The organism is Pseudomonas sp. AC252 (assembly GCF_979258105.1).
The window spans coordinates 2,569,852-2,685,194 of the sequence record NZ_OZ409837.1 but is presented as its reverse complement, the minus strand read 5'-3'; the positions used below and the strand labels follow the sequence as shown (position 1 = coordinate 2,685,194).

Below are 115,343 nucleotides of genomic sequence, written 5' to 3'. Positions count from 1 at the left end.
CTCAACCGCGTTGCCGAGCTGATTGACGCCGGCACTTTGAAGACGACTTTGGGCGAGCACTTCGGCGCGATCAACGCGGCCAACTTGCGCCGCGCCCATGAGCTGCTGGAAAGCGGCAAGGCCAAGGGGAAAATTGTTTTAGAAGGTTTCTAAAAAATAAAGCCTCGCAATCGCTGGTGATGCCAGAGCGGTTGCGGGGCTTTTTGCCGTCAGTCGGTTGCCTGACCCTTGTCACAATTACGCGGGTATCGAGGTCTACAATCGAAGCCTCTGCGATACATCTTTTACGCAAGGGAGGTCAGCAATGAAGATCCTGATAAAAGAAGTGGCAACGTCCCAATGGCAGGTGCGCCTGGACCAGCATGTCGTGACCTTTCGCAGTGAAGCCGAGGCCCTGGCTTTCACTCGCACCCTCGAAGCGCGACTCTGCGCGCCCCACCGGATCCCCGAACCCAGCCAGCAGCGCGCCGCTGGCTGAGCTTTCCAGGCGAAGCTTCAAACCTGGGCTTGCGCCAACGCTCGGGCATTCTGCAGACGCCGGGTGAGCAGCGCGACGCTCACCACCAGCAGACCGCACAGGCTGATGACCATGGCCATCGGCACGGCGCTGCCATCGTGCAACACCCCCACCAAGGCGGCGGCACCGGCGGCGATGCTGAATTGCAGACAACCGAGCATCGCCGACGCACTGCCGGCGCGTGCGCCCTGACCGTTCATCGCGCAAGCCGAGGCGTTAGGAATGATGCAGCCGAGGCTGGCGATGCAAATGAACAGCGGAATCAGCAACGGCCACAGCGCATCCGGACGCATTGAGCTGACCGCCAGCAATGTCAGTCCGGCGAGGAAATACACCCACACCGCGCGCACCAGCAAAAACGCCGGGCCGCGCTTGGCGAGCAGGCGCGCATTGACCTGCGCCACCAGAATGAAGCCCGCCGCGTTGGTGCCGAACAGCCAGCCGAAATGCTCGGCAGGTACGCCGTAGAGCTTGATGAACACAAACGGTGAGCCGGCGATGTAGGCGAACATCCCGGCAATCGCGATGCCGCCGGTCAGGGCATGGCCCAGATAGACCGAATCCTTGACCAGTCGCGCGTACTGGCGCAACGCACCGGACAACGGCTGGCGCGGGACGTGGGCCGGCATGCTTTCCGGCAGCCCCAATGCCACCGCCAGACCTGCCGCCGCACTGAACCCGGTGAGCACCAGAAAGATCGACTGCCAACCCGTGGTGTTGACCAGCAGACCGCCGAGCATCGGCGCCAGAATCGGCGCCAGGCCCATCACCAGCATCAGTTGCGAAAACACCTTCGCCGAGCCGACCGCGTCGCACTTGTCGGCAACCACCGCACGGGAAATCACCATCCCCGCGCAACCGCCCAATGCCTGGACGAAACGCGCGCCGATCAGCCATTCCAGGCTCGGCGCGTAGGCGCAGGCCAAGGACGCCAGGGTGAACAGGGCAACGCCGCTGAGCAGCGGCAGCCGTCGACCGAAACGATCGGAAATCGGCCCGTACGCCAGTTGGCCCAGCGACAGACCGAGGAAGTACGCCGCCAGCGTCAGCTGGACATGCTGCTCATCGGTGCCGAACGCCGACGCCATGGCTGGGAAGGCAGGTAAATAGAAGTCGATCGCCAAAGGACCGAAGGCGCTCAAGGCGCCGAGTATCAAAATCGTGCGGAAATTCATCAGGCATCCAGGTGGGCAAGTCGCAGCCCGACAGTCTAGCCGCGCCCGGACCCCTTGAACATTCCGATAGCTCGCTAACGATCAATTTCAGACGAGCTTCACCTCATATCCCTCTTCGCGGATCGCTTCGATCACCTGATCGGCACTAAGCGCACTTTCGACGCCGACTTCCTTGGCCGCCAGATCGACGCGCACGCTGGCTGCCGGATCCAGCGCCTGCACCGCAGTGGTAATGGCTTTGACGCAATGACCGCAGGACATGCCTTGAACGTTGAACACTTGCATGGGAAGACTCCTTTGAGTGAGGTTGCCGGCAGTCTCGAGCTTGCCACGATGGCAAGGTCAAGTTCTGCGCAAAACTGCCGGGCTGGCAATCGGCGTCGCGCTCGGCCAAGCTGCGTGTATCAATGACTGGAATTCAGGAGATTCAGCCATGCGCTGGTCAGCTTTGAGCCTGCTTGGCTTGCTCAGCCTCTTCGCCGCCGTCCCGCAGGTGCAAGCCGCCGGTGAGGACTACGCGGTACTGATCATTTCCCGCGAGCGCCTCGAAGTGGCGACCTCGTGCGAGATCGGCGTGTACATCCAGGACCAGCTCTCGGCGCGCCTGTTCCAGGAGCAGAGCACTTCGTTCAACCTGCCACCGGGCAAGGTTTCGCTGCGCTTGAAACTGCTGCCAGGCCAGGCACCGGGTTGCAATCCCGGCATGCTCGCACCGGGTTCGCAGGAAGTCGTGCTGCACGCCGGGGATGTGCTGAAGTTCCGCCTGGCGATGAATGCCGAAGGCGTGTACCTGAAGCCGGCTGGCCTCGGTTACTGAGCAGACACCCGATCCGTCGCCGATCGTTCCCACGCTCTGCGTGGGAATGCAGCCGTGGACGCTCTGCGTCCCGAAGCGTGACGCGGAGCGTCACAGTAGGCATTCCCACGCGGAGCGTGGGAACGATCAACATCTTGCGGAATGGTGCTTGACCTTGCCCGCATGGCAAGGTTGATCCTGTAGACATCCACTACAGGGAGCGCGACCGATGTCCGAATCCACCACTTTCGATCTGCCGATTGCTGGCATGACCTGCGCCAGTTGCGCCGGGCGTGTCGAGCGGGCCTTGCGCAAGGTCAGCGGCACCAGTGCCGTCAGCGTCAACCTCGCCACCGAACAGGCCCGGGTGCAGGCACCCGGCGACAGCCTGCCGGCGCTGATGCAAGCCGTGGAGCACGCCGGTTACAGCGTGCCCCGGCAAACCGTCGAATTGAACATCGACGGCATGACTTGCGCGTCCTGCGTCGGTCGCGTCGAACGCGCCCTGAACAAAGTCCCAAGCGTGAGCAGCGTCAGTGTCAATCTGGCCAATGAACGTGCGCACATCGAATTGCTCGGCCAGGTCGATACGCAAACCCTGCTCGACGCGGTGAGCAAGGCCGGTTACGCGGCCAGCGTCTGGCAAGCCGAACGGCCACAATCCGATGACCAGCAACAACGCCTGCAGCGCGAGCGTTGGGCATTGATCTGTGCGATCGCCCTCGCCCTGCCGCTGGTGTTGCCGATGTTGCTGCAGCCGTTCGGTATTCACTGGATGCTCCCGGCCTGGGCGCAATTCGCCCTCGCCACCCCCGTGCAATTCATCTTCGGCGCACGCTTTTATGTCGCGGCATGGAAAGCCGTGCGCGCCGGCGCCGGCAACATGGACCTGCTCGTCGCCCTCGGCACCAGCGCCGGTTATGGCTTGAGTGTCTATGAATGGGCCAGCGCCGCCGGACGCATGCCGCATCTGTATTTCGAAGCCTCGGCGGTGGTCATCGCCTTGGTGCTGCTCGGCAAATACCTTGAGAGCCGCGCCAAACGCCAGACCGCCAGCGCCATTCGCGCTCTCGAAGCGTTGCGGCCGGAGCGGGCGATTCAAGTCATCGACGGGCGTGAGCAGGACGTTGCGATCAGCGCCCTGCGCCTCGAAGACCTGGTGCTGGTCAAACCCGGCGAACGCTTCCCGGTGGATGGCGAAGTCGTCGAAGGCCAGAGCCACGCCGACGAAGCGCTGATCAGCGGCGAAAGCCTGCCAGTGCCGAAACAACCGGGCGACAAGGTCACCGGCGGCGCGATCAACGGCGAAGGTCGTTTGCTGGTGCGCACCCAGGCGCTCGGCGCGGAAACCGTGCTGGCCCGGATCATTCGTCTGGTCGAAGACGCGCAAGCGGCGAAAGCGCCGATTCAGAAACTGGTGGACAAGGTCAGCCAGATCTTCGTGCCGACCGTGTTGCTGATCGCCCTGGCCACGCTGATCGGCTGGTGGCTGTATGGCGCGCCGCTGGAAACTGCGGTGATCAATGCCGTCGCCGTGCTGGTGATCGCCTGCCCGTGCGCCCTCGGCCTCGCCACCCCGACGGCAATCATGGCCGGCACCGGCGTCGCCGCGCGTCATGGGATTCTGATCAAGGACGCCGAAGCGCTGGAGCGCGCCCACGAAGTCAGCAGTGTGGTGTTCGACAAGACCGGCACGCTGACCTCGGGTACGCCGCGTATCGCGCACTTCAGCGCGGTCGATGGCGACGAAAATAATCTGCTGACACTGGCCGGTGCCTTGCAGCGCGGCAGCGAGCATCCTTTGGCCAAAGCCGTGCTGGATGCAGCCGCCGAACGCGGCTTGAACGTGCCCGATGTCAGCGACAGCCAGGCGCTGACCGGACGCGGTATCGCCGGCACGCTGGATGGCCGGCGCCTGGCGCTGGGCAATCGGCGGATGCTCGACGAAAGCGCTTTGAGTGCCGGTGAATTGAGCGCATCCGCCGAAGCTTGGGAACGCGAAGGTCGCACTCTGTCGTGGCTGATTGAACAAAGTCCTCAGCCGCACGTGCTGGGTCTGTTCGCCTTCGGTGACACGTTGAAACCCGGCGCTCTGCAAGCGGTGCAACAACTCGCCGCGCGGGATATCCACAGCCACCTGCTGACCGGCGACAATCGCGGCAGCGCACGGGCGGTGGCCGAGGCTCTGGGCATCCGCAATGTTCACGCCGAAGTGCTGCCCGCCGACAAAGCCGCGACCGTCGCCGAGCTGAAGAAAACCGGGGTGGTCGCCATGGTCGGCGACGGCATCAACGACGCCCCGGCCCTCGCCGCCGCCGACATCGGCATCGCCATGGGCGGCGGCACCGACGTCGCCATGCACGCCGCCGGCATCACCTTGATGCGCGGCGATCCGCGCCTGGTGCCAGCGGCGCTGGAGATCAGCCGCAAGACCTACGCAAAGATTCGCCAGAACCTGTTCTGGGCCTTTGTCTACAACCTGATCGGCATTCCGCTGGCGGTGTTCGGCTACCTCAATCCGGTGCTGGCCGGTGCGGCGATGGCGCTGTCGAGCGTCAGCGTGGTGAGCAATGCGCTACTGTTGAAAACCTGGAAACCCAAGGACCTGGAGGAACACCGATGAACATCGGCCAAGCGGCCCGGCAGAGTGGCCTGAGTGCAAAAATGATTCGTTACTACGAGTCGATCGGTTTGCTCAAAGCGGCCAATCGCACCGACAGCGGCTACCGCGTGTACGGCAGCGATGACCTGCACACACTGGCGTTCATCAAGCGCTCGCGGGATCTGGGTTTCTCCCCGGAGGAAGTCGGCAAGCTGCTGACCCTCTGGCAGGATCGCCAGCGCGCCAGCGCCGACGTGAAGGCCCTGGCGCGCCAGCACATCGACGAGCTGAATCAGAAGATCCGCGAGCTCGGCGAGTTGCGTGACACCCTGCAGGATCTGGTCGAGCACTGCAGCGGCGACCATCGCCCGGACTGCCCGATCCTCAAGGAACTGGCGTCGGGCTGCTGCGCGCAACCCGCCCGCGCCTGATCCGCAACAGCGTCACCACGCCCAAGGTGCCGAGCGGGATGCCGTGGAACAGCATGACCACGGCCCCCGGCGTCCACCACGCATAGAACGGCGCGGCGACCAGCATGCCGATGCCGAAACCGCTCATCTGCAGCAAGGTCAGCACGCTGAAAATCGGCAGGCGCAACGCCGCAGGTTCCCGTTGCAGCCGGGACATCAGACTGACTTCGGACACGCCATCGCCGAGCCCCGCCGGCAAGGCGAACAGCAGCAACCCCACGAGGCTTTGCTGCTGGAACATCAGAATGAAACCGCACGACATCAGCGCCACGCCGCAGAAAAATCTTCTTTCGAGGTGGCTGTTCTCCGAGCCTTTGAGGTGACTGGCGATGCGCGCGCCGAGCAGTTTGCCGCTGGCCCATACCGCAAGCGCCAGGCCCAAGGTCGTACTCGCCGCCTCGGGCGTGAGCAGTTTCGAAATGATCGGGAAGCCCACGTTGTGCGCGGCGCTGCCCAAGGTGTCGGCCATGGTCACCGCGAGCATGGCCGCGACCACTGGCACCGAACGCAGGCCTTGCCGCAGCGCAAACCATTCACCGCGTTGCGGCTGTTCGCTGATGTCCGCTTTTTTGAAACGCAGCGGCACGATCAGCAGCGCCGCGAGCAAATAGGTCAGCGCGTTAAGGGCGAAGACCGTTTCGAAACCAAAAGCAGCCACCAGCAACCCCGACACCAGACTGCCGCCGACCATCGCCGCAGAAGAAGCTGAAGTGATCCAGGCGTTGGTCTTGAGCAATTGCGCCGGCTCGATCAAACGCGGCAATTGGCTGTTGAGGCCGATGGCGAACATCGAATTGCCCAGGCCAAGGCCGAAGGCAATGAACGGCAACAGCCATGCCTGCTGACTGGCCGGCGTGATCAACAGCAGCCCCAGCAGCGCGGCGCGCAACAGATCGAAGGCAATCAGCGGCGCGCGGCCCTGCCAGCGCCGGTAGAAGCGTGTGCCGATCAGACTGGCGAAGATTCCGCCACCGACACGGCTCGCGAGGAAGATGCCGACGCTCATGGCGCTGTTGCTCAGCAGGTAGACGTAGGTGGCCAGCGCGACCATGTTGAGGAAGGCGCCGAAATCCGAGATCAGCCGGGCGGTTACGATCAGGTGGGTGTTGCGTGGGGTGGTCACATTCAGTCCTTGAGTGTGCGAAGGCAAGCCAGATTCCCATACAACTTTCAGCAACACCAATATCTCTTGTGGGAGCGAGCCTGCTCGCGAAAGGCATTTGAACCACCGTTATCGGTGACTGACATACCGCCTTCGCGAGCAGGCTCGCTCCCACAGGTGTTTCGCTGGTTCTGGAATGCGCAGGCACAAAAAACCCGGCCGAAGCCGGGTTTCTCATCACGCGATCATTGCATCCACGGCGGTGGAGGCGGTTCTTCGGGTTTGCCTTTCGGCGCGTCGTCCGCCGCGCGAATGGCTTGCTTGCGTTCCTCGTCGAGGCGCGCCGCTTCGATTTCGCGCAACACCCCGCCGACATCGGCCAGGTCTTCCGGATCGTCGAACTCGCCGGTCAGCACACTGTTCGGGTGCAAGGTGCCGGCTTCGTACAACGCCCACATTTCCTTGGCGTACTTGGTCTTCTTCAATTCCGGCGCGAAACGGCCGAAGTACGAAGCCATGTTGCCAACGTCACGCTCAAGCATGCTGAACGCGTGGTTGTTGCCCGCAGCGTCGACTGCCTGGGGCAAGTCGATGATGACCGGGCCGGTCGGGGTCAGCAGCACGTTGAACTCGGAGAGGTCACCGTGCACCAGACCGGTACACAACATCAGCACGATCTGCGAAATCAGGAACGCGTGATACTCGCGCGCCTGATCCGGCTCCAGCACCACGTCGTTCAGACGCGGCGCGGCGTCGCCGAATTCGTCGGCCACCAGTTCCATCAACAGCACGCCGTCGAGGAAGTCATAGGGTTTGGGCACTCGCACACCGGCGCCGGCCAGACGGAACAGCGCCGCCACTTCGGCGTTCTGCCAGGCGTCTTCGGTCTCTTTGCGACCGAACTTGGACCCCTTCGCCATAGCCCGCGCCTGACGGCTGTTACGAACCTTGCGGCCTTCCTGATACTCGGCCGCCTGGCGGAAACTGCGTTTATTCGCCTCCTTGTAGACCTTGGCGCAACGTAACTGATTGCCGCAGCGCACTACATAAACAGCTGCCTCTTTGCCACTCATCAGTGGGCGCAGCACTTCGTCGACCAGACCGTCCTCGATCAGGGGTTCAATGCGTTTTGGAGTCTTCATCAGCTTTTATTGTGGGTCCTTTATTACCAAACACGCGAATGTCACTCGTTATACGGCAATCCTCGCCCGACGGGGAGGGGTTGCCGACCTGTGAACCTTGAGGATGCACACACTGTGCCGGATCAATCGCAGCGACCCGGGCGAATCATAGCCGAGACCGTGGCATTGATTGGTATCGGCCGGCAAGGGCATTTGCGACAGAATCTGACATGCACATGCACCGAAGCCCCTGTGGGAGCCTGCTCGCGAAAGCGGTCTGTCAGCAGAAAATGATGGCGACTGACACGCCCCCTTCGCGAGCAGGCTCGCTCCCACATTGGAATACTGCTTAGCGTTCAATGATCGCGGTGACACCCTGCCCGCCCGCTGCACAGATCGAGATCAACCCTCGGCCCTTGCCCGCCGCATCCAGCAGTTTTGCCAGATTCGCGACAATGCGCCCGCCCGTCGCAGCAAACGGGTGCCCCGCCGCCAGCGAACTGCCCTTCACGTTAAGCCGACTGCGATCAATCGACCCCAACGGTGCGTCGAGACCCAAGCGGGTTTTGCAATACTCGGGATCTTCCCAGGCCTTGAGCGTGCACAGCACCTGCGCAGCGAACGCTTCGTGAATCTCGTAGTAATCGAAATCCTGCAAGGTCAGGCCGTTGCGCGCCAGCAAGCGTGGCACGGCGTACACCGGCGCCATCAGCAGGCCCTCGGCACCGTTGACGAAATCCACCGCCGCCGCCTCGCCGTCGCGCAGATAAGCGAGGATCGGCAAGCCGCGCTCTTTGGCCCATTCCTCACTTCCCAGCAACACCACCGAAGCGCCATCGGTGAGCGGCGTAGAATTGCCCGCCGTCAGCGTGCCCTTGGCGCTTTTCTCGAACGCCGGTTTCAGCGTGGCGAGTTTTTCCAGGGTCAGGTCCGGGCGCAGATTGTTGTCGCGGGTCAGGCCAAGAAACGGTGTCATCAGATCGTTGTGCCAGCCTTCGCTGTAGGAAGCGGCGAGTTTGTGGTGGCTTTCAAAGGCGAGTTGATCCTGTTCTTCGCGAGGAATATTCCAGGTCTGCGCCATCAGCTCACAGTGCTCGCCCATCGACAGGCCAGTGCGTGGCTCGCCGTTGCGCGGGAATTCGGGAATCAGATGCTGGGGCCGCAACTGCAAAAGGGTTTTCAGTTTGTCGCCGGTGCTCTTGGCGCGGTTGGCCAGCAGAAGAATCCTGCGCAGGCCTTCGCTGACGCTGATCGGCGCATCGGAAGTGGTGTCGACGCCGCCGGCAATGCCGCAGTCGATCTGGCCAAGGGCGATCTTGTTGGCCACCAGCAGCGCCGCTTCCAGACCAGTGCCGCAGGCTTGCTGAATGTCATAGGCCGGCGTCGCTGGAGACAGGCGCGAGCCGAGCACGCATTCGCGGGTCAGGTTCATATCCCGTGACAATTTAAGTACCGCGCCCGCCACCACTTCGCCGATGCGCTGGCCGTGCAGATTGTAGCGTTCGATCAGGCCTTCCAGCGCGGCGGTGAGCATCGCCTGATTGCTTGCGGTGGCGTACGGCCCGTTGGAGCGGGCGAAAGGGATGCGGTTACCGCCGATGATCGCGACGCGGCGCAGCTGGGTCATGGATAACTCCTGTGGAATTTGCGGATTCACATGGAAACCTGTGGGAGCTGGCTTGCCAGCGATGGGGGCGGCATTTCCAACCCTTCAGCGGCTGACACTCCGCTATCGCGGGCAAGCCCGCTCCCACAGGGTCAGTGGTCTACTCTGCTAAACCAGCGTAGGCCTTATTGCGGCGATCGAACGATTGATTGCCGTAGACAGTCCACACTTTGAACCCCAACTTCTGGAGAGCGTTCCATGTCTGACCGCTATATCGACTTCGCCAACTCATCCTTCGGCCATCGTCTGGTCGGGGCCTTGGGCCTGCCGTCGCCGGTGCGGCTGGAACGCTGGCAGGCGGGGCGTCTGCGGCCGATCGAGGGCGCCCTGTTGATCGGTGGCGGGCCGCTGGCCGAACGGATCAGCGGATTTGCCAATCGCTTGACCGATGCAATCTACAGCTACGGCGCCGAGCCCTCGCTGGCCACCGCGTGGATCCCCGGCCACGGGCCGAAAATCAAAGCGGTCGTGTTCGACGCCAGCGACCTGCAGCACACCGACCAGCTCAAGCAACTGCGCGAATTCTTCCAGCCATTGATGAAGAACCTCGACCACAGCGCGCATCTGGTGATCCTCGGTCGCGCGCCGGAAACCCTGATCGATCCGTTCGCTTCCAGTGCTCAACGGGCACTCGAAGGCTTCTCGCGCTCACTGGCCAAGGAACTGCGCGGCGGTGGCACCTTGCAGTTGATCTACGTCGGCGAAGGTGCCGAAGATCAACTGGAAGGCCCGCTGCGATTTTTCCTTTCGCCGAAAAGCGCTTTCGTTTCCGGTCAGGTTATTCGCCTGATCGCGTGCGCCACGCCAGTGACTGACTGGACCCGCCCGCTGGCAGGGCGCAAGGCGTTGGTCACTGGTGCTGCGCGCGGCATCGGCGCGTCGATTGCCGAAACCCTCGCCCGCGATGGCGCCGAGGTGATTCTGCTCGACGTACCGCCGGCCAAGACCGACCTCGAGGCCCTCGCCGCCCGCTTGGGCGGACGTGCGATCACCCTCGATATCTGCGCCGATGATGCCGCCGCGCAATTGATCGAACACCTGCCCGACGGGCTCGACATCCTCGTGCACAACGCCGGCATCACCCGCGACAAAACCCTGGCCAACATGACCCCGGAATTCTGGGACGCGGTGCTGGCCGTCAACCTCAATGCGCCGCAAGTGCTGACCAAGGCGCTGCTCGACAGCGGCACCCTGCGCGACAACGCACGGTTGGTCCTGCTCGCCTCGATCAGCGGCATCGCTGGCAATCGCGGGCAGACCAACTACGCGGCGAGCAAGGCCGGCCTGATCGGTCTGGCCCAGGCATGGGCGCCAACGCTGCTGGAGCGCGGCATCAGCATCAACGCCGTCGCACCGGGTTTCATCGAGACGCAAATGACTGCGCACATTCCGTTCGGCCTGCGCGAGGCCGGGCGCCGCATGAGTTCGCTGGGCCAGGGCGGCTTGCCGCAAGACGTCGCCGAAGCCGTGGCGTGGCTGGCGCAACCGGGCACGGGCGCGTTCACCGGGCAGGCGTTGCGGGTCTGTGGGCAAAGCGTTCTGGGGGCTTGAGCATGAGCATCGAATGGCACACGCTGGATCGCGAACCGAGTCTGCGCGCACTGTACTCGCGGGCAGCGACGCGACGCAAAATCACCGGTACGCAACTGCCAGACAGCGGCCTGCGCTGCTGGGTCGATATCGACGGCAAACGGCTGGCGGCCTATCGCAAAGTCTGCGGTTTCGTCGATGACGGCCTGCTGCCGCCGACCTATCCACACATCCTTGCCTTCGCCTTGCAGATGCAATTGCTCACGGCCAGGGATTTTCCGTTCCCGCTGCTGGGGCTGATTCACCTGAGCAACCGCATCCGCGTGCTGCGGCCGATGGGCGCGATCAGCCGCGCGCAAGTCAGCGTGCGTGTGCACAACCTGCAACCACATGCCAAGGGCGCGACGTTCGATCTGCTCACTACCCTGGACGATCAACTCGGGCCACTGTGGGAAGCCGAAAGCCAGATGCTCTGTCGCGGGGTGAAACTCGAGGGCGAGGCCGTGGCTCAAGACTGGCAGCCGTCGCAGGATTTGCTCGAAGTAACGCGCTGGACGGCGCCGGCGGATATCGGTCGCCAGTATGCAAAAGTCTCCGGCGACTACAACCCGATTCACCTCAGTGCGGCGAGCGCCAAACTGTTCGGTTTCCCCACCGCGATCGCACATGGACTGTGGAACAAGGCACGGACACTGGCCGCTCTCTCCGACCACCTGCCCAAAGCCAACCTGGAGATCGCTGTGCATTTTCGTAAACCGGTGCGCCTGCCCAGTGAAGTGACATTGCTGGCCAGTGCCGCGGGCTCCAGCGGTGAGTTGCGCCTGGTCGGTGCCGGCGACTTGGAACATATGGTCGGTCAGTGGCAACCGATCGCCTGATCTGGCGGGGCGGAAAAACCCGTTAATTGTGTGTATATCACTTAAGTTTTTCCGCGCCCTGCCCGCCGCTTTGAAAAAACCGAGCCTTGAATTTCAAGGCTTTTTTTGCCCGTTTATTACCGGGGTATTAGTCCTTCGGCATTGCGCCGGGCCCTCTATATAAAGGGGTTAATACCAACTTGAGAATGGTGAAAAACCTGCCATCGACTGAGATTACAGCCACGGACGAGGCATCGCCGACGACAGATCGGCGAGCCATCGAAGGCAACGTAACGTTGTGACAGGTGCAGGAATCTCAATCATGAAAACTCAAGTGATGTGGTCCAAATCGGCAATCGCGCTGGCACTGATTCTTTCGGTCGGCCTCGTCGGCTGCAGCAGCGGCGGTGGCGGTCATCGCAGCAGTTCGGGCAGCTCGACGGCGGACGGCACGGCGGGCACCGATGGCAGCGGTGGAGCGGGCGGCGGAACCGGCGGCGATACTGCCGGCACTGGTGGCACCGGCGGCGGAACCGGTGGCACTGGCGGTACCGGCGGCGGCAACGATCCGACCAACCCAACCAATCCGACAGACCCGACCGATCCCACCAACCCGACCAATCCCGCTGCACCTTCGCTGGTGACCACAACACTTGTTCAGGATGTCGGCAAAACCGTCAGCGGTGTCGGCGATGGCGTCGGCCAGATCGGCGATTCGCTGAGCACGGTTCCAGTCGCTGGCGGTATCGTGCAAAGCCTGGCCAACACCACCGGCAACGTCGTCAGTACCTTGGGCGATGGTGTCAGCAATGGCATCGGCAAACTGGCCACTGACCCCAATGGCCTGACCACCACCGTCGCCTCGGTTGGCGGCGTGGTTTCCGATGTTGGCGACGGCGTGTCGGACCTCAGCGTCAAACTGAACACCGCGACCCGTAGCGTTCCCGTCGTTGGCGGTGTAGTCACCCGGGTGGCGCCGCTGGTCGATGGCATCGGTGAAAAAGTCACCATGCTTGGCGACACCCTCAACACCTCACTGACCAGCGGCCCGACCAGCCAGTTGACCAACAAGGTCGGCAGCGGCCTGGTGCCGGTGATCGCCATGGTCGAAAGCACCACCGACAAGCTCGGCGATGCCACCGGCCTGGGTGATCCGCTCAAAGGGGTGATCTCGAAAGTGGGCGGCACGGTGAACAGCCTCGGCGGCAAAGTTACCGACGCAGGCAGCGGCAATGCCCTGACCAACACCCTCGGCGGCGCCCTGAGCAACACCGGCACGGCGGTCGGCAAAGCGGGCGGTCTGGTATCCAATGGCACTGGCTCGGGTACTGGCGGCATCGGCGGCATCGGTGGTGGCCTCGGCGGTACCGGCCTGCTGCAAACCGTCGGGGGTGCGGTGGTCAACGTCGGCAGCGGTCTGAATGCCGGCAGCACCAGCGGTGTAGTCAGTGCCGGCGGCGTCACTGCTGGCGGGCTGGGCAACACGATTGCTTCGATCAACACCGTACTCGGTGGCTCGGGCACTCCGATCACTGCAACCACCTCGCCGCTGGCCAGCGTCGGCGCCGCCGTCGGTGCGGGTCTCAATCCGGTCACCAGCGCAGTCACCACTGTGACTCAACAGGTCGGCGCCGCTACCGGTCTCGGCACGCCGGTCGCGGGTATCACAAGTCAGGTGGGCGCCGCAGTCGGCAACCTCGGCGGGGCGATTGCCGCCACCAACAATCCGGTCACCACTGCCGTCGGCGGTCTGGTCACCAACGTTGGCGGCACCGTGGCAGCGGTCGGTGGTCTGGTCAACAGCGGCACTGCCACTGGCGGCACAACTGGCGGTCTGGGCGGGGTACTCGGCGGCCTGACCGGCGCGCTGGGCGGCAACAAACGCTGAATTGCACCTGGCCGATTCGACGGCCTTACCTACAGCGCCTACGCTTGGTTGAGGGCGGAAGATTCCCACGAGTCTTCCGCCTTTTTTCTAAGGAAAAACCTGCCCTGTGCTGTGTTCTGACCATGGAGTGTCCTATGCGCGTACTGGCATCCCTGCTGTGCCTGAGCCTCAGTTCCGCTGCCCTCGCCGACACCTTGCCCAGTTTTCTCAACAGCAACGAAACCATCCGCAACCTGCCCGTACCCAACCTGCCCGCCGACGCCTATCGGCCGAGCGCGGCGCCACTGCAAGTGCCCGACCCGGGTGCGACCGCCGCGCAGCCACTGCTGATGGAAACCAAGGTCAACCTCAAGACCGTGCAGATCGAAGGCGGCACGATCTACCCGCTCAACGAACTCGCGGAAATCTACAAGCCCCTGATCGGCCGCCAGGCCAGCCTTGCCGAACTGATCGAAGCCACGCGCAACATCACCCGTCGCTATCAGCAGGATGGCTATCTGTTGTCCTATGCGTTCCTGCCGCAACAGAACTTCGATGACGGCGTGGCGCGGGTGGTGCTGGTCGAGGGCTACGTGCGCGATATCCAGATGCAGGGCGACATCGGCCGGGTCAAAGGCCTGCTCGACAAACTCGCCGCGAAAATCCAGGCCGAACGCCCGCTGACGCGCAAGACCTTCGAGCGCTACACCACGCTGATGAGCCGCATTCCCGGGGTGACCATCCAAGCGCAAGTGCCACCGCCGGGCACCACCGATGGCGCGACCACCCTGGTTGCTCAGGCCAGTCGCAAACCGTTCACCAGCACACTGAGCACCACCGAAGACAACCGCAACGGCCCACAGGCATTGCTCGGTGTCAGCAGCAATTCGCAGACGTCGATGGGCGAACAGTTGAGCCTCAGCGGCCTGTTCCCACCGGGCGACGACAAAGAGCATTACTACCGTCTCGACTACAGCCAGTTCCTCGACACCGAGGGCACCCAACTCAACGTCTCGGCCTCGCGCTACCGCGCCGACCCGGACACCGAAGTGCTGGTCGGCGGTGGCGGACGCCTGAGTACCCACCGCGAGAACGATCGCTACTCGATCGGCTTCAGCACGCCCCTGATCGCCTCCGCCAACGAACTGCTGACCGCCGGCTCACGTCTGTATGCAGTCGACGACAAGACACGCTACGACGGCATTAACTTTCCCTTCAGCACCGAACTGCGCACCGACGTCCGCGCCCCGGCTTTCGAAGGCGACTGGCGCAAGGCCGACGCCCGCCAACTGCGCATCCTCAGTGCCGGCGTCTACCAGGGCTTCGACAGCCTCGGCGCACACACCAACTACGACGACATCGACCTGGATTTCTTCCGCGTCAGACTGTCCGGCGTGCAGAGCGACAAGTTCCTCGACAACTGGCAAGGCGTGCTCTCCGCGGCGCTGTACTGGAGCGACGACACCTTGCCCGACAGCGAACGCGCCGTATTCGGCGGGCAGAACTTCGGCCGTGGCTACCCCGACGACCAGGCCTCGGGCGACAAGGGTTGGGGCGTGGCCTACGAGGTCAACTACAGCTTCAACCGCGACGGCAACTGGGTGCGCATCCTGCAACCCTACGTCGTCGTCGACCGCTCGCGCAGCTGGTTCAACCAACTGCCGGTGCAGGCCAACAACCTGTCATCTACCGCGCTCGGGCTGAGGTTCGGCGATGCCAAGTACTACAACGTCGCCCTGGAAGTGGCGAAGGCCATGTCCGATGAAGCCCTGGACACGTTGAACCGCAAGCCGCGGTACAGCATCAGTTTCAGTTATCAGTTGTGATGGCCGAGCGGTGTGTCAGTCAGGTTTTTTGACTGACGCACCGCCTTCGCGAGCAGGCTCACTCCCACAGATGCGGCGGCGTTCACGGTTCCTTAGTACAACCGCCGTCCCAGTGGGAGTGAGCCTGCTCGCGAAAGCGTTCGGCTATTCAAACTATTTATCGCAGCGCTTAAACCAGCCGTTTAAACACACGCCCCGTTACCTCGCAACGGCCCACAAATCCTTGCGCCATTGCCTACAGCTACGCCAGAATCCGCCGGCTTGTGCGCCTGGAGCGCGGGTTCTATCGTTTGCCTGCCACTGCTCATCAGTGGTCGGGTTTAGTCGCCCGCTTGTCCACGACGCACAGGTTCCTGTCAGCCAGGTATTGCATACCTGCACTTGATGGTGGCTGTGCGCAGGGCGCCTTCGGGCGCGCCGATTTCGTGGCTCATCGGTCGACTAACCTGCGTGCAGCTGCCTCCCTTTCGTTTAGTCGCGAACCGGTTGCGGCCCTACTCCATCAGGAGACTGAGCCCGTGAAAAAGATAACGCCCGATCCACCCCTTGCCGGTCCAACCTTCGCCGACCCGCTCGTCGAAGCGCAAAAGCTCAAGGAAGCCGCCGACCGCGCCATCGATTACTACCTCAACCCCCGCCTCATCAAAGACCCCGCCGCACCGCGCAAACCCAGCACCCTGTTCCTCGTCGACCCGGCTGCGGACAACGAAACCCTGTTGGTGCATGCCTGCGAATCACTGGCCTCGGCGAGCATCATGGCCAGCGACCTGGCCGGATTTATCGATGGACCGCAGCGCAGCTCCCTGTTGGGAATACAGCAAGTGATCATGCTGGGCGAACTGGCGGTGAACCGCGTATTGGACAGGCTTGTGCCGGAGTGACAAGAGCAAGAGGTTGGTTGCGCAGGTGGTGAGTCAGGCAGAGCGTTGTTGACTGACTGGCCGCCTTCGCTGGCAAGCCAGCTCCCACAGTTTGATCGGGTGCGTTCAGTGAGAAACAGGTCGGCTATCAGGCCGCCTTCGCTGGCAAGCCAGCTCCCACAGTTTGATCGGGTGCGTTCAGTGAGAAACAGGTCGGCTGGCATGCCGCCTTCGCGAGCAGGCTCGCTCCCACAGTTTGAATCGAGTACATCAGCGAGAAACAGGTCGGCTGGCAGGCCGCCTTCGCTGGCAAGCCAGCTCCCACAGTTTGATCGGGTGCGTTCAGTGAGAAACAGGTCGGCTGGCAGGCCGCCTTCGCTGGCAAGCCAGCTCCCACAGTTCGATCGGGTGCGTTCAGTGAGAAACAGGTCGGCTGGCAGGCCGCCTTCGCTGGCAAGCCAGCCCCCACAGTTTGATCGGGTGCGTTCAGTGAGTAACAGGTCGGCTGTCAGGCCGCCTTCGCTGGCAAGCCAGCTCCCACAGGATTGATGTACATCAGGAAGAAATTGGTTGGCTGGCAGGCCGCCTTCGCGAGCAGGCTCGCTCCCACAAAAGCAAAGCAGCGCAGCTGCCCCCGGCGAAGCCGCCCCACTCAACAATGAGCGCAAGCTCGCGTGCTCTTGATCTTGATCCACCGGCGACGTCGGAAGGCTGAGTGGAGGGATTGATCCGGGCGTGGGAGCGCAGCGACCGTCTGGCGCAGCCAGACACAGCGGAAGGAGGTGCAGCGAAGCAAACCGGAGCCGCTGCGCCCGGATCAGTCCCGGAGCGAAGGAACCCGAGCCTGCGAGGGCCGAACGTAGGAGCAAGCGTTTTTTTGCTTACTTTTTTTAGGCGTTTGTAAAAAAAGTGAGTCGCCGTAAGGGCGAAACCGCCAGCCGCCACACCCGCAGCAACGGATATTCACCCAACCCCCACCAACACGGTCGGCCCAAAGGCCGCCGAGTCACCCGGCCTGCACCCGAGGCTTGGGAAACAGATTATCAAGAGTCTCCACCAACCGAACGTGATAAATCGGCTTGCGAAACAGATCCAGCACCTGCAACCGCAACATATCGCTGACATCCTCCATATCCGCATGCCCCGACGTCACAATCACCGGCAAATACGCCCGCGACGTATGCTCACGCAACCGCCTGATCAACGACATGCCCGACTCCTCGGGCATGCGCAAATCAGTAATCACCAAAGCAATATCCGGATGCCGGGTCAACAGATGCAACGCCAGCTTCACCGACGTCGCGGTGTGACAGACAAACCCCTCCCCCTCCAGCAACTCCGCCAACTCCAGCAACGCGTCTTCTTCATCATCAACCAGAAGCAGTTGTTGGCGGGACGACGAAGGCGCGTTCATAGGCAATACCTGAATACTGAAAGGTAAATCCAGTGTAGTGCGATATCAGCCAGGTGCAGTGTTCACAAGCCTCAGGGTGTTGGCCGAGTCACAGCCGTACCATCGAGCGACGTCAGAACATTGTTGAAAATCGCCAGCACCCTGTCGCCAAGCGGGCTAACGAACGCCACAACCACCACCGCCACCATCGCCACCACAATCGCATACTCGATCGCCGAAGCACCCTCTTCACTGCCGGCAAACGCGCGAGCCTTGGCGATCACATAATCAAAAGTCATACGAAACATAGGTCCACTCCTTCGCGCCTCTGGCGCCGACATCACCACCGCGGCATGGTTCCACCGTGCCACTTGAGCATTGTCAACAAACCCCCGCCCAACAACTGTAAGAACGCATTAATCACAAAGCATTAATCCCAATGTGTCCCGGCCATTTCCTGCTGTTAATTGGCCGGGACTCACACTTTGGTGGGTTATTTGCCTGTCATTAATGGCGCTTTTGCTTGGATCAGCTAGCTTGGAAATAGCGAAATAGTTGCATGTTCATAGCTGCCGAAGCAGTCCGCCTTTCGCAAGCAAATGCAGTCGGTTGTGCAGCAGGAAAGGGAGAGCCGTCATGAACAGTCGCGTCACCATGGGCCTCGCCGCGTTGCTGTTGCTCGGCGCGGTTTTTGTCGGTTACTGGGGGCTGGTGCTCAGTCGTCAGCCGGCCCCGGTCGCCGAGGCGCCCGTCGCCCCAGCGGTCAGCATTGAACAGACTGTCGCGATTGCCGAAGACCAGACCCGCCAACCGGTGGTGGTGCTGCTCCACGATGTAGCGCCGTTCACGCCGTTGACCGCCGCCGATGTGACCGTGGAAAAACTGCGCAGCGCACCGACCGGCAGCCTGAGCAGCATCGAACAAGCAGTCGGTCGCACGCCTTGGCGCCACCTCAGCGCAGGCACTTGGCTCAATGACGAAAGCTTCCAGGCCGGCGGTGCGCTGGCGCGGATGATTCGCCGCGACGAACGCGCGCTGACCGTGGCCGTCGATGAAGTGATCGGTGCCGCCGGGCAATTGCTGCCGGGGGATTACGTCGATGTGCTGCTGTATCTGCGCGAGGACGCGAGCAACCTGCAGCAGTCGGCGCAGATCGCCGTTCCGGCTTTGCGCGTGCTCGGCATCGGTGATCAGTACGGCCTGACCAACGACGGCCAACCGGCATCCCCCAACCTCAGCGCCGAAGAAAAACTCAAACAGGACCAGCGCCGCATCGCCGCACGCACCGTGGTGCTGGCGGTGCCGGAACAACTGCTTAGCCGCCTGATGCTCGCCACTCAAGTCGGCACCTTGCGTCTCGCGGTGCGCAGCAGCGAAGAACAACGGCTGGCCAAATACTGGGCCGGCGAAGCGCAATCGCCCGCGCACCTGGATCGCGCCAACAGCCAGCTCTTCCAGTTCACTCAACTCGCCCTGGGCAGCGCGCAAAAAGCACCTGCCAGCGCCAGTGCCGGCGCGGTGTCCAGGCGTGCGGTGGAAATCATTCGCGGCAACCAGATCAGCCAACAAACCCCATGACTGCGCAAGGATTCACGTGCATGCAGAGTCGACTCAGACCGACATTGAAACCGGCGCTCCGGGCCTTGCTGTTGTTGGGATTGACGATGGACAGCGCCTTCGCGGCGGTGGGTAATTGCTCGGCACTGCCGCGCCTGCCCTCGGTGATCGAGATCGGCGAAGGCTTCCAGCAGGACATGCAGTCACCGGTGGCAATCACTCGGCTGGCAGTGGGCGATCCGAAAATTGCCGACGTGCATGCCAATGGCGGTTCGTCCTTTTTGCTCACGGGCGTCGGCCCCGGCGCGACCAGCCTGATGGTCTGGACGGCGTGTTCGGCGCAGCCGCAACAAGCCATGGTCTTCGTCCATGGCGCGGCGACCACGGCGCTGACCAGCAGCGTGCCGTCGGACGATCCGACGCTGCCGTCGCAAGTGCAGACCGACATCCGCTTCGTCGAAGTCAGCCGCACCAAACTCAAGGAAGCCACGGCGTCGCTGATCGGCACGCGCGGCAATTTCCTGTTCGGTTCGCCCGGCACGCTGCCAACGATCGACGGCGTGCCGCAGCCGCGCCTGCCGGTGGATAACTCACTGTTCAATTTCTCCTGGGTCGGCGGCAAGACCATGGCGATCATCAACGCCCTGGAAACCAGCGGCTTCGCCTACACCTTGGCGCGGCCGAGTCTGGTGGCGTTGAACGGGCAGAGTGCGAGCTTCCTGGCCGGCGGGGAAATCCCGATTCCGGTGCCCAGTTCCGGCAGCGACAGCGTGTCGATCGAATACAAGGAATTCGGCATCCGCCTGACCCTGACGCCAACCATCATCGGCCGCGACCGCATCGCGCTGAAGGTCGCCCCGGAGGTCAGCGAACTGGATTTTGCCAACGCGGTGAACATCGCCGGCACCACCGTTCCGGCGCTGACCATCCGCCGCACCGACACCAGCGTGTCGCTGGGTGATGGCGAGAGTTTCGTCATCAGCGGTTTGATCAGCACCACCAACAGCTCGCAAGTGAACAAGTTTCCCGGCCTGGGTGACATTCCCATCCTCGGGGCGTTCTTCAAGGGTTCGCAGATCAAACGCGAAGAGCGCGAACTGCTGATGATCGTCACCCCGCATCTGGTCCAGCCATTGGCGGCGGACGCGCGACTGCCGTCGTTGCCGGGGGAGAAACTGCGCAATTACGACCCGAATTTCTATCGCATGTTCTTCCTCGAGAACGGTAACTTCGACAAGCGCAGCGGGTTGTCGCAATGAACCAGAATCTCAGTCAGACCTTCCTCGCCATTACCCGCAACAGCACCGATCTGGAATGGCTGCAAAGCGCCCTCGCGCCACTCGGCCAGGTCATCAGCGCCGGTGCTGGCAGCCTCGATGAATTGCTCGCACTGGTCGATGTAACGTTCGCCAATCTGGTGTTCGTCGGTCTCGACCGCGAGCACGTCGTCGCGCAGAGCGCGCTGATCGAAGGTGCGCTGGAAGCCAAGCCGATGCTGGCGATCGTCGCCCTCGGTGACGGCATGGACAATCAGCTGGTGCTCAATGCAATGCGCGCCGGCGCGCGGGATTTCGTCGCCTATGGCTCGCGCTCCAGCGAAGTTGCCGGACTGGTGCGGCGTCTGAGCAAACGCTTGCCGGCCGTTGCGCCCAACACCCAGCTCGGTGGTCTCACCGTTCTGTATGGCGTGCAAGGCGCGTCGGACGGCGCCTTGCTCGCCAACCACATGGCCATGGTGGTGCAGAAGAGCGGCCAGCAAACCTTGCTGCTGGATCTCGGCCTGCCCCGTGGCGACAGCCTCGCGCTGTTGGGGCTGGAGAGTTCGTTTCACTTCGGCGATGCCCTGCGTCATTTGCGCCGCCTCGACGCAACGCTGATCGACAGTGCTTTCACCAGTGCCGACCACGGCCTGCGCATTCTTGCCTACGCCAACACTGACGAACCGCTGGAAACCACCAGTGCCGCCGAGCTGTACATGCTGCTCAGCGCCTTGCGCCAGCACTTCCAGCACATTGTCGTGAACCTCACCGGGCAGGCCGACAGTGAGGCGTTGCGCACCTTCGTCAGCCATTGCGACAAACTGCTCTGGTACACCGACCAGAACGTGCTCAATTGCCGACGCAACCTCGCCGTGCTCAACCAGTGGCGCGAGAAAGGCATGAAACTCGAGCACGGGCGCTTGCTGATTGATCGCTACCTGAGCAATGTCGCGCCGGATGCCGAGACCCTGGGCAAGACCTTCAATCTGGAAGTCATCGCCGTGCTGGCCTTCAGTCCCGACGTGCGCCTGAACGCGAAAAACCAGGGCGTGAGTCTGTTCGAACTGGCGCCCCGGGAGAAACTTACCCAGAGCCTGCGCGCCCTCGGCGAGCGTCTGGCCAAGCGTTCCGAGGGCCTGAGCAAACCGAAAGTCACCTGGTTCGACCGTCTGCGAGGTAACTCATGAGCGCAGAAAAACTCTTTGGCGCGACGCCACGCGGAGCGATCGGCAACAGCGATCACGAAGGCCTGAAACTGGTCCTGCACCGCTACATCATCGACGCCATCGAGGAGTCAGGAAAAAACCTGCTGGAAGGTTCACGCCAGCAACTGGCGCAGTTCGTCACCGACAAGGTCGCCGAATACATCGCGCGTTTGCACCTGGCGATTTCGCGCTACGAGATGGAGCGCCTCGGCGAAGAAATCGTCGACGAACTCACCGGTTTCGGCCCACTGGAAGTTCTGCTGCGCGACCCGTCGGTGACGGAAATACTGGTCAACGGTCCGCACCGGGTGTTCATCGAGCGCGACGGCGTACTGCATCAGAGCGATCTGCGTTTTATCGATGCGCATCACGTCGAGCGCGTCATGCAACGCATTCTTGCACCGCTCGGGCGACGCCTCGATGAGTCCTCGCCGATGGTCGATGCGCGCCTGCCCGATGGCAGCCGGGTCAACGCGATCATCCCGCCGATTGCCCTCGACGGCCCGTGCCTGTCGATCCGCAAGTTTCGCAAGGACATGCTCAAAAGCACCGATTTGATGGCGATGCAAACCATCGATCTGGCGATTTTCGAGTTCCTGCAGAACGCCGTGGGCAGGCGCTGCAACATCCTCATCAGTGGCGGCACCGGCACCGGCAAGACCACGCTGTTGAACATCCTCAGCCAGTTGATCAACCCGCACGAACGGCTGGTGACCATCGAAGACGTCGCCGAACTGCAGCTCGGCCATCCGCATGTGGTGCGTCTGGAAACCCGTCCGCCGAATGCCGAGGGTCATGGCGAGGTCAAGGCCAGCGACCTGATTCGCAACGCCCTGCGCATGCGTCCCGACCGGATCATTCTTGGCGAGATCCGTGGCGTTGAAGTGGTCGACGTGCTCACCGCGATGAACACCGGCCACGACGGTTCGATGAGCACCGTGCATGCCAACAATGCCCAGGACGCGTTGCTGCGTCTGGAGACTCTAGTCGGCCTGACCGGGCGCTCGATCGCCGAACGCACCTTGCGCCAGATGATCTGCGCCGCCCTCGACGTGATCATTCAACTGACACGCCTGCCCGATGGCCGGCGCTGCGTCACTGAAGTGGTGGAAGTGGTCGGCATGCGCGAGGACGTCTACGTCACCAACACTCTGTTCCGCCTCGACCGCCGCACAGGTTTCGGCTTCGCCCGCGAAGCGCTCAACCCGGCCGGCGACAAGCTGCGCCACGACGCTCACCTGGGCTGAAGGCGAGGAGCACGCAGATGCTGGGACCGATCATTCTCATCGCCATTTGCCTGATGCTGCTCGGGCTGTCGATCTATCTGTTCCTGCAAGGCCTGCGCAAGACCGCGACGAAGAGAGTCCTCAATCGACTCGCCGCCGGGCAACCGCAACTGGCCGTCGAGCAGACCAGGTGGGTGGGACTGGAGCGCATGTTTCTGCGTGCAGGACTGGGTCGGCCGAGCGAGCGTTTCAGCCTGTGGCTGAGCCTGTGGGCAGTGGCGATGGGCCTGGGATTCCTGCTCGGGAGCTGGGTTGGGTTGCTGATCATGTTGATCGTCCCGCCCGTGGCGTTGCGGCTGTACATCGCCATTCGTTACCGGCGGAGGATCCGCCGCATGATCGAGCAACTGCCGCAATTGCTCGACCACACCGTGCGCAGCCTCAAGTCGGGGCGCACGCTCAGCGATGCGGTGCTGGGCGGCATCGAGGCCAGTGAAGATCCCTTGAAAGCAGCCATGGGCCGGGTGCAGCGCAACGTGCAACTGGGGGTGAACCTGCCCGATGCGGTCAGCGATTTCGCCGAACTCTACGAGCAGGACGAACTGCGCATGTTCGCCCTCGGCCTGAAGGTCAATCACCGCTACGGCGGCAACGCCAGTGAACTGCTGGAGAACCTGATCAAACTGATCCGCGAGCGCGACCAGGGCGCGCGGCAGCTGCGCGCCCTTACCGGGGAAACGCGCATGACTGCTTGGGTGCTCGGTTTGCTGCCGTTGATTCTGGTGAGCTACTTCATGCTGACCAACCCCGGCTACATGCTCGGCATGTGGCACGACGAAAGCGGCCAGACCATGCTGCTCAGCGCCGCCGCGTTGCAGGTGCTGGGCAGTCTGGCGCTGTGGCGCATGTTGCGGAGCGTTTGAAATGGTCTGGCTCGCCGCGCTGCTGTTGCTCCTCGGTTCGCTGTTATTGCTGGGCAATCACCTGCTCACCGAACGCCGCCGCGTGCGTCAGGTGCATCAGCGCTTGCACGGCCAATTGGTCCGGGAGAACCGTTTCGGCCACTGGCTGCGCGCGCTGGGCAACAGCCGTTTCGGCCGGGGCTCGGTGAGCATCGACAGCGAAACCCAGACCCTGCTCGGCCGCCTCGGCTGGCGCCGCGCCAACGAACGCGCGCTCTTCGCCGCCTGCCAGATCGGCACGCCGCTGCTCGCTCTGGGGCTGGCGATCTTTTTGCAGGAAGTGTTTTTCCCGCAGACCAGCCACCGCTGGATGGCGCCGATGTTCGCTGCGGGCGGCGGCTATCTCTTGCCCAAACGCCTGCTCGCCTACGCCGCCGCCCGCCGGCAGAAAACCATCGCCGTGGAAATCTCCACGTTCATTCCGCTGCTGCGCATCCTCTTTGAATCCGGCATGGCCGTGGAACAAGCGCTGCGCGTGCTCAGCGTCGAAGCGCAGAAACTGCTGCCGGAACTGACCAGCGAACTGCGCCTGATCCTCAGCCGCGTCGACTCGGGTCTGGAGCTGGGTCAGGAGCTGAACAAGACCGCGGTGATGCTCGCGGTGGACGAATTCACCGACACCTGCGTGATCCTCCAGCAACTGATCCACCAGGGCGGCGGTGCGATGAAATCACTGCTGGCGCTCAAGCAATTACTGGACGACCGACGCCTGACCCGGCTGCAGGAATACATCTCGAAAATGTCCGCGAAGATGTCGGTGGTGATGATGCTGTTTCTGTTTCCCGCCCTGCTGATCGTACTCGCCGGCCCGGGTTTCACCGCCATCGCCCGCGCCTTCGCAAACTGACCTTGGCTCATGGAGAGCGTTTGATGAAAGTACTGATAGTCATGGCAAGTCTGTTGCTGCTCAGCGGCTGCGCCACGGATGGCCAGGCGCCGTGGACCTCGCTGCTGTCGCCGTCCAGCTGCAGCAAACTGACCTCGGAGCAGGAACTGTCGCTGAACCTCGCCGATGATCTGGCCAGCGACGGCAAGCTCCACGCCAGCCTCGCCAACCTGCAAAGCCTGCCGGACAACCTCAGCGAAGTGCGCCTGCGCAAAGCCAAGGTCTATCGCCTGCTCGGTCGCAGCGAAGCCGAGCCGCTCTACCGCAGCCTGCTCGGCGGCTGCCTCACCGCCCAGGCCGAACATGGCCTGGGCCAGGTCTACGCCGCCCGTGGCGACAACGGCCAGGCCCAGGCCCACCTGCAACGCGCCGCGCGCCTGGCGCCCACCGACGAAAAAATCCGCAATGACCTCGGCGTGGTCTACCTCAACCAACTGCGCCTCAACGAAGCGAAATTCGAATTCCTCACCGCCATCGAGCTGAGCCAGAACAATCAACTGGCGACGCTGAACATGGTCACCCTGCTGCTCTACCAGAACGACTGGCCGCAAGCCGCGGAAATCGTCAGCCGCTCGAAACTGACCCCGGAACAATTCACCGAAGCGCAGCAACGCGCGGAAAAACTCAAAGCCCCGACCCACGCCAAAGCCACACCCGGCGACCGCGTCGCCGCCTTCATCGACCCGCTACCGCCGACGCTCGAATAGGAGACAGCCATGACCATCCGCAAAGGCCTGTGCTACCTGACCCTGCTCACCCTGCCCCTCGGCGCCCACGCCATCGACACCGGCCCGGCCTCGGCGCAGCAACAGGAAACCGAAGGCTGGCTGGTCCTGCAAAGCCGCAACAAAGCCGCCTCGCCGAAACCTCAGAGTGCAACAGCCACCGAACGCGAACTGGCGATGCAGCGCTGGTTGAAGAAATACCAATACGAGATCCCGGATTTTTACGATCCGGATGCGGGCGGGAAGATCGAGAGCAAGAATTAGTCTGGTGGTGCCCTTGAAGGCCCCTTCGCGAGCAGGCTCGCTCCCACAGTTTGCAATGCATTTCCCCTGTGGGAGCGAGCCTGCTCGCGAAGAACGATAACGCGGTCGCAGGTCAGCTCTGCGGATCAACCCGATCCAGCGCCCGATTCACCGCCAACTCCGCCAGCATGACAATCTGCTGAATCGCCAACGCTGTGCTGCGCTGAAACCCGCTCAACTCGCCAGCGAAATTACTCGCCATCGCACTCGCTGACGCCAGCGACTCACAGGCATGCGCCAACAGGCTTTCGGTATCGACATTGGGCACCACCATGAACAGCGTGCTGGGCGGATGCGGTTTTGCAGGTTCGGGGCAGAGATAGAAATCGAGCGCGCGTTTTATCGCTTCGCGGTTTTTCACCAGATCGTCGGCGCGCATGGCGTCTTCGAGCGGGGTGGTGGGGGATGGGGGTGGGTCTGGGATGAGTTTGTCCATGAGAACTCCTACTTGGCTGTGACGCCCTCTTCTGTCGTTTCCACACGACAAAAGGTGGCAGCTGTACGCAGGGTGGAAAACCGATAAGTAGGCAACCGGCCAGACCAAAGTCTGCCCACGCACAGCCGCCGCGACACAGTTTGCAGACGAACGAACACGCCGACAACGATTACGGTAGCAATGCAAAGCAACTACTTGAATTTCAGGTTTCCACACCTGGCCGCTGAGTTGTCAGCGACAGCCAGAGACTAGTGACCCGACGTCCGACGGACAACCTGAAAACCTTGTGGGAAGGTTCTGGTTATTTTGAAACAGATTTAAACGACTTCGAGTTATCGGCGGACCGACTGGCCTCATCGCGAGCAGGCTCACTCCTACAGAACAGCAAAATCAAAATCAAAAGATCGCAGCCTTCGGCAGCTCCTACAGTTGGATCGCGTAAGACTCAAAAACAGGTCGGCTGTCAGGCCGCCTTCGCGAGCAGGCTCGCTCCCACAGAAAGCAAAAGCTGCGCAGCTGCCCGCGGCGAAGCCGCACCACTCAACAATGAGCGCAAGCTCGAGTAGATTTTGATCTTGGAGCCCGTCGGCAGGCTGAGTGGAGGGATTGATCCGGGCGTGGGAGCGCAGCGACCGTCTGGCGCAGCCAGACACAGCGGAAGGAGGTGCAGCGAAGCAAACCGTAGCCGCTGCGACAGGATCGATCCCGGAGCGAAGGAACCCCGAGCCCCAGCGAGCGGGCCGAACGTCAGGGCGAAGACCTTTTGGTTACTTTTGGGGCGTTCCCCCCGTGTCAGCCTACCTGTCACCTCTGTTGATTGACTCAACCATTCATGGGGGCGAAGGTGTCTAGCAATGCCGAAGCGTTATGACGATGACTTCAGAGACTGGGCTGTTCTTCAAATGATGCCGCCCTTAAACCGTTCCGTAGCAGAGCTCGCCGTTGCAATCGGCGTCACCCCACAGTCACTGCGAAACTGGAGGCAAATGGCTAGAGATAAAGGATTGATTGTTCCTGGGAATAATAAAACCAGCAATCAGTGGTCCAGCGCCGACAAATTCAACGCCGTTCTGGAAACCGCGCCGTTGAGCGAGGTAGAGCTTTCACAATATTGCCGAATCAAGGGCATTTATCCTGAGCAGATTCAGCAATGGCGCCAAGCTTGCCAGAATGCCAACACTGCGATGGAGCCTCAGCCCAACAAAAAACCGACCACCGAGCAAATACGGATAAAGGAGCTGGAGCGACAACTGCTTCGATCCGATGCTGATTGCAAGGAGGCGGTCGCTTTACTGGAACTCAGAAAAAAAGCCAATGCGATCTGGGGCAAGGACAAGGAAGGCTGATCAGCGCCCCTGATCGTGTGCAGGCTTTGGGCCTGATCGCTGAGGCAGTAGCAAGTGGTGCTCGTCGGTTTCGTGCATGCAAAGAGATCGGGCTGTGTTTGCGGACGGTTCAGCGTTGGCGACACTGCGAAGCCGACAAGCGCCAGATCATCAAGCGCGAAGCACCGTCCAACAAACTCAGCGTCGCAGAGCGTCAGGCTGTTTTGGATGCTGCTAATCAACCTGGCTACGCGAGTCTGACACCGCACCAGATTGTCCCGAAGTTAGCTGACGAAGGTATCTATCTGGCATCGGAATCAACATTCTATCGGGTGCTGAAAGAGGCAAATCAGAATAGCCGTCGAGGCCGAGCCAAAGCTCCGAAGCGCCGAGCTTTGACCACACATTGTGCTGATGCCCCAAATCGAGTTTGGTGTTGGGATATCACGTGGTTACCCACCACCGTTAAAGGTCGCTTTTACTACTGGTACATGGTCAAAGACATCTATAGCCGCAAATTAGTGACCAACGAAGTACACGAATCCGAACGCGCAGAACATGCATGCGTACTGCTTGAAAAAGGATGCTTACGAGAGCGTACGGCGGGTCGTCCGCTGGTACTGCACTCGGACAACGGTCACGTAATGAGAGGCTCGCTTCTTCGAGAAAGCATGATTGCATTGGGCGTCGAACCGTCGTTCAGCCGACCCCGAGTAAGCAATGACAACGCCTATGCCGAAGCGCTTTTTCGTACGGCTAAGTATTGCCCGCTGTGGCCCGAGCGGCCCTTCGACAACCTCACGGAAGCACGACTCTGGGTGCAGAAATTCGTTGAGTGGTACAACGACGAGCATCGTCATAGCGCCTTGAAATACGTGACGCCCAATGAGCGTCACGAAGGCAAGGCACCTGCGTTACTGCAGGCACGGGAGAATCTTTACAAGGCAGCCAAAGCAACTAACCCTAGCCGTTGGAGCGGCGAAGTACGTAATTGGAAACTCGCAAACGGAGACTGTCAGAAATTTTGTGTTCGGGCATAACATGTAGCTAGAGGTACATGTATGCCGACCAAAAAGAAGTCCGCCAATGCAACAGCGAGGGAGTTGCCCTCGATTCCCCAAGAGCTGATCGAGCAGTTTGTTAAAGGCCCGATGAGCGCCGAAGCCATTCAAGACGCGTCCATGGCGTTCAAGAAGGCTCTGATCGAGCGTGCTCTAGGTGCCGAGCTGGGTCACCACCTTGGTTATCCTCAGGGCGCGGAGCGCCCTGAGGAGTCGACCAATCAGCGCAATGGCAAGAGTGGCAAAACTGTCCTGACTGACGACGGCCCTCTTCGTCTGGATATCCCCAGAGACCGCGATGGTAGCTTCGCCCCGATCCTGATTCCCAAGCACGAACGCCGTTTTACAGGCTTCGACGACAAGATAATTGCCATGTACGCCCGGGGCATGACGGTGCGTGAGATCCGCGCTTTTCTGTCTGAGCAGTATGGAACTGACGTGTCCCATGACTTCATCAGCTCAGTCACCGATGCGGTCATGGAAGAGGTCGGTGCCTGGCAACAACGACCCTTGGAACCGATGTATCCGGTGATCTTCTTCGATGCGCTACGGGTCAAAATCCGGGACGAGGGGTTAGTACGCAACAAGGCTATTTATCTGGCGCTGGGGGTATTACCTGATGGCACGCGCGACATTCTGGGTATCTGGATCGAGAGCACCGAGGGCGCCAAGTTTTGGATGAAGGTGTTCAACGACCTCAAGACTCGTGGCGTTGAAGATGTTCTGATCGCCGTCACGGATGGCCTCAAAGGAATACCGGAGGCGTTGGGGGCGGTTTTTCCTGCCACGACGCTGCAAACCTGCATCGTGCATCTGATCCGCAACAGCCTGGATTATGCTGCTTGGGATAAACGTCGGGCACTGGCCAAAGCACTCAAGCCGATCTACCAGGCGATCAATGCCGATGTGGCTGAGCAAGAGCTTAACGCCTTTGAAGCGGGGCCTTGGGGCAAGCAGTATCCGACTGTGGTTGCTGCATGGCGTCGCGCCTGGGATCGGGTTATACCGTTTTTTGTTTTCCCGGCGGGCATCCGCAAAGTGGTTTACACGACCAATGCCATCGAGAGCATCAATGCCCAGTTACGCAAGATCATCAAAACTCGAGGACACTTCCCGACCGATGAGGCTGCGACAAAACTGATATGGCTTGGGTTGCGCAACATCACCGCCAACTGGGGTCATGCGGCACACGACTGGAAAGTGGCGATGAATCAATTTGCGATCCTGTACGGAGACCGATTTACCAGACCGAGCTGGTAAAACAACGGCCTGCCTGACGGCAGGCCCTAACCAGCCCGAACACAAAAAAACTGATACTCCCCGCAAACGCTGTTTACCTGAATCCAGAGCGCCCTGAAACAAGGGCGTAATAGACTCCTAAAACAGCCTGAAGCGACAGATACGTTGACACGCACCGCGTTTGCCAAAAGTGACCCGCCGTAAGGGCGGAACCGTAATCAGCGACACCAAAAAAACGGATATTCACCCCAACCACCCAAAGCATGGTCGGCCCAAAGGCCGCCAAGTCAATGCGCAGTAACCCGCTGCCGCCCCGCCGAACTACCAGGAGAAAGCGCCAAAGCCAACTGCGTCCGATTATGCATATGCGTCAACCGCAACACCTGCGACACATACAACTTCACCGTGTTCTCGGTAATCCCCAACTCACAGGCAATCTGATAATTGGTCTGCCCCTTGCCCACCAACCGCGCCACGTCCAACTGCCGGGGCGACAATTGACTGAACACCGCCGGCATCTCCACAGACTCAGGCTCACCATCACTCACCACCGGCACGGGCGAGCGCCGCACCTTGTCCAGATCCTGATAAAGGTCATCAATCGACTCGGACAAAAACTGCAACTTCTGATTCAAATGCCCCAGATGCAGATTCTTCTGCCGCTCCTGCAAAGCCAGTTCCTGGCGCTGCACACCCTCAAGCAACTCTGCCAGATCAATCGGCTTCTGATAGTAATCGGCGATCCCCGCACGCAACGCCTTGATCACATCCTGCTTGTCAGCGCGCCCGGTGAGCATGATCGCCTCGAACACCCGCTGTTTGCCGGCCAGCCGCTGCAACGCCTGGATCAACTCGATGCCGTCCATGTCCGGCATGTGCAAATCACTCAGCACCAGACCAATGTCCGGGTCAGCCCTGAACAGCTCGATGGCTTCGAGACTCGACTCGCACGGCACGCAACGGTAACCACTGCTCTCAAGAAACTCACAGAGTTCTTCGACGATCAGCGGCTGATCGTCGACCACGAGGATTTTTACCGCACTAGGCTTGTTCACGAACCACTCCATTTGCTCGGGCCAACGCTGACGATTCCTGCACTTTGGTGGCGTATTCGCCTGAATTGAAAGTAGACCCACTTTCCGACTATGTACATAGGACTAGTGGCACCCCGCGATCAGGTGATCCAGTACAGCGAGAGCACTACACCTACCCACACGAACGGCGCAAATGGCAGCTTTTTTGACTTGTCCGGAGCGAGATGGCGTACGTGCTCTCTAAGCCCTTGACCGATATGGGGCCAGACTTTTGGCGCAAGCAGCAGCCAAATCACGCTGGCTACTCCAGCACCGATAAACGCGCCAAGAACGAATATGCCGTTCGTCGCAAGAGCCAGGGCTGTCATTAATTTCACATCGCCGGCGCCCATGCGTCCCAAGGCGTAACCGGGCAGCGTCAGCAGCAAAGCAATCAGGCAGGCCCATCCACCCTGCCCTGCCTCGGCGCCCAACCAGGTGGTGCCGGTCGCGAGCAACCAGACCAGCGCCAGCGCGCCGACGCCCAACGTCAATGCGTTGGAAATACGCCGCTGCCGGGCATCTTGCGCGGCGCAGATCGCCAGCCAGATCAGAACAAGTGAAATCTGCATCCGCTGAAAGCCGTCCGTTTTGGCTGATTGATTCTATGCTGATACTACGCAGTGACTGTCAGGGTAGACGCACGCATGAAAAACGGCTTTCGCAGGTCGCAAAAAGGTGCGGTGGCGATCGAATTCGCCTTGGTGTTCATCATCTTTTTCGCGGTGTTTTACGGGCTGGTCAGCTACGGCCTGCCCTTCGTGATGATGCAATCGTTCAACCAGGCCACCGCTGAGGCGGTGCGCCGCAGTGTCGCGGTGGACCCGACCACGCCGAACTATTCGACGGTGCTGGTCAACACCGCCAATGCCGCGCTGACCCAGCAACTGCAATGGCTGCCCTCGGCCTTGAATCTGGTGGTCGGGACCGACACCAGTGCGGCGTACGACGCGGGGACTGGCACCCTGACCGTCAGCGTCAATTACCCGGTGAGCAAGCTCAACCAGATCATGCCGTTTCTGGTGCTGCCCGGGATCGGCACGGTGCCCAATCTGCCCACGCACCTGACCGCCCGCTCGAGCCTGCAATTTTGACCGCCGGCGATAAGCTCTTCGGCCGTTTGCTCAAGCGTGCCCCCAGCGCTGTTCTTGAGTTGCCGGACCGACTCGGCGCGCCGCCCACCGGCCTGCATTTCTATCTGAATGGCGACGGCGAGGTGCTGCAGATCGCCGGCCCGCTGCGGCATTTGCTCGCCCAGCACAAACTCAACGACCAGCCGTTGCCGCTCAGCGCCTATCTGCTGCCGCATAGCCTGCTGACCATCGAAGGTCAGCCGCGGGACTGGCACGGGCAATTGCTCGATCTCGACTTTCCCGGCCTGAATGATCAGCCGCTGCACCTGCGTGGTTGGGTACAACCATTGGGTGACGGCTGGCTGCTGCAACTGCTCGACATCGCTGACCTGTTGCTCGAACGTCAGCAATCGCACGACCGCGACGCCTGCCAGACGCTCGCCGCGCAGGTCAGTGATCATCTGCGCACGTGCAGCCTGACGCGCCTGCCGACGGTGCTTGGTGAACAATTGCAGGCGATCGCCCAGCGCTGGCACATCCCCTGTCTGGCCGTGGCCTTGCTCGATGAACAGGCCCAGGGCTGGCAGATTCATCAACAGTTTCGCGGCCATGATGCTCCACAATTGTGGGAGGACGGTCAGCCATTGGGCACACCGCTGGACAGCCTCAACGGTAGCGCGCCGCAACGCCTCGCCGGCCAGCAGGGCCGTTATGAACACTCGCGATTGCAGGCCACGTTCGGCAACGCCAACGGTTTCGCTGTGCCCTACAGCAATGATCAAGGCGTGGTCGCATGGCTGCTTTGCGGGTTTTACACGGTCGACAACGTGGCACCATGGCTGAGCGATCGCGACTGGCTGTCCCTGGCCGGCGCGCTGGCCGGGCCGCTGCTCAGTCGCTTGCGCGAGCAGCGCCATGTGCAATCGATGGAGCGCCTGGACTCACTGCAAAACCTGCTCGGCGCCGGCTGGTGGGAAATCAGTGCCGAAGAGCTGATTGCACTGGCGCCGTCGCTGGCATCGGCACTGAATCTCAGCGATCGCCTGCTGCCGGTAGAAGATTGGCTGTCGCTGTTTCATCACGCCGACCGCGATGAGTTGCGCAGCCGTTTGCGCGCCCTGCAGTTGCAGGGCGAAACGCTGACCCTGAGCGTGCGCCTGCGCCCAGCGGAGGTCGGCGCAACCGCGACGTGGTATCGGATTCAGGGCCAGGTCAGTGGCACGGGTGAACACCGGCGTCTGGTCGGGTTCATGCTCGATATCAGCGACATCCAGAATCAACAGCAGCGCGCCGCCGCAGCCCATGCGCGGCTGGATAATCTGATCGCCAGTTCGCCGGCAGTGATCTACGTGCAGCGCTATGCAGAAGGCGCGCTGGTTCCCGAATTTTTCAGCGCCAGCCTGCAACCCTTGCTGGGCTGGACGCTGGAAGATTGCGATGCAGCAACACTGGTCGAGCACGTCCATCCCGACGACCGTGAACTGTATTTCCAGCGCAACCGTCAGTTGCTGCGCGAAGGCTCGGTGCGTGCGCGTTATCGCTTGCGTGACCGCCGTGGCGAGTACCATTGGCTGCTCGATGAGGCAAAACTGCTGCGCAACGATCTCGGCCTGCCGGTCGAGGCGGTGGGCTTGTGGCTGGACGTCACCGACGCAACGCTTGCTGCCGAGCAGGTCCGCCAGAGCGAAGAGCGCTACCGGATTCTGGTGGAGGATTCGCCGGCAATGATCTGCCGGTATCGCCCCGACCTGATGCTGATCTTTGGCAACCGACCGTTGGCGACTTATCTGGAATGCACCCCGGAACAACTGCCCGGGGTTGATCTGGGCGGCTGGATGTCCGAGGAACAGCGCGGCGCTTTTGTGCAGCGGCTGAGCCAACTGACGCCGGAACAGCCAGTGAGTACAGCGGAAATCAGCCTGCAATTGCCCGGACGCGAACACGCCTGGTGGGTCTGGTCGGATCGCGGCGTGTTCGATGAGCAGGGACAGTTGATCGAAGTGCAGGCGGTGGGCCGCGACAACACCGAGGTGCGCCGCTCGCAACAGCAACTCACCCAAAGCGCGAAAATGGCCACCCTCGGCGAAATGGCCACCGGCCTCGCCCACGAGATCAATCAACCGCTGAACGTCATGCGCATGGCCATCGTCAACGTGCTCAAGCGCCTCGGCAACGGTGATGTGCAGGTCGATTACCTGACCGAAAAACTCAACCGCATCGACGCTCAGGTGCAACGCGCGGCGAAAGTCGTCGACCACATGCGCGTATTCGGTCGGCGCTCGGAAATCGAACAACAGTTGTTCAACCCGGCCCAAGCCATCGAAGGCACCCTGTCGCTGCTGGCCGAGGGCATGCGCGGTAAAGGTGTCGACCTGCGCATCAGCGAGACCGGTTTCGAAGCGCAGGTGCGCGGCCACATCGATCAGTTGGAGCAGGTGCTGATCAATCTGATGGTCAACGCCCGCGACGCCCTGCTCGGCAAACGCGACAGCGACTCAGCGTTCAAGCCATGGATTTCGATCTACGCCGAGCGTGACGAAGAAAGTGTGCGGTTGTGGGTCGAGGATAACGGCGGCGGCATCGATCCACGTTTGCTCGAGCGGATCTTCGAGCCGTTCTTCACCACCAAGCCGATTGGCGTCGGCACCGGCTTGGGCTTGTCGGTGAGCTACGGCATCATCGCCAACATGGGCGGGCAATTGAGCGTGCGCAACTCCACGGAGGGCGCACGGTTCTGCATCGAATTGCCGATCGCCACGGATGATCAGATCACCAGATAAGCCTTGCCGGTCTGCCCGCAGGTCATGTTGGCGCCCACCTCGGTGTTCATCAGATTGATGCCCAGGCCTTTGAGCAGATTGTTCAACAGTGGATCGAGCAATGGGCTGATCAAACCGGTGACCACCGGCAACAAGCGGTTGCTGACGTCGCTGATCAACGAGGCCACACCGGTGACGATGGCGCCCAGCGGATTGCTGCCCACAGGTTTGTAGACGATCAGGTTGATGCCCGACAGGGTGTTCGCCAGGCTGCCGACGATGTTGCTGGTCGGCGCGGCGGACAGCAGGCTCGGCGGCCGGTTTAGATTGGCCGGGGTGGCGAAGGGTGTGGTGCTGGAGAACAGCAGATTTTGCGTGGTCTGCGCGACGCTGGTGTCGAGTTTCAGGGCGATGCCGCCGGCGCCGTACTGGACGTGGGAGGCGGCATCGCAACTGCCGATGCCGAGAATCCTGTGGCAGGTGATGATGCCGAGATCGACCAGCGGCAGCGGCGCCACCGTTGGTTCAGCGACTGAAGAGAACGCTGCGATGGGATCGATCTTGCCGAGCTTGAGATCAGCCAGAGAGGTTGTGGCGGCGGCGGTCAGGCTTTTGCTGCCGCTGTCGCCGGTCGGACAACGGTAATCGGTGACATAGCTTTTCGCCCCGCCGGCATCCAGCGCGATATCGATCCGCGGTGAGGGCAGCAGCTTCGGATCGAGCTGTTGGCAACCGGCGCCCAACAGGCAGAACACGGAATTGAGGGTGTCCACCAGATTCAGGCTCAACAGTGCATTGAGCGTCGGCGTCAGCGTACCGACCAGGCCCAGCACCGCATTCGTCAGCCCCGTCACCCCCGAGAGCACCGGCAAATTCACCGACAACAACGTGCGCACCTGCGCGGTGCGCACATAAATCCGGTCCGGTCCCAACGGATCGGCCTTGGACCGCGCCGGGTCGCCAATCGCCGAGAATTGCGGCGGCTCGATCACCTTCACCCGCACCGTGACACCGGCCAGCCCCAGCACGTTGACCGGCAAGGTCGCCGCCACCGCGCTCTTGCTGTTGGCCAGTTGCACCATGCCCTGCACCAGTTGCAGCAATTGCACATTGGCATCCAGCCCCGCCGCCGTAGTGCCGGTTTGCAGTTGCAGGATCTCGCCGAGTCTGACCGGTGCTGCATTGATGGCGGCGACCTGCAACTGGCCCAGCGCGGTGACCACTTGCGCAGTCGCGCCGTTGAGTTGCACCACCGTTGCGGCGGCCTGGATCAGCTGCGTCACCGTTGCCTGGGTGTTGAGCAACTGGGTGTAATTGCCGGCGCCGACATTGAGGTTGATTGCCAGTTGATCGAGGTATTTGAGCAGGTTGATATCGGTGTGCAGCAAGCCGTCCCAGCCCACCGCCGTGAGGTTGACGTTGCCGCCGAGCAGCCCGGAAAACAGCGGGTTGAGGATGTTCGACTGCGCCGTGTCGATGCTGGCGAGGGTGCTGCGGATATTCAGTTGGGCGACGGTCGGCTGCGGTTTCGCGGCAACTGCCGAAGCATTGAGTGTGGTGTTGAGGCTGACCGGTGTAGCGCTGAACAACGCCCGCACACCACCAGCAAAACTGCTGGTGACCGTACGACTGGCGGCGACTTTGACTGCGCTTGATTGCGTGGCATCGACAGTGAAACTGCGCATACCGCTGGCAGCGGTGGCCAATGTGCCGCAGGTGGTCGCGAGTGTATTGGCGGCATCCACCACGTAACCATTGCGCAGCGCACTTTGCCCGGCATAACTGGCGGCGCTCAGCCCGGGCAGGCAATTGCCGCCGCGACTGACCGCTTCGAGGGCGGCGGTATCCACCACCCGCTGCAATTTGCGCTGTTCCATGTACAGGCGACCGCTGTCGACCACCAGCAACATCATCACCAGCGCCAGACTCAGGGTGGCAGCCGCCATCAAGCCGATCGCCCCGCGTTGCCGGGCCGGGCCGTTGCCTTGCGATCCTGGCGACATGGCGCACTCCTTTGCCGGCGCAGTGCCGAGCTACCTGCGTTGGTAAAAAGGAGTGTAGACACGGAGGAGCAAGCGCGCTGGCGCCGCGTCATTTAGAGGGCTACCGCCCACTGTGGGAGCGAGCCTGCTCGCGAAAGCGCCAGATCAGGCAATCAAAATGTTGAATGTACCGCCGCCTTCGTGGGCAAGCCCACTCCCACAGGGATTTATGCCGGGTTGAAGATCATTCGTTCAACACCGAAACCTGTGGGAGCGAGCTTGCTCGCGAAAGCGCCAGATCAGGCAATCACGATGCTGAATGTACCGACGCCTTCGTGGGCAAGCCCACTCCCACAGGGATTTGTGCAGGGTTCAAGATCATTCGTTCAACACCGAACCCTGTGGGAGTGAGCTTGCTCGCGAAAGCGTCAGGTCAGGCAATCAAGATGTTGAATGTACCGCCGCCTTCGTGAGCAAGCTCACTCCCACAGGGATTTGTGCAGGGTACAAGATCATTCGTTCAACACCGAAACCTGTGGGAGCGAGCTTGCTCGCGAAAGCGTCAGGTCAGGCAATCACGATGTTGAATGTACCGCCGCCTTCGTGGGCAAGCCCACTCCCACAGGGATTTATGCCGGGTTGAAGATCATTCGTTCAACACCGAAACCTGTGGGAGCGAGCTTGCTCGCGAAAGCGCCAGATCAGGCAATCACGATGCTGAATGTACCGACGCCTTCGTGGGCAAGCCCACTCCCACAGGGATTTGTGCAGGGTTCAAGATCATTCGTTCAACACCGAACCCTGTGGGAGTGAGCTTGCTCGCGAAAGCGTCAGGTCAGGCAATCAAGATGTTGAATGTACCGCCGCCTTCGTGAGCAAGCTCACTCCCACAGGGATTTGTGCAGGGTACAAGATCATTCGTTCAACACCGAAACCTGTGGGAGCGAGCTTGCTCGCGAAAGCGTCAGGTCAGGCAATCACGATGTTGAATGTACCGCCGCCTTCGTGGGCAAGCCCACTCCCACAGGGATTTATGCCGGGTTGAAGATCATTCGTTCAACACCGAAACCTGTGGGAGCGAGCTTGCTCGCGAAAGCGCCAGATCAGGCAATCAAAATGTTGAATGTGCCGCCGCCTTCGTGAGCAAGCTCACTCCCACAGGGATTTATGCCGGGTTCAAGATCATTCGTTCAACACCGAACCCTGTGGGAGCGAGCCTGCTCGCGAAAGCGCCAGATCAGGCAATCACGATGCTGAATGTACCGCCGCCTTCGTGGGCAAGCCCACTCCCACAGGGATTTATGCCTGGTTGAAGATCATTCGTTCAACACCGAAACCTGTGGGAGCGAGCCTGCTCGCGAAAGCGCCAGATCAGGCAATCAAAATGTTGAATGTACCGCCGCCTTCGTGGGCAAGCCCACTCCCACAGGGATTTATGCCTGGTTGAAGATCATTCGTTCAACACCGAAACCTGTGGGAGCGAGCCTGCTCGCGAAAGCGCCAGATCAGGCAATCAAGATGTTGGATGCACCGCCGCCTTCGTGGGCAAGCCCACTCCCACAGGGATTTATGCCGGGTTGAAGATCATTCGTTCAACACCGAAACCTGTGGGAGCGAGCTTGCTCGCGAAAGCGCCAGATCAGGCAATCACGATGCTGAATGTACCGCCGCCTTCGCGAGCAGGCTCGCTCACACAGGGACGGTTCAGAGCGGTTCAACGCGGTGGATAGTTGGCCAGGATCCGTGCCACGGTCTCGCGAATGGCATTGCTGCGATCGGCCGGATTCGGGCGGCTGCTGAGCATTTGTTCATCGCTGCCACGCCACACCAGTTTGCCGTCCTTGCCGTCGAGCAGGTCGATCTGAATGGTCGCGACCTTGTAGGTGATGTTGCGCGTTTCGTTGTACATAGGCGCGCCCCAGTAGCCGTTCCACGGGCCGCCCCAACCGCCGCCGTAATTGGTCGTCACCTGTTGCTGCCGGTCCTCGACGATCAGGTAGGTCTGCACGCTCAGATCTCCCTTGCCGCCACCAGCAGCCGGGCGCAAACCGCGCTGATCGAGTTGATCGGACACTGCCTGGCGAATGCGCTGTTCGGTCAGGTCACTCTTGATGCGCGGATCATCGGGGCGGTATTGCAGGGCCGGGTCTTTCCAGCTCCAGCTGCGATAAGCGGCGAAGTCGCGGCTGGCGTCGAAGTCGTGATTGACCTGATTGGCGGCGCAGGCACTGAGCAGCGCGGCAACAGCGAGTAGAGCGAGACGGCGGAACATGATTTTTCTCCGGGTGAAGACATGAACCTGCTGACACGACGTCAGCTGGGAGGATACGCCGCCATGGCTTTTTCCACAGCCTCGCGGATCGCATCGGCGCGTTCGATCTGATTGCCCTGGGTGCCGGTCTCGGCGCTGGCGCTCCACACTGGCTGACCATTGCCGGCATCGAACAGATCGACCCGCACCACCACGACCTGCTCTTGATAGGTGCGCATGACCGGCACGCTGTTGTACATCCCGTAACCGCGACCATAACGATCATAGCCGCCGTATCCACCGTAGTAGCCGTAGTCGTCGCGAACCTGACGCAATCGGGTTTCCAGACGCAGGTCGGCGCTGACCAGCAGGTCGGCCGGGCGGTTGTCGCGCATCGGCCGCAAGCCGCGCTGGTCGAGAGCGTTGCTGACCGCCTCGGCCACCTGCGCCGAGTCGGCCCACGCCGTGCCCGGTGGTAACTGCCCGTCGCGCCAGGCCCAATTGCGGTAGCGCCCGTAATCACGCGGCGGCGCCGGGTAGGCGCTGCGGTCGAAGGTGGTGGCGGCCTGCGGCGGTGCCGGCGGCAACGGCCGTGACTGGGCCACGTAGGGGTTGCTGCCTTGGCAGGCGGCCAACCCCAGACTCATCAGCAATAACCCGCATTGAGCTTTCATGTCGCGCTCCGCTCAGATCGGCCGGCAGATCCAGTGCAAGTAACGCCCAAGCCCGGCGAAGCCTGGGTGACGACGGTGCGCAAGTTCCATTTCCAGCAAGTCCGCCAGTTCGGCGCGGGCCTGGAATTCCACCGGCATGTAGTCGTGAAATACCCGTACGCCGCTCTGACTTTCGACCTGCCACATTCCGGCGAGTTGCGTTGCCAATTCCCGCGGGTCGAGAGGCTGCTGCGGGGTCAGGCTCTGCTTCTCGCCGGCCATGACGTTCTTGCGCATTTTCTTGAAATGGCCCTTGAGCAGATTGCGATAAATCAACGCATCACGGTTGTAGAACGCAAGCGACAGCCAGCCGCCGGGCTTGGTCAGTTGATGCAGCACCGGCAGGATCGCATGGGGCTCGGCGAGCCATTCCAGCACGGCGTGGCAAATCACCAGATCGTAGGGCTCGGCGAGCTGGCCGAGCAGTTCCTGCCATGGCGCCTGAATGAATGTCGCGGTTTGCCCGGCTTCGGCAAAACGCTCGCGTGCGCCTTCCAGCATCGGTTCGGCCGGTTCGGTAAAGGTGACGTCATGGCCGCGCTCGGCCAGCCACAGCGACATGTGCCCAAGGCCACCGCCGATATCCAGCACGCGCAGCGGGCGATCCGGCAAGGCCTCGGTCAGGTCGGCCTGCAACACGGCGAGGCGAATCGCACCTTTGGCGCCGCCGTAGATTTTTTCGGCGAAGCGCGTGGCCAACTGATCGAAATGACGGTCGCTCATCAGCTGAACCGCCGTTCGCTGTCGGCGAGCTTGGCCCGCACCACTTCATTCATGTCCAGACCCAGCTCGCTGCACAGCAGCAACAGATACAGGACGATATCGCCGACTTCCTGCCCGGCATGCGCGAGTTTTTCCGCCGGCAACTGGCGCGACTGGTCTTCTGTCAGCCACTGGAAGATTTCCACCAGCTCGGCCATTTCCACGCTGGCGGCCATGGCGAGGTTTTTCGGGCTGTGAAATTGCCGCCAGTCATTGCGGTCGCGAATGGCGTGCAGGCGTTCGGTCAGTTCAACAAGGTTCATCGGGCTCTCCTGAAGACGCATAGCTTCGGGTGGATACCCACCGAAGGCAAGGGTGCAGGTGAACTAATGTGGGAGCGAGCCTGCTCGCGAAGGCGGTGGATCATCCAGACCGGATTTTGCCTGACACACCCCTTCGCGAGCAGGCTCGCTCCCACACATGATCCGGGCAAACCTTCTATCATGCAGGGAACTCGGCCGCCCTCGGTGTGGCCCAAGGCTCAGCTCTTTCATCAGGGATGCACACATGCGTGTAGAAAGCTTTTTCGAATGGCTCGGCCAGGCACTCGGTTCGGTCATCCGCTTTATCGTCGATGGCCTCAGTGGCCTGTTCAACATGCTCAGCAATGCCGGCGGCAACTTTGTCGACGGCCTGGCGCAAACGCTGGGGATGGACACCTCGATCATCAGCATCATCGCGCTGATCGTCGGTTTGATGCTGCTGTGGTCGGCGATCCGGGCATTCATGAACGCGTCGATCATTGCCGGGATCATCTGGTTGCTGCTGGGGTTGTGGTTGCTGAGCTGGATCATCCATTAACCCACCGCCCCCTGTAGGCCCTCGCCTGCTCGCGATCGCGGTATGTCATTCGAAGCTTGTGTGACTGAACGGGCGCTATCGCGAGCAGGCTCACTCCTACAGTGAATTGCGTTAATCGCTACAATCCCCGCTCCCCCAAGGAGCCTGCATGTCCTCTCTGATTACCGACTGGCGCGACCGCCCGACTCACCGCAAGGTCTGGGCGCTCGCCGCGCCGATGATTCTTTCCAATATCTCCGTGCCGCTGGTGGCGCTGGTCGACAGCACTGTCATCGGCCACCTGCCGCATGCCCATCAACTCGGCGCGGTGGCAGTCGGCGCCAGTCTGTACACGTTTCTCGCCTGGGCGATGGGTTTTCTGCGCATGGGCACCACCGGTTTTGCCGCGCAGGCTGCCGGGCGCAGCGATGGTGCGGCGTTGCGGCAGATTCTCTTGCAGGGCCTGTTGCTGGCACTGGGCTTGGCCGTCGTGCTCGGCGGCCTCGGCGTGCCGCTCAGCGGCGTTGCGCTGCACTTCATGCAGCCATCGGCAGAGCTGGATCAATTGACCCGGGCGTTTTTCCACACGCGCCTGTTCGGCCTGCCCGCCGCGCTGGCGACCTATGCACTGGTCGGCTGGTTCCTCGGCACGCAGAACGCGCGGGCGCCGCTGGCGATTCTGCTGAGCACCAACCTGATCAACATTGTGCTCAATCTATGGTTCGTCATCGGCCTGGACTGGGGCGTGGTCGGCTCGGCGCGCGCTTCGGTAATCGCCGAATGGAGCGGCGCCCTGCTCGGCCTGTGGCTGACGCGCACGGCGTTGCGCGCCTATCCGGGGCAGATCATCTGGTCGGCACTGAGAGTCTGGCAGAGCTGGCGCCCGCTGCTGGCGGTCAACCGGGACATTTTCATCCGCAGCCTCGCCCTGCAATCGGTGTTTTTCCTGATCACCGTGCAAGGCGCGCGGCTCGGCGACGCGACCGTAGCGGCCAACGCGCTGCTGCTCAACGGCCTGCTGCTGACGGCCCATGCACTCGACGGACTGGCGCACGCCGTTGAAGCCTTGTGCGGCCATGCCATCGGCGCAAGAGATCGCCTGGCCCTGCGCCGGTCACTGATGGTGGCCGGCGGCTGGTCGTTGATTGCCAGCCTCGGATTCGCCGTGCTGTTTTTGCTGGCCGGGCACCTGTTCATCGAGATGCAGACCGACATCCAGAGCGTGCGCGACACGGCCTTCGTCTACCTGCCCTACCTCGCCGTGCTGCCGCTGATTGCGGTGTGGAGTTACCTGCTCGACGGCCTGTTCATCGGCGCCACCCGCGCGCGGGAAATGCGCAATGGCATGCTGCTGACGGTGTTGTTGCTCCTGCCATTCGCCTGGTTCTTGCAAGCACTGGGCAATCACGGCCTGTGGATATCTTTCCTGCTGTTCATGGTCTTGCGCAGCGTGACCCTCGGCGCGCAAGCCCTGTGGCTGAAACGCAGCGATGGCTGGTTCAGCGGCAAGGCTCACTGACGGCATCAGTCAGTCCGCCGCACCCCACTGCCGACGCAGATGATCGAGCCGCTCCTGCTGGGTCAGACCCGCCGGTGGAGCAACCAGCACCGCGCGCGGATGCAGCAGGCGCAGCCACAGCCAGCCGTCGAGCACCGCGCGATCACTGAAACCCAGCGCCAGACCCTGTTGCACATGCACAGCGATCGTCTGGTAATCGGCGCACAGGGATTGGCACCAGCGCCAGATGTGTTGTTCCAGCAGACAGGTTTGCAGGCGCTGACGCTGGCGCCGGGTCAGGCTTTCTTCGATGCCCAGCGGTTCGACGAGCAGGCCGGGATTGCGCAGCTGTTGCCAGCCCTGACTGCCGATGGCGCGGTCAGCCCAGGTACCCCCAAACCAGCGCAACTGGCGGATTGGCCCGAGCCAGCGACTCAGTTGCGCGGCATCGCAGGCATCGAAGAAATAGCTGGCGGTCTGCCGGTTGTAATAGCTGAGCAAGGCCCGGTGATTCAAGCCGAATGAGACGGTGAGCATGCGTTGCAAGTGGCTGATCAGCTGCTGCGCTGGTATTTCGCAGCTCAGCAACAGCCCGCGCCAAGTGTCCGGATCGCGCAGGCACAAGGCGGTCAATGCCGGATTCTCACGCAAGTCGACAAGAACCGGGCCGTGCTCGCTGACCGGTTGAAATTCGGTACCGTCGAACAACCGGTGCCGCTGCACATCGGCAAAGCCCTGCCGCAACGTCAGCAGGGCGCGTGACGCGTCAGGGGTATCGAGTAACAGCCATTGCGCCATAGGCTCAAGCGCCGCGCCGCTCATCTTGCGCTGCTCTGATCAAGCGCGGTCAACAGCCGGCAACTGCACACGGACTCGGCACAGTGGTTGAAGCTCCCACCTCCCGGCATCAGGCACAGCAGCAGCAACGGCTCGCCGGACTGCAACAGCTGCTGTAACCCATCGCTCACCAGCAACTCCGGCAACGGGACATCGTCCTCAACCGTATCCTCCACCAGCGCCGGAGGCTGGAGAACGCCGCTGACCATCGGCTGATCGGGGTCGCCTTCGAGGAAACTCACCACGACTTCCACGCCATCGGCCAGCGCCGCTGATGGCAACTCGCTCAGGGTTGGTGCGAGCGGTAGCCAGCAATGGCTCGGCGCTGCGCCTTCGCCCTGATACAGCCAGTCAAATTGCACCGCGACCGGCCGCGAGCGATCGGGTTGCGCTTCATCGACCGAAACCACCCAGGCACGCTGCAGGCTGTGCATGCGTTGCTTGGCTGGCGTCGCGGCGGGCGCAAAGACGGGCACCCGCGCGGCCGCGAACAGGCGATTACCGTAGGGCGGTTCGAGAGACTGATCGGCACGGTGCTCGATGCGGGTCAGCAACCATGGGCGGTTGCATTCGATGAAGGGATGGCCGTCCAACGGCAACCACTGACCGCTGCGCAGGGCGGACAAATCGCTGTGGCCTTCGGCATTCGGTCCGCGCTGGCCGGCCTGTGAATCTTCTTGCAGTTGCCACTGGCGTACGGCTGGAGTGACGCAAAGGTGGTCATGCTCGCCCTGATAGCGCGCGACGTCTGCCTGCGGCATCCGCGTCGGATCATCGCCCAATACCAGACAATGCCTGTCGCGGTGATGCTCGAAGTAATAGTGAATACGCGCCTCTGCGCACAGGCGCTGGAGCAGTTGCAGATCGGATTCCCGGTATTGCGTGCAGAAGGTGCGGGCCGGGTAGTCGCTGTGCAGGTCGAAACGTCGTTGCAGCCCGACGATGCCGTGCTCACGCAGGACTTGGTCGATGATCTGCGGCACGGAGCGGCCGCTGAATATGCGCTGGCTCAAACGCAGGTCGAGGCAGTCGAGCCCGGGCCCCAGACGCACGCGACTCAAGCGCAGGCCATGGCTGTGCTCATGCTGGACAAGGCTGTGCAGTTGCCCGTGCACACCCTGGCCGGGCGGGCCGAAGCACAGGAACGCAGAACGATGCAGCAGGCCGGCAAGATCCAGATGCGGATCGTCGATCACCACATCGATCTCGAAGACAAAGGGTTCGCTGAGCGCTTCCCTTCCGGTAAAGGCGAGAACTTCGAAGGGGTCGGACAGGCCCGCTACATCGAGACGAAACGACGACTCGTTGACTGGATCGAACATGGGCGGATCTCTACAGGAGGGGCGGCCGGGGATTCTCGCCGAGAGGCATGGCCGAGTAGAGAGGCGAAGTACAACTTAGGAAATGACCTACGCGAAAAGCAGACCAGATGAGTTTGCTGACCGTGATCGCACAGGTTTTCGTGAAAAAATCAGGAGATGTCCCACCGGGTCGTCCGAATTTTCCACAGCTTGCGGAAAAAAATCAGACAACCCGGGGGGAACGCTACCGGGTCTCAGGAAGACAGATAGGAGGAGCGGGTCAGGCCCAGACGCAAGGCATCAAGGAACTGCGTGCGCTCGCTGGCACTGATCCGGGCACTGGCGCACTTGTCGCGGTAGTGGGTCATCAGTTCTTCCGGCGACAAGTGCACGTAACGCAGCATGTCTTCGATGGTGTCGTGGGTTTCGATACCGGCGTGGTACACGCTGCCATCGGCGTTCTGGTAGATGTTCACCGAGTCGGTGTCACCGAACAGGTTGTGCATGTCACCGAGGATTTCCTGATAGGCGCCGACCAGGAACACGCCCAGCAGGTAATCTTCGCCTTCATTCAACGCGTGCACCGGCAGGCTGGTTTCGATGCTCTGCTCGTCGACGTACTGGTTGATCTTGCCGTCGGAGTCGCAGGTCAGATCCTGCAGCACCGCACGGCGCAGAGGCTCTTCATCGAGACGGTGCAGCGGGATGATCGGCAACACCTGATCGATCGCCCAGGTGTCCGGCAGGCTCTGGAACACCGAGAAGTTGCAGATGTACTTGTCGGCCAGCTTGTCGTTGAGTTCGTCGAGCACCTGGCGGTGCGAACGCTGACGCGCCTTCAGCGAGTTGTGCAGGCGACGGCACACGGCGAAGTAGCACTGCTCGGCCAGGGCTTTTTCCGCCAGGGTCAGCTTGCCATCGGCGTACTGCGCGGCGACGTCGCTCATGTAGTGCGTGGCGCGCCAGTAGGTTTCGGTGACCATTTCGATGTCGGTCGGGCCAAGCAGATCGACCAGCCACTGCACGGTTTCCGGCAGGCTTTCCTTGTTCTCGATCAGCGGGATCTCGTCGTTGTGTTTCTCGACGTCGGTGACCTGCACCACCAGCATCGCGTGGTGCGCAGTCAGCGAACGGCCGCTTTCCGAGAAGATGTGCGGATGCGGCAGGCTCTGCGCGTCGCAGAATTCCTTGAGCATGCCGACCACGACACCGGCGTAATCGTCCATGTCGTAGTTGATCGAACTGGCGTTGCGCGAGTGGGTGCCGTCGTAGTCGACACCGAGGCCGCCGCCGACGTCGATGTGATCCACCGGCAGACCGAGGTTGCGCAGTTCGCCGTAGTAACGGATCGCTTCCTTGAAGCCGTGCTGGTAGTCAGCGAGGTTGGCGATCTGCGAACCCATGTGGAAGTGCAGCAGGCGGATGCCTTGATCGAGGCCGGCGCCACGGAAGCGCTCGACCACCGACAGCAGTTGCGCCGCCGACAGACCGAATTTGGATTTCTCACCACCGGTGTCCGCCCACTTCGAGGAGGCCAGCGACGACAGCCGCACGCGCAGACCCACCTGCGGCTTGACCTTCAGCGAGGCGGCTTCTTCGATCACCAGGCCGACTTCGGATTCTTTCTCGATGACGATGAACACGTTGTGGCCGAGCTTCTGGCCCATCAGCGCGAGGCGGATGAACTCGCGGTCCTTGTAACCGTTGCAGACGATGGTGCCGCCCTTCGGCGCCAGCGCCAGCACCGCCAGCAGCTCAGGCTTGGAGCCGGCTTCCAGACCGATGGAGACGTTCTGGGTGGCGATGATGTTCTCGATCACCGCTTCCTGCTGGTTAACCTTGATCGGGTACAACGCGGTGTATTTGCTCTGGTATTCCAGGCGCTCGATGTTCGAATCGAAAGCACCGGTCAACTGACGGACACGGTCTTGCAGGATGTCAGGGAAACGCACCAGCAACGGCAAGGACAAACCGCTCTTGCGCAGTTGGTCGACTTGTTCGAACAGGTCGATGGGCGAGCTGCTCGGGCCGTTCGGACGTACTTCGACGCGACCGGCTTCATTGATCGCGAAATACCCGGCCCCCCAATGGCGAATCCCGTAAACGCTGCGGCTGTCCGCAACTGTCCATTGGCTGCCATCGTCTTTACGTGTGCGTCGTACGGACATCGAAGTCCCCTATAAAGAAGTCAGAGTGCGTCGCCTGACGTTCAGGCCGGCGCAGTCTAAAGAATGAAAATGACGGTTCGTCAGTGCGGCGGTAGACCGCACTGACTGCGTGGAGTTTAGAAACCGGTCATGAACAGGCTCTGTGAAAACCATGGCAACGACGCCGGATCCGAGAACACTCGAAGCCGGATCAAGCCGCCGGAGGGTTTCACAGAGACTGCTAGCCGCCGGACTTCTTCGCTTTGAAACCGTGCTTGATCAGCTCTGCCAAGAGTAGCTCGACGTGATCGCCCTGGATTTCGATGATGCCGTCCTTCAGCGCCCCGCCAGTGCCACAACGTTTTTTCAACGTCGTCGCCAGCTCCTTGAGCGCGTCTTCGGCCAGGGGCACGCCGGTGATGGTGGTCACCGTCTTGCCGCCACGCCCTTTGCTTTCGCGACGCACGCGGGCAATGCCGTCACCGGCCGGGATCACGGTTTGTTTGCAGATACAGGCGTCCACCGGTTTGCTGCATTCCGGGCAATGACGACCTGCGTCGGTGGAAAATACCAGGCCGCCCAGGGCGGCGAAGGATGCGGCTTTCTTGGCCACCGGCAATCCTCTCGGGAGGACAAAGACTGATCGCAACCTTGGGCAAGGTCAGCGACCGCGAAGCCCCACTCAGGCAGGGGCAGCGCTACTGCATCGGCGCTTATGGGAAGCGTTCGGTGCAGTTTGAAAAGGTCGCGCAGTGTAACGGCAAAAATCGCGATTGCTAAGTGCCAATCGGCGCCAATTCATGTGTTCTTTGCGACGTTGCTTTGCTGCGCCTTGAGATAGCGCTTCAGCGCGGCCAGAGAGTCCGGGCAATACGGCTTTTCGCTGATTTCGCGCATGACCTGCTCGACGGGAATGAAGCGCGCTTCAAGGACCTCTTCCGGCTGCAGTTTCAGCGGCCCGTCCCACACGGCGGAAAACGCCGAACACCATAGACGGTTGCCAGTGTCTTCGAAGTAGAAGTGATCGTGAGCGGTGAGTTCGACGCCGCTGACGCCCAGCTCTTCCTCCAGCTCGCGCGCCGCCGACTCGGCGTAGCTTTCGTCAGCCTGGACCATGCCGCCTGCGGCAACATCCCAGTACCCGGGGTAAATCGCCTTGCTCAACGTGCGCCGGTGCACGCACAGCTCACCGGCGGAATTGAACAGCATGATGTAGGTGCCCCGGCCAATCAGACCGCGCTCGCGCAAATCGGAGCGCACCAGCGCGCCGAGCAGGTTGTCCTGCTCGTCGACCCAAGCGATCTGTTCGGCGTCCGAGGCGGCGCGATGGGCCGCCTCTCTGGTTGTTTGACTCACGAATCAGCCCTGATTGAGCAGTTGACGCAAATCGATCACCGCCGCATTGGCCCGGGAAATGTAATTGGCCATGACCAGCGAGTGGTTGGCCAAGACGCCAAAACCGCTGCCATTGAGGATCATCGGGCTCCACACCGGCTCTTGCGAAGCCTCCAGTTCACGAATGATCTGGCGCACGCTGACGGTGGCGTTCTTCTTCGCCAGCACATCGGCGAAATCGACTTCGATGGCGCGCAGCAGATGCGACAGCGCCCAGGCCTGACCGCGTGCTTCGTAGAACACGTTGTCGATTTGCATCCACGGGGTTTCCACGACTTCTTCGTCAACCTGCGGCACTTCGCCAACTGCCGGAACTTCGGTCTTCAGCGCGGTATTGAGCTTGACCCGACCGACACTGGCCGACAGGCGTTGCGACAACGAACCGAGACGGGTGCCGACATCGCCCAGCCAGTTGTTGAGGTTGTCGGCGCGGGCGTAGAACAGCGCGTTTTTCTGATTCGGATCCGACAAGCGCGACTGATAACGGCTCAGGGAGTTGATGCCTTCCTGGTATTCCGACTCGCTGGACGGCAGCACCCAGCTTTTGTTGTCGAAGTTGAAACGCGGTTCGGCCTTGGCCAGATCGGCGTCTTCGGCGGACTGTGATTGCGAACGGGCAAAATCCTTGCGCAGGGCGCGGGTCAGGTCACGCACCTGCACCAGCACGCCATATTCCCAGCTCGGCGTGTTGTCCATCCACAGGCCCGGCGGGAAACGATCGTTGGAAATGTAACCGCCCGGCTTGTTGAGCAAGGTGCCGGCAACAGTCTTCAGGGTTTCGACCGTGGTGTAGCCGACCACCATTTGCTTGCCCTCTTTCTCGGCAGCGACCTGGGCGTTCTGCGCCACCGGAAACAGCTCCGGTTCCTGGCTCCAGTACCAGCCCAGCGCGATGGTGACCAGCAAGTACAGACCGATCACTGTGGCCAGCGCCCGGCTGAACAGCAGCCCGCCGACATAGCTGCGGGTGGCCGACTTGGGCTCGGCGGCTCGTTCAGGCGCGCTGCCCGCGCGGTTTTTCCAGTCCAGCATGGCGATATCCTTTCAATCACTTGGGTTCAACGGTTCGACCACAACCATACAACAACGTGCCAAGGCCGGGCACCCGTCGCTAACGATAAGCCGCAAATGGTGCGGCCGGATGACGCTTCGCCACACACTAAGGGATTCCCTGATACGGCAACGCCAGCAACGCAGTGCACTCTGATCTGGATTCGGCCCGAGCAGCGATGGAGAATTCCCGACGCCTCTGCCCCCACCTTCAAGTCGGGCGCCCGGATTTCGGGCATCGAACTGACCTGCAAGTGCATGAGAAAACCGCCCGGTCAGAAACTGAATCGTGTCGTCCAGCAGATTATTGACGTACGACACTCGTCTAAGGGAAAAGAGGTGCTAGCATAGAGCCACCAGTCGATCTCAGCATGCACCCTAACTAGTAGTCAGGATATGACCGAGCCAGAAGACCCCAGCCGTGAGCGTCTCAAGCACCACTTTGCCCAGCGGGTAATTCATCAGGCACGTCAGATTCTTGAGATATGGCAGCGCCTGCAACGCAGTGAGTGGTCCACCGTCGATCTCGCCGAACTGAGCGAGGCGAATCTGCGTCTGCTGCGTTTTGCCGAGCGGTTCGAACAGCCGGAACACACCCAGCTGGCGCATCACATCAGCCAGTCGCTGCAAGCGGTGGATGCCAACCGTGGGCGCCTCAGCAGCGGCCTGATCACTGATCTCAATCGTTTGATGCAGCGCCTGTCGCGCACTGGCCTGCGCCATGGCGATCAGCTCGACCAGACGTTCCTGCCGCCGCTGCGCAAGCCGATCTACGTAATGTTGCAGGATCACGACCGCGCCGAGCGGCTGGCCAAGCAGCTGGAATTTTTCGGTTTGAGCGCGCAGGCGCTGGACAGTGTGGCGGCGTTTCGCTCGTCGATGGTCGAGCGTTTGCCCGCGGCTATCGTCATGGACGTGGATTTCAGTGGCCCCGGCATCGGCCTGAAACTCGCCGCCGAAGCTCAGGTCGGCCTCGAAGAACCCCTGCCGCTGCTGTTCTTCAGCCTGCACGAAACCGACACCCCGACCCGCCTCGCCGCCGTGCGCGCCGGTGGCCAGGAATTCCTCACCGGCACCCTCGAAGCGTCGAGCCTGCTGGAAAAAATCGAAGTGCTGACCTGCGTCGCCCAGTACGAGCCCTATAAAGTGCTGATCATCGACGACTCGCGCGCCCAGGCCCTGCACACCGAGCGCCTGCTCAACAGCGCCGGGATTGTAACCCGCACCTTGATCGAACCGATTCAGGCAATGGCCGAACTGGCGGATTTCCAGCCGGACCTGATCATCCTCGACATGTACATGCCGGCCTGCACCGGCACCGAGCTGGCCAAGGTCATCCGTCACAACGACCGCTACGTCAGCGTGCCGATCATTTACCTGTCGGCCGAGGATGATCTGGACAAGCAGCTCGACGCCATGAGCGAAGGCGGCGATGACTTCCTGACAAAGCCGATCAAACCGCGGCACCTGATCACCACCGTGCGCAACCGCGCCGCACGTGCGCGCAATCTGAAAGCGCGGATGGTTCGCGACAGCCTCACGGGCCTGTACAACCACACGCACATCCTTCAATTGCTCGAAGACTGCTCGTTCCGTGCGCGCCGCGAGAACAAGCCGCTGAGCTTTGCCATGCTCGACATCGATCACTTCAAACGGGTCAACGACAGTCACGGCCACCCGATGGGCGACCGTGTGATCAAGAGCCTGGCGCTGTTTCTCAAGCAGCGTTTGCGCAAGACCGACTTCATCGGCCGTTACGGCGGCGAAGAGTTCGCCATTGTCATGCCCGACACCGATATCGACGCAGCGCACAAAGTGCTCGACGAAATTCGCCAGCGCTTTGCCGAGATTCACTACCCGGCGCAGCCGCAGGATCTGTGGTGCACGTTCAGTGCCGGCGTGGTGGAGATGTGCGATGACTCCGACAGCCTGATGATGGCCAGCCAGGCCGACGAGGCGCTGTACCGCGCCAAAGGTGCCGGACGCAATCGAGTGCAGACCGCGCGGCAGTCAAAGCAAAGTGCCACTTTTTCATCGGAATCCACTGATTCGGTCATAACCCTGTAATAGAACCGCAATAAATTCAGGCGCTTACCATTTCTGCCGTTGGTAGCCGTCATGCGCCTGAAGTTGCTCACCAATCTCAACACTCTGCTGCTGGTCGCCGTCTGCGTGGCCCTTGGCGCCACGCTGTGGTGGTCGCAAAAGCCCTCGAACGCCCCTATCTGTTGATGGAGCGTTACCTCGGGCTGTCGCAACAATTTCAGAATGAAGTGGCGCGCAACGTCGAGGATTACCTCGCCAGCGGTGACGCGCTGCGCCTGAGCAGCGCCGCTCAGGCCATCGACAGCGTGCAGAAACAACTGGATGAATTGCCTCCGCCGCTGGCCGACACCGTGCGGCCAAGTCTGACGAGCCTCGATGAGTTCAGCAAAACCGACCTGCTCGCCGCCGGCAAACTGGCCGGCGATCCGCAGGCGCTGCTGTTGCAGGCCGAACGTGAACTCAGCGCCAGCCTCGACCAGCTCAATACCTATGCCAATGGCAATGCGGCCTACCTCGCGCCACTGCTCGCCGCGTCGCAGCACTTGGGCAAACTATCGCTGGCGCGAGACAAACTGGTCAGCAGCGGGCGCAGTGAACTGGCTGCCGATGTCGAGCGCGAAGTGGGCAACATGCGCGCCCAGGCCGAGTCCATCGATGCCCTGCCCTTGCTCGGTGTGGTCGCCAGCAACGAATCGAGCAGTGACGATTTCGCCGCGTTGATGGGCATCGAAAACACCGACAAAGCCGCCGCCGAAGATGCCGGTATCGCCCTCAAGCGCGAACTGAACAGCTTGCTCGGCCGCTACCCGGCGGAACTGGCGCGCACCCGCGAGCAGATCCAGAAACGCGCCGACCTCAGCGCCGCCACCCACGACAAAATCGCCAGCGTGCAGCACGTTATCGCCGGTCTCGAACCGGTGGTACGCGCGCAACACGGGCAGATCCAGGGCGAAGTGCGCCTGATGCAAGGCGTGATGATCGGCCTGATTCTACTGATCGCCCTGCTCATCGACACCTTGCAGCGGCGCCTCGCCCGCACCCTGACCAACCTCGCCCCGGCGCTGTCGACCTGGGCCGAGGGCGATTTCAGCCAGGATATTCAACTGGGCAAGACCAATCGCGAATTGCACGACATCGAAGCCTCGCTCAATCGCTTGCGCGCCTATCTGGTGGATCTGGTCGGCACCATTCGCGGCAACGCCGAGCAAGTCGCAGGCAGCAGCCGCACCCTCGCCGAACTGAGCAATGACTTGCACAGCGGCGCCGAGCATCAGGCAGGTGACACTGCGCTGATTCGCGACTCGCTGGGTGAACTCGAGGCGACCATTCAGCAAGTGGCCGGCGATGCCCGCCAGGCAGCGGACGCCAGCCGTCATGCCGGACTGGCCGTCGAGCATGGCCAGACGGTGATCGGCCAGAGCCTCACCGGGTTGCATGCGCTGGTTGGTGAAGTTCAAGGCAACGCACAGATGATCGAACATCTGGCGGAAGAGTCGGCAACCATTGGCGGCGTGCTGACGGTAATTCGTTCGATTGCTGACCAGACCAATCTGCTCGCCCTGAACGCCGCAATCGAAGCGGCCCGCGCCGGGGAGATGGGCCGTGGTTTTGCCGTGGTCGCGGAAGAAGTGCGTTCGCTGGCACAACGCACCGCCGGGGCCACGGCAGAAATCCAGACGCTGATCGCCGGCCTGCAGACCGCCGCCCGGCAATCGGTCGAAGGCATGCGCGCGCAGGTCGAACACGCCGAAGCCACGGCCAATCAGGCGCAGGCGGCCGACGGCGCATTGGACAAAATCGTCGGCGCGATCCAGACCATCGCCGATACCGCCGTGCGCATCGCCGATGTCACCGCGCAGCAAAGTGGCGCAGTCAGCGAGATCCGCGACCACAGCGAACGCATCCATCAACTGGGTGGGGATAACCTGCTGCGCATCGGACAGGGGCGTGAACAGGGCGAGAATCTGTTAGTTCTAGGCGGCCGACTGCACACGGCCGTACAAGCCTTCCGCGTCTGACAAACTGCTATCGCGAGCAGGCTCGCTCCTACTTTGCAATGCATCTCCCTGTGGGAGCGAGCCTGCTCGCGAAGAGGCCCATGGCACCACCACTAATGACCGGATCAGCTCACTCGGTCACAAATTTCGCGCAAACATCGCCCATCGTGCCGCCTATTGCATGGAACTGGACAGTCACAAAGGCTTTGCGGCATAGTCGCCGGGTTCTGACGACTGCTCATTGATAACAAGGACAACGCAGATGGCAACCCTACTGGTGCTGCACGGCCCCAACCTGAACCTGCTCGGCACCCGGGAACCGGGGACCTACGGGTCGACGACCCTGGCGCAGATCAATCAGGATCTGGAGCGGCGCGCCCGCGAAGCCGGCCATCATCTGCTGCATCTGCAAAGCAACGCCGAGTACGAATTGATCGATCGCATCCACGCTGCGCGCGGTGAAGGCGTGGACTTCATTCTGATCAATCCGGCGGCTTTTACGCACACAAGTGTCGCATTACGTGACGCGCTGCTGGGAGTGAGCATCCCATTCATCGAAGTGCATTTGTCCAACGTGCACAAGCGCGAACCTTTCCGCCATCACTCCTACTTCTCCGATGTAGCGGTAGGAGTGATCTGCGGCCTTGGCGCCAGCGGTTACCGACTGGCCCTGGAGGCCGCACTAGAGCAGCTTGAACACCAAGCTATACGCCCCTGACCGACCCTTGGGAGTTGATGATTCATGGATATCCGTAAAGTTAAGAAACTGATCGAATTGCTGGAAGAGTCCGGCATCGACGAGCTCGAGATCAAGGAAGGCGAAGAGTCCGTACGCATCAGCCGTCACAGCAAGACCCCGGCGCAGCAGTACTACGCGCCAGCCCCGATGCAGGCTCCGGCCGCTGCCCCTGCTGCCGCGCCAGTCGCTGCCGCTGCTCCGGCTGCCGCTGCTGCACCCGCGCTGAACGGCACTGTGGCCCGTTCGCCGATGGTCGGCACCTTCTACCGTAAGTCTTCGCCAACCTCGCCAGCCTTCGTTGAAGTCGGCCAGACCGTGAAGAAAGGCGACACCCTGTGCATCGTCGAAGCCATGAAGATGATGAACCACATCGAAGCTGAAACCAGCGGTGTGATCGAATCCATCCTCGTCGAAGACGGCCAGCCGGTTGAGTACGACCAACCGCTGTTCACCATCGTTTGAACCGCGGAGAGCCTTTGATGACTGCGAAGTTGGAAAAAGTTCTGATCGCTAACCGCGGTGAGATCGCCCTGCGGATTCTGCGTGCCTGCAAAGAGATGGGCATCAAGACCGTCGCCGTTTACTCCAAGGCCGACAAAGAGCTGATGCACCTGGGTCTGGCAGACGAATCCGTCTGCATCGGCCCGGCGTCCGCCGCTCAGTCTTACCTGCACATCCCGGCCATCATCGCTGCCGCTGAAGTGACCGGCGCCACCGCCATTCACCCAGGCTACGGTTTCCTCGCGGAAAACGCCGATTTTGCCGAGCAGGTGGAGAACTCCGGCTTCGCCTTCATCGGCCCGAAAGCCGACACCATTCGCCTGATGGGCGACAAGGTATCGGCCAAGCACGCGATGATCGAAGCAGGCGTACCGACTGTTCCAGGTTCTGACGGCCCGCTGCCGGAAGACGAAGAAACGGCGCTGCGCATCGGTCGTGAAGTCGGCTACCCGGTGATCATCAAGGCCGCCGGTGGCGGTGGTGGTCGCGGCATGCGTGTGGTGCACAAGGAAGAAGACCTGATCGCCTCGGCGAAACTGACCCGCTCCGAAGCAGGCGCGGCGTTCGGCAACCCGATGGTCTATCTGGAAAAATTCCTCACCAACCCGCGCCACGTCGAAGTGCAGGTACTGTCCGACGGCCAGGGCCACGCCATCCACCTGGGCGACCGCGACTGCTCGCTGCAGCGTCGTCACCAGAAGGTTCTCGAAGAAGCGCCGGCTCCGGGCATCGACGAGAAAGCGCGCCAGGAAGTATTGGCTCGCTGCGTCAAGGCGTGCATCGACATCGGCTACCGTGGCGCCGGTACTTTCGAGTTTCTCTACGAGAACGGTCGTTTCTACTTCATCGAAATGAACACCCGTGTTCAGGTGGAGCACCCGGTTTCGGAGATGGTCACCGGTATCGACATCGTCAAGGAGATGCTCAGCATCGCCGCTGGCAACAAGCTGTCGTTCACTCAGGATGACGTGGTCATTCGCGGTCACTCGCTGGAGTGCCGGATCAACGCTGAAGATCCGAAGACCTTCATGCCGAGCCCGGGCACGGTCAAGCATTTCCACGCTCCAGGCGGCAACGGCGTTCGCGTCGATTCGCACCTGTACAGCGGTTATGCCGTGCCACCGAACTACGACTCGCTGATCGGCAAGCTGATCACTTACGGCGCAACCCGCGACGAAGCCATGGCCCGCATGCGCAACGCCCTGGACGAAATCGTGGTCGACGGGATCAAGACCAACATCCCGCTGCACCGTGACCTGGTTCGTGACGAAGGCTTCTGCAAGGGCGGTGTGAACATTCACTACCTCGAGCACAAGCTGGCCAAACAGTCGTAAGGCTGAAGCGGTGTAAAAAACCCGATCCCTGCGGATCGGGTTTTTTTATGCCTGGAACAACGCCATCAGCTCAGCGACACCAACGAAAAAGCCTGCCCTTGAATCAATTCAGCAGTGGCCAGGCGCCCGCCCTGATCGACCACAGCGCCAGAGGCATCTCGTTGCAACGGCTTTTGACGAAACCGCTGCATGAACAGCTTCGCGCGTTTCGCTACCGGATCGGTGGCATATCCCGCTCGCTGCAAAACCGGCGTATACAGGCGCTCAACCTGATTGGAGGACGTCTTGAACACAGTCGAAACACCGCTGTTCAGATTCAGCGAAACCGCATAGTTATTACCCAGACATGAAGAGTAGGACCAGTAATCCCAGCTTGGCCGCAGCCCCTGCTGGCGCAATGCCCTTCTGACCGCCCCGCCGATATCCGCCCCCGTCAGCCAGTCTCCGCCCACCAGGGTGGCACGAATATCCTTGGCCGAGCCTCCCAGGCGCGCCACTACGTCCTGGACGGTTCGCTCAATCAGAGAGTGAATATTGTGATCGAAATGGATGACCGCGCCGACCTTGGTCGCCGGGTTGTACATCGAGGCAATCACGCAGGTTTGCGCGTTCAGCGAAAACAGATAATTGTCCACAGACCCGGCGACGAACTTCGCTACCACGGCTTCGCCCTGCAACGCCCCACGGCTCAGCGCTGGCTCGACGCGACCGGGAAATGCATCGCGCAGATTGCTTACATGACCAAGGTTGCGCACCTGATCATGGCCGCCGCGCAGCCCGACTCGATCATGGGTCCATTTGCCGCTCGCAGCCAGGCGTATGGGGCGCCGATAAATGGCGGCGGGACGCCGGGCATCGACCAGGCTCAGGCCACCGAAATGCGGGTTTTCCCTGACCTGGAAGTACCTGCCTCTGTGGCGAATGTAATAGCTCGGCTGCGGCTGGACAGCACTCGGCGGACTGCGCCATGTGCCATAAAAAACACCTTCTTCAGTGACCCGCTGCAAATTACCCGGCTTGTTGCTGACGGCCTGCCTGGCATGAAAACGCACCTCGCGAACCGCCGGCAACGCTTCCTTGCGAAGCGGAGCCACGGTGTTCAAGCGCTCGCTGAGCAATGAGGCCGGCCGTGTCGTGTACTTCAGGTTTCTGACCGTACGCCCAAGCAATTTGACCGTACTGCCAGCGCCAACCGAGGCAAACAGCGCGCCCCACGACGCCTCAAGCCAATGCCCGAGCGCGCCCTCGACATCGCCTTCCAGATGCGCCGCGACGGCTTGACCGGCGCTGACGGCAACGAACACGACGTCCAGCAGCAAGGCGAAGGGCGGAAACACCATGCAGAACGGCGCGGCACCGAACATCAGGCCTTTGACCACTTGTCGCTCGATCATTTCTGCGCGACTGGTGGTGATGTCTTCCACATCGGTGACGGTGCGCTCGATATAAGCATTGAATTCGCTGCGAGCATCGCTCACTCGTTGCGCTTCGAACAGCGTATCGACGCGTTGTTTTTTGCCGCTATCGCATACAGCGAACGCGACACCGTGGCGCGCGCAGCAACCGGCGTGCGCGCCAGCAAATAGTCATGCAACGATCCGGCAATGTCGCCATACAGTGACTGATACGCACGCAACACGAGATCATCGGGAGCATCTGGGGTGTACAGCCACCAGGACGGTTCGGGATAGAAACAGGTGAAAACGTAAACCCCGAGCACCACGTGGCTGCGTACGGTAAAGCTGAAAACACCGTCACTGCTGACCACGCTGGCGCCCGGCAAATGCGTACCCGGCGCTGGCGGCTGACTCAACAACGAGACCTGACGGACCAGCGCAAAATAGACCGCGTCGCTTAACCGCGCCTGACTTCTGGCGACGCGCAAATCACGATCCATCTTCGACAGCAGCACGTTGCGCCAGGCGAACCGACGCGGCTCGTAAGCGTCATCGCGGGCGTCGAGATATTTGCTGCGGATCTCGCTGGCGTACTTTTCACCCAACCAGGCCCGGCGCAGATACAAGGCCAGATCGGCGCTGCGCACCCGGCTCAAATCCTGGCCAACGGAGGAGCGCACACCTTTTTTCGGATGATCAATGCCGGCGTTGTCGTCATAGCCGTAGATCGCCAGATCGAGCAGGCTGGCCACCGACTGCTGCCTGCGATCAGCGAGGCCGGCGTTGTAATCGATCAATACGGTGGCCGGGTCGACCGGTTCCAGTACCTGTTTGCTGCGCATATAAGGCGCGATCTCGGCGGCAACCGTGCGTCTGGCGAAGTCGATAAAGACTTCGAAACCGCCGAGCCACTCGTTGAAGACCTGCTGATGGACAACCAGCTCCTGATTCAGGCTGCTGAGACGTCGGCGCGCATCCAGGGGCAGCGTTGAGTACCAGCGCAGTGAGTTGTCCTCTTCGACCTGTTGCAAATTTTTCGCCAGACCCATCTGCACCGCCGCTTCGACGCATTCGGCGAACGGCATGGACGCACGCCGGATATCACTTTTCATTCCCCAAAGGCCAGGATCGGCCGCCACGGCAACAAGATACTTACGGGCTTGACGATGGGCAGTCGGGGAACGCTGCTGCACAAGGTATTCGCGACCGGACTCGCTCTGCGTCCAGCCCCAGACCTCTCCAGTCAGTGCCGCCAGCGAAGGCAGGCGGATCCACTCTTGACCGTCCGGCTTGTTTGGTGCGTACAGCAGCAGGTCGCTCACCGTTGATGGAGTGTCTTCCCGATAAAACACCAGAAAGTCGGCACACTGCATGCCGTTGGGTAGCGCCAGCGCGGCGACGCGCAAGGACGCGTCCATGGCCTTCCCCGCCCACATCGGTTCGAGACGGTCATGCTCTTCCACTGCCATATGCCCTGCACAACGCGCAATGAACGCGCTTTGCTTGAGCCGTGCGATGAACCAGTCGATCGAGGCTTTTTGCACTTCTTCGCGCGCATATTGCCCGGCGAGGGCTCTGAGGTATCCGACCGGGTAATCCTGGCCGGCCAGCATGTCGGCGATGAATGCCGGCTCCAGCGGCTGATTGCGTCGCGAAGGGCCGCCGGTCACTTCCAGCACGACGGCGAAATCCGCGCCGATCGGTCCCGCCGCGAGCAATTCGCTCAGACTGCGGTTCTGCGTCGGCTCGCCAACCGCTGAACGCCATTTCAGGCGAACGTTGATCCGGTCCGGTTCGACCTCCATGTCGAGCTTGAGCCGGATGTAGTCAATCGCCTGTTGCCGGGCATAGGCGCGCAACGAGCCGTAGCCTTCCAGCAGATCATCGAGCGCTGCCTGGGCCTGCGACGTCTGCTCTTGATAACTGCGCAACCTGGCTAACCCGGGTTCATTCAGCACCCGCAACCAATGTGGCAATTGCGCGTATGACTGCGCTTCCAGCCTTTTCTTTTCCGCGCCCGTTGCCAGCGCGGTCAACCGATAGCGGCGAGCGCCTCGTTCCTGAACCTTTTCGATCTGCCTGCGTAATCGATCCGGCGTCAGCCCCGCGAGACGGTCTGGGTGGAACAGCGCATCGATGTCGTTGATGTAGCGCCGCAACTTGCGCAAGACCAACTGATCGAACGCAGTCTCCTGTCCCTTGGTTTGCCAGTGTGTTCGCAGATAATTTTTGTAATGATCAAGGAAATGTTCCGAAACGCTATCTACGGCCTGGATGACCGCTTGACGGCGGCCGGCCGGCAAAGCCCGATCAGCAGCGCCCGGCCAGCGGTACGGAGCGTTACGGATCGCCAGGTACATCAGCGATTTGCCGTCGATGATTTTCTGCAGGATCGCATCAAGCAAAGCCAGCACGAACCCCGGATCGATATTGCCGTGCGGGTAGTGATCGCGCAGCTCGGTCAACGCAAAGTTTTCCATGGCCGCCAGTAAGGTCATCTGGCTGCTCAGACGCTTGTCGATCAGCACCTGCCAACGCGTGATCCGCAGCAGAATCTCCTGGGCCGTTCCTGTGGACGCAGCGGCTTGCGCTCGTTTTTCTTCTACAATCCCTTGTTCACCCGCCATGTCGTCCAGCCCGTTATTGCGTATAAATGAGCTTTCACTCTATTTGCCGGCAACCGCACTCAGGCAATACATATGTATATCGCCCCGGTGATTGTGTAACAGCAAAGCGGCGTGTCCACTTTGCCGGCGACCTGGCGTAAACTGCGCGCTTTTGCAGCTTCGGGCTGCCCCACAGATTTTCAAAGGTGCCCGCCATGCCTTGGCTGCAAGTCCGTCTCGCCATCACCCCGGAACAAGCCGAAACCTACGAGGACGCATTCCTCGAAGTCGGTGCCGTGTCGGTGACTTTCATGGACGCTGAAGATCAGCCGATCTTCGAGCCAGAACTCAACACCACGCCACTGTGGTCGCACACCCACTTGCTGGCCCTGTTCGAAGGCGGCACTGAACCGGAGCCGGTCCTGGCCCATCTGGAACTGCTGACCGGCGGCCCGCTGCCCGAGCACCACAGCGAAGTCATCGAGGACCAGGACTGGGAACGCAGCTGGATGGACGGTTTCGAGCCGATGCGTTTTGGCCAGCGCCTGTGGATCGTACCGAGCTGGCATGCAGCGCCTGAGCCTGACGCGGTCAATCTGCTGCTGGATCCGGGCCTGGCGTTCGGCACCGGCACGCACCCGACCACCGCGCTGTGCCTGGAATGGCTCGACGGCCAGGATCTGAAAGACTGCCACGTGCTGGATTTCGGCTGCGGCTCGGGGATTCTGGCGATTGCCGCGCTGCTGCTCGGCGCCAAGGAAGCCGTGGGCACCGACATCGACGTGCAAGCACTTGAAGCCTCGCGCGACAACGCCGGGCGCAACAACATTGCCGATGAGCTGTTCCCGCTGTATCTGCCGGAAGATCTGCCGCAGGTTCCGGCCGACGTGCTGGTCGCCAACATTCTCGCCGGTCCGCTGGTGTCTCTGGCGCCGCAGCTGTCCAGTCTGGTCAAGAGCGGCGGGCGCCTGGCGCTGTCGGGCATTCTCGCCGAGCAGGGCGAAGAAGTCGCTGCGGCTTATGCGCAGGACTTCGAGCTCGACCCGATCGCCAATCGCGATGGCTGGGTGCGCATCACCGGGCGTCGGCGCTAAAATGACCGCTTGCCTGAACCGGATCGCCGCATGACCGACAGTTTCGTCACCCAGTGCCCGCATTGCCAGACCAGTTTCCGCGTCAACCATGCCCAGTTGAGCGTGGCGCGCGGGGTGGTTCGTTGCGGCTCCTGCCTGCAAGTGTTCAATGCTGCCAAGCAGCTGCTCGAGCAACATGCCGGCAAGGACGCGGTGACGCCACTCGCGCCGCCGCTGCCTGAAGCGCCCGCGCCTGTCAGCGATTCTGCGGTCGTCGAACAAATTCCTGCACCGCGCGCCATCAGCCAGAAGCAATGGAGCGCGTCGGAACTGGATCTGGACAGCCTCGATCTGGACGAAGAACTCGCCCGCCTCGAACAACGCGAAATCCAGCCGGTCGCCGAGTTCGGGCGTGCCCGCGAAGATTCCTTGAGCGCCCGGCGCGATAGCCCGGAACCCGACGAAGGCACTTGGCCCGACAGCCTGTTCAGCGAGCCTGCCGATGAGCGCAGCGTAGCGCCTGATGTCGAGCCAGATATCGAGCCAGATATCGAGCACATCGAAACCCTCGAACCCGAGCGCACCGAACCTTCGCTGTCGCTGGAGCCGGTGGATCTGGACGACGAGCCGCCGATCCCGCAACTGCGCCTGCACGATCCGATCGATCCCAACGCCCGCCGTGAGCGCCTGTCGGCCAGCGACGACAGCGATGACGACGATCTGCCGTTGATCACCTCGCCGCGCAAAAAGCGTGAACGGGCTGAGCCCGGCGTGCGCGCCGAGGTGCTGCAGGATCTGACCGACGATCCGCTGCAACTGGACTGGCAGCAACGCCGTTCCCCTTGGGGCCGGCGCCTGCTCTGGCTGGCGCTGGTGGTGTTGGCCGCCGGCGCTCTTGCCGCTCAGTACGTTGCCTATCACTTCGAGGAACTGGCGCGGCAGGATCAATACCGCCCATGGTTCCAGCAGGTCTGCCCGCAGATCGGCTGCACCGTGCCGTCCAAAGTCGACATCGGCAAGATCAAGAGCAGCAATTTGGTGGTGCGCAGCCATCCCGAGTTCAGCGGGGCGCTGGTGGTCGATGCGATCATTTACAACCGCGCGACGTTTTCCCAGCCGTTCCCCTTGCTCGAACTGCGCTTTGCCGACCTCAACGGTCACCTGATCGCCAGTCGTCGCTTCAAACCCGGCGAGTACCTGAGCGGCGATCTTGAAGGCCTGGCGGAAATGCCGCCGCAGACGCCGATCCACATCGCCCTGGATATTCTCGATCCGGGGCCGAAAGCGGTGAACTACAGCCTGAACTTCCATTCGCCGGAATGAACCGCTTCAGCGTTTCCCGATTGACGGCATTTTTCTGACTGGATCGGAGCCAACCAAACCGTTGGCGATAACAGAATAACTGTTCAGATTTTGTTCAATTCAGCCTTTAACCAGTCATCGAGAGCGGGTATCATGCCCACCCTTTTTCGAACTCTCATGATCCGGCCCCACTTCAGGGAAGTCCTATGTCGGCGGTACGCATCGGCCCATATACATTGCAGAACGGTTTGATTCTCGCCCCGATGGCGGGCGTCACCGACCAGCCCTTTCGTCAGCTGTGCAAGCGTCTGGGCGCAGGGCTTGTAGTCTCGGAAATGGTCACCAGCGACATGAGCCTGTGGAATACCCGCAAGTCGCGCATGCGCATGATCCACGAAGGCGATCCCGAGCCCCGCTCGGTGCAGATTGCCGGTGGCGATGCGCAGATGCTAGCCGATGCGGCACGGGCCAACGTCGAACTGGGCGCGCAGATTATCGACATCAACATGGGCTGTCCGGCGAAGAAGGTCTGCAACAAGGCCGCCGGCTCCGCGTTGCTGAAAGACGAAGCACTGGTGACCGAGATCCTGCAGGCCGTGGTGGCCGCGGTTGATGTGCCGGTCACCCTGAAGATCCGCACCGGCTGGGATCGCGAGAACAAGAACGGCCTGACCGTGGCGAAGATCGCCGAACAGGCCGGGATCGCAGCGCTGGCCGTGCATGGCCGTACGCGCGCCGATCTGTACACAGGCGAAGCCGAGTACGACACGATTGCCGCGATCAAGCAGGCGGTGTCGATCCCGGTGTTTGCCAATGGCGATATCGATTCGCCGGAAAAGGCCCGATACGTGCTTGACGCGACCGGTGCCGATGGCCTGCTGATAGGCCGTGCCGCTCAAGGGCGGCCATGGATTTTTCGCGAGATCGAACACTTCCTGCGCACCGGCGAGAAATTGCCGGCGCCGGAACTGAGCGAAGTGGAACGCATCCTGCTGGAGCATCTGGCTGCCCTTCACGCCTTCTATGGTGACGTGATGGGCGTGCGCATTGCCCGCAAGCATGTGGGCTGGTATCTCGCAACCTTGCCGGGCGCCAGGGAGTTTCGCGCCCGTTTCAATCGTTTGGATGGTACGGAAACACAATGCGCCGACGTTCGGGAGTTCTTCGCCGAGCGTTACAAGAGCCTGACAGGGGACGAAGAAGGGGTGGCCGCATGACGATGATGACCGAGACTTTAGTGAGTGGAACAACACCCGTGAGCGACAACGTGAATTTGAAACAGCACCTCAACACGCCGAGCGAAGAAGGCCAGACCCTTCGCGGGAGTGTCGAGAAGGCGCTGCACAATTATTTCGCCCACCTTGAGGGCGCGTCCGTCACGGATGTGTACAACCTGGTGCTGTCCGAAGTCGAGGCGCCCCTGCTCGAAAGCGTGATGAACTACGTCAAGGGCAACCAGACCAAGGCCAGTGAGCTGCTCGGACTGAACCGCGGCACGCTGCGCAAGAAACTCAAGCAGTACGATCTGCTGTAAGCATTCAATCAAACCAGAAAGGCGCCCGCGTAAAAAACGGTCGCCTTTTTTGCTGACTTCCTTTGCTTTTGATGGAAATTGAGATGACCGATCAGACTACCCGCCTGCCGATCCGCCGCGCCTTGATCAGCGTTTCCGACAAGACCGGGATCCTCGAATTCGCCAAGGAGCTCGAAGCTCTGGGCGTCGAGATCCTCTCCACCGGCGGAACGTTCAAGCTGCTGCGCGATAACGGCGTTGCCGCAGTGGAAGTCGCGGATTACACCGGTTTCGCCGAGATGATGGACGGTCGGGTAAAAACCCTGCACCCGAAAATCCACGGTGGCATCCTCGGTCGTCGCGGTACTGACGATGCGATCATGAACGAGCACGGCATCAAGCCGATCGATCTGGTGGCGGTCAACCTGTACCCGTTCGAAGCGACCATCAACAAGCCAGGCTGCGACCTGCCGACCGCCATCGAGAACATCGACATCGGCGGTCCGACCATGGTCCGTTCGGCAGCGAAAAACCACAAAGACGTAGCCATCGTGGTAAATGCCAGCGATTACGCCAACGTCCTGGAAAATCTCAAGGCCGGCGGCCTGACCTATGCTCAGCGTTTCGACCTGATGCTCAAGGCCTTCGAGCACACCGCGGCCTACGACGGCATGATCGCCAACTACATGGGCACCGTGAACCAGGCCGCTGAAACTTTGAGCACTGAAGGTCGCAGCGAATTCCCGCGTACGTTCAACAGCCAGTTCATCAAGGCTCAGGAAATGCGCTACGGCGAGAACCCGCACCAGAGCGCGGCGTTCTACGTGGAAGCCAAGCCTGCCGAAGTCGGCATCGCCACCGCGACCCAGTTGCAAGGCAAAGAGCTGTCGTACAACAACGTCGCCGACACCGACGCTGCGCTGGAATGCGTGAAGAGCTTCGTCAAGCCAGCCTGCGTGATCGTCAAGCACGCCAACCCTTGCGGCGTAGCGGTCAGCCCGGACGCTGAGGGCGGCATCCGTCAGGCCTACGAACTGGCCTACGCCACCGACACTGAGTCGGCGTTCGGCGGCATCATCGCTTTCAACCGTGAACTGGACGCCGAAACCGCCAAGGCGATCGTCGAGCGTCAGTTCGTTGAAGTAATCATCGCCCCAAGCGTCAGCGCAGAAGCCCGCGCCATCGTTGCCGCCAAAGCCAACGTACGCCTGCTGGCCTGCGGCGAGTGGTCGGCTGACCGCGCGGCTGCCTGGGACTACAAGCGCGTCAACGGTGGCCTGCTGGTGCAGAGCCGCGATATCGGCATGATCAGCGCCGATGACCTGAAAGTAGTGACCAAACGCGCACCGACCGAACAGGAAATCCACGACCTGATCTTCGCCTGGAAAGTCGCCAAATACGTCAAATCCAACGCCATCGTCTACGCCAAGAACCGCCAGACCATCGGTGTCGGCGCCGGCCAGATGAGCCGCGTCAACTCGGCACGCATCGCCGCGATCAAGGCTGAGCACGCCGGTTTGCAGGTCGCCGGTTCGGTCATGGCTTCCGATGCCTTTTTCCCGTTCCGCGACGGTCTGGACAATGCGGCCAAGGTCGGCATCACGGCGGTGATCCAGCCAGGCGGTTCGATGCGTGACAACGAAGTGATTGCTGCTGCTGATGAAGCGGGCATCGCGATGGTATTCACCGGCATGCGCCACTTCCGTCACTAAAAGCAGTCGCAAGCTTCAAGCTGCAAGCTGCAAGAAAGAGCAGACAGGTGTCGCTCCTTCTTGCAGGTGCAGCCTTATTAATTCAAAGCCGTAAGCTGTAATTGAGCGCCACGCAGTCGCTCTTACTTGCAGCTTGTAGCTTGCAGCTTTCTCCGAAGGAGTCTCTCTTTGAATGTTTTGATCATTGGCAGCGGTGGCCGTGAACACGCTCTGGCCTGGAAAGTGGCTCAGGATCCGCGTGTGCAGAAGGTTTTCGTTGCACCGGGCAACGCTGGCACCGCCATTGAAGCCAAGTGCGAAAACGTCGCCATCGATGTGTTGGCGCTGGAGCAACTGGCCGATTTCGCTGAAAAGAACGTGTCTCTGACCATCGTCGGACCGGAAGTGCCGCTGGTGGCTGGCGTCGTTGATCTGTTCCGCTCTCGTGGTCTGGACTGCTTCGGTCCGACTGCCGGTGCTGCGCAATTGGAAGGTTCGAAGGCTTTCACCAAGGACTTCCTCGCCCGTCACAAGATTCCGACCGCCGATTACCAGAACTTCACCGAGATCGAGCCGGCCCTGGCTTATCTGCGTGAAAAAGGCGCGCCGATTGTGATCAAGGCCGATGGCCTCGCTGCCGGCAAAGGCGTGATCGTCGCCATGACCCTGACCGAAGCCGAAGACGCCGTGCGCGACATGCTCGCCGGCAACTCGTTTGGCGACGCCGGTTCGCGCGTGGTGATCGAGGAGTTCCTCGACGGCGAAGAAGCCTCGTTCATCGTCATGGTCGACGGCAAGAACGTGTTGCCGATGGCCACCAGCCAGGATCACAAACGCGTCGGTGACGGCGACAGCGGCCCGAACACCGGCGGTATGGGTGCCTACTCCCCTGCCCCGGTAGTCACCGCCGACGTGCATCAGCGCGTGATGGACCAGGTGATCTGGCCGACCGTGCGCGGCATGGCCGAGGAAGGCAACGTCTACACTGGTTTCCTTTATGCCGGTCTGATGATCGACAAGGCCGGCAACCCGAAAGTCATCGAGTTCAACTGCCGCTTCGGCGATCCGGAAACCCAACCGGTGATGCTGCGTCTGCAATCGAGCCTGGTGCTGCTGGTTGAAGCCGCATTGGCGCAAGCGCTGGACAAGGTTGAAGCGCAGTGGGATCCGCGTCCGAGCGTCGGCATTGTGCTGGCCGCTGGCGGCTACCCGGGCGACTACGCTAAAGGCGCGGCGATCAATGGTCTCGATGCAGCGGCGGGTCTGGAAGGCAAAGTCTTCCACGCCGGTACCGCATTGAAGGACGGTCAGGTCGTTACTGCGGGCGGCCGAGTACTCTGTGCCACGGCCATGGGCGCCACCGTCGGTGAAGCGCAGCATCAAGCCTACAAACTGGCCGCTGCCATCGATTGGGAAGGCTGCTTCTACCGCAAGGACATTGGCTACCGCGCCATTGCCCGTGAACGCGGCGAAACCCAGGAGTAAGCGATCATCAGGCCCGGCGCGGGATGCCATTCCTCGCCGGGCTGTTCGGTCGTCGCGCATCGTTATATTCTGGCATCAACCTACGAAGGGATTTCGCCGTGCGCTGGCTCAGGATTGCCATAAGCTTCACCGTCACGCTGATGACCTTGCTCTGCATGCTCCCGGCCCAGGCCGCGCAAGGCAGTGGCTGGTCGGTATTGCTTGACGATCAGGGCATCCTGCAACTGAGCGACATCCGCTCCGCTCGCTACACCAATCAATTCAGCCCCACCGAGCTTGACCGTCTGACTGCGGCCGAACCCGAGGGCGCCCTGTGGCTGCGCTTCAAACTGGCGCCGGGCAAGCACGAGCAAGTGCTGCGCATCTTTGCCCCTGACTTGTCACAGCTCAATCTCTACGTGCTCGACGGCGACCGGCTGATCGAGCAACGCAATACCGGCAACGAGCGGCCCCAGGCCGAGCGACCGTTGCCGAGCAGCGATTTCATGCTGCCGCTGCCCCAGGCCGACAAGCCCCTCGATGTCTACGTGCGCATGGTCTCCGACCATCAGTTGCGCCCGCACATCACCCTGCAGGCAGCGCTCGAAGGCGCGGCCGATCAGAAGCAGACGCTGATTTTCGGCCTGCTGTTCGGCTGCCTCGCCATGCTCCTGCTGCATAATCTGGTGCGCTACGCCTACTCGCGCTCGCGCAGCAGTCTGTGGCTGGCAATCTGTGAAGGCCTGCTCGGGCTGAGTCTGTTCCTGTTGCTCAACCTTGCCGGTCCGTGGCTGCCGAACTGGCATGCGTTCCAGACGCCAGGGGCTTATCTGGCCCTGTTGCTGACGGCTCCCGCCGGGTTGATGTATGCCCTGCGCTTCTTCGCGCCTCTGGGCCAGCACCCGCTGAACAAACTGCTGTGGGGCGACATTCTGTTGATCGTCACGTGCAGCCTGTTGCTGCTGTTCGTCAACACGTTGCCGCTGAACATCATCACCTACGCACTGGTCGCACTGGCCGGCCTGAGCATGTTGCTGGTGGGCTTCTATCACTGGCAAAAAGGTTATCGCCCGGCGCGTCTGTTCGTAGCCGCCATGGTCGTGTTCAACATCGGCACGCTGGTCATCCTCCCGGCGCTGCTGGGGTTGACGCTGGTCACGCCGCAAGGCCTGATCATGACGCTGATGGTGTTCATCTGCATCAGCGGCCTGTTGATGAGCATTGCCTTGGGTGAGCGACAGCGCAGCATCACCGAAAGCCGCTTCAGCATCAGCCGCGACCTGGCGGCCAGCAACGCCGAAATCAACGCCAAAGCCGAATTCCTCGCCAAGATCAGCCACGAAATCCGCACGCCGATGAACGGTGTTCTGGGCATGACCGAGCTGCTGCTGGGCACGCCGCTGTCGGTCAAGCAGCGCGATTACGTGCAGACCATCCACAGCGCCGGCAACGAACTGCTGACACTGATCAACGAGATCCTCGACATATCCAAGCTCGAATCCGGGCAGATCGAACTCGACGACGTGCAGTTCGACCTCAACGCGCTGATCGACGATTGCCTGAGCATCTACCGGGCCAAGGCCGAGCAACAGAACGTCGAGCTGATCAGTTTCATCCAGCCGCAAGTGCCACGGGTGATCAGCGGCGATCCGACACGCCTGCGCCAGACCTTGCTGAGCCTGTTGGAAAACGCCCTGAAGAAAACCGAGGAAGGCGAAGTGTTGATCGTCGTTGCCCTCGATGAGCGCAGCAGCAAACCGCGCCTGCGTATCGCCGTGCAGGACAGCGGCGCGCCGATGGAGCAGGAAGAGCGTGAAGCATTGCTGCACGCTGAACTGCACAGCAAACATTTCCTTTCGGCCAATCGCCTCGGCGGCAATCTCGGCCTGGTGATTGCGCGACAACTGATTCGTCTGATGCAAGGCGAGTTCGGCATCAAGAGCGGCGCCACTCAGGGCAGCACGCTGTGGCTGACTTTGCCGCTGGACCCGGATCGCCTCGAGCATCCGACGTCCGATCTGGACAGCCCGCTGCAAGGTGCACGGGTGCTGGTGGTCGACGATAACGACACCTGCCGCAAAGTGCTGGTGCAGCAGTGCAGCGCCTGGGGCCTGAATGTCAGCGCCGTGCCGTCGGGCAAGGAAGCGTTGGCACTGCTGCGCACCAAGGCGCACCTGCGCGATTACTTCGACGTGGTCCTGCTCGACCAGAACATGCCCGGCATGACCGGCATGCAACTGGCAGCGAAGATCAAGGAAGACCCGAGCCTGAACCACGACATCCTGCTGATCATGCTCACCGGCATCAGCAACGCGCCGAGCAAGATCATTGCGCGCAACTCGGGGATCAAACGGATTCTGGCCAAACCGGTGGCCGGCTATACGCTCAAGACCACCCTCGCCGACGAACTCAATCAGCGCAACAAGGGCCAGGTGGTGTACCAGCCGCAAGTGCTCACGGCGGCTACGGCAGCCAAAGTGCCGAGCGACTTCCGCATCCTCGTCGCCGAAGACAACACCATCTCGACCAAAGTGATTCGCGGCATGCTCGGCAAGCTCAACCTGCAGCCGGACACCGCGAGCAATGGCGAAGAAGCGCTGCAAGCGATGAAGGCCCAGCGTTACGATCTGGTACTGATGGACTGTGAGATGCCGGTCCTTGATGGCTTCTCCGCGACGCAGCAACTACGCGCGTGGGAAGTCAGCAACCAACGCATCCGCACGCCGGTCGTGGCGTTGACCGCGCATATTCTCGCTGAACACAAAGAGCGCGCGCGTCAGGCGGGGATGGACGGGCACATGTCCAAACCGGTCGAGCTGTCGCAGTTGCGCGAGTTGATCGAACACTGGGTCGCCCAGCGCGATCAGCAGAACCGGGCCACGACCCAGCCGTCGTAAACCGACAGATTGTCCGGTGCCTGATAGACTCCCCCGACTCCATCGCCAGTGAGCTTGCATCATGCTCCATGTGTTGTTCAGCGTTTATCTGAAGATGCTGGTGCTCTACAGCCCGTTCTTCGTGTTGTCCTGTTTTATCAGCCTGACCCGCGGCTATTCGCGCAAGGAGCAGCGGCGCCTGGCCTGGAAGGTGGCGCTTGCGACCTTGATTTCCAGCGTTCTGCTGTATTTGTTCGGGCGAGTGATTTTCGATGTCTTCGGCATCACCGTGGATGCTTTCCGCATTGGCGCCGGCAGCGTGCTGTTCATTTCTGCACTGGGCATGGCGCAGGGCAAACCGGCGGTGCAGGCCGACAATGTGCAGCAGGACGTGACCATCGTGCCGCTGACCATTCCGCTGACGGTCGGCCCGGGCACCATCGGTGCATTGCTGGTGATGGGCGTCAGCCAGCCGCACTGGGACGACAAGCTCACCGCGATCATGAGTATCGCGCTGGCCAGTTTCACTGTCGGTGTGGTGCTGTACCTGTCGAATCGCATCGAGCGGATTCTCGGCGATCAGGGTTTGCAGATTGTCAGCCGCTTGATGGGATTGTTTGTTTGCGCGCTGGCGGCGCAGATCATCTTTACCGGCGTCAAAGGTTATCTGGTGCCTTGAGCGCCCGCAGTTTTACGCACAGGACACGATAAAACGCCGCGAACGGCAACGTTCGCGGCGTTTTATCGTGCAGGCTCAACCCGTCAAGGCAACTGTTCAGTCACGGCCGCCAGCGTAGCGGTGGCGTCGCTGTCCTGCGCAGCCTCAAACGCCAGCAACCATTGCTCCAGCGCGAACAGATACAGGCGACCCGACACGCGGAGCGCCAACTCGCATGCGCTCTGCGCTTGGGCGTTGCGCACGATCAGACTGCGACCATTGTCCGGATCGGCAAGCAACAGCTCGTCAGCAACCCGCGACATCAACCAATGCCCACAGTCCCCCACGTCGAGCGCGAGCAAGCCTGGCTCCGACGCTTCGCTGGCGGACGGACGCCGCACATCGACAACAACACAATCAAGACGCGGCCAGCTATCGGCCGAAATCCGATAGCCCTCCGTGTGCGAACCAAAGCTCAGGATCAATGTGTCCACGCCGTCAACCAGCAGCGGCAGGACTTCGGTGAGGTCATCGCTCACTTGCAGCGTCATGACCTGAGCATCACGGCGGGCATGGCTGCCCGGCAACCAGACGCTGTCGGTCGTTCCGGCACTGAAAACCAGCTCGTCGATCGAGTCGAGCAATAGCGGATTATCGGTATCGCGCGTACCGAGGAACGTCGCCCACTGGCCATCCTCCCGGGCAGTCACATCAAACAGCTGATTCAGCGTCGGCACGTAATACTGGTAACGATTGCCCGTATTTTCGACGGGCAGGAAGGCGGCATGAGATTGTCCGTCCAGCAGTTGCTTCAAACGCTCGCACAATTGTGCGGGCGTTTCGCCGAGGCGATAGGACCAGCGATTTTCCGTGCCGATAATTCGTGCCGGTTGTTGATCCTGCAGTTGCAGCGTCACGCCTTCGCGGGTGCGCCCGAGCAGGCCATCGCCCTGCGGCAGGACTTCGCCGAATGTCCACGATGACCAGACCGGTTCGGCCTGTGGCAAGGCCTGGCGATGCTGCACGACGCTGCTGTTGCCGAACGCCGCGCGAGCTTCCTCGAATGACACTAGCTTTTGCCGCCAGATTGCTCCGGCATCGGAATCCAGCAGCCAGACGGCTTGCCGGTCCGGCGTCAGGCCCAGTAACGTCGGCTCACGGTTGCCAGGCGTTTGCGCCAGTACCAGCTTTTCGTCCACGCACCATGCGGCCAGAAAGGGCTGGCCTGCCTGGGCGCGCAAGCCGATGATCGCAAATGCTGCGCTGTTGTATTGCCTGGCCAGCGCCGGCAGTGCGGCCAGCCAGTCGGGATGTTGTTGCAGCCAGCGCTGGCTGAGGCCGACGAACTGCAGCACATCCCTGTCTATCTCGGACAACCAGTTATCCTCACGGGCACCGAGGTCGATCTCGAACAGTCGACCATCGCTCAACGTGGCGAGATAGCTGTCACCGACACGTCTGATGTCAACCACATCCCGTGCCAGCGCCTGCTGCATGAAAACATTGTCACGCAGTTCGATGCCATGGCTGAGCATCTGGTTTTGCTTGCTGTAGAACAGCCGCGCCGTAGCCGGATCAGCGGATCGCGGCATGAGCAACACTCTGTCCGCGTCACTGTACGGGTCCGCGCGGAAGTAGCGGCCATTTTCCGCGCCGATCCAGGCTCGCTCGAGCAGTTGATCGAAGGAATAAGCCTGCGCATGAATATATGGTGCGTAGCGCCATGTGCTGATGGCCGGAGCCATGCCGGGGGTTTCGTCGGCATAGGGGCGAGGCTGTTTCTGGCGATGACGGAAAAACACGATCCGGCTGCCTTCTTCAGGTTTGAGGGGGAATTTTCCAACCCGCGCGACCTTAGCGTGATATCGGTCAGCGTCACGTCCTTGTCAGCCAGGTGAAATTCCAGCGTGGTTCGCATGTTGAGGTTTTTGCGCTCAACCAACTGCTGCGAGACGCGCAGAGTGCCGTCTGCGAGTTGCGCGAAAGCGCTGATTTTCGTGCCGGTTTCAAGACTCAGCAAACGATAGCGCTGCACGACCAGCCCGCTGAGCACATTGACGCGCCAGACGGTGGCGTGATCGGGATGATAAAACCACGCTTCATCTGCCGTGGCGGCGCCCAGCAGCAAGCCATCGTTGACCGCGCCAGGCAGGTTGCGCGCGTATAACAGGCGTCTGCGCGGGCCATCGTAAAAAGCCGTGGTCCTCAGCGGCTGGCTGGCCGGGGTGAACGGCACGTTGAATCGCTCAAGCCTCAGATAGCCGGCGGCCAGACGATCCTCGTCACCGAGTTTGCTCAGTCGCGCAAGGACATCGCGGGAATGGTGGGTATCGCCAAGGGTAACGGACACCAGGCGCAATGCATTGTGCTGCCAGTCCAGCTCGTACAGTTCACCTCCGGCCAGTTCGATCAGCCCCTCGAAAGCCGAAAGCACGATGCCGTCAATCGTCAATTGACGCCCCGCCAGATATGACCGTGGGCCGTCGTCATCCGCGATCACTGCATCAGCAAAGCGGACCTGCTCGAGATTGACCCAGGGCGCATGCACCAGCCATTTGCCAACGCCGTTAAATTTCACCTCGCTCGAACCGCGAGCCAGGCGCAACTGACAGTGACCGGGCATGGAGGTGATTTCATAGGAAATTTTGTGCAGCCATTCCACCGGCAACGTCGGCACCGCCAACTGACGAACATGCTCGTTGAGCTGCACGCGAATCGTGGTCGGTTTATAAACCGGATGCAGCTTGTAGAGAATGTGTTTGAGCGACGGCGTGCTGTGCAGATAAAAACGCCGGTTGCCTCGCTCATCGTATTCGAGCTTGTCCGCCACACTGTTGCGCAATTGCGGGTAGCGGGTGTGGATGCGCTCATCGAGCTGTATTCTCAGAGTATCGCCCACTGCTATGACCGGATTGAAATACGACAACCAGTTCGGGTCGGGATGTTCACTGGCGCTACGCGGTTCAACCTGCTCTCCCGGCAAGGCCTCGTAAACATAGCCGGCGCCCCCCAGTTGATATTCGTAACCGTAATAGCAAAGCGGCGTGCAGGGCAGCACTACGGTATGCAGCGCAGCATCGTCGCGGATAGCCAGCGCTGCGCTCTCGCGCAGACCGAAGGCCTGGCGAATGTTCAGCGATCGGTGGATCTGCTTCGGATCATCGTTGTACTGCGGCAGCTCCAGCGGGCCGCCGCCCCACGGATAAAACCGCTGGCTGTCGAAACGAACCTGCCGGTCTTGCAGATCAAGCTGGGTAATGACGGCTTCGGGCGGGAACTGCAGCGTCCCGTCGGCAAAAGTAAAAGCGCCTGGCTGGTAAGCGTTGTGGACGGCACGCAAATGACTGCCGACCGCCGTAGCCTTGTCGGCGATTTGCCCCAGATTACTGGCAATCGCGGTGGCACCGATGCCGATACCAAGCAACGGCACCGACAGAATGGCTGCCGCCGCGCCGACCGTTCCACCGACTGCCAGCGCGGCAATGTCCAGCCCCAATGCCGCCACATTGAACGCCAGCGACGTGGAAAAACGTGAGCGCTGCTCGTGGTTCTGCGCCAGCGAAAGGTTGTAGATGTCGAAGCCGATGTTGACCAGCGAGAACGCAAAGCCGACACCAGTGGCTGCCGGCCCGAGCACACGGCCGGCCAGCGACGACTGACGCAACAGCAGCGCCTGCTCACTGGCGGCGACCTGCCGCACCAGGTTGATCACCTGAGCGGTATCGCTGACCACGCCGAAACCCAATTGGGCATAACTGACATAGACCTGCACTTGCAGGGCAATCGACAGGGCTGGCAACTGATCGCCAGCCTGGTAATCGCGCTGGCGCATTTCGGTGATCAGGGTCTGGATCGCAAAGGCAAAGCTCAAGCGACTGCCGCCATCAGACTCACCCGGGGCCGCGGGTTTGGCCGCTTTGACCAACCGCTGCAGATGCTCTTTGAGCGTGTTGAATCGCGGGTCGATGGTACTGACCGTTCGCGCCTGACGCGGGTTTTGCGCATCGACCAGAGTCAGCGAAAAAGCGCCGTCCGCCTGCGGCTTGAGGGTGTCGAGCAACGGCAGATATTCGCGCCCGAGCGAGTGATCGCGGCGCAATTGCCGCGTGGCCTCGCCGAATGCCTGCGCCCAGTATCGTGCATCCACTTGTGCCAGGCTTGTGCCCATGCGCGCGTTTTCGCTGAGCGAGCGCTGGCGCGCCAGCGCTTGTCTGGCCCAGACCGAGGCGCGGCGCGAATCGCTCGATGGCGAGTGTAAGAAACTGTCCACGCGCAACCCCGCCGACAGCTTGCGCTCGGCGATCACATCAGTGTTCAGCTCGATGACGTTGAAGTGCGCACCCGCCATGTCGCCCAGCCCGTAAAGCCTGGCCAGTGCGCTATCGCCTGCACTCAGATAACGCTCCACGCCAAGCCTGGCCTGGGCACCTGTGGCGAACGCGTAAATGGCAAAGTTCGGGTCGTAGAAGCGATAGACGAACCGGCCGTCTACTTGAACCTTGGCCATCAGCAACGCGTGATCGCCGGTGTCGAGCAACAGGACGGTAGAGGCCGTTTTCGCCTCCAGCTTCTGTATCAGCGAGTCCAGATCCTGCACGCCAAGAGGCTTGCCAATGGTGCTGGTCGGCACAGTCCGCAATTCGTTCAGCGCACTGAGCAACGCCCGTGAGCTGGTGTGTTCAGGATCGATGTTGGCCGTAGCGACATGCCCGACCAGCGTACGCTCGGCCGACTCGCCGGCGACCACCGCTGCGCCCATCAACAACACCAGCGGATAACACCGTCGCCCTGGGTCGCTGGGCGTGTGCATTAGCAAATCCTGCGACAGTTGCCGGGCCGAGGTCGCGCCGGCGCTGATGAACATTTCCCGAACCTGCGCACTGCGCTGAACGATCCGGGTGCGGTATTCACGCTGCGCGGTGCGCTTGATCTGCCCGATACGCTCGCGCCATTGTCGCACCGTCAGCGCTTCGAAGAGTGCCTGGACCTTGAGTTCACGCGCCGTCAGCACTTCATGCGCCTCACCCCGCGTCAGCGCCGTCTCGAATACCGGGCGCTGATGAATGGCTTTTTCGATGGCGTCAAAACGCGCGAAAGTGCCGTCTCCATCGGTTGCCACGGCAAGCTCACGCACGGTTTTCCAGACGCTCGCAAAGCCCCCATCATCCAGACTGTCTGCGCCGAAAATCCCGCCGAGCATGACCCGCACCAACGGACTGAGTTGTTGCAGCGGCAGCGCGTCATGGGCAACGCGACTGAACAGTTCGTTGAGATTGCTGGACGTTTCGGCGCCATGGGAAACCGGCAGCTCGCCCTGCGGTTGCGCAGCAATCAACTGCCGCGTGTCGAAGCCGAAGGCAAAAGCATCGGTGAAGGTGATCTCACCGCTGAGTTTTTCGCGCATAGCCCGGACAAAGGGCTCGCCCAGGTCATCCATCCATTGCTGCAGGACCGACGTCAACAATACCGGTTTACCGCCCACCACCGGCCAGCCCTGCTTGAACGTCAGCGTCTGTTGCGGTTTGAGCAGATCCGCCAGTTGGCCGGTATAACGCGACTTGAGTTTGCCGCTGCGCCATTTTTCCTGCTCTTTGGCCAGCCACTGCGCCTCATCGTCATTGACGGTCCAGCCGGAGATCATTTCCTCCTCGGTAAAAACGTTATAGCCCTCGACCAGTTTCAGATGATTGCGGATGCGGTCGATCTGGTCAGGCAGCAAATGTTCTTCGATGTATTTGGTCAGCCCGGCGGCCGCTGCCCCCGGTCCGGTAAGGGTAATCGTGCTTCGAGCACCGACCCGAATGCCGTCCTGATAATAGGAATGGATGGCTTCGATGAGCCTGCCCGCGGCGAAATGGATCGTTGAAGCCGGGAATTTCTTTTGCACGAGCACTTCATTCACGACGTTCTGAATAACCGCGACCAGACGCCCCGCGTCGTTCATATCGATACCGGCGGCGATCGCACGACGCTCCACTTGCAGCAGGCAGTCATAATTCAGACGGATCATCTGCATGTAGGCCATGGTCATGCCACTGCCGGCGTGGGCGAGGATATGCGCGTTCATTTCCCCCGCAACGGATACCCCATGAGCCGTTCCCAGACGCATCGCATCCCGTGGTACCGAATGCTGCTGCGGGGCGACGAAGATCTCCGCTAGAGGAGGCTTGTTGCGAGCAAACGTCTGTAACGCCTCCCGATCTGCAGCAGCAATAGTCTCTACTCTGTCGAGATAGCGATGCCGGTCGCGACCCGGCATCAAGGTTTCATCGTTATTGAGCAACACTTGTAATACGCCAATACGTTGCTCTTCGCTGTAACCGCTGATATCCACGCCACCCAATTTGTCGGCCAACGGTGGCAAGTAATCCATGTCAGTGTAACGACCACCCTCCAGATACTCAGCCTGCAAGCGCACAACATCACTGGCCGCTGCGAAGTTGCCGCGCATCGCCACTTCACGTTGATAGACATCGGCCAGAAAATGCCCGTGAAACTCTTGGCGAACATCGCGCAACTGCAAATCGCTACCGGCCAATTGTTCATGAGTCTGCAAACATTGCTGCCGAAAGCTCTCCAGTGTTGCCCGGTCTTTACCGTAGGCGCGCACCATCAATTCAATACGGGCATGATCGGCTTTGCCTTGCCATTGCGGTTGTTGCAGAAAATCGAACATCTCGTGTTTCAAGACTCGCGCCCGGTCTTCGATCATCTTCGCCAATTCGCCGGGCTTGCTCACGGTGTCACCACCCGACTCCATCGCATCCACTCGCGCGCTGTCGGAAATGACCCGATTCATTTCGAAAGCAAGCAAGGCATCGCTGTCATACCAGAGATTGAACTGGTAGCCCTCTGTGGCCAGAACCTTACGCCAGACATTCATGTAATCACGCTGGATAGCGCCGACCTGGCTGCCGCCGACCCAGACAAAGTGCATTGTTTTTGGCACTGGCGCGGGTATGTCACTGAACATGCTCACGGTTGCCGCCAGGCGCGTCGCGTAATCGCGCAGACCGTTTTCGATTCGATCAATGGCCACCGGCATGGGCGCCTTCTTGCGCTTGGCCAGGCGCTCGAAGTTGTCGAGGAAAAGCGTTACGACTTGCAGTTTTTCAGTGAAATCCGAGGCCCTGCCTGCGCTCTCGTAAAGCGCTGTCAACTGGGCATATTCTTCAGTAGCGGAAAACTCCTTCAAGGCGCGTTGCAGCGCTGAATAATCGTTGGCAGAAATAAGATCCGCTTCGCCGACATACTGTTCCATGACACTCATAAGCCTTCATCCCTGATTCATTAAAGTAAACCTGGACGAAGTTATGCTGCCGATGCATTGACTTCAAAAAACACAAAACTCAAATGATTACCGGGGAAATATCAAATAACAGTGACGTTACTCACGCGCACCATCTGGCAACAGATAAGTTGGCCGCCAGTTACTGGCCAGACAGCCAAAGCGGCGTTCTTGACGCAATCATCGTCCGGTTTCAAAAGGGAAAGATTCAGACAGGAACTTTGACCGGATGTCACGCCGAGACAAGTTACTTACAACTTGCCTCGGCATGCACATCATTAAAGCGGCTTCTCGCCGTACCAACGCGGCGTATAAACCCAATCACCACCACCGGCACGGGCAAAGGTGCAAGTGGTTGAAGAACCGATCAGCACCATCGTGCGCATATCGACCTGTTCCGGCGTCAACGCGCCCAGTGTCGTGGTACGCAGCGTCTGTCCCGGACGGCCAATATCGCGCCCCAGCACCACCGGTGTTTCAGACGCGCGATGTTGCGCGACGATTTCCAGCGCCCGGCCCAACTGCCATGGGCGAGCTCGGGAAATCGGGTTGTAGAACGCCAGGGCCAGATCCGCTTCGGCGGCCAGATCCAGACGTTTCTCGATGATCGCCCACGGTTTGAGGTTGTCCGACAGCGACATCACGCAGAAGTCGTGGCCCAGCGGCGCACCGGCCTGAGCCGCAGTGGCCAGCGAGGCGGAAACGCCCGGGAGGATTTCCAGATCGACGCTGTGCCACGCCGGATCGTCCGATTCATGCAGGGCTTCGAGCACCGCAGCGGCCATGGCGAACACGCCCGGATCGCCAGAAGACACCACGATCACCGAGCGTCCTTCGGCGGCAAGCCGGAAGGCGTGGCGGGCACGCTGCATTTCTTCGCGATTGTCGGTGCAGTGCTGCACCTGATCGTCGCGGAAGGGGCCGGCCATGCGTACGTAGGTTTCGTAACCAAGCACATCGGTCGCGCGGGCCAGTTCGGCTTTCACCGCAGGCACCATCAGTTCGGCGGCGCCGGGGCCGAGGCCGATGACCGCGAGACGACCGCGTGGCCGGCCGATCTGCGCGACGTCCAGCGGTTGCTCGGCAATCGCGATCGCCAGATGTTCTGCGCTGATCACGTTCGCCGTGGGCACCGCAACGCGGGCCAAGGTCTGAAGATCGCTTTGCGCCGCCACAAAGCGCAGCGGCACGCCCAACTCGAGCGCTGCCTCACGCAAATTCGATGCGGCCATTTCAGCGTCTGCTGCCACGAGGCAGGCCAGTGCCGGCACGGCGACGTTGGCCTGTTGTAACGCAGCGCGAAGGACGTTTGGCAGGTCCGTCAGTTCAGCACTCACCGCCACTGCCACACTGCGCGGGTAAATCAGCAATTCATCGGCGCTGGCCACCCGCTGCGCACTGCTCACATGAATCGACCGCTGCGCCTGCGGATCCTGCGGCAACTGCGCCTGATCCAGCCACGGCGCAGCGCCTTCGATGCGCACGCTGTGCCCGGCAAGCAGATCGGAGACGAAGCGTTTGCCCGATTCCAGATCCGCCAGTGCGTAGCCGCTCGGCGGGTTGAGCAGGCAGGTGCCAAAGCGCAATTCGCCGCTGGTGGTGATTGCCGGTGCCACTTGCAGCGCCGCCGCGATCTCACGGGCCATGACGTTGACGCCGCCGAGGCCTCCGAGCAACGGCACCACCGCACTGCCGTCTTCGGCCACCGCCAGCACTGCGGGTTCGGCGCCTTTTTCCAGCAACAGCGGCGCCAAGGTGCGAATGACAATCCCCGCCGCGCACAGGGCAATGATCGGCGTGTCCTGCTGATACAACGCGCGTAGGGTCGCGCCGAATTCCTCATAGCGGCTGTCGGCGCCTTCAACCCGTCCGGCAAGGCCATGGACCTGCGCCGCCGGATAGACCTGTTGAATGCGCCGCGCCGTGGCGAGGCTGCCCCGGCCGAGAATGACGATGGCGGGAGTCGCTTGGCTCATCAACCTTGCCACCGTTCGCCCGGGACGATGATCAGCGAGAAGTACGGCGAAGACATTGGCTCGACCTGATCCATCGGCACGATCTTCTGATTGGCCATGGTCGCGCGCTCGACATACAGAGCGCGCTCGGCGAGACCGAGTTCTTCCAGCACCTGACGCACCTTGGGAAAGTTGCGCCCCAGTTTCATGATCACCGCCGCATCGGCATCGGCCAGACGCCGCTTCAATTCTTCATGGGGCAGCACGCCGGAAAGCACCGACAGGCTCTGATTGCGATACACCAGCGGCGCGCCGAGCACCGAAGCGCCGCCAAGCATCGAGCACACGCCCGGCACGACTTCGGCCTCGTAACGGCTGGCGAGGCGGTCATGCAAATACATGTAGGAGCCGTAGAAGAACGGGTCGCCCTCGCAGATCACCGCCACGTCGCGGCCGGCATCCAGATGCTCGGCGACCGCTACAGCAGCTTCGTCGTAGAAATCGCTGATGACCTGCTCATACGACAGCGGCGCCGGCAACGCCTCGGTGGTCACCGGGTAGACCAGCGGCAGCAGATTCTGCGCCTCGACCAGATGCGCCTCGATGATCCCAAACGCATTACCCTTCTTGCCCTTGGCCACGAAATACGCGACCACCGGCGATTCGCGCAGCAGGCGCAAGGCTTTGACAGTGATCAGCTCCGGATCACCGGGGCCGACACCGAGGCCGATCAGACGTCCTTTGGCCTGCATCATTCGATCTCCGTGGCGAGGGCATTGACGGCGGCGGCGGCCATGGCGCTGCCGCCCAGGCGACCCTGCATGATCACGAACGGCACGCCGCGACTGTCGGCAGCCAGTGCCGCTTTCGATTCGGCAGCGCCGACAAAACCCACCGGGAAGCCGAGGATCAGTGCCGGTTTTGGCGCGCCGGCGTCGAGCATTTCCAGCAAGTAGAACAGTGCGGTCGGCGCGTTGCCGATCACCACCACGCTGCCTTCAAGGTGCGGGCGCCACAGTTCCAGCGCGGCGGCCGAGCGGGTGTTACCCAACTCGCGAGCCAGCTCCGGCACGCTGTCGTCGCGCAAGGTGCAGATCACTTGATTGTTGGCCGGCAGGCGCGCGCGGGTCACGCCTTCGGAGACCATCCGCGCGTCGCAGAGAATCGGCGCACCGGCCGCCAGTGCATTGCGCCCGGCCTTGCCCGCGCCGTCGGAAAATTGCAGACCGTCGACGGCCTCGACCATGCCGCAGGCGTGGATCACCCGCACTGCGAGTTTTTCCAGATCGGCGGGAATGCGCGCCAGATTGGCCTCGCGGCGAATGATCGCGAAGGAGTTGCGGTAGATCTCCTGACCGTCGCGGATGTAATCAAGCATCAAGGGGCTCCGGGAGCGGGCGTCGAGCAAAGTCGCGGCCGCTTCAATAGTAAGGTTGCAGGCGTGCAGCGAGCCGAAACCGGGTTGTGCTGCATCGCGAAAATAAAGGTCGTAATGGCCGGGGCTAACGGCCAGCAGTGTGGCGGGCGCGCAGTGAGCGGCGGCGCAGGAGCGCGAGCAGCCCGACAGGTGCACGCTGAGCCCTGCGGGCAGCAAAGGTGCCAGTTGCCGGGCGTCCTGCTTGGTGTCGGCAAGGCCTTTGCCGCAGCCATCGGCGCCGGTGCAGGCGATCAGGCGCGCCAGTGGTTCGGCCTCGGTCGTCAACAGACCCAACGCCCGCAACTGCTCAAGCACGTTGTCGGTAGCAGTGGCGTTCACGTTCGGCAGCAGCAGGCTCTGCCACGGCGTGAAGCGCAGACTGCCATCGCCAAACTGTCGGGCCAGTTGCGCCGCGCCACGCAGCATCGCCGGATCAAGTCGGCCCAGTGGCGGCACCGCGCCGACGTAGCAGAGACCCTGCGTGTTCTGCTGGTGAGCGCCGATGTGCAGCGCGTCTGCCGACGGCGGGCGCTGCCAATTGCTGATCGCTCTGACCGGCACGCGTTCGCGCAAGTGTTCGAGGAACGCAAGCCTTGGCAACTCTTCAAGCAGATGGCGCATGCGCGTCTGCTCGGGTTGGGCCAGGTCGAGGAACAGTTCCAGCGCGGCGACCACCAGCGCGTGAGCGTTGTCCTGAGTCACAGCGCCGAGAGGGCGATCGGTCGGGCAACCGGCCAGACCGTATGCCCAGAGGGTTTCGCCGTCACGCTCGAACGCCGACAACCACAGATCATGGGGATGCTCGAGCATTGCCAGCGCTTCGCCGCCATCGAGCTGCACGGCGAACTTGGCGCTCAACTCATGGAAGCGCGGATGGCTTTGCAAGGTGTCGAGGATTTGCCCTGCGAGCAGGCGCGTGTCGATCAGCATCTGCCGATCAATGCCGGCGGCCGGGCTGAGCATCAGATTGCGCACATCGTCACCGGCAGCGTTCTTTGGCCCGAGGCCAGCGGCCAGCAAGCGCTCGATCAGCGCCGCCGCTTGCGCACCGATGCCGCGAATCTGCAGGTTGCCGCGATTGGTCGCTTCGATCGCACCGCTCGCAAACGCTCCGGCGGCAGCGGCCACCGCATCGGCCTGATCAGCGCTGATCGAACCGCCATCGAGCTTGATCCGACAGATACCGCCGTCCAGTGCCTGGACGATACGCAGTAACCCCGGACAGGCCGAGGGGCGTATGGCGGTGGACATCGGGCGTTCGTTCAAGGGGCTGACCGGTTGCGTGGCAGAAGCGCTTCGCGGGCGAAGGCGCAGTATTATGCCTGCTTTGCCCACCGGTATGAAAAGTCTGCCCTCTGTCTCGACCGGTGGGGCAGGCAGGCTTCAGTTGTTGCCTCAGCCGCGCTTTCAGGTCAGGGCGATAATCTGCTTTTCGCGCCGCTCACCCAATAACGCAATAATCCTGGCTCTCGAGAAACAGTAATCATCGGCATCTATAAGAGCCTTGTAGCAATCAACAGCAAGGTTGCCCACTATCTGCTCAGCATTGAAGCGTCGCTCAAGCACATTGCCCTGAACAGGCTCTTTGACGGCAAACGAAATGACGACCATCGTAATCGTTGATTCCGCAGATACGCTGCCAAGCATGAAGCGAATCGACTTGCCCTCTTGCAGAATATTTCGCTGAAGCAGCTCAAGGGCAGCACCGTCGCTCTCCAGTTGCGAGGTCAGATTGGCAATTACCTGTTGGTTCAAAACTGCCGGTGCCCAACCTTGCAAGAGTTTTTGAGTCAACTCCAGCAACGTAAACGTATCGGGCGTAGTGACTGGCAAGCTGATAACCGGATCGTCGAAAAACAAAGCACCGGTGACTTTCAAAGCGGTTTTATTGGCATCATTCCATGCCTCGTGCTCGACAGCATCGGGAACTTTATGCGAAGCGACCGTTTGTGAATAAAGCAGCGCATCGAGACTGTCGTCAATGCCAGATGTCGACAGCTCTTTACTCACCAGCACTAATGCCCCTGCGCATACGAAAACCTTCGAAATCGCGAACATTTGCATCTCCCACAAAAAACCAGAGGCTTGCGCCTCTGGCATTAATCACTTTCAGACCGATTGGCCAAATTCGTAGCTGAGCGCTTTCTCACGCTGCTCCGTCAGAGCCTTGACAATCAACGGCTCTACCATTGCATAGTCTTCCTCATCCATATACATCGTGGCGCCGGCGTTATAAATCTCCACAGCAGATGTAGCCCACTCTACAAACAGTACTTTGGTAGGTTGAGCCGAAGCCAGATATTGCACAGCAGCGATTGCCAGGGTGATACCACCTTCATCATCCTGCGAAGCCGCACTCATGCAAAAGTTGCCACCTTCGGCTTTCTTCGAGTTGTTCTCGAACAGCGTCAGGGCCTGTGGTTCATTTTTCAGCGCATCCATGGTCGCATCTGCCACAGTGGACAATACTTTAAGGGCTGCCTGGCCCTGTCCTACTGCTGCACCAACAGCGGTATGCAGAACAGACAGGGCAACATTATCCATGGTCAGTTTTTGCGAAGTAGCGGTATATCGATTATAGGGCTGGCTGAAAGCAAACCAGCCAGCCAGTTTCATTAATCGCATAAACTCGTTATAGCGCTGTTCCTTTTGGTTGGGTGCCGGATATTTGAGCAAGGCAACCAGATCAGCATACATGTAGGTGTTTTTAACGATTCGCTTGCTGCGCTTGGACATGCTTGCATCAAAGCCTGCAATACCCGAGCCCATGATTGCTGCATTCAGTTCATCTTTATCAATCGGCAAGCTACTGCCAACACGTGCCGAACGCGAGCGCAACACTGGCTGCGCTGCGATAAACTCATTGGTTTGCGCAATCAAACTAAACCGCTCAACAGCGGAGATTACATCTTTATTCAGCTCAGTCATAAATGGATTCCTTTCATGGTTAAAACACCGATTTGGTGTGGAAAACAAACTAACCACAGCATCGGAGTTAATCAAATCGAAAATCCATGCATTTAATTTCAGACCATCATACAAACCAGCAAACACAGCTTTCCAACTAATATCAAACGCCCTGAGCCAACTCAATTTCACGCGTGCGCATATCAAGCACTGCAGCAGCCAACTTAATCCGATTTTGATTTATCGCGGCAGACCTGATCAAAAAGCGTCTGGAGCGGATATCAAGCTCCGAACCCGTATGCTGAATAGTCCAGAACAAATAGGTAGAGGACCACTTCGCATCAAGCAAGCGAACATTACTGATGACAATCTCCAACTCCCTATTGAAATTGTACTGAGCAGGGGAAAAACGAAAATCGCTCCATTCACGAGCGCTGGCTCTAAATACGTCTATTGCGTCCGAATGTGTCTCAAGCATGTGAAACGCTTCCTTCATTAGCCCGACTTTTTCCCGACTTAATTGTTGCGCCAAGGATCGCGTCCAGACTTCCAGCGCATTACCGGTAAAACTCTTGTCAACATGGATTACCGGAGCTTGCTCCAGGCTCCAGCCGACAGACCAAAGCACCCCAGAATAATATTCAAACCAAGCAGCTGGCTCACTGTTTCTGTTATGACGCAAATCGGCTCTGTATTCTGCCCAGCGCATACTGTCTTTGACGAATCGTTTGTCTTCCGCAGTCAATCCGGAAAAGAAGGACACCAGATTATTCCCCATCACCGTCGCACTGCCTTGGTCGGGAAGTGCTGAAACATTGTTCAAAACATCGCTCATTTCAATTATCCATCCGATTATTCAATTTACTAAAAAAGTACATTCCAGATAGTCACAAGCATTTCCAGCGGAATGCCAATTCAATACTTGCGAAGAACTCGAAAAATCACAAAAGACAATGTAAACATTCAATGTCGGCGCTCCTGAAAAAGGACAGCAGCCAGTTATCGATTGTCGCGTTATCATGTCGCCCGCTTCGCTGGACGCAGGATCTGGAGTATGAAATGGGCGATTGGCTGACCGTTGTGGGTATTGGTGAAGACGGCTTCAAGGGCCTGGGCAAGAACGCCCGGCGTGCTCTGATGGGCGCTTCGCGGATCGTCGGCGGCCAGCGTCAGCTGGATCTGCTGCCGCCGTGCATTGGCGGCGAGCGGCAATTATGGCCGAGTCCGTTTTCCCTCGCGCCAGTGCTCGAGTCGCGTGGCGAGCCGGTCTGCGTGCTGGCCAGCGGTGATCCGATGTTCTACGGCGTCGGTGCCAGTCTGGCGCGGCAGGTACCGAGCGCCGAGATGGCGATCATTCCCGCCCCTTCGTCCTGCGCACTGGCCGCGGCGCGCTTGGGCTGGCCGTTGCAGGAGGTGACGACTGTGTCGCTGGTGGCGCGTCCGTTGGCGGCGCTCAATGCGCATCTGTTCAGCGGCGTGCGTCTGTTGCTGCTGAGTAACGATGGCAGCAGCCCGGCCGCGGTTGCGCAATTGCTGCGCGCGCGTGGTTTCGGCCCAAGTCGCATGACAGTTCTGGAGCATCTGGGCGGTGACGTCGAGCGGCGTATCGAACGCAGCGCCAGCGAATGGAACGACGCGTCCGTTGCCGATCTCAATGTCATCGCGATCGAATGCCTGGCCCAGCCCGGAATCACCGGTCTGTCACGCCTCGCTGGCCTGCCCGATTCGGCATTCCGCCACGACGGCCAATTGACCAAGCGCGACGTGCGCGCCATCACCCTCGCCCGCTTGGCGCCGACGCCAGGTGAGCTGCTCTGGGATGTCGGCGCCGGCAGCGGCTCGATCGGCATCGAGTGGATGCGCGTCCATCCGAGTTGCCGCGCCATCGCGATAGAGGCCGACGAGGGTCGTCAGCAATTGATCGAACATAACCGCGATGCGCTGGGCGTGCCCGGCCTGCAACTGATTCGCGGCAAGGCACCGCAAGCGCTGGATCGCCTCGAACGGCCGGACGCTGTGTTTATCGGCGGCGGCGTCACCCGTGAGGGTGTATTCGAGACCTGCTGGGACCAGCTCAAGCCCGGCGGCCGATTGGTTGCCAACGCCGTGACGTTGCAAAGCGAAGTCACCCTGATGCATTGGCGCGAACAATACGGCGGCGAACTGACGCGCATTCATGTCGCCCAGGCGCAACCGCTCGGCGAGTTCGACACTTGGCGTCAGGCCTTGCCGATCACCCTGCTGGAATTGGTCAAATCCCTCGATGCGTGACGAAACCGCCGAACAACCCGCGCCCCTGCGCAGCGGCCTGACCACCGGCAGCTGCGCCACCGCCACCAGCCTCGCCGCCGCGCGCCTGTTGCTCACCGACATCGCTGCCGACGCGGTGCAGATCACGCTGCCCAAGGGCAAACAGGTGCAGATGCGCCTGGAGTTCTGCCGCCTGAGCGAGGGCGGCGCCGAAGCCGGGACGATCAAGGATGCCGGCGACGACCCTGACGTCACCCACGGCGCACTGCTTTACTCACAGGTGCGACTGTGTGCCGAGCCGGGGATCCGCTTCAACGCCGGTGTCGGCGTCGGCACGGTGACCCGGCCGGGTCTGGTATTGGCCGTCGGCGAGCCGGCGATCAATCCGGTGCCGCGCAAGATGATCAGCGATCACCTGGCCTTGCTCGCCGCCGAAACCGGCTATGGCGGCGGCTTCGAGGTCACGGTCAGTGTCGAGGGCGGCGCAGAACTGGCGCTGAAAACCATGAATCCACGGTTGGGCATTCTTGGCGGCCTGTCGATCCTCGGCACCAGCGGCATCGTCCGGCCGTTTTCCTGCGCCGCTTACATCGCCTCGATTCATCAGGGCATCGACGTGGCGAAAACCAACGGCTATCTGCACATCGCCGCCTGCACCGGCAACGCCAGCGAAGACACCATGCGCCGGGTCTACGACCTGCCGGAAATTGCCCTGATCGAGATGGGTGATTTCGTCGGCGCGGTGCTCAAGCACCTGCGTAAAGTACCTGTGGATAAACTCAGCCTGTGCGGCGGCTTCGGCAAGATCAGCAAACTCGCCGCCGGGCATATGGATCTGCACTCGCGACATTCGAGCATCGATTTGCCGCAACTGGCCGAGTGGGCGGCGGCAATTGGCGCGGATGCGGCATTGCAGCAAGGCATTCGTGAGGCCAACACCAGTCAACAAGCCTTGGCCATGGCCAATGCGGCAGGCATCACTCTGGGTGACGAGGTGTGTCGTCATGCGTTGAATTTCGCCCGCAGCGTGGTGCCAGCGCAGGTGCAGGTCGAGGTGTTTGCCATTGATCGTCAGGGCGGGATTGTCGGCCATGCCGGAGGTTTTGTATGAAGCGGATCTTGCTGCTCGGCGGCGTGACTGAAGCGCTGGCGATTGCCCGCACGCTCGGCCCACAACATATCTACAGCCTCGCCGGCGTTGGCCGGGTGCCGAGCGATTTGCGCTGCCAGGTTCGGGTCGGCGGCTATGGAGGTGCTGAGGGTCTGGCGCAGTTCATCGCCGATGAAGGTTTCGATCTGCTGCTCGACGCCACGCACCCGTACGCCGCAAAAATCAGCGCCAACGCCGCCCGCGCGGCACAGCTGTCCGGCATCCCCTGCTGGGCCTTGCGCCGCCCGGCGTGGCAACCGCAAGCGGGCGATGACTGGCGTGAGGTGGCTGACTGGGCCGAGCTGATCGCAGCGCTGGAACCGTTCCACCGCCCGCTGTTCACCCTCGGCCGCGAGCCGCTGCAACACCTCGAGGAAATCCCCGCCCACCAGTTCTGGACCCTGCGCGCCCTCGACGTCTATCCCGGCAACCCGCGCTGCGAAGTGATCGGCGCACGCGGCCCGTTTTTGCTGGAAGACGAGCAAGCGCTGTTCGAGCGCCGGCAGATCGATGTGCTGATCAGCAAGAACAGCGGCAGCAGCGCCACCGAGCCGAAGCTCGAAGTGGCGCGAGAGCGTGGCGTGCCGGTGCTGGTGTTGAAGCGCCCGGGGTTGCCGGGGGTTGATCAGGAGTTTGAATCAGTCGCTGAAGTCCTCGCTGCCCTTTCCCACTGAATCGGCACGGCCCTTTGTGGGAGCGAGCCTGCTCGCGAAGACGTCAGCACCGGCAGCCCATCAATGCCTGACAAATCGCTTTCGCGAGCAGGCTCGCTCCCACAGGAACCGTGAATGTTGCTGATATCTGTGCATACTCACAAAACATGTGGGAGCAGGCTTGCCCGCGAAGGCGTCCGGTCTGGCACTGCCAATCCAAGTGGCTACACTCTTTTCAACAGCGCACTGCGACACCAAACCGCACGACGCTTTTTTACTTATCGGCCCTGATCAGGCTAAATGGGCCGCGCCTGATCGCCCACCCAACGGACCTGTCCCATGAACCGACGCCGGTTAGCATTTGCCTGGATCGCCTGCTTTGCAGTGCTGTTCAACATGCTCGCCATGCCGCTGAGCGGGGCGATGGCGCAGGCGGCCGGTGCACCGGCCGAACAGATACTCTGGAGCAGTTTCTGCACCGGCAGTGGGATGAAGATGGTGGCGATCGACATCGGTGCCACGGATCAGAAGGCCCCGCAAAACGACAACCATTCAAACATGCAGCACTGTTGGTGTTGCTCAGGTGGGGCGCCATTGCTGGCGCTGCCGGGGCATTCGCCGCAGCTGTATTTCGCGCAATTTGAAAGCAACCGCAGCGTTGCGCCCGCCTCACTGCAAGCCCCGACGCTGCGCCAGCAATGGCCGAGTCTCAATCCCCGTGCTTCCCCTCTGGTCTGATTTGTTCGCGCCACAAATCCGCGTTTCAAATCGTTCTGGAGAACTGCCATGTTGAAGAAACTCTTCGTCCTCGCTGCGCTGTTGTTGCCGGCGTGCTTCGCCCATGCCCATGAATACAAGGCGGGTGCGCTGGAAATCGCCCACCCGTGGTCGCAGGAACTGCCGCCGAATGCGCCGACCGTCGCCGCCTATTTCATCATTCACAACACCGGTAAAAGCGCCGATCGCCTGCTCAGCGTCGACTCGCCCATCGCTGCACAAGCTCAGTTGCACGAGCACGTGATGCAGGGCGATCTGATGACGATGCAGCAAGTGCCAAGCGTGGAAATCCCCGCCGGCGGCACCGTGACCTTCGCGCCAATGGCTTACCACGTGATGCTGCTCAACCCGAGCGATCGCAGCCTGCTCAGCGACGGCAAGCGTTTCCCGATGACCCTGCATTTCGAAAAGGCCGGTGACGTCAGCGTAGAAGTTGCCGTGCAGAAGAAAGCGCCGGAATCCGCTCAGGGCCATGTGCACGCTCAGTAACCGTTTCGGCTGACTTCGCCCATGCGTCCGTTGCGCGCCAGGCCCGTCCCGCATCACCGTCAGACTCAAGCGCTGACGCGTGGCAGCTGGATCGCCCTGTTCGCCATGCTGATGATTTTCATCGGTCCACTGATTTCTCAGTCGATGCCGATGGATCAACACGCCTCGACGTCGATGCCAATGAGCATGGACATGTCGATGGACATGCCCGGCATGGATCACAGCGGCCATGGAGCCCAGCCTGCGGCCGAGCATTGCCCGCCGCAATCTTCGCACCACGTGCTGTGGGAAAAATGCGGCTATTGCAGCCTGCTGTTCAATTGCCCGGCGCTGACCGGCGGTGTCGATTTCGTCGCCTTCAACATCCCCCCGCTGAACACCTACACCCCACCCTTCCCACGCTTGGGCCACGCCCGCCAAACCTTCTTCCCGGGCGCCCGCACCCGCGCCCCGCCCATCGCCACGTAAACACGCACCTCTGATTGCACACGGTGGAGAAGACAGCTTCAGGCTGCCGGCCGTGGTGTTTACGACTGTTCGATGGAAATTGTCATGTCCAGGTTTACTGCTGTTCCCTGCGCGGAATCTGCCCGCGCGCACTTTGCCCTGAATGAATTGCGGATTCGTTGCAGGCACGCTATTGCCGTACTTTGCGGCGTAATGCTTGCACCATTGGTGTTGGCCGATGATCACGCCGCCCATCAGGAAGAACTGAGCCCAACGGTGATCACTGCCATCGCCCCAAGCTCACCACTGACGATCGTCACCAACCCCAAGGATCCGCGCCAACCGGTGCCGGCCAGTGACGGCGGCGATTACCTGAAGACCATTCCCGGCTTCGCTTTGGTGCGCAATGGCGGCACCAACGGCGACCCGGTGCTGCGCGGGATGTTCGGGTCGCGGCTGAACATCCTCACCAACGGCAGCATGATGCTCGGCGCCTGCCCTGGTCGGATGGACGCGCCGACTTCGTATATTTCGCCGGAAACCTACGACAAACTCACCGTGATCAAAGGTCCGCAAACCGTGCTTTGGGGTCCCGGCGCATCGGCCGGTACGGTGCTTTTCGACCGCGAGCCGGAGAGCTTCGGTGAACTCGGCACTCGCGTAAACGCCAGCATACTGGCCGGTTCCCACGGTCGTTTCGACAAGGTCGTCGATGCGGCTGCCGGCGGTCCTCTGGGTTACGTGCGGGTGATCGGCAACACCGCGCATTCCGACGACTACCGCGACGGCAACAACGACATCGTCGCCTCGCGCTACGACAAGTGGAACGGCGACATTGCGCTGGGCTGGACGCCGGATGCCGACACCCTGATCGAACTCACCGCCGGCAAGGGCGATGGCGAGGCGCGGTACGCCGGGCGCGGCATGGACGGTTCGCAGTTCCTGCGCGAAAGCCTCGGCCTGCGTCTCGAGAGATCCAACATCAGCGATGTGCTGGAGAAACTCGAGGCGCAGGTCTACTACAACTACGCCGACCATGTGATGGATAACTACACCCTGCGCACGCCCTCCCGCACTGGGATGATGGCCGGGCCCATGGCGTCCAACGTTGATCGGCGCACCCTCGGCGCGCGGCTCAAGGCGACCTGGCGTTGGGCAGATATTCAGTTGATCACCGGGCTGGATGCGCAGGCCAACGAGCACCGCGAGCGCAGTGCGATGGGCGTCGACACCTACAAAGAGCTGCCGTACAGCAAGGACGCCGAGTTCCACAACTACGGTGTATTCAGCGAACTGACCTGGTATGCCGCCGAGCGTGATCGCCTGATCACTGGTGCCCGGGTCGATCGCGCTTCGGCTAAGGATTATCGCCAGAGCAGCGGATCGGGAATGATGGCTCGCCCCAATCCGACCGCTGGCGACACCCGCGCCGATACCTTGCCCAGTGGCTTCGTGCGCTACGAGCACGATCTGGCCGACAGCCCCACCACGCTTTACGCAGGCCTCGGTCATGCGCAGCGCTTCCCGGACTATTGGGAGCTGTTTTCGCCAGACGCCGGTCCGGCAGGTTCGGTCAACGCTTTCGATTCGATCAAACCGGAAAAAACCACTCAGCTGGATGTCGGCGTGAATTACAAAAGCGCCGACCTCGAAGCCTGGGCCTCGGCTTACATCGGCGTGGTACGCGATTACATCCTCTTCGACTACACGCCGGCAATGATGAACATGAGCACCTCGCGCGCCGAGAACATCGACGCGCGGATCATGGGTGGCGAACTCGGTGCTGCCTACAACCTGACCGACAACTGGAAAGCCGATGCGACCCTGGCCTACGCCTGGGGCAAGAACAGCAGCGACGGCTCGGCATTACCGCAGATGCCGCCGCTGGATGCACGTTTCGGCCTGACCTACAGCCAGGATAACTGGAGCGCCGGCGCATTGTGGCGGGTGGCCGCCGCGCAGCACCGCATCGACGCGAACAAGGGCAACGTGGTCGGCAAGGATTACGACCAGAGCTCGGGCTTCGGTGTGTTCTCGCTCAACGGCGCGTACCGGATCAACAAACACTGGAAGGTCAGCAGCGGCGTCGACAACCTGTTCGGCAAGGCCTACGCCGAGCACCTGAATCTTGCCGGCAACGCCGGGTTCGGTTACCCGGCCAACAACCCGCAGCCAATTAATGAACCGGGGCGCACGCTCTGGACCAAAGTGGATATGAGTTTCTGACACCTACCCATGTGGGAGCGAGCCTGCTCGCGAAGAGGCCGACGCATTCAATATTGATGTCGTCTGGCATGACGCCTTCGCGAGCAGGCTCGCTCCCACAGGTAAACAAACAACGAAAAAGAACCAAGCCCAGCGGAGCACACGTGATGCAAAAGCCTCAACCCAATTTCTACAACCTGGCCTGGCGCTGGCATTTCTATGCCGGACTGTTCGTCGCGCCGTTCATGGTGATGCTGGCCCTGACCGGGATCATTTATCTGTTCAAACCGCAACTCGATTCGCTGATGTACAGCAGCCTGCTCGACGTACCGGCCGGGCACCACACGGCGCCGGCCGATAACTTGCTGCAACGGGTGAAAGCTGCCTATCCGCAGGGCCAGGTCACCCAGTACCTGCCGCCGGTGAATGCCGAGCGCAGCGCGCAATTCGTGGTGAAAAACGCTGGTCACGAACTGAATGTATTCGTCGATCCGTATCACGGTGACATCCTCGGCGAGCAGGATGCCAAGCAAAATCTGCAAGCCATCGCCCGTGCGATCCACGGAGAATTGATGATCGGCACAGTCGGCGATCGGCTGATCGAAATGGCCGCTGGCTGGGGCGTGGTGCTGGTGGTGTCGGGGCTGTTTCTGTGGTGGCCGCGCGGTCAGGCGGCGGGCATTTTGTGGCCGCGGCTGAACGCGCGTGGGCGCGTGCTGTGGCGTGATCTGCATGCTGTCACCGGGTTCTGGGGCGCTACATTGCTGCTGGTGATGCTGCTCAGCGGCATGACCTGGACCGGTTTCTGGGGCAAACAATATGCGGCGGTATGGAACGTGTTCCCGGCCGCGATGTGGAACAACGTGCCGACCTCCGACATCGAGGCACGCAGCCTCAACAGCGCGACCCGCCAGACCGTGCCATGGGCGATGGAAAACACACCGATGCCGATGTCCGGCGACCACGCCGAACACATGAATCACGGCAACACCCATGCCGGCCCCGCTGCACCCGCGATCAGCCTGCAGGACGTGCAGAACATCGCCAGCGAACGCAAGGTTGAACCCGGCTACAGCATTACCCTGCCGACTACCGCCACCGGCGTGTTCACCATTGCCGTATTCGCCGACGACCCGCGCAACGATGCCACCCTGCACGTCGATCAGTACACCGGCAAGGTTCTCGCCGATGTGCGTTTCGAGCACTACGGTACCGTCGCGCGCGCCACGGAAATCGGCGTGATGCTGCATGAAGGCAAGATGTTCGGCACCTTCAACCAGATCGTCGTGCTGCTGATCTGCCTGATGATCCTGCTCAGCGCCGTCAGCGGCGTGGTGATCTGGTGGAAACGGCGTCCAGAAGGCAAGTTCGGCGTGCCGCCGCTGCGTCATGATTTGCCGACATGGAAAACCGGCGTGGCGATCATGCTGGTGCTGGCGGTGGTGTTTCCGCTGGTGGGGGCTTCGCTGCTGGTGGTGTGGTTGCTAGACCGGTTTGTGCTGCCACGAGTCGTACGGCGCACCGTCGATCTGCCGCGCTGATGTTGTGGCGCGGGCTCAGTGGCCCGCGCCCGACACGGCATTCGAATTACAACTCATCTCTGACCCGTACTGCGCCTTGGGCCGACGGCTGTTGGCGACGGGTTCGCCAGCCACTGCCCAGTTGCCCGGTATGGCGCCAATACGGGCCTGCCACCAACACCTGAAATTCGCCCAATTGCAGGAGTCGGGAGACAAATTGTCCTGGCGTGAGGCGGCTGACCCATTGCCCGTTTTCATAAACAACCGCTCGGGTCAGCATGAGATTGCGTTCGGCGTCAGAGTAAACAGGCGTGTATTTGAGCAACTCATGACTGGGCGTCGAGTAGTAATACGCGCGGATGTCGAAACCTTTGGTTTTCAATTCATGGGTGTGTGCATAGACAAGCGCGGGTTCAGCGAAATTACTGCGGATCTGTTCGCTGTCGACGACCAACAGGGTATTGCCCGACAGGCTGAATTGATGGCTGGCTACCACGGCGTAGCCGTCAGGAAAGCGCGGTGCCGGTCGGCGCCAATCGGTACCAGGGTCTTTGGCAGTGCGAAACAGCCTCAGACGGAGATCTTCCTCGTTGGCGAACCACGCAATCGGCTCCAGCGGAATAAAACGTTGCTGCGTCTTTTCAGCAAGAACTGCCCCTTCATAACCCGTCCGGGTGAGCGTTTCGCTGTCAGTCCGTTGCTGGGCATAGCGGGCTGCGTCGTCGGGATGCTGAAATATCGGTCCGAGCGCCGGAACCGGATGATGTTGCCAGCGAAGGATGCGGGAGGTGTCAGCGAGCCCCGGTTTCCAACCTTCGTCCACCCGACCATGGCGCGACCAGTGAGCACTGGTTTCGATCACTTCAAACTCCCCGGCCCGGGCCATGCGCCCGATGTAGTCGACAAGACTGAAAGTCCCATTGGCAATGGCGCGCTCATCGCTCGCAGCCTGTTCCATCGATACAAAGGCATTGGGGCGTAATTCAATCTGCCCGAACCGATCGTAGAACGTGCCAGGCTCGAAGGCGTGCAGTTGCAGCTTCAACAGTGCGCCGTCGGCGCAGGAGAAGTAGATCGGCTTGTAGCCCTGTGGGGTCGACGCCTGCCGGCATGCCTGCTGAACGTCGACGGGCGAGATCAGCACATGCCGGACATCATTGGACCGTGCGCCCAGTGGTGGCAGGGCGGCACGCAGGTAGATCGAATCCAACAGACAGCCTGACGGCAGCAGCCCTTGCGCGAAAACCCGATCCAGCGCCAGCGCCGAGCGTTGCGTCGTCAGCGGCAGACTGGCAAGAAACAGATCATCGGCCGAGCGAAGAATGACGCCAAAGGTCTCGGTATCTCTGCTCACTGCCAGCTCATGCACATATCGGGCGGCTGCATCGGCCTGGACGAATAACGGGCTGCACACCGCTGCAGCGGTGGCTTTGATGTAATCGTCCATGGCCTGCGGATCGGCCGAGAAAGGCACCCAGCGCAATACCCGCCTGGGCGCTCCCCAGAGGTCACTACCGGTGACGACTCGTAAATAGCCCGTTCTGGCCAGCGAGTCGATCCAGTCAACCAGTTTCAATTCGCCGCGGTAAATACGCTGCTTGATGGTCTCGCCACTCAGCGAGGCGGGCAATCTGTTGTCTGCCGTCAGTGCGATCGACAAATCAGCGCGCAAGCGGTCCCACAACCCGGGCTGATAACGAATCGTCGCACCGTCTGGCGCAAACAGGTATTCATCCCATACCACCGGCTTGCGGGTGAATGCCGAATACAACGTGTCGACCGAAAGCATGTTCAGATATATCCGTTTTTCGACGAGCGAAAATGCAACAGACAGCTCGCGCGCGACCCTGGAGCGGTATCGCGCAACGATCCGACAGCCCTCAGGAAACACTCCGGCCGAGCGGCTTTCATCGGCGAGAATCTCGCTACTGTCAAAGTTCTCACGCGTGACTTCGATCGGCGAAGTGGCGACGTACAGGCCGTCGGGCCTTTTCAGAATCACGCCGCCCCAGGGTTTTTCCGTAACCTCCGGCAAGCGCGACCGGGCATGGACCGCCGCATCGTCGGCACTGTGGAAAACGGGTCCGAGGGTGCGCCGCTGCAGATGTGCGAAGGGCTGCCAGGTTTTCCCAACGATACCCGCTCGGCCCCAGCACAGGCTCGTTCGCAGCACGCTGAGTTGGCCACTGTCAGCCACGATCTGGACAAAATCCGACGGTAACAACGTTTGCGCAGCGAGATCGTTCTTGAGAGCTTCGAGCGTTGAATGCGCACTGTCGCCGTAGAACAACTGACTGTTGCTATCGCGCTGGTACTTCAGCAGGGCACCATCCCCCGAGGCAATGAACAACGTTTTGTACAGATCGGAGGCAACCACCGGCCGCCGGGGCGACAAATACATCGCAACGGTAAGGGTATCGGGGGTAACAAAATAATGTCCAAGCCAGTGCGCCGGATCGCGCGAGGGATTCTCGACACGCTCGTGCGTATAGAAACCGGCATGCAGGTCGAAGCCATCCGGATATTGATACCAGGGCGCCATTAGCCGAGCGCCAAACACCGACTCCAGGCGAAACAGGTTGTCACCGGAATCACTGACAGGTATCAACTCGGTTCCGATGTATTCCTCTCGATCCCTGTGTTTGAGGATGAATCCGAACCATGCCCGGTTTTCGTCGTACAAGTGCCTGTCAGCTGCGTACTGACTGAGCGCCACATCGTCAGCCGAGGAAAAGAACGCACTGAAAAGCACCTTCTCGGGGCGCTTCCAGGGCAACGCCGTGGCGGCAGACAGGAGCATCTGTGAGCGCGGATACGGCGGCAACGTGGGCCACGGCAGTGATGGTGAAGGCAGTGTCGGCAAGGGCGGCTCAAGCCCGGTCGGCGCTGGCAGTTGAGCCACTGGCACGCTCCAGTCGGGCGCGATCTGGCCGCGATAGCCCCACAGTGAATGATTGATCAGAGTCACCAATATCCCGGCTTGAGCTTGTTCGCGGACAAAGTCTTGCGGCCGTTTGCTGCCTCTTTCCAGCTCATCGGCCAACGGACCTGGCTGCTGGCGGGTGCCAAGGCGCTCAGCCAGAACTCGGGCCGGGCTGGTTGCGTGAGGCTCGAACCTGATCAGGCTGTCACCGGCACCGGAACAATACACAACACCGCCATCGCGCAAAGCCTGTCGCACTTCGTCGACACTCAGCATTTGCTGATTCAGAAGGGCCTCTTCCTGTGTCCAGCGCAAGGCCAGGATATGTACCGGATCAAGTGTCGACAGCGCTGCATGGCAGATATAGCGCGCATGCACGAGGTGGTCGTCGGGAAAAATGCTTCGGCCTTTATTATCCATGGGGTACAACCGACCTTCGCTGAGCGTAGCGATATCACCGGGCAAGGGTTCGGTCACGACGAAGCGTTTGTCAGCGCGCTGGAAAACGTAACCGACGTACTGTCGATCACGGCGAACACCGGCCTGTTTGTGAGCGTAGCGGGCCGCGTCATCGGCAGACAGAAAATCAGCGCTCAGGCGCGGCCAGGAAAAGTTCGCGAACGGTTGCCACGTCAGATCCACGGCCCCCAGGTTCGCCCACAACGCACTGCCGCGCACTACCTCCAGCCCGCCGGCCAGTACGAGCATCGTCACAAAGGTTCGCGGACTCAGTTTCCCGGATGCCATTCTGGCCTGCACACCGTTGTCGCTGATCGACCCGTCAGCGTGCGAAACGCTCAGCGCCGCTTCGATGGGGCTGCCACTGAAGCGGTACCTCAACATCGCGTGGTCCGGCGCGCGCATGTACAGCGACAGCGCCCGCCCGACCTTTGCCAGATGCTTGCTGCGGCCTTGCGCTTCGATGGCCAGGGCGAGGTCATAAGGGGCGAAGAAATTCTCGTACAGCCACGGTTGGAGCATTGGAAACTGCGCAGGGTCGGGACTTGAGGAGAAGTAAAATCCTTCCAGCAGGTAACCCTGCGGCAGGCGTAACTGTCCGTCGGCAGCGAGCGGAAAATGCAGTTCGACATCCCATGCCTGCAACCCGGCGGGGCGCGCCTGTGTCGCCACATATTCTTCACCGCTGAGTTTTTTCAGCAGCAGCCCGGCGGTGTGTGCGCCTCTGGATTTCAATGCGGCAAGCACCGCTCGCTCGGCACTGGCGCAGACACGAGTCATCAGTGGTAAATCGCTCACCGCGCCAGCAGAAAATCCATGACCCGGTTGCCAGTCAGGTGGCACCACGCCCACCGAGTGGCCCCAGTCGGCATTCGAAACGATGACTTTCAGCTCCCCGACGCTCGCCAGCTTATTGATGATGCTCAGGACGTCCCGCGTCCATGGCTCGGGGCCCGGTCTTGCCCCGGCTTCGTGCCAGCGGTAGTAATCGAGTTCTGCTTGTGAACCACTGGGCATGTACTTGAGCAACGTTCCATCAGGACCTGACAGGTAGGCGCTGCGAAAGTAGGAGCGTCCGTCTACATCGCCCATGAAATCGGTACTGGAAAAGAAGTTGGTAAACAGGCGCACACCCATGGCATCCAGCTCGGGGTATTCATCCTTGACTTCATCGTGAGCGGCGACGTGGCTGTGCAGCGTTGCAACAAACCGATACCCGGCTGGAGGCTCCAGTTCGCCCGAAGCATCAAAATCGATGATGCTGCTGAATTCGAACGTAAAGGTTTCTCCGGATACGGGTGAAGAGGCAACGTACTTTCCATCTGGCCGGAGCAGAATCAGGCTGCCGTGCTCCGTGGCCGCCCTCAGCGGTATGCGCGCATGCGCCCAATAGGCAGCATCCTCCTCTGACAGAAAAGGCGGACTTAGTTGCGGCACTTTGGATTTGCGCGAGGCCGCAACGGCACGACCGGGCCGGCCTGGAATGTCACTCATGATAAAAATCCTGCGAAAGAAGTCGGGATATCGATCGCATGAGTGTCGGCCGTCGGTGCGCGCGGGCTGTGGTACATGTTTATCGTTTCTGTATCCAAATCCGAGCCCTGGTCCGCGCCCCAATCTGGCGCATCGATGCGCACCATTGGCCACAACCCGTTCAGTCCTGGTGCACCCAGTCAGCGCGCAAACGCTCTGACACGACGTTTCCCTGCGCGATTGCGACCGGGCACAGCCTTTGCAAAACCCCCTTCAGTCGTCCGCATCTGCCAATCAAAAAAATCGAATGTTCATGGAGATCGCACAATGAAGCGTCGCAGTTTGATCAAGGCTTTCACACTCACGGCATCCATTGCCGCGATGGGCATGACCTGGACTGTCCAGGCCGCCGAGACCATCAAGGTCGGGATTCTGCATTCGTTGTCCGGGACCATGGCGATCTCCGAAACGTCGCTCAAGGACATGGCGCTGATGACCATCGACGAGATCAACGCCAAGGGCGGTGTGAACGGCAAGATGCTCGAGCCGGTGGTGGTCGACCCTGCGTCGAACTGGCCGCTGTTTGCCGAAAAGGGCCGGCAGTTGCTGACCCAGGACAAGGTCGCGGTGGTGTTCGGCTGCTGGACCTCGGTATCGCGTAAATCGGTACTGCCGGTGTTCGAAGAGCTCAATGGCCTGCTGTTCTACCCGGTGCAATACGAAGGCGAAGAAATGTCGCCGAACGTGTTCTACACCGGCGCGGCGCCGAACCAGCAAGCAATCCCCGCCGTTGAATACTTGATGAGCGAAGAAGGCGGCAGCGCCAAGCGCTACTTCCTGCTCGGCACCGACTACGTCTACCCGCGCACCACCAACAAGATCCTGCGCGCGTTCCTGCACTCCAAAGGCGTGGCCGACAAGGACATCGAAGAGGTCTACACGCCGTTCGGTCACAGCGATTACCAGACCATCGTCGCCAACATCAAAAAGTTCTCCGCCGGCGGCAAGACTGCCGTCATCTCGACCGTCAACGGCGACTCCAACGTGCCGTTCTACAAAGAGCTGGCCAACCAGGGCCTGAAGGCTACCGATGTACCGGTGGTGGCGTTCTCGGTCGGCGAAGAAGAACTGCGCGGCATCGACACCAAACCGCTGGTGGGCAACCTCGCGGCGTGGAACTACTTCGAGTCGGTGGAGAATCCTGCGAACAAGAAATTCGTCGCGGACTGGAAAGCCTACGCCAAGAAGCACAACCTGCCGGGCGCCGACAAGGCAGTGACCAATGACCCGATGGAAGCCACCTACGTCGGCATCCATATGTGGGCGCAGGCGGTCGAGAAAGCCAAATCCACTGACGTCGACAAGGTGCGTGAAGCACTGGCCGGGCAGACCTTTGCTGCGCCATCGGGCTACACCCTGACCATGGACAAGACCAACCACCACCTGCACAAGCCAGTGATGATCGGCGAGATCCAGAGCGACGGTCAGTTCAACGTCGTGTGGCAGACCGAAGGCCCGATCCGTGCGCAACCTTGGAGCCCATTCATTCAGGGCAACGACAAGAAGCCGGATTATGCGGTGAAGAGCAACTGAGTCACCGGATGTCAGTCTCGCGCCTGGCGTGAGGCTGATGCAATTCCCTGTGGGAGCGGGCCTTTGTGGTGAGGGGATTTATCCCCGGTGGGTTGCGAAGCAGCCCCAAAGCCATCGGTCGCGGTGTATCAGATTGATCGCGTCGACCGATATCACGACTGCTTCGCAGCCGAACGGGGATAAATCCCCTCGCCACAAAGGCTCGCTCCCACAATGTCCGCGTCAAGGCGACTGACTATGCCCACTGCCCTTTTCCGATTCATCTGTGCCATCGCACTGTTACTGCCAATCCTGGCCCACGCCGGCGACGCCGAAGACTTCGTCGCGGCCAATCCGATGCAACAGGCCAAGCTCCTGGAAGCCTGGGCCGCGCAGCCCGATCCGGCGCGTATCGAATTGCTCAACGCCCTGCAGCAAGGCGAGCTGAGTATCGACGGCCAGCCAAAAACCCTGCGCCTGAACAATCGCCTGCGGGGTCTGATCGACACCGCGATGGCCAGCCATCAGTTGCTCGCCGCCGACGCGAAAATCCGCCTGAGCGCCGCGCAGCAATTGCAGAAAAGCGCGAAACCCGCGCAGCTGAAATTCCTCGACCGGCAACTTGCCGGGGAAAAAGACCAAAGCGTGCATGCCGCCCTGAGCCTGGCGCTGGCCAATCTGCAACTGGTCGACAGCGACCCGGCGGTGCGCCTTGCAGCGGTGCGGTTGCTCGGTGAAACCGGCGATCCGCTGGCACGCACACGTCTTGAAGGCCTGCTTGAACCGGGCGTGGAAAGCGATGCCGGCGTGCGTACCGCCGCCGAAACCAGCCTCGCTCAGGTCAAGCGCAAACTGCTGATCGGCGAAGTGCTCGGCCAGGCCTTCAGCGGCATGTCGCTGGGCTCGATTCTGCTGCTTGCCGCCCTCGGCCTGGCGATCACCTTCGGTTTGCTCGGGGTGATCAACATGGCCCACGGCGAGATGCTGATGCTCGGCGCCTACTCGACCTACGTGGTGCAGCTGATGTTCCAGCGCTACGCGCCGCAGGCCATCGAGTTCTATCCGCTGATCGCGCTGCCGGTGGCGTTTTTCGTCACGGCCGCCATCGGCATGGCGCTGGAGCGCACGGTCATCCGCCATCTCTATGGCCGGCCGCTGGAAACCCTGCTCGCGACCTGGGGCATCAGCCTGATGCTGATTCAGCTTGTGCGTTTGTTGTTCGGTGCGCAGAACGTTGAAGTGGCCAACCCGGCGTGGCTGTCCGGCGGCATCCAAGTACTGCCCAATCTGGTGCTGCCGTACAACCGCATCGTCATCATCGCTTTCGCATTGTTCGTGGTGGTGCTGACCTGGCTGCTGCTGAACAAGACCCGCCTCGGCCTCAACGTGCGTGCGGTCACCCAGAACCGCAACATGGCCGCCTGCTGCGGTGTGCCGACCGGGCGCGTGGACATGCTCGCCTTCGGTCTCGGCTCGGGCATCGCCGGCTTGGGCGGCGTGGCGCTCAGCCAGATCGGCAACGTCGGTCCCGACCTTGGCCAGAGCTACATCATCGACTCGTTCCTGGTGGTGGTGCTCGGCGGCGTCGGGCAACTGGCCGGTAGCGTGCTCGCCGCATTTGGCTTAGGCATCGCCAACAAGATTCTCGAACCGCAGATCGGTGCGGTGCTCGGCAAGATCCTCATCCTCGCGCTGATCATTCTGTTCATTCAGAAACGTCCGCAAGGTCTCTTCGCACTGAAAGGACGGGTGATCGACTGATGAACCAGCCTCTATTAGTCACGGCCACACAAAAGGCCGGGCCGAAAGCCACGCTCGCGGTCGGCGGGGTGATCCTCGCGCTGCTGATCGTTCTGCCGCTGCTCTCGTTGTTGTCGCCAGACAATGCCCTGCACGTCTCGGCCTACACGCTGACCCTGGTCGGCAAAATCCTCTGCTACGCCATCGTTGCTCTGGCGCTGGATCTGGTCTGGGGTTACGCCGGCCTGCTGTCGCTGGGCCACGGTCTGTTCTTCGCCCTCGGCGGTTATGCGATGGGCATGTACCTGATGCGTCAGGCCGCCGGCGATGGCTTGCCAGCGTTCATGACTTTCCTGTCGTGGAGCGAATTGCCGTGGTACTGGAGCGGTACCAGCAGCTTCCTCTGGGCCATGTGTCTGGTGGTGCTGGCGCCGGGTCTGCTGGCGCTGGTGTTCGGCTTTTTCGCCTTCCGTTCGCGAATCAAGGGCGTGTATTTCTCGATCATGACCCAGGCGCTGACCTTCGCCGGCATGCTCCTGTTTTTCCGCAACGAGACCGGGTTTGGCGGCAACAACGGTTTCACCAATTTCCGCACGATTCTCGGTTTCGGCATCACCGAACCGGGCACACGCGCGGCGCTGTTTCTGGCCACGGTGTTGCTGCTGGTGGTGAGCCTGTTCATCGGCTGGCGCCTGGCGCAGAGCAAGTTCGGTCGCGTGCTGACCGCGTTGCGCGATGCGGAAAACCGTTTGATGTTCTGCGGCTACGACCCGCGCGGTTTCAAGCTGTTCGTCTGGGTGCTGAGTGCGGTGTTGTGTGGACTGGCCGGCGCGTTGTACGTGCCGCAAGTCGGCATCATCAACCCCAGCGAAATGTCGCCGACCAACTCGATCGAAGCGGCGGTATGGGTGGCCCTTGGCGGGCGCGGCACGCTGATCGGGCCGTTGCTCGGCGCCGGCGTGGTCAACGGAATGAAGAGCTGGTTCACCGTGGCCTTCCCGGAATACTGGCTGTTCTTCCTCGGCGCGCTGTTCATCGTCGTGACGTTGTACTTGCCCAAGGGTGTGATCGGCCTGCTGAAGAAACGAGGTGAACAATGAGAGTCACAGCGAGTGCGGAATTCATGCTCGAACCGGCGTTTTTCCCTGTGGAACCGAACAAGGACGAAGGCACCAGCCGCGACTCGATCGGCCTCGGCCAGCGCGTCGGCCCCGGCCTCGATACGCGTCACGGCACGATCCTGACCCTGGAAGACATCAGCGTCAGCTTCGACGGCTTCCGTGCACTGAACAATCTCAACCTGTACATCGGCGTCGGCGAACTGCGCTGCATCATCGGCCCCAACGGCGCCGGCAAGACCACGCTGATGGACGTGATCACCGGCAAGACCCGGCCCAGCCACGGCAAGGCCTGGTTCGGCGAAACCCTGGACCTGACGCAGATGAGCGAAGTGCAGATTGCCCAGTCCGGCATCGGCCGCAAGTTTCAGAAACCGACGGTATTCGAAGCCTTGAGCGTGTTCGAAAACCTGGAGCTGGCGCAGAAGACCGACAAGTCGGTGTGGGCCAGTTTACGTGCGCGCCTGAGTGGCGAGCAGAAGGATCGCATCAGCGAAGTGCTCGAGACGATTCGCCTGACCACCTCGGTCAATCGCCAGGCCGGGCTGTTGTCCCACGGCCAGAAGCAGTTCCTCGAGATTGGCATGCTGCTGATGCAGGACCCGCAATTGCTCCTGCTCGACGAACCGGTGGCGGGCATGACCGACGCCGAAACCGAGTTCACCGCCGAGCTGTTCAAGTCGCTGGCCGGCAAGCATTCGCTGATGGTGGTCGAGCACGACATGGGTTTTGTCGGCTCGATTGCCGACCACGTCACCGTGCTGCATCAGGGCAGCGTGCTGGCCGAGGGCTCGCTGGAGCAGGTGCAGGAAAACGAGCGAGTGATCGAGGTCTACCTGGGCCGATGAATCGGCCAGCTGCAAGCGACAAGCTTCAAGCAGCAAGTAAAAGCAAAGTCATAAACAGCACTGCTCTTGCTTGCAGCTTGCAGCTTGCGGCTTGAAGCCCAACTAACGGAGTTCCGATGCTACAGGTCCAACAACTTCATCAGTACTACGGCGGTAGCCACATCCTGCGCGGCCTTTCGTTTGACGTGAAGGTTGGCGAAGTCACCTGCCTGCTCGGCCGTAACGGCGTGGGCAAGACCACCCTGCTCAAATGCCTGATGGGCCTGTTGCCGGCCAAGGAAGGCGCGGTGAATTGGGAAGGCAAACCGATCACCACGTTCAAACCGCATCAGCGTGTGCAGGCCGGTATCGCCTACGTGCCGCAGGGTCGTGAGATCTTCGGCCGGCTGACCGTGGAAGAAAATCTGCTGATGGGTCTGTCGCGGTTTCCAGGCTCAGAAGCCAAGGAAGTTCCAGGTTTCATCTACGAACTGTTCCCGGTGCTGCTACAAATGAAGCAGCGCCGTGGCGGCGATCTGTCCGGCGGTCAGCAACAGCAGTTGGCGATCGGTCGTGCATTGGCCAGCCGACCACGCCTGCTGATTCTCGATGAGCCGACCGAAGGCATTCAACCCTCGGTGATCAAGGAAATCGGCGCGGTGATCAAGCAGCTCGCGGCGCGCGGTGACATGGCGATTCTGCTGGTCGAGCAGTTCTACGACTTTGCCGCCGAACTGGCCGATCAATACCTGGTGATGTCGCGGGGCGAGATCGTCCAGCAGGGTCGCGGTGAACATATGGAGGCCGAAGGTGTACGCGGGCTGGTCACGATCTAACGCGGCGGTCTAATCTGTAGCTTCCTAACGATAATCACAAAACCATGAATTCGATTGTTGCACCTGCCCTGTTTACCCCGAGCTGGCACGCCAAGCTGGAACTGGCCTACGCGCGTTTCGGCGATTGCACGCGCCCGGTCATGCGCCGCCACCTCGGCCCGCTGCGCGTGCAAAAGCATCTGTACGCCGAAGGCCCCGAGGTCTGCCAGCACATCATCGTCCATCCACCGGGCGGAATTGCCGGTGGTGATCGTCTGGATATCAGCGCTCGCGTCGAAACCAACGCCTGGGCGCAAATCACCAGCCCTGGCGCGGCGAAGTGGTATCGCGCCGGTGGGCCGGCTTATCAACAACTCGATCTGCGCGTGGCCGCCGGCGCGACACTGGAATGGCTGCCGCAGGAAACCATCGTCTACAGCGCCGCGCAGGCTGAGTTGACCACGACCATCGACCTTGAAGGTGACGCACGGCTGTTTTATTGGGACGTGGTCGCGCTCGGTCGTCCGGCCAGCGGCGAGCGTTTCGACCTCGGGCATTTTCAGGCGCACCTGGACATCCGCCGCGATGGTCGGTTGCTCTGGCATGAACGGCAGCGCATTGTCGGCAACGACGGGTTGCTCGACTCGCCAATCGGCCTGGATGGCAATCCGGTGTTTGCGACGCTGCTGGTGACCGGTGAGATTGAGGCCGGGTTGCTGGAGCGTTGCCGCTCGCTGGGGCACGAAGTGCGTGGTGATTTGACCCAGTTGCCGGGTTTGCTGGTGGCGCGGTGTCTGGCCGGTGAAGCGTTGCTCGCGCGTGCGTGGCTGATTGAGTTATGGCGACTGCTAAGACCTGTGCTGCTGGGCCGCGAAGCCCAGCCACCGCGAATCTGGAACACCTGAAATGCAATCCAAGTGTGGGAGCGAGCCTGCTCGCGAAAGCGTCATGTCAGCCACCCCATACGCTGAATATGAAACCGCATTCGCGAGCAGGCTCGCTCCCACAGGGGATGTGCGCAATCAGACAATTTTTCAATCTGCCCTGATGGAACCCGAACCATGGACCTGACCCCACGCGAAAAAGACAAGCTGCTGATCTTCACCGCCGGCCTCGTTGCTGAGCGGCGGCTGGCCCGTGGCGTTAAACTCAATTACCCGGAAGCCATGGCCTACATCTCTGCCGCGCTGCTCGAAGGTGCGCGTGACGGCCAGACCGTGGCCGAGCTGATGCACTACGGCACCACCCTGCTCAGCCGCGAGCAAGTGATGGAAGGCATCCCGGAAATGATCCCGGAGATCCAGGTTGAGGCGACGTTCCCCGACGGCACCAAACTGGTCACCGTTCACCAGCCGATCGTCTGAGGCCGCACCATGACTTACAGCATTCGCGATGCGAGCCGGGTCGACTTGCCAGCGATCCGCGACATCTACAACGACGCCGTGCTCAACACCACGGCGATCTGGAACGAACAAGCGGTCGACCTCGGCAATCGCCAGGCATGGTTCGACGCGCGTCAGTTGCAGGCGTACCCCATTCTGGTGATCGTCGACCGCGAAAACGCAGTGCTGGGTTACGCCTCGTTCGGCGACTGGCGGCCGTTCGACGGTTTCCGCCACACCGTCGAGCACTCGGTGTACGTGCGCAGCGATCAACGCGGCAACGGCCTCGGCCCGCAGCTGATGACCGCGCTGATCGAACGCGCCCGCGCTTGCGGCAAACACGTCATGGTTGCCGCCATCGAGAGTGGCAATGCCGCCTCGATCCGCCTGCACGAACGCGCCGGTTTCCGCATCACCGGGCAGATGCCGCAGGTCGGCACCAAGTTCGGCCGCTGGCTCGATCTGACCTTCATGCAGCTGACCCTCAACCCCGGCGCTCCGCCGCCGGATGCCCACAAGGAGTGATGTCGATGAACGCTGCCCAGTTGCGCCGCGTCAATGCTGAGAGCTTTGCCCACTACCGCCAGGGGCTGATCGATCTGCTACTCGATGCCGTCGGTTACGGCGCCAGCGTCGGTTTCATGGCCGACCTCGATGCCGCCCAGGCGCGCGCCTATTTCGATGAGGTGCAGGACAACGTCAACAAGGGCAACACGCTGCTGTGGGTGGTGGTCAAGGACGAGCAGGTGCTGGCCAGCGTGCAATTGGGCCTGTGCCAGAAAGCCAATGGTCTGAACCGCGCCGAAGTGCAGAAACTGCTGGTGCGCGAACACGCGCGGCGCCGTGGCCTCGGTCAGCAACTGATGCAGGCGCTGGAACTGGAGGCGCCGAAACACAAGCGCGGCATGCTCTATCTCGACACCGAGGCCGGCTCGCCGGCAGAAAATTTCTACCGGGCGCTGGGCTACGTCCGCGCCGGCGAAATCCCTGATTACGCCTGCGATCCCAACGGCACCTATCGCCCGACCGCTCTCTATTACAAAGTCCTGCAAGGAGCCCAGCGATGATTCCTGGCCAATACCAGATCCAGCCCGGCGACATCGAGCTCAACGTCGGCCGCCGCACCGTGAGCCTGAAAGTCGCCAACAGTGGTGACCGGCCGATCCAGGTCGGTTCGCACTTCCACTTTTTCGAAACCAACGACGCGCTGACCTTTGATCGCGCGGCCAGTCGCGGCATGCGCCTGAACATTCCCGCCGGCACCGCCGTGCGCTTCGAGCCAGGCCAGAGCCGTGAGGTCGAGCTGGTCGATTACGCCGGGCATCGCCGGGTGTTCGGCTTTGCCGGCCGCATCATGGGCGATCTCGACTGACGGATCGTTCCCACGCTCCGCGTGGGAATGCATCCCGTGACGCTCCGCGTCACAAAAGGCGGACGCAGAGCGTCCATGGCGGCATTCCCACGCAGAGCGTGGGAACGATCATTGAATCCCAAGGCAAGCACATGAAGATTTCTAGAAGCGCCTACGCCGACATGTTCGGCCCCACCGTCGGCGACAAGGTGCGCCTGGCCGATACCGAGCTGTGGATCGAGGTCGAAAAGGACTTCACCACCTACGGCGAAGAAGTGAAATTCGGCGGTGGCAAAGTCATCCGCGACGGCCAGGGCCAGAGCCAGCTGCTCGCCGCTGAAGTGGTCGACACGCTGATCACCAACGCGCTGATCATCGACCATTGGGGCATCGTCAAGGCCGACGTCGGCCTCAAGGACGGGCGCATCGCTGCGATCGGCAAGGCCGGCAACCCCGACGTGCAGCCCGACGTGACCATCGCCATCGGCGCCGGTACTGAAGTGATTGCCGGCGAAGGCATGATCCTCACCGCTGGCGGCATCGACACGCACATCCACTTCATCTGCCCGCAGCAGATCGAAGAAGCGCTGATGAGCGGCGTCACCACCATGATCGGCGGCGGCACCGGCCCGGCTACCGGCACCAACGCCACCACCTGCACCTCCGGCCCGTGGCATCTGGCGCGCATGCTCCAGGCCGCCGATGCGTTCCCGATGAACATCGGCCTGACCGGCAAAGGCAATGCCAGCCTGCCGGAACCGTTGATCGAACAGGTCAAGGCCGGCGCCATCGGCCTCAAACTGCACGAGGACTGGGGCACCACCCCGGCGAGCATCGACAACTGCCTCAACGTCGCCGACCAGTACGACGTGCAGGTGGCGATCCACACCGACACCCTCAACGAATCCGGTTTCGTCGAAACCACCCTCGGCGCATTCAAGGGGCGCACCATCCACACTTATCACACCGAAGGTGCCGGTGGCGGCCACGCGCCGGACATCATCAAGGCCTGCGGCTTCCCCAACGTGCTGCCGAGTTCGACCAACCCGACCCGGCCGTTCACTCGTAACACCATCGACGAACACCTCGACATGCTGATGGTCTGCCACCACCTCGACCCGAGCATCGCCGAAGACGTCGCGTTTGCCGAAAGCCGTATCCGCCGCGAAACGATCGCCGCCGAAGACATCCTCCACGACCTCGGCGCGTTCTCGATGATCAGCTCCGACAGTCAGGCCATGGGCCGCGTCGGCGAAGTCATCACGCGCACCTGGCAGACCGCCGACAAGATGAAAAAGCAGCGCGGTCCGCTGCCCCAGGATGACGAGGGCAACGACAACTTCCGCGCCAAACGCTACATCGCCAAATACACGATCAACCCGGCAATCACCCACGGCATCAGCCATGAAGTCGGTTCGATCGAAGTTGGCAAATGGGCGGACCTGGTTCTCTGGCGTCCGGCGTTCTTTGGCGTCAAGCCGACGCTGATTCTCAAGGGCGGCGCGATTGCCGCCAGCCTGATGGGCGACGCCAACGCCTCGATTCCGACGCCGCAACCGGTGCACTATCGCCCGATGTTCGCCAGCTACGGCGGCTCGCTTCACGCCACCAGCCTGACCTTTATCAGCCAGGCGGCGCACGAAGCGGGATTGCCGCAAGCGTTGGGGTTGAAGAAGAAAATCGGCGTGGTGAAGGGATGTCGAGAGGTGCAGAAAACCGACCTGATCCACAACGACTATCTGCCGGACATCGATGTCGATCCGCAGACCTATCAGGTCAAGGCTGACGGCGTGTTGTTGTGGTGCGAGCCGGCGGAAACGTTGCCGATGGCGCAGCGGTACTTTCTGTTCTGATCACAAAAAAAGGCCCTTCAGGGCCTTTTCAATAATGAGTCAGAAACTCCGCGTCATCGTTCATCGCTGGCAAGCCAGCTCCCACAGTTTCTGCGTAGAACTGACATCCATGTTCCAACTCAAAAACCTGTGGGAGCTGGCTTGCCAGCGATGAGGCCAGATCAGCCAAGCGGAAAACATCAGCCTGAGCTACTCAACCACCAACCGCCCCAACCGCTGGCGCAACATGCGGTTTTCAGCACGCAACTCGCGCACCTCATCCAGCAGATCCAGCGCCAGGGCGACGCCTTCCCACTCCAGCTCCAGATCCCGGCGCAGCTTCGCCGCACGCTTGGCCAAGGCCAATTCGTAATCGGTGAAACGCCATTCCCGGGGCTGCGCGCCCTGAGGTTCGAGGATGCCGTGCTCGACGATTTCGATCACGTAGACGTCCGACAAATCGGCCGCCTCACAGAATTCTGCCAGGTCCAGTTGAACGATCAGGGGGCTGCTCATGATGGGCTACTCCGTCGTCGGGTTCAGAAGTTCTCTCGCGGGTTGAACGCGGCTTTCTTCGCCAGTTCCTGCCACAGCGCCTTGACCTCATCGTCGGACGCTTTCGGCATCACGGCCTTGAGCTGCACGAACAGATAACCGCGCTCGCCGGCCTTGTTCAGCAAGCCATGGCCCTTGGCGCGCATGCGCTGGCCGTTCTGGCTGCCGGCCGGGACCTTGAGGTTGATCTTGCCGGTCAGGGTCGGCACGGCCACTTCGGTGCCCAGCGCCAACTCCCATGGAGCCAGGGCAAGGTGATGATCAGGTTTTCGCCTTCAACATCGTATTTCGGATGCGGCGCAAACCGGATGGTCAGGTACAGATCGCCATTTGCCCCGCCACCGATGCCCGGTGCGCCCTGACCTTTCAGGCGGATCCGCTCGCCGTCGGTGACGCCGGCCGGAATCTTCACGTTCAGGCTCTTGCTGGTGTTGCTGACGTGCTGGCCGTGCGCGTTGTATTGCGGCACCTGGAAGGTGACTTTCTTCGATTCGTTCGACAGGGTTTCTTCGAGGAACACCGGCAATTCCATTTCCACGTCTTGCCCTCGGCGTCCGCGTGATTGGCGGCTCTCGGCGCCACCGAAACCGGGGCCGCGATTACCGAAGATCGAACTGAAGAAGTCCGAGAAGTCGCCGGTGTCGGCACCGCCGCCACCGAAACCGCCACGGCTCTGCCAGCCCGGTGGCCCCCGGAATGGCTGACCGTGCTGGCCATAACGGCGCAGTTCGTCGTATTCGGCGCGCTTGTCGGCACTTTTCAGCGCTTCATAGGCTTCCGAGGCGTCCTTGAACTTGGCCTCGGCGTCTTTTTCCTTGCTGACATCGGGGTGGTATTTGCGCGCCAGCTTGCGATAGGCCGCCTTGATGGCCTTGTCGTCGGCTGTCGGCTCCACGCCGAGTATCTTGTAATAGTCTTTGAAGTCCATTGAAGGATCACCATCCGTTATCGATTTCGCGCCGAGACCAGCGTGCGCCCGATTGGCGCGTGCCGGGTTGACCGATCTCAAGGTTGTGACCGGGTGGCGCCGCAGAAGTTTATCGGCAGTGGACGACGGTTCTTGCGACCGCCGGTGTGTCTGCCGGCCCATGCCAGCAAGTTTGGGGCGAAGCGGCGGTTTTCAACTGGGTTGGCGCGAAATAGCGGATGACCGGCCTTCGAATCTGCCGCGCACTGACATACACTGCGCGGCCGTTTTTTGACCGGAATCCGAAAGACATGAAAGACGCCTCTCCAGCCCGTGCCTGCGGCATCGACTTCGGCACGTCCAACTCCACCGTCGGCTGGCTGCGCCCCGGCATGGACACCATGATTGCGCTGGAAGACGACAAGATCACCCTGCCGTCGGTGGTCTTCTTCAACATCGAGGAGCGTCGCCCGGTTTACGGACGCCTGGCCCTGCACGAGTATCTGGAAGGCTACGAAGGCCGGCTGATGCGCTCGCTGAAAAGCCTGCTCGGTTCCAAGCTGATCAAGCACGACACCAGCGTCCTCGGCACGGCGATGCCGTTCAAGGATCTGCTCGGGCTGTTCATCGGCCAGCTCAAGAGCCGCGCCGAAGCCGCCGCCGGTCGGGAATTCGAGCAAGTGGTGCTGGGCCGTCCGGTGTTTTTCGTCGATGACGATCCACTGGCCGACCAGGAGGCCGAAGACACGCTGGTCGAAGTGGCGCGCAAAATCGGTTTCAAGGACGTGTCGTTCCAGTACGAGCCGATCGCGGCAGCGTTCGACTACGAGTCGACCATCGAAAAAGAAGAGCTGGTGCTGATCGTCGACATCGGCGGTGGTACCTCCGACTTCTCGCTGGTGCGCCTGTCGCCCGAACGCCGCGGTGTCGATAACCGTCACGACGACATCCTCGCCACTGGCGGTGTGCACATCGGCGGTACCGACTTCGACAAACAGCTGAGCCTGCAAGGCCTGATGCCGCTGTTCGGCTACGGCAGCCGCATGAAAAGCGGCGCATACATGCCGACCAGCCACCACATGAACCTGGCGACCTGGCACACGATCAACTCGGTGTACTCGCAGAAGTCCACGCTGGCGCTGGGCAGCATGCGCTACGACATCGAAGACACCGGCGGCATCGATCGCCTGTTCAAGCTGATCGAACAGCGCGCCGGGCATTGGCTGGCGATGGAAGTCGAAGAAACCAAGATCCAGCTGACCCACGCCGACAGCCGCCACGTGCCGCTGGACCGCATCGAAGCCGGGCTGAGCGTCGAGCTGAGCCGCGCGTTGTTCGAATCGGCAATCGAAGCCTTGCTGGAGCGCGTGCGCGGCAGCGTTACGCAGCTGTTGAATGACGCTGGCGTAGCAGTCGATCAAGTCGACACGGTGTTCTTCACCGGCGGTTCCAGCGGCATCCCGGCCCTGCGCAACAGCGTCTCGGCAATGCTGCCGAACGCGCGGCATGTCGAAGGCAACATCTTTGGCAGCATTGGTAGCGGTTTGGCGATCGAAGCCCGCAAACGCTATGGCGTTTAGGGGCAGCTGCAAGTTTTAAGCTGCAAGCTGCAAGTAAGAGCAAAAGCAAAAGCCACTGCGGCTCTCGCTTCTGCTTTTACTTGCAGCTTGAAGCTTGCAGCTCGAAGTTGCTTTTCAAACCATCCCGCCCAGTTTCAATTCGCTCTTCAGGTACGCGTAATAAATCGGCCCCGCCACCACCCCCGGCAAACCGAACGCGGCTTCGAACACTAGCATTGCCAGCAGCAATTCCCACGACTTGGCACTGATCTGCCCGCCGACGATGCGCGCGTTGAGGAAGTATTCGAGCTTGTGGATAACGATCAGGTAACCCAGCGCGGCGAGCGCTACCCAGATCGACAGCGACAGGCCGACGATGGTGATCAGCGTGTTCGACATCAGGTTGCCGATCACCGGCAACAGGCCGAGCAGGAAGGTCAGCACGATCAGGGTCTTGGTCAGCGGCAGCTTGATGCCGAACATCGGCAGGATCACAGCGAGGAAGATCCCGGTGAATACGGTGTTGAGCAGGGAAATCTTGATCTGCGCGAAGACGATATTGCGAAACGCCTGCACCAGCAGGTGCAAACGGTCGAACAAAGCGGCGGCCAACGGCTTGCGCTTGGTCACGTCGGGGATGCGCTGCAGGGCGATGATCGCGCCGAGGACCATGCCGATCAGCAGAGTGACGAACATGTGCGCAGCGTCCTTGCCGACCAGTTGCAGGTCGGCCAGATGCTTGCTCGCCCACTCGCCGATCGCTACACGAAATTCCGCCGCGCTGGCCGGCAGATAGGCGTCGATGAACGGCGGCAATTGCCCGCGCGCGCGATCGACCACGCCCATGAACTTGTCGAGCGAGGCGCCGGGGTTTTCCGCTTCATGCAGGAGGAAACTGATGGCGCCGGCGAAGATCAGCGCCAGCACACTCACCACCAGCGTGCCGAGCAGCGCCACCGCCAACCAGCGCGCACGCCGCCCTTCGATCAGCCGTTGCAATTGCGGGGTGAGCATGTTGACCAGCTCGAACACCAGCAACCCGGCCAGCAAGCTCGGCAACAGGCGCAGCGGCAGCACCAGCAACAGTCCGCCAAAAATGATGATGCAACTGACCCAGAACACAACATGACGCTGAGAAAACGTTGGCATACAGCCTCAAAACGAACGGCGTGAAAGGATGGGCAGTCTGCCAGCGATCCGGGGTTAGCACTAGGGATATGCGGGGCGTGGGAATGGCGGTGCATTCACCGACGCTTTCGCGAGCAGGCTCGCTCCCACAGGCGTGCGTGTTTCAAATCTGGGAGCGAGCCTGCTCGCGAAGAGGCCGGCACGCTCACCACATTATTTACCGTTTCACTTTTTCTTCAGACACTCACTCATGAACGCCTTGCGCGCATCACCGGTCAGCGCCTTGGTTTTCGCATCGGCATTGCAGGTAGTCATCTTCTGCTGTTGCGGCGTCAGCACCTTGCCATCGTTGGCCGCAGGCGCCGCTTTCAGGCAGGTGCTCATGAATGCCTTGCGCTCGTCGCCCTTGAGGCTCTTGGCGGTCGCATCGGCATTGCAGGTGGTCATCTTGTTCTGTTGCGCCGTGGCGGCGAAACCCTGGGAACACAGGAGCAGACCGATCATCAACAACGGCACACGCAACATCTTCATGGAGTTTTCTCCTTGTTGCCGCACCGATGGATGCGGCCTCTGTCGCAGTGTAGTCAAAGCTTGTTACACCTTCCTGCCCTCGAGGTGGCTGCGCCGATATTGTTCCGGCGTACAGCCAGCCTGGCGGGCAAACATGGCGATGAAGGCCGAGCCGCTGCTGTAGCCGAGGTCGAAAGCGATTTCCTGCACCGAGCGCGAGGTTTCCAGCGCCTCGATCGCCGCCAGATAGCGCAAGCGCTGGCGCCACTCGCCAAAACTCATGCCCAGTTCACGAACGAACTGCCGCGCCAGCGTGCGCTCGCTGACATGCACCTGCGCGGCCCAATACGCCAACGGTTGGTTGTTGCCCGGCTCGGCCTGCAAGGCTTCGAGCATCGCCAGCAAGCCGGGACTGCTCGCATACGGCAGGTAACATTCCTGCACCGGTGCCTGTTGCAATTGATCGACCAGCACCTGGGCCAGACGCTGATCGGCCTCCTGCTCGGGGATCTTCACATCGCGGGCGGCGAAGTCCTTGAGAATCGCTTTGAGAATGTCGCTGATCGCCAGTGTGCAGGCGCGCCCCGGCAATCGCGCGCAGACCTCGCGATCAAGGCACACCGCGCGGTAGTTGACCGGTTGATGGCTGTAGAAACTGTGCTCGACCTCGGGCGGCACCCACACCGCGTACTGCGGCGGCGACATGAAGCGGCTGCCGTCGACATCCATGTGCAGCACGCCATGGGCTGCGTACTCAAGCGTGCCCCAAGGGTGCCGGTGCGGCGCGGCGTATTCGTGGGCGTTGAAATCGGCGTAGCGGAAGTACACCGCCGACGGCAATTCGCTGAAATCGAGCAGATCGATGTGTTTGCTGTTCATGCTGTCCGGATGCAGAGGCAGGTTGTCCGGTTCGCAGTATAGGCCTGCATCCAGACAGGCGATAATCGCGCTTCATCAACGTTCTGGTTTTGTCCCATGCAATACGCGTTTCCCCTGCTGGCGATTTTCATCTGGGCCGGCAACACCGTGATCAACAAACTGGCGGTCGGTGCGATTTTCCCGGCCGAAATCGGTTTTTATCGCTGGCTGCTCGCCGGCTTGCTGTTCACGCCGTTCATGCTGAGAAAAGTCATTGCCCACTGGCCGCAGATTCGGCCAAATCTCGGACGGATTTTCGTCCTCGGCGTGCTCGGCATGGCGGTGTATCAGAGCCTCGCCTATTTCGCCGCAACACTGACCACCGCAACCAACATGGGCATCATCCTGTCGTTGATGCCATTGATGTCGCTGGCCATGGCGATCATCAGCCTCGGCCAGCGCCTGACCGCCGGTGCGCTGGTCGGTGCGGTG

The 115,343-nt window shown here is 61.3% G+C and carries 92 protein-coding genes and 3 pseudogenes (2 of these 95 only partly in view); 58 read left to right on the top strand and 37 right to left on the bottom strand.

The window, feature by feature from the left end; translation table 11 throughout:
- Together ACZZZ4_RS12250 and ACZZZ4_RS12245 are read left to right on the top strand one after the other, a co-directional pair.
- Positions 1-153, top strand: the end of a protein-coding gene (locus ACZZZ4_RS12250) for a zinc-binding alcohol dehydrogenase family protein (protein ID WP_463547912.1). It extends 861 nt beyond the left edge of the window; the window shows 153 of its 1,014 coding nt (coding positions 862-1,014); its start codon lies beyond the left edge, outside the window; it ends in the stop codon at positions 151-153.
- Positions 154-304: 151 nt separating this feature from the next.
- Positions 305-478 carry a hypothetical protein gene (locus ACZZZ4_RS12245; protein WP_165368392.1) on the top strand — a complete coding sequence of 58 codons (174 nt, stop codon included), beginning with the start codon at positions 305-307 and terminating at the stop codon, positions 476-478.
- A gap of 17 nt (positions 479-495) precedes the next feature.
- Here ACZZZ4_RS12245 and ACZZZ4_RS12240 read toward each other — a convergent pair whose 3' ends face one another.
- Together ACZZZ4_RS12240 and ACZZZ4_RS12235 are read right to left on the bottom strand one after the other, a co-directional pair.
- On the bottom strand, positions 496-1,692 hold the full coding sequence (locus tag ACZZZ4_RS12240; RefSeq protein ID WP_463547911.1) for a multidrug effflux MFS transporter: 1,197 nt from the start codon (positions 1,690-1,692) through the stop codon (positions 496-498).
- A gap of 87 nt (positions 1,693-1,779) precedes the next feature.
- On the bottom strand, positions 1,780-1,977 hold the full coding sequence (locus ACZZZ4_RS12235) for a cation transporter (RefSeq protein WP_056787762.1): 198 nt from the start codon (positions 1,975-1,977) through the stop codon (positions 1,780-1,782).
- Between the two features lie 148 nt (positions 1,978-2,125).
- On the opposite strand from ACZZZ4_RS12235, the gene ACZZZ4_RS12230 reads away from it, so the two are divergent.
- The 3 genes from ACZZZ4_RS12230 to cueR all read left to right on the top strand — a co-directional run bounded on the left by ACZZZ4_RS12230 (position 2,126) and on the right by cueR (position 5,521).
- On the top strand, positions 2,126-2,509 hold the full coding sequence (locus ACZZZ4_RS12230; protein ID WP_039764068.1) for a hypothetical protein: 384 nt from the start codon (positions 2,126-2,128) through the stop codon (positions 2,507-2,509).
- Positions 2,510-2,717: 208 nt separating this feature from the next.
- Complete coding sequence (gene cueA, locus ACZZZ4_RS12225; protein WP_463547910.1) at positions 2,718-5,111, top strand: copper resistance metal-translocating P1-type ATPase CueA; 2,394 nt, start codon at positions 2,718-2,720, stop codon at positions 5,109-5,111.
- Positions 5,108-5,521 carry a Cu(I)-responsive transcriptional regulator gene (cueR, locus tag ACZZZ4_RS12220; protein WP_463547909.1) on the top strand — a complete coding sequence of 138 codons (414 nt, stop codon included), beginning with the start codon at positions 5,108-5,110 and terminating at the stop codon, positions 5,519-5,521. The genes cueA and cueR overlap by 4 nt, the downstream gene beginning before the upstream one ends.
- Here the strand turns inward: cueR and ACZZZ4_RS12215 are convergent.
- The 3 genes from ACZZZ4_RS12215 to ACZZZ4_RS12205 all read right to left on the bottom strand — a co-directional run bounded on the left by ACZZZ4_RS12215 (position 5,475) and on the right by ACZZZ4_RS12205 (position 9,410).
- Positions 5,475-6,683 (bottom strand): MFS transporter, encoded by a 1,209-nt coding sequence (locus ACZZZ4_RS12215; RefSeq protein WP_463547908.1) that lies wholly within the window; start codon positions 6,681-6,683, stop codon positions 5,475-5,477. The two genes, cueR and ACZZZ4_RS12215, sit on opposite strands and share 47 nt — an antisense overlap.
- 224 nt (positions 6,684-6,907) lie before the next feature.
- Complete coding sequence (locus ACZZZ4_RS12210; protein ID WP_016771829.1) at positions 6,908-7,804, bottom strand: PA4780 family RIO1-like protein kinase; 897 nt, start codon at positions 7,802-7,804, stop codon at positions 6,908-6,910.
- A gap of 328 nt (positions 7,805-8,132) precedes the next feature.
- Positions 8,133-9,410 carry an acetyl-CoA C-acetyltransferase gene (locus ACZZZ4_RS12205; RefSeq protein ID WP_463547907.1) on the bottom strand — a complete coding sequence of 426 codons (1,278 nt, stop codon included), beginning with the start codon at positions 9,408-9,410 and terminating at the stop codon, positions 8,133-8,135.
- Between the two features lie 237 nt (positions 9,411-9,647).
- On the opposite strand from ACZZZ4_RS12205, the gene ACZZZ4_RS12200 reads away from it, so the two are divergent.
- The 5 genes from ACZZZ4_RS12200 to ACZZZ4_RS12180 all read left to right on the top strand — a co-directional run bounded on the left by ACZZZ4_RS12200 (position 9,648) and on the right by ACZZZ4_RS12180 (position 16,410).
- Positions 9,648-11,000 (top strand): 3-oxoacyl-ACP reductase, encoded by a 1,353-nt coding sequence (locus ACZZZ4_RS12200; protein ID WP_463547906.1) that lies wholly within the window; start codon positions 9,648-9,650, stop codon positions 10,998-11,000.
- A gap of 2 nt (positions 11,001-11,002) precedes the next feature.
- A complete protein-coding gene (locus ACZZZ4_RS12195) occupies positions 11,003-11,857 on the top strand; it encodes a MaoC family dehydratase (protein ID WP_463547905.1) in 855 nt (284 codons plus the stop codon).
- Between the two features lie 301 nt (positions 11,858-12,158).
- Positions 12,159-13,724, top strand: coding sequence for a collagen-like triple helix repeat-containing protein (locus tag ACZZZ4_RS12190; RefSeq protein WP_463547904.1), 1,566 nt, complete (start codon positions 12,159-12,161; stop codon positions 13,722-13,724).
- 134 nt (positions 13,725-13,858) lie between these two features.
- The gene (locus tag ACZZZ4_RS12185; RefSeq protein WP_463547903.1) at positions 13,859-15,529 is read left to right on the top strand and encodes a ShlB/FhaC/HecB family hemolysin secretion/activation protein; all 1,671 of its coding nucleotides are present in this window, start codon (positions 13,859-13,861) and stop codon (positions 15,527-15,529) included.
- A gap of 518 nt (positions 15,530-16,047) precedes the next feature.
- The gene (locus ACZZZ4_RS12180; RefSeq protein ID WP_463547902.1) at positions 16,048-16,410 is read left to right on the top strand and encodes a DUF6124 family protein; all 363 of its coding nucleotides are present in this window, start codon (positions 16,048-16,050) and stop codon (positions 16,408-16,410) included.
- A gap of 985 nt (positions 16,411-17,395) precedes the next feature.
- On the opposite strand, the gene ACZZZ4_RS12175 is transcribed toward ACZZZ4_RS12180, so the two are convergent.
- Both ACZZZ4_RS12175 and ACZZZ4_RS12170 read right to left on the bottom strand, forming a co-directional pair.
- Positions 17,396-17,803 (bottom strand): response regulator, encoded by a 408-nt coding sequence (locus tag ACZZZ4_RS12175; RefSeq protein WP_463547901.1) that lies wholly within the window; start codon positions 17,801-17,803, stop codon positions 17,396-17,398.
- A gap of 71 nt (positions 17,804-17,874) precedes the next feature.
- On the bottom strand, positions 17,875-18,090 hold the full coding sequence (locus ACZZZ4_RS12170; RefSeq protein WP_463547900.1) for a Flp family type IVb pilin: 216 nt from the start codon (positions 18,088-18,090) through the stop codon (positions 17,875-17,877).
- Positions 18,091-18,418: 328 nt separating this feature from the next.
- Between ACZZZ4_RS12170 and cpaB the strand changes: the two genes are divergently transcribed.
- Genes cpaB through ACZZZ4_RS12130 form a run of 8 tightly spaced genes read left to right on the top strand, consistent with a single transcriptional unit; the run spans position 18,419 to position 25,866 of the window.
- Positions 18,419-19,360, top strand: a complete 942-nt coding sequence (cpaB, locus tag ACZZZ4_RS12165) for a Flp pilus assembly protein CpaB (RefSeq protein WP_463547899.1) — start codon at positions 18,419-18,421, stop codon at positions 19,358-19,360.
- Positions 19,361-19,380: 20 nt separating this feature from the next.
- A complete protein-coding gene (locus tag ACZZZ4_RS12160; protein WP_463547898.1) occupies positions 19,381-20,598 on the top strand; it encodes a type II and III secretion system protein family protein in 1,218 nt (405 codons plus the stop codon).
- Positions 20,595-21,785: an AAA family ATPase gene (locus ACZZZ4_RS12155; RefSeq protein ID WP_463547897.1), complete on the top strand. Its 1,191-nt coding sequence runs from the start codon at positions 20,595-20,597 to the stop codon at positions 21,783-21,785. Before ACZZZ4_RS12160 ends, ACZZZ4_RS12155 begins: the two co-directional genes overlap by 4 nt.
- Positions 21,782-23,050, top strand: a complete 1,269-nt coding sequence (locus tag ACZZZ4_RS12150; RefSeq protein WP_463547896.1) for a CpaF family protein — start codon at positions 21,782-21,784, stop codon at positions 23,048-23,050. The genes ACZZZ4_RS12155 and ACZZZ4_RS12150 overlap by 4 nt, the downstream gene beginning before the upstream one ends.
- A gap of 17 nt (positions 23,051-23,067) precedes the next feature.
- Positions 23,068-23,952, top strand: a complete 885-nt coding sequence (locus ACZZZ4_RS12145; protein WP_463547895.1) for a type II secretion system F family protein — start codon at positions 23,068-23,070, stop codon at positions 23,950-23,952.
- 1 nt (position 23,953) lies between these two features.
- The gene (locus tag ACZZZ4_RS12140; protein WP_110647081.1) at positions 23,954-24,838 is read left to right on the top strand and encodes a type II secretion system F family protein; all 885 of its coding nucleotides are present in this window, start codon (positions 23,954-23,956) and stop codon (positions 24,836-24,838) included.
- Between the two features lie 23 nt (positions 24,839-24,861).
- The gene (locus ACZZZ4_RS12135; RefSeq protein WP_186567268.1) at positions 24,862-25,584 is read left to right on the top strand and encodes a tetratricopeptide repeat protein; all 723 of its coding nucleotides are present in this window, start codon (positions 24,862-24,864) and stop codon (positions 25,582-25,584) included.
- Positions 25,585-25,593: 9 nt separating this feature from the next.
- Entirely contained in the window at positions 25,594-25,866 is a 273-nt protein-coding gene (locus ACZZZ4_RS12130) for a DUF3613 domain-containing protein (RefSeq protein ID WP_130927037.1), read from the top strand.
- A 112-nt stretch (positions 25,867-25,978) separates the two neighbouring features.
- Here ACZZZ4_RS12130 and ACZZZ4_RS12125 read toward each other — a convergent pair whose 3' ends face one another.
- Positions 25,979-26,341, bottom strand: coding sequence for a DUF6124 family protein (locus tag ACZZZ4_RS12125; RefSeq protein ID WP_024011438.1), 363 nt, complete (start codon positions 26,339-26,341; stop codon positions 25,979-25,981).
- Positions 26,342-27,195: 854 nt separating this feature from the next.
- Here ACZZZ4_RS12125 and ACZZZ4_RS12120 point away from each other — a divergent pair.
- Positions 27,196-28,706: pseudogene (locus ACZZZ4_RS12120) on the top strand (IS3 family transposase).
- 21 nt (positions 28,707-28,727) lie between these two features.
- On the top strand, positions 28,728-29,987 hold the full coding sequence (locus ACZZZ4_RS12115; RefSeq protein WP_110603837.1) for an IS256-like element ISPsy17 family transposase: 1,260 nt from the start codon (positions 28,728-28,730) through the stop codon (positions 29,985-29,987).
- 266 nt (positions 29,988-30,253) lie between these two features.
- Here the strand turns inward: ACZZZ4_RS12115 and ACZZZ4_RS12110 are convergent, their stop codons facing one another.
- Together ACZZZ4_RS12110 and ACZZZ4_RS12105 are read right to left on the bottom strand one after the other, a co-directional pair.
- On the bottom strand, positions 30,254-31,021 hold the full coding sequence (locus ACZZZ4_RS12110) for a response regulator (RefSeq protein ID WP_463547894.1): 768 nt from the start codon (positions 31,019-31,021) through the stop codon (positions 30,254-30,256).
- A 119-nt stretch (positions 31,022-31,140) separates the two neighbouring features.
- Positions 31,141-31,611: an A24 family peptidase gene (locus ACZZZ4_RS12105; RefSeq protein ID WP_129998121.1), complete on the bottom strand. Its 471-nt coding sequence runs from the start codon at positions 31,609-31,611 to the stop codon at positions 31,141-31,143.
- A gap of 75 nt (positions 31,612-31,686) precedes the next feature.
- Here ACZZZ4_RS12105 and ACZZZ4_RS12100 point away from each other — a divergent pair, with 75 nt between their 5' ends.
- Together ACZZZ4_RS12100 and ACZZZ4_RS12095 are read left to right on the top strand one after the other, a co-directional pair.
- The gene (locus ACZZZ4_RS12100; protein ID WP_282384933.1) at positions 31,687-32,133 is read left to right on the top strand and encodes a TadE/TadG family type IV pilus assembly protein; all 447 of its coding nucleotides are present in this window, start codon (positions 31,687-31,689) and stop codon (positions 32,131-32,133) included.
- The gene (locus ACZZZ4_RS12095; RefSeq protein ID WP_463547893.1) at positions 32,130-34,892 is read left to right on the top strand and encodes a PAS domain-containing sensor histidine kinase; all 2,763 of its coding nucleotides are present in this window, start codon (positions 32,130-32,132) and stop codon (positions 34,890-34,892) included. The genes ACZZZ4_RS12100 and ACZZZ4_RS12095 overlap by 4 nt, the downstream gene beginning before the upstream one ends.
- Here ACZZZ4_RS12095 and ACZZZ4_RS12090 read toward each other — a convergent pair.
- From ACZZZ4_RS12090 to ACZZZ4_RS12070, 5 genes are all read right to left on the bottom strand, one after another.
- Positions 34,877-36,874, bottom strand: a complete 1,998-nt coding sequence (locus ACZZZ4_RS12090) for a pilus assembly protein TadG-related protein (RefSeq protein ID WP_463547892.1) — start codon at positions 36,872-36,874, stop codon at positions 34,877-34,879. The two genes, ACZZZ4_RS12095 and ACZZZ4_RS12090, sit on opposite strands and share 16 nt — an antisense overlap.
- Positions 36,875-38,567: 1,693 nt before the next feature.
- Positions 38,568-39,125 carry a DUF4136 domain-containing protein gene (locus tag ACZZZ4_RS12085; RefSeq protein WP_310403750.1) on the bottom strand — a complete coding sequence of 186 codons (558 nt, stop codon included), beginning with the start codon at positions 39,123-39,125 and terminating at the stop codon, positions 38,568-38,570.
- 41 nt (positions 39,126-39,166) lie between these two features.
- Positions 39,167-39,778, bottom strand: coding sequence for a DUF4136 domain-containing protein (locus ACZZZ4_RS12080; protein WP_310403752.1), 612 nt, complete (start codon positions 39,776-39,778; stop codon positions 39,167-39,169).
- A 12-nt stretch (positions 39,779-39,790) separates the two neighbouring features.
- Complete coding sequence (locus tag ACZZZ4_RS12075; protein ID WP_129998128.1) at positions 39,791-40,540, bottom strand: methyltransferase; 750 nt, start codon at positions 40,538-40,540, stop codon at positions 39,791-39,793.
- The gene (locus ACZZZ4_RS12070) at positions 40,540-40,842 is read right to left on the bottom strand and encodes a MazG-like family protein (RefSeq protein ID WP_039757019.1); all 303 of its coding nucleotides are present in this window, start codon (positions 40,840-40,842) and stop codon (positions 40,540-40,542) included. The genes ACZZZ4_RS12075 and ACZZZ4_RS12070 overlap by 1 nt, the downstream gene beginning before the upstream one ends.
- 244 nt (positions 40,843-41,086) lie before the next feature.
- Between ACZZZ4_RS12070 and ACZZZ4_RS12065 the strand changes: the two genes are divergently transcribed.
- Positions 41,087-41,380 (top strand): hypothetical protein, encoded by a 294-nt coding sequence (locus tag ACZZZ4_RS12065; protein ID WP_039757018.1) that lies wholly within the window; start codon positions 41,087-41,089, stop codon positions 41,378-41,380.
- A 148-nt stretch (positions 41,381-41,528) separates the two neighbouring features.
- Positions 41,529-42,878, top strand: a complete 1,350-nt coding sequence (locus tag ACZZZ4_RS12060) for an MATE family efflux transporter (RefSeq protein WP_463547891.1) — start codon at positions 41,529-41,531, stop codon at positions 42,876-42,878.
- Between the two features lie 9 nt (positions 42,879-42,887).
- On the opposite strand, the gene ACZZZ4_RS12055 is transcribed toward ACZZZ4_RS12060, so the two are convergent.
- The 6 genes from ACZZZ4_RS12055 to ACZZZ4_RS12030 all read right to left on the bottom strand — a co-directional run bounded on the left by ACZZZ4_RS12055 (position 42,888) and on the right by ACZZZ4_RS12030 (position 49,569).
- Positions 42,888-43,679, bottom strand: coding sequence for a DUF4123 domain-containing protein (locus ACZZZ4_RS12055; RefSeq protein WP_463547890.1), 792 nt, complete (start codon positions 43,677-43,679; stop codon positions 42,888-42,890).
- Positions 43,676-45,016, bottom strand: coding sequence for a type VI secretion system Vgr family protein (locus tag ACZZZ4_RS12050; RefSeq protein WP_463547889.1), 1,341 nt, complete (start codon positions 45,014-45,016; stop codon positions 43,676-43,678). The genes ACZZZ4_RS12055 and ACZZZ4_RS12050 overlap by 4 nt, the downstream gene beginning before the upstream one ends.
- Positions 45,017-45,249: 233 nt before the next feature.
- A complete protein-coding gene (gene speA / locus ACZZZ4_RS12045) occupies positions 45,250-47,163 on the bottom strand; it encodes an arginine decarboxylase (RefSeq protein ID WP_016771856.1) in 1,914 nt (637 codons plus the stop codon).
- 220 nt (positions 47,164-47,383) lie between these two features.
- Complete coding sequence (locus ACZZZ4_RS12040) at positions 47,384-47,755, bottom strand: translation initiation factor Sui1 (protein ID WP_007914613.1); 372 nt, start codon at positions 47,753-47,755, stop codon at positions 47,384-47,386.
- Between the two features lie 185 nt (positions 47,756-47,940).
- The gene (locus tag ACZZZ4_RS12035) at positions 47,941-48,498 is read right to left on the bottom strand and encodes an NUDIX hydrolase (protein WP_310403768.1); all 558 of its coding nucleotides are present in this window, start codon (positions 48,496-48,498) and stop codon (positions 47,941-47,943) included.
- A gap of 3 nt (positions 48,499-48,501) precedes the next feature.
- On the bottom strand, positions 48,502-49,569 hold the full coding sequence (locus ACZZZ4_RS12030; RefSeq protein WP_041480664.1) for a DUF2333 family protein: 1,068 nt from the start codon (positions 49,567-49,569) through the stop codon (positions 48,502-48,504).
- A 414-nt stretch (positions 49,570-49,983) separates the two neighbouring features.
- On the opposite strand from ACZZZ4_RS12030, the gene gcbA reads away from it, so the two are divergent.
- The 5 genes from gcbA to accC all read left to right on the top strand — a co-directional run bounded on the left by gcbA (position 49,984) and on the right by accC (position 56,204).
- Positions 49,984-51,654, top strand: coding sequence for a diguanylate cyclase GcbA (gene gcbA, locus ACZZZ4_RS12025; protein ID WP_016771860.1), 1,671 nt, complete (start codon positions 49,984-49,986; stop codon positions 51,652-51,654).
- Positions 51,655-51,818: 164 nt separating this feature from the next.
- Entirely contained in the window at positions 51,819-53,651 is a 1,833-nt protein-coding gene (locus ACZZZ4_RS12020; protein ID WP_463549272.1) for a methyl-accepting chemotaxis protein, read from the top strand.
- 241 nt (positions 53,652-53,892) lie between these two features.
- Positions 53,893-54,348 carry a type II 3-dehydroquinate dehydratase gene (aroQ, locus tag ACZZZ4_RS12015; RefSeq protein WP_016771861.1) on the top strand — a complete coding sequence of 152 codons (456 nt, stop codon included), beginning with the start codon at positions 53,893-53,895 and terminating at the stop codon, positions 54,346-54,348.
- Positions 54,349-54,372: 24 nt separating this feature from the next.
- Positions 54,373-54,831, top strand: coding sequence for an acetyl-CoA carboxylase biotin carboxyl carrier protein (gene accB / locus ACZZZ4_RS12010; protein WP_016771862.1), 459 nt, complete (start codon positions 54,373-54,375; stop codon positions 54,829-54,831).
- A gap of 17 nt (positions 54,832-54,848) precedes the next feature.
- A complete protein-coding gene (gene accC, locus ACZZZ4_RS12005; protein ID WP_024011424.1) occupies positions 54,849-56,204 on the top strand; it encodes an acetyl-CoA carboxylase biotin carboxylase subunit in 1,356 nt (451 codons plus the stop codon).
- A 65-nt stretch (positions 56,205-56,269) separates the two neighbouring features.
- Here accC and ACZZZ4_RS12000 read toward each other — a convergent pair whose 3' ends face one another.
- The gene (locus ACZZZ4_RS12000) at positions 56,270-57,682 is read right to left on the bottom strand and encodes a hypothetical protein (protein ID WP_463547888.1); all 1,413 of its coding nucleotides are present in this window, start codon (positions 57,680-57,682) and stop codon (positions 56,270-56,272) included.
- Complete coding sequence (locus tag ACZZZ4_RS11995; protein WP_463547887.1) at positions 57,679-60,228, bottom strand: hypothetical protein; 2,550 nt, start codon at positions 60,226-60,228, stop codon at positions 57,679-57,681. The genes ACZZZ4_RS12000 and ACZZZ4_RS11995 overlap by 4 nt, the downstream gene beginning before the upstream one ends.
- Before the next feature lie 194 nt (positions 60,229-60,422).
- Here ACZZZ4_RS11995 and prmA point away from each other — a divergent pair, with 194 nt between their 5' ends.
- From prmA to ACZZZ4_RS11955, 8 genes are all read left to right on the top strand, one after another.
- Positions 60,423-61,301 (top strand): 50S ribosomal protein L11 methyltransferase, encoded by an 879-nt coding sequence (gene prmA / locus ACZZZ4_RS11990; protein ID WP_039757012.1) that lies wholly within the window; start codon positions 60,423-60,425, stop codon positions 61,299-61,301.
- Positions 61,302-61,331: 30 nt separating this feature from the next.
- Positions 61,332-62,603 carry a DUF3426 domain-containing protein gene (locus ACZZZ4_RS11985; protein WP_463547886.1) on the top strand — a complete coding sequence of 424 codons (1,272 nt, stop codon included), beginning with the start codon at positions 61,332-61,334 and terminating at the stop codon, positions 62,601-62,603.
- Positions 62,604-62,788: 185 nt separating this feature from the next.
- Positions 62,789-63,799 (top strand): tRNA dihydrouridine synthase DusB, encoded by a 1,011-nt coding sequence (gene dusB, locus ACZZZ4_RS11980; RefSeq protein ID WP_310403781.1) that lies wholly within the window; start codon positions 62,789-62,791, stop codon positions 63,797-63,799.
- Positions 63,796-64,116: a DNA-binding transcriptional regulator Fis gene (gene fis, locus ACZZZ4_RS11975; protein WP_002555375.1), complete on the top strand. Its 321-nt coding sequence runs from the start codon at positions 63,796-63,798 to the stop codon at positions 64,114-64,116. Before dusB ends, fis begins: the two co-directional genes overlap by 4 nt.
- Before the next feature lie 83 nt (positions 64,117-64,199).
- Positions 64,200-65,807, top strand: a complete 1,608-nt coding sequence (gene purH, locus ACZZZ4_RS11970; RefSeq protein WP_039757009.1) for a bifunctional phosphoribosylaminoimidazolecarboxamide formyltransferase/IMP cyclohydrolase — start codon at positions 64,200-64,202, stop codon at positions 65,805-65,807.
- Between the two features lie 168 nt (positions 65,808-65,975).
- Positions 65,976-67,271 carry a phosphoribosylamine--glycine ligase gene (gene purD / locus ACZZZ4_RS11965; protein WP_463547885.1) on the top strand — a complete coding sequence of 432 codons (1,296 nt, stop codon included), beginning with the start codon at positions 65,976-65,978 and terminating at the stop codon, positions 67,269-67,271.
- Between the two features lie 98 nt (positions 67,272-67,369).
- Positions 67,370-70,147, top strand: a complete 2,778-nt coding sequence (locus ACZZZ4_RS11960) for a hybrid sensor histidine kinase/response regulator (RefSeq protein ID WP_310403789.1) — start codon at positions 67,370-67,372, stop codon at positions 70,145-70,147.
- Between the two features lie 61 nt (positions 70,148-70,208).
- Positions 70,209-70,805 carry a MarC family protein gene (locus ACZZZ4_RS11955; protein WP_016771870.1) on the top strand — a complete coding sequence of 199 codons (597 nt, stop codon included), beginning with the start codon at positions 70,209-70,211 and terminating at the stop codon, positions 70,803-70,805.
- 1,405 nt (positions 70,806-72,210) lie between these two features.
- Here the strand turns inward: ACZZZ4_RS11955 and ACZZZ4_RS11950 are convergent.
- The 8 genes and pseudogenes from ACZZZ4_RS11950 to ACZZZ4_RS11915 form a co-directional block, all read right to left on the bottom strand.
- The gene (locus tag ACZZZ4_RS11950) at positions 72,211-78,054 is read right to left on the bottom strand and encodes a TcdA/TcdB pore-forming domain-containing protein (protein ID WP_463547884.1); all 5,844 of its coding nucleotides are present in this window, start codon (positions 78,052-78,054) and stop codon (positions 72,211-72,213) included.
- 296 nt (positions 78,055-78,350) lie between these two features.
- On the bottom strand, positions 78,351-80,048 hold the full coding sequence (gene cobJ, locus ACZZZ4_RS11945; protein WP_463547883.1) for a precorrin-3B C(17)-methyltransferase: 1,698 nt from the start codon (positions 80,046-80,048) through the stop codon (positions 78,351-78,353).
- Positions 80,048-80,782: a precorrin-2 C(20)-methyltransferase gene (locus ACZZZ4_RS11940; protein ID WP_370695113.1), complete on the bottom strand. Its 735-nt coding sequence runs from the start codon at positions 80,780-80,782 to the stop codon at positions 80,048-80,050. Before ACZZZ4_RS11940 ends, cobJ begins: the two co-directional genes overlap by 1 nt.
- Entirely contained in the window at positions 80,779-81,405 is a 627-nt protein-coding gene (locus ACZZZ4_RS11935) for a precorrin-8X methylmutase (protein WP_039757005.1), read from the bottom strand. The genes ACZZZ4_RS11940 and ACZZZ4_RS11935 overlap by 4 nt, the downstream gene beginning before the upstream one ends.
- A pseudogene (cobG, locus tag ACZZZ4_RS11930) lies at positions 81,406-82,695 on the bottom strand (precorrin-3B synthase); the annotation flags it as partial.
- Between the two features lie 156 nt (positions 82,696-82,851).
- Positions 82,852-83,502, bottom strand: a complete 651-nt coding sequence (locus ACZZZ4_RS11925) for a hypothetical protein (protein WP_463547882.1) — start codon at positions 83,500-83,502, stop codon at positions 82,852-82,854.
- Positions 83,503-83,553: 51 nt separating this feature from the next.
- A complete protein-coding gene (locus tag ACZZZ4_RS11920; protein ID WP_310403802.1) occupies positions 83,554-84,372 on the bottom strand; it encodes a hypothetical protein in 819 nt (272 codons plus the stop codon).
- A 142-nt stretch (positions 84,373-84,514) separates the two neighbouring features.
- Positions 84,515-85,186 (bottom strand): hypothetical protein, encoded by a 672-nt coding sequence (locus tag ACZZZ4_RS11915; protein ID WP_463547881.1) that lies wholly within the window; start codon positions 85,184-85,186, stop codon positions 84,515-84,517.
- Positions 85,187-85,410: 224 nt separating this feature from the next.
- On the opposite strand from ACZZZ4_RS11915, the gene cbiE reads away from it, so the two are divergent.
- The 8 genes from cbiE to ACZZZ4_RS11875 all read left to right on the top strand — a co-directional run bounded on the left by cbiE (position 85,411) and on the right by ACZZZ4_RS11875 (position 93,863).
- Positions 85,411-86,622, top strand: coding sequence for a precorrin-6y C5,15-methyltransferase (decarboxylating) subunit CbiE (gene cbiE / locus ACZZZ4_RS11910; RefSeq protein WP_463547880.1), 1,212 nt, complete (start codon positions 85,411-85,413; stop codon positions 86,620-86,622).
- Positions 86,615-87,712, top strand: coding sequence for a cobalt-precorrin-5B (C(1))-methyltransferase (locus ACZZZ4_RS11905; RefSeq protein WP_463547879.1), 1,098 nt, complete (start codon positions 86,615-86,617; stop codon positions 87,710-87,712). Before cbiE ends, ACZZZ4_RS11905 begins: the two co-directional genes overlap by 8 nt.
- Positions 87,709-88,425 (top strand): cobalt-precorrin-6A reductase, encoded by a 717-nt coding sequence (locus ACZZZ4_RS11900; protein ID WP_463547878.1) that lies wholly within the window; start codon positions 87,709-87,711, stop codon positions 88,423-88,425. Before ACZZZ4_RS11905 ends, ACZZZ4_RS11900 begins: the two co-directional genes overlap by 4 nt.
- A 318-nt stretch (positions 88,426-88,743) precedes the next feature.
- Positions 88,744-89,142 carry a DUF2946 domain-containing protein gene (locus ACZZZ4_RS11895; RefSeq protein ID WP_463547877.1) on the top strand — a complete coding sequence of 133 codons (399 nt, stop codon included), beginning with the start codon at positions 88,744-88,746 and terminating at the stop codon, positions 89,140-89,142.
- A gap of 48 nt (positions 89,143-89,190) precedes the next feature.
- Entirely contained in the window at positions 89,191-89,670 is a 480-nt protein-coding gene (locus tag ACZZZ4_RS11890; protein ID WP_463547876.1) for a copper chaperone PCu(A)C, read from the top strand.
- Between the two features lie 21 nt (positions 89,671-89,691).
- Entirely contained in the window at positions 89,692-90,138 is a 447-nt protein-coding gene (locus ACZZZ4_RS11885; RefSeq protein WP_463547875.1) for a DUF2946 domain-containing protein, read from the top strand.
- Positions 90,139-90,222: 84 nt separating this feature from the next.
- The gene (locus tag ACZZZ4_RS11880; RefSeq protein ID WP_463547874.1) at positions 90,223-92,343 is read left to right on the top strand and encodes a TonB-dependent copper receptor; all 2,121 of its coding nucleotides are present in this window, start codon (positions 90,223-90,225) and stop codon (positions 92,341-92,343) included.
- 146 nt (positions 92,344-92,489) lie between these two features.
- The gene (locus tag ACZZZ4_RS11875) at positions 92,490-93,863 is read left to right on the top strand and encodes a PepSY-associated TM helix domain-containing protein (RefSeq protein ID WP_463547873.1); all 1,374 of its coding nucleotides are present in this window, start codon (positions 92,490-92,492) and stop codon (positions 93,861-93,863) included.
- A 46-nt stretch (positions 93,864-93,909) separates the two neighbouring features.
- Here the strand turns inward: ACZZZ4_RS11875 and ACZZZ4_RS11870 are convergent, their stop codons facing one another.
- Complete coding sequence (locus ACZZZ4_RS11870) at positions 93,910-98,718, bottom strand: DUF4329 domain-containing protein (protein WP_463547872.1); 4,809 nt, start codon at positions 98,716-98,718, stop codon at positions 93,910-93,912.
- Between the two features lie 306 nt (positions 98,719-99,024).
- Here ACZZZ4_RS11870 and urtA point away from each other — a divergent pair, with 306 nt between their 5' ends.
- From urtA to ureC, 11 genes are all read left to right on the top strand, one after another.
- Positions 99,025-100,290 carry an urea ABC transporter substrate-binding protein gene (gene urtA / locus ACZZZ4_RS11865; RefSeq protein WP_056787644.1) on the top strand — a complete coding sequence of 422 codons (1,266 nt, stop codon included), beginning with the start codon at positions 99,025-99,027 and terminating at the stop codon, positions 100,288-100,290.
- Positions 100,291-100,527: 237 nt separating this feature from the next.
- Positions 100,528-102,030 (top strand): urea ABC transporter permease subunit UrtB, encoded by a 1,503-nt coding sequence (urtB, locus tag ACZZZ4_RS11860; protein WP_463547871.1) that lies wholly within the window; start codon positions 100,528-100,530, stop codon positions 102,028-102,030.
- On the top strand, positions 102,030-103,109 hold the full coding sequence (gene urtC / locus ACZZZ4_RS11855; protein ID WP_129998152.1) for an urea ABC transporter permease subunit UrtC: 1,080 nt from the start codon (positions 102,030-102,032) through the stop codon (positions 103,107-103,109). The genes urtB and urtC overlap by 1 nt, the downstream gene beginning before the upstream one ends.
- A complete protein-coding gene (gene urtD / locus ACZZZ4_RS11850; RefSeq protein ID WP_016771888.1) occupies positions 103,106-103,975 on the top strand; it encodes an urea ABC transporter ATP-binding protein UrtD in 870 nt (289 codons plus the stop codon). Before urtC ends, urtD begins: the two co-directional genes overlap by 4 nt.
- Before the next feature lie 116 nt (positions 103,976-104,091).
- Positions 104,092-104,790, top strand: a complete 699-nt coding sequence (gene urtE / locus ACZZZ4_RS11845; RefSeq protein WP_039756988.1) for an urea ABC transporter ATP-binding subunit UrtE — start codon at positions 104,092-104,094, stop codon at positions 104,788-104,790.
- Between the two features lie 44 nt (positions 104,791-104,834).
- Positions 104,835-105,674, top strand: coding sequence for an urease accessory protein UreD (locus tag ACZZZ4_RS11840; protein WP_039756987.1), 840 nt, complete (start codon positions 104,835-104,837; stop codon positions 105,672-105,674).
- Between the two features lie 156 nt (positions 105,675-105,830).
- Positions 105,831-106,133 carry an urease subunit gamma gene (gene ureA / locus ACZZZ4_RS11835; protein WP_003221215.1) on the top strand — a complete coding sequence of 101 codons (303 nt, stop codon included), beginning with the start codon at positions 105,831-105,833 and terminating at the stop codon, positions 106,131-106,133.
- Positions 106,134-106,142: 9 nt separating this feature from the next.
- Positions 106,143-106,676, top strand: a complete 534-nt coding sequence (locus ACZZZ4_RS11830) for an N-acetyltransferase family protein (protein WP_463547870.1) — start codon at positions 106,143-106,145, stop codon at positions 106,674-106,676.
- A 5-nt stretch (positions 106,677-106,681) separates the two neighbouring features.
- Entirely contained in the window at positions 106,682-107,218 is a 537-nt protein-coding gene (locus ACZZZ4_RS11825) for a GNAT family N-acetyltransferase (RefSeq protein WP_039756982.1), read from the top strand.
- Positions 107,215-107,523 (top strand): urease subunit beta, encoded by a 309-nt coding sequence (locus ACZZZ4_RS11820; protein ID WP_016771893.1) that lies wholly within the window; start codon positions 107,215-107,217, stop codon positions 107,521-107,523. Before ACZZZ4_RS11825 ends, ACZZZ4_RS11820 begins: the two co-directional genes overlap by 4 nt.
- A gap of 131 nt (positions 107,524-107,654) precedes the next feature.
- Positions 107,655-109,355 (top strand): urease subunit alpha, encoded by a 1,701-nt coding sequence (gene ureC / locus ACZZZ4_RS11815; protein WP_463547869.1) that lies wholly within the window; start codon positions 107,655-107,657, stop codon positions 109,353-109,355.
- A gap of 189 nt (positions 109,356-109,544) precedes the next feature.
- Here the strand turns inward: ureC and ACZZZ4_RS11810 are convergent, their stop codons facing one another.
- The gene (locus ACZZZ4_RS11810) at positions 109,545-109,850 is read right to left on the bottom strand and encodes a chaperone modulator CbpM (RefSeq protein WP_039756978.1); all 306 of its coding nucleotides are present in this window, start codon (positions 109,848-109,850) and stop codon (positions 109,545-109,547) included.
- Between the two features lie 23 nt (positions 109,851-109,873).
- Positions 109,874-110,817 (bottom strand): annotated as a pseudogene (locus ACZZZ4_RS11805) (DnaJ C-terminal domain-containing protein).
- A 290-nt stretch (positions 110,818-111,107) separates the two neighbouring features.
- On the opposite strand from ACZZZ4_RS11805, the gene ACZZZ4_RS11800 reads away from it, so the two are divergent.
- On the top strand, positions 111,108-112,376 hold the full coding sequence (locus ACZZZ4_RS11800; protein ID WP_039756976.1) for an Hsp70 family protein: 1,269 nt from the start codon (positions 111,108-111,110) through the stop codon (positions 112,374-112,376).
- Between the two features lie 114 nt (positions 112,377-112,490).
- On the opposite strand, the gene ACZZZ4_RS11795 is transcribed toward ACZZZ4_RS11800, so the two are convergent.
- From ACZZZ4_RS11795 to ACZZZ4_RS11785, 3 genes are all read right to left on the bottom strand, one after another.
- Entirely contained in the window at positions 112,491-113,504 is a 1,014-nt protein-coding gene (locus ACZZZ4_RS11795; RefSeq protein ID WP_039756974.1) for an AI-2E family transporter, read from the bottom strand.
- 204 nt (positions 113,505-113,708) lie between these two features.
- A complete protein-coding gene (locus ACZZZ4_RS11790) occupies positions 113,709-114,014 on the bottom strand; it encodes a PsiF family protein (RefSeq protein ID WP_415763770.1) in 306 nt (101 codons plus the stop codon).
- 63 nt (positions 114,015-114,077) lie between these two features.
- On the bottom strand, positions 114,078-114,872 hold the full coding sequence (locus ACZZZ4_RS11785) for an AraC family transcriptional regulator (protein WP_463547868.1): 795 nt from the start codon (positions 114,870-114,872) through the stop codon (positions 114,078-114,080).
- Positions 114,873-114,968: 96 nt separating this feature from the next.
- Here ACZZZ4_RS11785 and ACZZZ4_RS11780 point away from each other — a divergent pair, with 96 nt between their 5' ends.
- Positions 114,969-115,343: the beginning of a DMT family transporter gene (locus tag ACZZZ4_RS11780; protein ID WP_463547867.1), read on the top strand. It continues 513 nt past the right edge of the window; the window shows 375 of its 888 coding nt (coding positions 1-375); its start codon is at positions 114,969-114,971; its stop codon lies beyond the right edge, outside the window.

Excerpts from the sequence above, each read along its gene's own strand:
- ACZZZ4_RS11915 (WP_463547881.1), bottom strand. The coding sequence starts at position 85,186 with ATGAGCGATGTTTTGAACAATGTTTCAGCACTTCCCGACCAAGGCAGT.
- ACZZZ4_RS11895 (WP_463547877.1), top strand. The coding sequence starts at position 88,744 with ATGAACCGACGCCGGTTAGCATTTGCCTGGATCGCCTGCTTTGCAGTG.
- ACZZZ4_RS12060 (WP_463547891.1), top strand. The coding sequence starts at position 41,529 with ATGTCCTCTCTGATTACCGACTGGCGCGACCGCCCGACTCACCGCAAG.
- accC (WP_024011424.1), top strand. The coding sequence starts at position 54,849 with ATGACTGCGAAGTTGGAAAAAGTTCTGATCGCTAACCGCGGTGAGATC.
- ACZZZ4_RS11875 (WP_463547873.1), top strand. The coding sequence starts at position 92,490 with ATGCAAAAGCCTCAACCCAATTTCTACAACCTGGCCTGGCGCTGGCAT.
- urtE (WP_039756988.1), top strand. The coding sequence starts at position 104,092 with ATGCTACAGGTCCAACAACTTCATCAGTACTACGGCGGTAGCCACATC.
- ACZZZ4_RS11820 (WP_016771893.1), top strand. The coding sequence starts at position 107,215 with ATGATTCCTGGCCAATACCAGATCCAGCCCGGCGACATCGAGCTCAAC.
- ACZZZ4_RS11795 (WP_039756974.1), bottom strand. The coding sequence starts at position 113,504 with ATGCCAACGTTTTCTCAGCGTCATGTTGTGTTCTGGGTCAGTTGCATC.
- ACZZZ4_RS12155 (WP_463547897.1), top strand. The coding sequence starts at position 20,595 with ATGAACCAGAATCTCAGTCAGACCTTCCTCGCCATTACCCGCAACAGC.
- ACZZZ4_RS11950 (WP_463547884.1), bottom strand. The coding sequence starts at position 78,054 with ATGAGTGTCATGGAACAGTATGTCGGCGAAGCGGATCTTATTTCTGCC.
- ACZZZ4_RS12070 (WP_039757019.1), bottom strand. The coding sequence starts at position 40,842 with ATGAACCTTGTTGAACTGACCGAACGCCTGCACGCCATTCGCGACCGC.
- ACZZZ4_RS12230 (WP_039764068.1), top strand. The coding sequence starts at position 2,126 with ATGCGCTGGTCAGCTTTGAGCCTGCTTGGCTTGCTCAGCCTCTTCGCC.
- ACZZZ4_RS11785 (WP_463547868.1), bottom strand. The coding sequence starts at position 114,872 with ATGAACAGCAAACACATCGATCTGCTCGATTTCAGCGAATTGCCGTCG.
- ACZZZ4_RS11940 (WP_370695113.1), bottom strand. The coding sequence starts at position 80,782 with ATGATGCAGGCCAAAGGACGTCTGATCGGCCTCGGTGTCGGCCCCGGT.
- prmA (WP_039757012.1), top strand. The coding sequence starts at position 60,423 with ATGCCTTGGCTGCAAGTCCGTCTCGCCATCACCCCGGAACAAGCCGAA.
- ACZZZ4_RS11890 (WP_463547876.1), top strand. The coding sequence starts at position 89,191 with ATGTTGAAGAAACTCTTCGTCCTCGCTGCGCTGTTGTTGCCGGCGTGC.
- ACZZZ4_RS12050 (WP_463547889.1), bottom strand. The coding sequence starts at position 45,016 with ATGTTCGATCCAGTCAACGAGTCGTCGTTTCGTCTCGATGTAGCGGGC.
- urtC (WP_129998152.1), top strand. The coding sequence starts at position 102,030 with ATGAACCAGCCTCTATTAGTCACGGCCACACAAAAGGCCGGGCCGAAA.
- ACZZZ4_RS12245 (WP_165368392.1), top strand. The coding sequence starts at position 305 with ATGAAGATCCTGATAAAAGAAGTGGCAACGTCCCAATGGCAGGTGCGC.
- ACZZZ4_RS12170 (WP_463547900.1), bottom strand. The coding sequence starts at position 18,090 with ATGTTTCGTATGACTTTTGATTATGTGATCGCCAAGGCTCGCGCGTTT.
- ACZZZ4_RS11900 (WP_463547878.1), top strand. The coding sequence starts at position 87,709 with ATGAAGCGGATCTTGCTGCTCGGCGGCGTGACTGAAGCGCTGGCGATT.
- ACZZZ4_RS11955 (WP_016771870.1), top strand. The coding sequence starts at position 70,209 with ATGCTCCATGTGTTGTTCAGCGTTTATCTGAAGATGCTGGTGCTCTAC.
- ACZZZ4_RS12200 (WP_463547906.1), top strand. The coding sequence starts at position 9,648 with ATGTCTGACCGCTATATCGACTTCGCCAACTCATCCTTCGGCCATCGT.
- ACZZZ4_RS12140 (WP_110647081.1), top strand. The coding sequence starts at position 23,954 with ATGGTCTGGCTCGCCGCGCTGCTGTTGCTCCTCGGTTCGCTGTTATTG.
- ureC (WP_463547869.1), top strand. The coding sequence starts at position 107,655 with ATGAAGATTTCTAGAAGCGCCTACGCCGACATGTTCGGCCCCACCGTC.
- ACZZZ4_RS11840 (WP_039756987.1), top strand. The coding sequence starts at position 104,835 with ATGAATTCGATTGTTGCACCTGCCCTGTTTACCCCGAGCTGGCACGCC.
- ACZZZ4_RS12125 (WP_024011438.1), bottom strand. The coding sequence starts at position 26,341 with ATGGACAAACTCATCCCAGACCCACCCCCATCCCCCACCACCCCGCTC.
- ACZZZ4_RS12160 (WP_463547898.1), top strand. The coding sequence starts at position 19,381 with ATGCAGAGTCGACTCAGACCGACATTGAAACCGGCGCTCCGGGCCTTG.
- ACZZZ4_RS11995 (WP_463547887.1), bottom strand. The coding sequence starts at position 60,228 with ATGGCGGGTGAACAAGGGATTGTAGAAGAAAAACGAGCGCAAGCCGCT.
- urtA (WP_056787644.1), top strand. The coding sequence starts at position 99,025 with ATGAAGCGTCGCAGTTTGATCAAGGCTTTCACACTCACGGCATCCATT.
- ACZZZ4_RS12085 (WP_310403750.1), bottom strand. The coding sequence starts at position 39,125 with ATGTTCCGCCGTCTCGCTCTACTCGCTGTTGCCGCGCTGCTCAGTGCC.
- cobJ (WP_463547883.1), bottom strand. The coding sequence starts at position 80,048 with ATGAGCCAAGCGACTCCCGCCATCGTCATTCTCGGCCGGGGCAGCCTC.
- ACZZZ4_RS12100 (WP_282384933.1), top strand. The coding sequence starts at position 31,687 with ATGAAAAACGGCTTTCGCAGGTCGCAAAAAGGTGCGGTGGCGATCGAA.
- ACZZZ4_RS11870 (WP_463547872.1), bottom strand. The coding sequence starts at position 98,718 with ATGAGTGACATTCCAGGCCGGCCCGGTCGTGCCGTTGCGGCCTCGCGC.
- ACZZZ4_RS11935 (WP_039757005.1), bottom strand. The coding sequence starts at position 81,405 with ATGCTTGATTACATCCGCGACGGTCAGGAGATCTACCGCAACTCCTTC.
- ACZZZ4_RS11905 (WP_463547879.1), top strand. The coding sequence starts at position 86,615 with ATGCGTGACGAAACCGCCGAACAACCCGCGCCCCTGCGCAGCGGCCTG.
- ACZZZ4_RS12175 (WP_463547901.1), bottom strand. The coding sequence starts at position 17,803 with ATGAACGCGCCTTCGTCGTCCCGCCAACAACTGCTTCTGGTTGATGAT.
- ACZZZ4_RS12235 (WP_056787762.1), bottom strand. The coding sequence starts at position 1,977 with ATGCAAGTGTTCAACGTTCAAGGCATGTCCTGCGGTCATTGCGTCAAA.
- accB (WP_016771862.1), top strand. The coding sequence starts at position 54,373 with ATGGATATCCGTAAAGTTAAGAAACTGATCGAATTGCTGGAAGAGTCC.
- ACZZZ4_RS12075 (WP_129998128.1), bottom strand. The coding sequence starts at position 40,540 with ATGAGCGACCGTCATTTCGATCAGTTGGCCACGCGCTTCGCCGAAAAA.
- ACZZZ4_RS12115 (WP_110603837.1), top strand. The coding sequence starts at position 28,728 with ATGCCGACCAAAAAGAAGTCCGCCAATGCAACAGCGAGGGAGTTGCCC.
- ACZZZ4_RS12030 (WP_041480664.1), bottom strand. The coding sequence starts at position 49,569 with ATGCTGGACTGGAAAAACCGCGCGGGCAGCGCGCCTGAACGAGCCGCC.
- dusB (WP_310403781.1), top strand. The coding sequence starts at position 62,789 with ATGTCGGCGGTACGCATCGGCCCATATACATTGCAGAACGGTTTGATT.
- ACZZZ4_RS11800 (WP_039756976.1), top strand. The coding sequence starts at position 111,108 with ATGAAAGACGCCTCTCCAGCCCGTGCCTGCGGCATCGACTTCGGCACG.
- ACZZZ4_RS12055 (WP_463547890.1), bottom strand. The coding sequence starts at position 43,679 with ATGAGCGGCGCGGCGCTTGAGCCTATGGCGCAATGGCTGTTACTCGAT.
- ACZZZ4_RS11830 (WP_463547870.1), top strand. The coding sequence starts at position 106,143 with ATGACTTACAGCATTCGCGATGCGAGCCGGGTCGACTTGCCAGCGATC.
- aroQ (WP_016771861.1), top strand. The coding sequence starts at position 53,893 with ATGGCAACCCTACTGGTGCTGCACGGCCCCAACCTGAACCTGCTCGGC.
- urtB (WP_463547871.1), top strand. The coding sequence starts at position 100,528 with ATGCCCACTGCCCTTTTCCGATTCATCTGTGCCATCGCACTGTTACTG.
- purH (WP_039757009.1), top strand. The coding sequence starts at position 64,200 with ATGACCGATCAGACTACCCGCCTGCCGATCCGCCGCGCCTTGATCAGC.
- ACZZZ4_RS12150 (WP_463547896.1), top strand. The coding sequence starts at position 21,782 with ATGAGCGCAGAAAAACTCTTTGGCGCGACGCCACGCGGAGCGATCGGC.
- fis (WP_002555375.1), top strand. The coding sequence starts at position 63,796 with ATGACGATGATGACCGAGACTTTAGTGAGTGGAACAACACCCGTGAGC.
- ACZZZ4_RS12135 (WP_186567268.1), top strand. The coding sequence starts at position 24,862 with ATGAAAGTACTGATAGTCATGGCAAGTCTGTTGCTGCTCAGCGGCTGC.
- cueR (WP_463547909.1), top strand. The coding sequence starts at position 5,108 with ATGAACATCGGCCAAGCGGCCCGGCAGAGTGGCCTGAGTGCAAAAATG.
- ACZZZ4_RS12195 (WP_463547905.1), top strand. The coding sequence starts at position 11,003 with ATGAGCATCGAATGGCACACGCTGGATCGCGAACCGAGTCTGCGCGCA.
- ACZZZ4_RS11925 (WP_463547882.1), bottom strand. The coding sequence starts at position 83,502 with ATGTTCGCGATTTCGAAGGTTTTCGTATGCGCAGGGGCATTAGTGCTG.
- ACZZZ4_RS11790 (WP_415763770.1), bottom strand. The coding sequence starts at position 114,014 with ATGAAGATGTTGCGTGTGCCGTTGTTGATGATCGGTCTGCTCCTGTGT.
- ACZZZ4_RS12020 (WP_463549272.1), top strand. The coding sequence starts at position 51,819 with ATGGAGCGTTACCTCGGGCTGTCGCAACAATTTCAGAATGAAGTGGCG.
- ACZZZ4_RS12145 (WP_463547895.1), top strand. The coding sequence starts at position 23,068 with ATGCTGGGACCGATCATTCTCATCGCCATTTGCCTGATGCTGCTCGGG.
- speA (WP_016771856.1), bottom strand. The coding sequence starts at position 47,163 with ATGTCCGTACGACGCACACGTAAAGACGATGGCAGCCAATGGACAGTT.
- ACZZZ4_RS12130 (WP_130927037.1), top strand. The coding sequence starts at position 25,594 with ATGACCATCCGCAAAGGCCTGTGCTACCTGACCCTGCTCACCCTGCCC.
- ACZZZ4_RS12240 (WP_463547911.1), bottom strand. The coding sequence starts at position 1,692 with ATGAATTTCCGCACGATTTTGATACTCGGCGCCTTGAGCGCCTTCGGT.
- cbiE (WP_463547880.1), top strand. The coding sequence starts at position 85,411 with ATGGGCGATTGGCTGACCGTTGTGGGTATTGGTGAAGACGGCTTCAAG.
- cpaB (WP_463547899.1), top strand. The coding sequence starts at position 18,419 with ATGAACAGTCGCGTCACCATGGGCCTCGCCGCGTTGCTGTTGCTCGGC.
- ACZZZ4_RS11880 (WP_463547874.1), top strand. The coding sequence starts at position 90,223 with ATGTCCAGGTTTACTGCTGTTCCCTGCGCGGAATCTGCCCGCGCGCAC.
- ACZZZ4_RS12190 (WP_463547904.1), top strand. The coding sequence starts at position 12,159 with ATGAAAACTCAAGTGATGTGGTCCAAATCGGCAATCGCGCTGGCACTG.
- gcbA (WP_016771860.1), top strand. The coding sequence starts at position 49,984 with ATGACCGAGCCAGAAGACCCCAGCCGTGAGCGTCTCAAGCACCACTTT.
- ACZZZ4_RS11825 (WP_039756982.1), top strand. The coding sequence starts at position 106,682 with ATGAACGCTGCCCAGTTGCGCCGCGTCAATGCTGAGAGCTTTGCCCAC.
- ACZZZ4_RS11985 (WP_463547886.1), top strand. The coding sequence starts at position 61,332 with ATGACCGACAGTTTCGTCACCCAGTGCCCGCATTGCCAGACCAGTTTC.
- ACZZZ4_RS12065 (WP_039757018.1), top strand. The coding sequence starts at position 41,087 with ATGCGTGTAGAAAGCTTTTTCGAATGGCTCGGCCAGGCACTCGGTTCG.
- ACZZZ4_RS11810 (WP_039756978.1), bottom strand. The coding sequence starts at position 109,850 with ATGAGCAGCCCCCTGATCGTTCAACTGGACCTGGCAGAATTCTGTGAG.
- ACZZZ4_RS12210 (WP_016771829.1), bottom strand. The coding sequence starts at position 7,804 with ATGAAGACTCCAAAACGCATTGAACCCCTGATCGAGGACGGTCTGGTC.
- ureA (WP_003221215.1), top strand. The coding sequence starts at position 105,831 with ATGGACCTGACCCCACGCGAAAAAGACAAGCTGCTGATCTTCACCGCC.
- ACZZZ4_RS12080 (WP_310403752.1), bottom strand. The coding sequence starts at position 39,778 with ATGAAAGCTCAATGCGGGTTATTGCTGATGAGTCTGGGGTTGGCCGCC.
- cueA (WP_463547910.1), top strand. The coding sequence starts at position 2,718 with ATGTCCGAATCCACCACTTTCGATCTGCCGATTGCTGGCATGACCTGC.
- ACZZZ4_RS12105 (WP_129998121.1), bottom strand. The coding sequence starts at position 31,611 with ATGCAGATTTCACTTGTTCTGATCTGGCTGGCGATCTGCGCCGCGCAA.
- ACZZZ4_RS11920 (WP_310403802.1), bottom strand. The coding sequence starts at position 84,372 with ATGACTGAGCTGAATAAAGATGTAATCTCCGCTGTTGAGCGGTTTAGT.
- ACZZZ4_RS12090 (WP_463547892.1), bottom strand. The coding sequence starts at position 36,874 with ATGTCGCCAGGATCGCAAGGCAACGGCCCGGCCCGGCAACGCGGGGCG.
- ACZZZ4_RS12205 (WP_463547907.1), bottom strand. The coding sequence starts at position 9,410 with ATGACCCAGCTGCGCCGCGTCGCGATCATCGGCGGTAACCGCATCCCT.
- ACZZZ4_RS11885 (WP_463547875.1), top strand. The coding sequence starts at position 89,692 with ATGCGTCCGTTGCGCGCCAGGCCCGTCCCGCATCACCGTCAGACTCAA.
- urtD (WP_016771888.1), top strand. The coding sequence starts at position 103,106 with ATGAGAGTCACAGCGAGTGCGGAATTCATGCTCGAACCGGCGTTTTTC.
- ACZZZ4_RS12185 (WP_463547903.1), top strand. The coding sequence starts at position 13,859 with ATGCGCGTACTGGCATCCCTGCTGTGCCTGAGCCTCAGTTCCGCTGCC.